Consider the following 115,343-nt stretch of genomic DNA (forward strand, 5'->3'; position numbering starts at 1 on the left):
TTTATTTTAGGTTTTGTTGCTCATGTTTTACCATTTAAGATTTTAAAAATTTCTAATAATTCTTCAAAAATAACTGCAGCAGCAACACTCAAAGAAGATCTAGAAAGCAAACAAAGTTTGTTACAAGGTTACAACGCTAAAATTCAAAAAATAAATGAAGATACAAGAATAGCAGCATCATTAGGTTCTAATTTAAAAACAACTGCAAATCTTTATGCAAGTTTAAGTCAAATAGTTCCTAAAGATATAAGATTAACTAATTTTGGAATTGAGGAGAAAAATAATATTTTATTTTCAGGGGTTGCAAAGAATGACCAAGCAGTGGTTAACATGATGAATAATTTTTCAGATAATGAAGTTGTAAGTGACAGTAAAATTGAAGCAATGGTAGAGTTCACTAATGACGATAGAGTAGCGCTTTATACGGTTCAGGGTCAGCCTGTTCCAAAACTAGAAGATTTACCAAAAGAAAAAATATCTAAAAAATTTAATTCAAGACTATCTTTAAAACCTGTTGATGATGAGGTTTTTGATGATGAAGCAATGGTTATGAATTTGTTAAAGGCAGGTAAAAAATAATGCTATTTAGAATATTATTAATATTTCTTATAACTTTATTTCAAAGTAATTCTTATAGTGATCCATTTACCAATGAAATAGGAATTACAAGACAGCCTGAAGTGGTTGAAGTAAAGCCAGAAGAGACAATTGAAGCTGAAGAAGAATTAATTGCTGAAAATGATAATAATGATCAAGAGATTATTGAGGAGCAACCAATTGAAGCTGAAGAAACAATTGAAGTTGCTGAAGCTGAACCTCAGGATACTGAATTAGTTACTATTTTAAATATTGATCCAATTGTTGCTTATTCATTAAAGGACTATTTATTAAAAGGGGTAGCATTAAGTAAAGAGTCTGAGCATAAATTTCAAAGAGCTAAGATTAAAAAATTTGACCGGGCAAAAACACCGACTACCCACACTATTTTAGAAAATGAAACAGTTGAACAAATTGCATTTAGATATGGTTTTTCTTTAAGAGAAATAGAATTAGCAAATGCAATTTATCCAGGATCTAGAAAATTAGTTACAGGAGATAAAATTGTAATACCAAGTAGATTTCATATTGTTAAAGAAGGTCAAAACCTAACAACCATTGCAGACAGATATAATTTAAATGTAACTCAATTAGCATCTTATAATGATCTTGATGAGGAAAGCATTTTGTTCATTGGTGATAAATTATTGCTCCCTTTCTTTATTCACGTAACAAACATGAATGAAACAATTGCAGATATTGCTGGACGATATGAAAGAGAAATTGATGAATTAATTCAATTTAACATATTCGAAGAAAACACAGTGGTGCTAAATGAAAATCAATTAGTGAAGATACCAATTTATGCTAATCAAAATATTTCTTATGAAAACTTAGATAAGAAAAGTATTAATGATTTTGCAATTGATAGAAAAAATTTAGCTATAGTTGAAATCAGTGGTGGACAATTTATGGTTAGAGAAGGAGATAGAATTGGAAATAAAGATGGTAGAATAGTTTCAATTGAAAGAACTAGAATGATTGTATTAGAAGATAATATAGAGTACGAGTTCTTAATCAATACACCAATTGTTGGTTTAACGATTGCTTCATTACCACAAACAAACACTGAAGATTTAATTAACAATGATATTAATGTTGATAATACAAACGTTGATAATCAAACAGAAAGTAATGAAAACAATAATAATGATAACGACAGTGAAACTGTTACCAATGTTGAGGACTTATTTAATTAATGAAAAGTTTTATTAAATTATTTTTGGTAATCACAGTTTCTGTTTTATTAGCTAGTTGTAGCACTTCAAAAAGACCAAAGATGGCTTATGATCAAAAAGACAAAGGTGCTGTTCAAGAAATTGAAGCTTTTAATGTCAAAGCAAGTGCGGAAAATTTCAGAAAAACATCTGAACAATTTAGCCAAGATACAAAAGATATTTTAAATAAAAATAAAAAAGAAGAAAAGTTAGTTAGAAGAATTTCTTTAACAGAGGGTAAAGAGCCAGAAAAAAAATCACTTAAACTTCTTGATAGAAATTTAAAGATCAAAAAATTAGAGGATACTGAAGTTAGTTTAAAATTGAACAATATGAACATAAGATCAGCTTTAAAATTATTTGCTGGATTAGTTCAAAGAAACATAATTATAGGTAATGAAGTTGATGGCGAAATAACCATCGATTTTGAAAATATAAAATGGGGATCTGCAGTTTACGCTATATTAGATATTAATAGTTTAGTTATGACGGTGGATGAAGACTCTGGCTTATTGAGAGTTCATACAAAAGAATTTTTTGCGCAATTAGAAAAATCTAAAATAGATAATACAATTGAAGCAAATAATAATTTAGCTTCTTTAGACTCTGGTGGATCTGTATCAAGTGATGAAAATAATGCTGGACCTATGGTTACAGAAATATTTAAAGTTTTTTATCAAAATTCTACAGATTTAGTCGAGTCACTTGGAGAAATCATGGGTGAAGCAGAAGGCTTTACAATGGTTGATGATGAGCAAAATAACCAAATTATAATTACAGGAACATACGCTCAACTTAATCAAGCAGAGAATATTTTAAATAAAATTGATTTAGAGAAAAAACAAGTAATGATCGAGGCTTACATTGTAAATGCAACAGATGGATTTAATAAAAACTTTAGTGCTAATTTAGATTTAATAAATGCACAAAACGCACAAAATGGAAGAGACAGAATTACTTTTGCAGGAATTGATACAAATCCAAGTAATACAACTGAAATAACGCCTACTAATACTGTATCCTTACCTGAAAATATTTCGAATACTGATTTAAGTGATGCAGCCAATGTAGCAGGTGGAGCCTTTTTATTAGGTAATATAGGTATGACAAAAATTAAAGCAGTTATTACAAATTCAGTAAACGACTCTAATACTGAAACAGTTTCAAATCCAAAATTATTTGCAATGGATGGTGAGCAAGCTCAACTTACTCAAGGAACAACTTTAGTTAAAGTAATTCCAGCTTCAGGAGATGCGGCAGGATCAACAGAAGAGATACCACAAAATTTGAGTATTACTGTAACACCAGAAATTATTGGTGAGAGTACAATCAAAATGGAACTAACACTTTCTAATGATACTCCTGGCGCCTCATTGTCAGATGGTAGTGTAACAACTAATGAAGAATCAATAACCTCTATAGTGCAAATTAATGCAGGAGATGTTGCAGTACTTGGTGGAGTGTATAAGAATACAAGAGAAAATAGTGAAAACTATGTTCCGTTTTTTTCAAAAATTCCAGTTTTAGGAGCATTTTTTAGACAAAAAACAGATCAAGACAATAAAACTCAACTGTTGATATTCTTAAGTGCTAATGTTGTATAAGTTATAATTTTTATTATAACTTTTATACATGCCATCAATAAACGCTGAAATTAGTTTAAAAATTTCAACCCTTCTTAAAAACAGTGGAAAAATATCTGAAGCTAATTTTAGTGATGCAAAAAAGAAATATGAGGGAAATGGTAAGGCACCTCTTGGAATATTAGAATATTTAATCAATGACAATCTTGTCAGTGAAGACGATATTGTTGCAGCAGTTTCAAGAAATTATGCATTAAGAAAAATTATTTTAACTGAACAAACTGTTAAAAAAGATGCTGTAAAAAAACTTCCAAAAGATTTTATAATGGAAAATGAAATGCTGCCTTTTGAATTAAATGGTAGGATTTTAAAAATAGCATTATTTGATCCAACTAAATCTACCTTAGCCGGTAAAATTAAAAGTATGACAGGTTGTAATGTAGAATTATACGTTGCAAAGCCATCTAATTTAGATCAAGCATTAAAATTCAAAGCAGTTATTGAAGCAACACAGGAAAATACTACTCCTACAAGCACCCAACCAAAAGTTTCAAAACCAAACTTAAATGTTAAAGTTCCCAACACTAAAACTACTGACAGTGGAAATGCTGTAGTTGATTTTGTGGATAAGCTTTTAAATGAGTCTTTTTTAAGTGGCACCAGCGATATTCATATTGAAGTTTTTAGAAGAGGTGAAGCACGAGTAAGATTTAGAAAAGATGGAGTTCTTCAAGAGCAACTTCAATTTAAACAATTTTTGATGGAAAATTATAATGCGATCATCACAAGATTAAAAATTATGTCTGGATGTGATATTTCAGAAAAAAGATTACCTCAAGACGGTAAACTTCAGTTTAAAAACCCAACACCAAAAAATGAAGATGATGTCGATATTGATGTTAGGTTTTCAGTAATTCCAGCTAAAGAAGGTGAACGAGTGGTTATGCGTTTACTTGCTGCAGGACCTGATTTAGGGTTAGAACAAATTGGTTTAGACAAAGAAGATTATGATAATTTGGTTGCAGCTATTACTGCTCCGCAAGGGATGGTTTTAGTAACTGGCCCAACTGGAAGTGGTAAGAGTACAACTCTTTACGGATGTATCAAAAAAATAAATAGTCCTGGCACCAATATAATGACAGCCGAAGATCCGGTTGAATTTTATTTAAAGGGTGTCGGTCAAATTCAAGCTAACAATGAAATTGGTTTAACATTTGAAGCCATCTTAAAATCTTTTTTAAGACAAGACCCAGAAGTAATTTTAGTTGGAGAGATAAGAGATAAATCTACTGTCGATATTGCAATCAAAGCAGCATTAACGGGTCACTTATTACTAAGTACACTCCACACTAATGATGCAGTTTCTACAGTTGTTCGATTAGTCAACATGGGAGTGCCAAGTTTCATGGTGGCCTCTGCATTGAGTTTAATTGTTGCTCAAAGATTAGCTAGAAAAAATTGTTCCACATGTCTGGTAGATGATCCAAAAGCAACTAAAGAAAGTTTAATGCAATTTGGTTTTAAAGAAGAAGAGTTAAGTACATTTACACCCAAAATGGGTGAAGGTTGTGCTGAGTGTAATAACACTGGCTATAAAGGTAGACAAGGTATCTATGAGGTTTTGAAAAAAACTCCAAACTTAGAAGCAGCAATCTTAAGAGATGCTAGAGGAGATGAAATGTTAGAAGTTGCGGTTAAAGATGGATTTAAAACTATGCAAGTTATAGGCAGAAATTTTATCAAAAAAGGTATATTATCTGTTGAAGAATATTCAAGAATCTTGGTAGTTTAATCTATGGCATCATTTCAATACGCAGGTGTTCAAGCAGGAAAAAAAATAACGGGAATTATTTCTGCTTCTAATCCTCAAGCTGCTGCAGTTGAACTTAGAAAAAAGAAAATAATTGTTACTTCAATTAAAAAAGGGAATGGTAAATCAGAAACTAAAGGCCCACCATCTTTAGATGACATTCCATTAAGTAATGCACCAATTATAATTGCTAAAGGCAATATTTATTTGAATTTTGGCCCTTGGGCAAAAGTTCCTCCAAAAGAACTATTACAATTTACAAAAAAAGTATCCACCATGATCAAGGCTGGCTTGCCAATTTTAGAGTCTATTATGATGATCAGGGATCAAACAGTACATATGAAAATGAAAATGACAGCTCATTCGATTGTTAAAGATCTAAATGGAGGTATGAATTTAACAGATGCATTTGCAAAGCATCCAACTATTTTTGATAACATTTATTTAAATATGATTTCAGCTGGTGAAGCCAGTGGTAAATTAGATGAGTTTTTAATTAAGCTTGTAGAACTATTAGAAAAAAATGCCAAAATAAGACAAGGAATTAAAAGTGCATTATTTTATCCGGTAATGCTTTTAACGGTTGCAACAGTTATTACAATTTTCATGTTATGGAAAGTGGTGCCGGTATTTGAGAAGATGTATGGCGCTATGGGCGTGAAACTTCCTGCAGCTACTTTAGTGATTGTCAATGCTAGCCAATTTATAGCTAATCCAACAAACATTATGAAGATTGTTGGGACAATTATCATCATCAGAGTTTTATATAATTTTATGTACAAAAATATTGAAGGTTTCAGACATGTAATGCATAAAAGATTTTTAAAGTTTCCATTGTTTGGAGATTTAATTGTAAAGGCCACTGTATCAAGAATGTGTATGATTATGGCCAATTTAACCAGAGCTGGTGTAAGCATTATCGATACAATTAAAATATCAAAGTCTGTTACAACCAACCTTGTCTTTATATATGCATTGGAGAGAATTGGTAAACAGATTGTAACCGGTCAAACTTTATCGGCCTTACTTCAAAAAGAAGAACATATATTTCCACCTGCACTTGCTCAATTGACAGCTGTTGGTGAGCGTACAGGTAATATGGAAGAAATGTTTCAATCGATTGCAAATTATTATGAGGAAGAATTTGATGGTGTAGTTGCTGCTTTATCTTCAATTATAGAACCACTCATGATCGTGATCATTGGAGCAATCATTGGTGTTCTTATGATAGCTTTATACATGCCAATCTTCAGTATTGGTCAAGCAGTAGGATAAGTTTCAATGAGAAATAAAGAAAAAGGCTTTAGTCTTTTAGAATTGATGACCACTATAGCAATTGTAGCTATTATTGGTGCTGTTGGTTTTCCAGCAATAGACAACTTCGGTGATCAAGAAAATTATGAAAATGATCTTGCAACCATACGAGGTCAAATAAATTATGTCAGACAACTCTCTTTAGAAGATGGAAACGCTTATACAATAAGAATTATCAATGATACTTCTAATAATACAGCTGATCTAGAAGTTTGGCAGGCTCAAGGATTAAATAGATATAATGTAGAGTATCATAAATCGACATCCACAAAGTGTTCAGACTTTGATGGTACCGATGATAAAGGAACAAAAATTGCAAGTTTAACAAAAAAACTTCAGCATATGACAATCAAAAGATGTTCTTCAACAACAGGAAATTGCACAGCAGTTTCAGCTGCAAATAATTTTTTTTGTTTTTTACCTGATGGGTCTGCACCTGAAAATGCAAGGGGCGAGATGCAATCTTCTGATAATGCAGGATCTAAAAAAGAATATTTGCATACCTATCAAACAGGCTTTTTTAATAACGGAACAAGAATGTAATGAATTTGAAATTTAGATTACAAAAAGGGGTTTCTTTGGTTGAAGGAATGACTGCTGCTGGTGTTCTAGGTTTAGCGGTTACTGTGTTTATGACACTTCAATCTTATCAAGAAAGAGACTTTGCTAATCTTAGAAAATTTGACAAAGCAGCTTATGCAGTTGAATTGATGTTTGAAGAACTTGCTGCTGTTTATAATCCTGTTGCAGCTCAATATGGAAATCCAAGAGTATTCGAAGATACTTCAGCTGGTGCATCTTTAAAGGTTAAAGGACTAGCTCAATTGCCAGGCGATGGTGATCAAATAATTATTGAAGGAGTGGGAGGTAGATACGAAATAACAGCTTCAACAGCTTTTGATAGTGATAATAATACCACATTATCTCTAGAAAGATCTGACGTGCCTGATGACACTCCAAATAAAAATATGGCATCGGATGCAACTTTAAATGCACCCATCACTTTTATCTCAAATTCTGAAGGAAGTCTGGATCCATATGATGATTTAGATATGACTAAATTTGAAGACACTACCTATAAAGCTAGTATTACTAATCAAAAAGTTTTAACAGATTTAGATAATTGGGGAACGTTGTTAAAAAAACATCTAGGTCCGGCAAGAGATGGAGACAAACGATTATTAGAAATTGAAGATATCGAGAAAGATGTTCCAGTAGATAAAGATAACGACGGTGTCACTGATCAGGTAGATGGTGAAGATGTTTATGAAACAGTTAAAAAAAAACAAGTCACTATAATTATTAAACAAGATAAGATTGAAGAAAAATTTAGAAGATTATTCTTAGCAGGCACTTAATATGAATTTAAAAAAATTTATAACTCAAAAAGGATTATCATTAACAGAAGCATTAGTTGCGGTTGTTGTTTCAACAATTGTTATGGGTGCAACTTATACAATTTACAGTAATTTTCAGGGAACGTTTGTTAGACAAATTAATCACAACAACATGAAACAAGAAGCAAGATTTGCCCTTCATGTTTTGCAGCATGACAGTAAAATGGCAGGCTATAAACACCCTGATAGTACTGATGGTGAAGTTCAAGAGCCTGTTAAAGTATTAAATGATGATGGCACAGAAGTAGCTGATGACACTGAGTATGGAGAAGCAGTTTCCTTTTGTTTTGACACAGAGGATGATGATGGAAATATTCAAAGGAAATTAATTAAGTATGAGTTGCAAGTTCCCTATTCGCCATTAACAGACAAAACTGTTTTAAAGAAAAAGGTATGGAATACTAACAATTGTGATGAAACAGATAGTGGAACCACAGTTGATTTGGATTGGATGCCAGTTGCTCAATTTTTCAATACATTAGGTATTAGACTTCGAAGCAAACATATCGATTTTGAAATCCAACTACAATCTAAGGACGGAAAAGTATCGGAGACCTATTCTGCTTCAGCTTACATGCGAAACTTGAATTTTGGAGGAACCACATATTATGTTTATAATGAGGAAGATTTACATGAAAACAGAACCCCTGTAATTCCTTTTACTGGAAGTTTGAAAGTTCAGTGTGCCAACAATTTAACAAGAGATATTCAGCTAGCAAATTTTGTAACAGATGATGACATTATTATTCTTCATCAAGGGGAAAAAGTTGGAACATCTGATTTAAATAGAACGTTTGAAGAAATAAGATTTTCATCTGAAAAACCTCCAGCCATTACAGGAATACCAAGTGTTAGTCACGATGAGATGAGATTGAAGTTAGAGACAGTATCATCAGATACAACAATACCGCCAGGTTTAACTGCCACTTCAGGTTATGATGATAACAATGATAATAACTCAGCTGATGCAGGTGAGTGGAATGGAAGTTTAGTTTTATCAGGCACTTTGAATAATTCTGATAGTAGTTACACTTTTAATGCAGATGGCTATCAAGATTTTAATATTCGACTTAAAGCAAATCTAGATACCAATTGTGATAGTGAAGGCTGGGACGACCAAAATGAAGCTTACAAAGATTATACAGTAAGAGTAATGAAATTTAGTGCCCCACAGTTTTCTGATGTTAATTTGCATACTTGGGAACCTAAAGGTTTTTCATATGGAGATCAAAACTATGAGAGTAGAGGAACAGCAAGCCAGTTTGGTGGACCTGATTATGATTTAACAGATGATGGTAGATCATTTTATATACAGCAAAATTTAGCCTCACCAACATTTTTAGTTTCTGACGAAGAGTACGACTCATTTGTTTTAAAAGGAATGATTTGCTCTGGAGGTTTTCCAGATTGTAACCCTCAAATGTCAACTTGGATGGATGATGACATGCTTGGTTTTGCAGCAGGCTATCAAAGACCAAGTGTCGTTCAAAAAAAATGGCCTGATGGAAAAATAAGAGCTTGTGCAGGAATAGATTATGAAAATTTAGATGGCACAAGTGATTTTAGTTCAACAAATTTGAGAAATTCATTAAGCGGAGTGGACAGAACTGAATGGGATGGCTTAACCGATGCTGAAAAAAATGAATGGTGGGGTGAAGCTGCTGATATGACTTATGATATGTATTTATGGTCTTGGTGGGGAGCAAGAGGAAATCAATCTGCAATTCATCTTCATCATTTTAAAGGATATGAGTTTGAACATACAAGAAATTGCGGAAGAACAGAAGGTTCGTATCTATCTCATGCAAATATGAGTCATTTAACTGGCTGGTCTACACCAAGCTCTTCTCAATTTATGAATTATAATACTTTGGGCTATGACAGATTATTTGCAAGATTTGATGATACAAGAGACACAACTACAGGTACAAGAAACTGTAGCAATAGAGGAAATTCTTTTTCAAGAATAAGCTACAACCCTGGTGCAACCCACGAATGGAACTGCGGTAATGGAAAAAATACTGGCGTTAAAAATACTGTTACTTTGACCTATCATCCAAATAAATTTAGAGCAAATATTGAAAATAAACCTCATGTTGCAAATAGTTTAAGCCAACGTTTTACAGCTTTTGATTATAGGTTTAACACCTCTGGTACTTTAAACGACCACACTAATTCAACTTTTCCTTTTACAGAAAATACCTCTGGTACAGAGGTTTCATTACCTGAAAGATCACAAGATACAGACGAATTAAAATCTACAATGTTTCAAAGATTTCAACGTGGCTCAGTTGCCATAGTTTCGTTTTCTCAGCCAGATAATCGATACTCTAATATTCAAATTGCAAGGCTGCCTAGATATGTTCCAACAAAAACTGCAACTAATAAACCAATGCCTAAAGCTCAAAATCTTTATTATTACATGGATGAAGATTATTACACCGTAAATAGAATTTATGGACTTTTGAGTAAATCATACGATCCTCAAGGAGAACATCTAGAAGTTTTAGTAGAGTCTAACTCTGATACCAATAATTGTGCTCAAATTGGAAGTGTTGCTAACGATTTAGCAGAAACTGGAACCGTAAAAACACAATCTGTTGATGGATCAACAAGAACAATGAATTGTAGATTAAGTGGAACTTGGCGGGCAACTACAGCTGTTTGGGCAAATAATACTGAATTACCTAATATCGGTGAAATGTATGATACAATGAACAAATCAAGTTACAGTGGAGCTCGAGCATCCGTTACCACAGAAGCGGGTGGAACAATTTTTGTTTTTGCTGATGGATCTTTTAGATACGAGACGTTACCAACAGGTTTTGATGACGGTGAACCTCATCAAGATTCTTTTTATTATGCAGTTCAAACTCAAGATACAGACAATGATCGAATATCAGATATTAAGAAAGTCTACATTGGATTTAACATAGGTAACACCACCCCAACCGGCGTGTCTTTTAAAGAAGAGGATGGAACAGCTATCACTAATAACACAGATTTTGATATGGCAGAGGACGTTGATAAAGATTTTGTAATTGGAGAAATTTTTGCAAATAGCACACAAGAACCTGATACCCATGATTTTGTCAGATTTAATTTAGGAGAAGTGCCAGAAATGGATGCTGACAGTGATGTTGATCATGGATCAAGATTTAGAATAGATCAAAAGGATGATAAGTTTTATCTAGTGCTCAATGATGACTCAGATATCAGATGGGCAAATCTACCAAGTAATAAAAAGTATTTTTCGGTTAGAATCATTGCAACTGATTTAAGAGGAAATCAATTAGCAACTACTGAAAAAGTTTACGTTGATAGAGTTGATTGCTCAGAAACAGCAATGGAAAATATTCAAATTTATAAAACAAAAGCTGCGATGACTATTGAAGGCTACATTCAAGGGAAAGGTGGAGAAAAAGTATTTAGACGACAAACAGTACCTTTTACTAGTAGTTTAGATGAAGCAGTTATTACTTTTGATTTTCCTGAAAGAAATGTACAGCCTTCAGTTAAAATATCTGAACAAACTGTGACTGTTGATGGGGAAGACGTAATAATAGGAATGTTATCAAATCGTTGCAAAGATACTCATAACTTTATTGATCGACAACAATTATGGAGTGATTCATAATTATGAAAAATCATAATAAACAAAAAGGATTTGTTCTTGTTTTTGTAATAGCTGTTGTGTCTGCTTTATCAATTATGACAGGAGCAATGTTTTTTTATTATGATAACGATTTAAAAAGTGTTTCAAGAAATTCTGTGATGCAACAAGTTAACCTTGCTGCTGAAACAGGACTTCAAGAGGGACAAAAATGGATCTCAGATCAATTAAATTCAAATAGTTTTTCTCTAGTAGATATTCAAAACACTTTAAGTGTAGAAGACTCAGACAACAAATGTTTAAATAGACATGGTTTTACAAATTCTAGTGAAGATGTTTATTATGCCAAAAGAATATTTGCCAATCTTGGAACTGATGACAAAAAATTTGAAGACATGTCATATGAAGTCTATGTTCAAAGACATGCAGATATAGTTCGATCAATATATTTTTCAGCAGAAGGTTCTTCAGGAGATAGCGATCGCGACACCACTTACACAGACCGTTCATTTGCATTAGTAGAACAATTTAAAGATTTTCCAACTGAACAATTTACGATTGAGATGTGGATTAAAAATATGCAAACCACATCCACATATAATATGCATGCATTTGAATGGGGGAGAGAGTGGGATTTAGTCTTTAAAGTTTTAAACGATGAGTGGTCACCAAGGTTAGGTGAAGTAAGATTAGATAATCAAGGTGATGTTGGAACCCCTGTGAAAGATGAGTGGGTTCATATCGCTTGGGTTTGGGATGGAGGTGATCCTGATAGTACGGATACTGGCAATGTTAGGATTTATCAAAATGGATCTTTAGTGGGAACTTTTAATGCAGACATTGGAAAAAGAAGTAAATCGGGTTATGAAAATCCTCCAGAAACATTACCTGAAATGGACGTTTGGCCACTTGCTATAGGTGAGGGTCTACATGGTTTTTCACCTAGCAGTTACCTGTCTGGTGCTCCTGTAATTCAAAGTGTTCCTTGGCTAGGAAATATTTCTGAAATGAGAATTTGGAATATTTCAAGATCTGAAACAGATATTGCAAATAACAACAGAAGAAGACTGACAGGTTCTGAACCAGGACTTGTCTCTTATTATAAATTTAATGAAGGTTCTGGTAATACTGCGGTTGATTATAATACCTCAAGAGGATCAGATAGAACTAATGATGCAACAATTTATGGAATAGGTAATAAAGGAACTTTATGGCAAACAGAAATTGTTAAATATCCAGTAATCTCTACGACTGATGATGCACCAGCGATTAATGTTCCACCGGGAGAAGATGTTGTTTATTATAAAATTTTGTCGTGTGGAAATGGTCCTCAAGGTCAAATTGTTCCTTTAGAATTAATCGTTTCAGCACCTGTTCAAAAAGGAGATGTTGGAGATGGTAAAATTGCACTTACTTCAGAGGATTTAGACAACTTAACTGGACAAGAAGGTACTCCATTAAAAACACCATTAAGCAATTATATTGCGCAACAAGGCGTAGCAGGAGATATTAAAATTCAAACTAAAGATAATACAAACACAAACTTTTATGTATTTAAAAGATCCATGGAACAATGCAGTAACTCAACTAGCTTTGCTGATTTCAGTGCCGCTTCATCTTATGATGAAGGGGACTGTGCAGAGTTTGAAGATAAATTATATTATCTTGAAAAGGATGATGGAAAATCAGCTAGTGAAGATTTTATTGAAGATGATTGGTCCGAAGTATTAGGCAGTGATTGTGATGGTGTTCAGTTTACTTCATCTTTAAATGATAATAGTTATGGGCATTATTATAAATATTTTTCAACTGCTCCAAATGTAACCTCAGACCTTGGTTACAACGGTGACTCTATAGATTGGTGGGAAGCAAAAAGAAGAGCAGAGCAATCTACTTGTGGCGGTATGCGTGGTTATTTAGTATCAATTGAAAGTGCAGCTGAAAATGAGTTTATTAAAGACTCTGTATTGTGTGACAGTAGTACAGAAAGTGGTTGTTCAGGAATTACACCTTTCCATGTAGCTGCAGGAGAAACTAGAGCTGAGTATTATGGATCAAGGTTAGATGATCAAAATGATATGCATTTTGTCTGGTTATCAAACTCAGATTGGAGAAATCCAACAGCAAATGCAACAAATATGCAGTCAGAATCCGGTCCTTTAATGGGTATGAGAGTAGCTTTTGAAAACTGGCAGATACCAGGAGGTGCCAATCAAGAACCAAATAATGTTAATGAACCATATGCAGATATGGAACTTAATAGGAGTGATAGCGGAAGACAAGATGGTGGATGGAATGATTTAAGAAGAATCCCTAATTGTAATGGTAGTGGGCTAGATTGCATTACTGGTTATGTTGTTGAATATGGCGGATTTGATCATTTTAATTTGGAGCATGATATTAATCAAGATGGTGACACTGATGATGCAGATGAGATTGATATTAGTGATCGTAATTTCTGTGTTGCAAGAGCAACTATCGAAGCAGATACATATGTGGCTCCTATTGATGGAAATACAGATGGAGACTTATTAGACCTTGATGCAGATACAAACCCAGACGTTATTGAAGATTATTTAAAACTCGACACAACAGCTGAAGACTATCCATCAGCTATAACAGGAGATACTTCTTCATCTTCAGTTGATCACGATACCAGTGATGATTATCCAGGATGGAACGCTTATACAGGTGTTTTAACTATGGTTCATTCTGGTAAACCAGATGATTGGAGTTCTACAACAACATATTCTGCTAATGATTTTGTGTGGTTTAATAATAGAGTTTGGCAAAATACATCAGGAGGAACAATCACGGGTGGTTCTTCTTTAGATTTAACTCAAACTCCAACGATTAATAATCCACATAATTGGACCATGATTGAAGGAAATGAATCTGATGCACCTTGTGCTGATGTTGATGTTTGGACGCAAGCTTTCGAATCTATAAAATACTACAACTCAAAAGAAGTAGATGCTGAAGACGGAGAAAATCCATTTGCTTATGAAGGAACAGATGGCACAGATGGTACAGAAGGTGAGTCTGAAGAAACAACTACAGCCTCGCTTGGAGAAAGAACAATATTATTTTCTCTAGGTCCTCTTCATGTTGAAGAACATCGAGATGGATATAATCATTTTTATGAATTTTATGAATTTCCTGCAAGACCAGCTGGAACTGCTAACGCAAGCCAAAATTTATATAACAATAAAAATAGAAGAATGAATGAAGCATTCTCTTTATCTAGACAATTAGATTATTTTGGAAAAAGTGGATACCTCGCAACAATCACTAGTGAGTCTGAAAATGATATCATTACCACTAAAGCAGTTGGTAATGGGTGGATGGGAGGACTAGCAATGTCAGATAATGCAAACACTACAGCTAATTTGAATAAATGTGGTGGGTTCCGACAAAGATCAAATAGAGCTCAAGCTACTGACGATTTTCAAGCGTTAAGAGATTTTGAAAACATACCTTTTTATCGAAATGGTGAAACGTATAGTGCTAATACAAGATATATAAGAAATATTGTTGAAAAATATCAAACAACAACGGCTTATACTATTTCTTCAATTTCAAAAGCTAATCCGGCATTAATTACAACAAGTTCAGCACATGGACTTACCAGTGATGATATCATTAAAATTGCAGATGACAGTACTGCCAATCAAATGAATGTTGATGGTATGACACAACTTGCAACAGGATTTTATAGAGTAAGAGTTGTCTCTAATACAACTTTTAGATTAGTTGATTTAGATACTAGAGAAAATATAAATTCAACATCATGGTCTGATTACACAGCAAATTCGGCTCGAATGTGGAGATTAGAGGGATATCAAAATGAATATTACAGAAAAGGATCTACATCCTTAACAGCTTCTAATGCAAATCCACAATCTCAATCTGGTTTGACTTTGTTTTATAAAGATCCAAAAATAGCTTTATCTTCTAATGCAGCTATTACAGGTAATAATACAAAAAGATATTTTACAGATTCATTCACTAATGTAGATGACACCGTAGGCAGCACGGAATGTCCTGTATGGAGATGGATGACAGGTCCTGAAGGAATGCTTTGGAATGGGAGAGGTCTTGCTTTTGCTCCAACTCGAACAGCTTCTGGAACACCATCTGCAAATAATGGAACATGGGAAAGGGGTGTTACAGCTGGCTCAAATGACCCTCAAGGTCAACAAATTGGTGAAGTATTTGTTGATGGTATGCCATTTAGAAATTGGAATGGAACTGGAGAGCCAAATAATGTTGCAGAAACAGAGCATGGTATCCATTTGTTAGGTACTCATTTTTCAGATGATGCTGAACTGACATGGAATGATTTACACAATTGGAGTGCAAGTTACTCAAATAACTTTAATTATTCTATTAGAGGAGTGGTTCTTGAATATGGTGGTATGGAAAATGATGAAGACCCAAATATTAGAATTGCAATTAAAAGAGTAATTAAATTGTATGATAGAAGAGTAACCAAAGCAATTGTAAGAATAAAATCTGGAGCTGAAACTGGTGACAAGCTTGTGGCAGGTACTGATGAATTAAATGCAGTTAGCATAACTGCTTCTGGAAACGAAAGTAGCGAAGTAACATTATCTGGAGATGCAACTTGTAAAAATTATGTTGATTTAATTAAATCCATGTATTTTGAACATAATGCATCTGCTGATGGAACAAGAGAAATAGAAGTATTGTTAGGGGATGTTCAAAAACCAACTGGTGCCGAACATTATTACCAGTTAAAAGAAACTCAATTAAGTTACAATCAAGCAAACTTTCAAGCAAGTTATCAAAATCTTTGTGGTATTCAAGGATACTTGGCAAATGTAACTACATCTGCTGATCTTGATGCTTTAGAAGAGCTTGGAGTAACAAATAATAAACAAGTTTGGGTTAATGGTACTGATGAGTGTCAAGGTGGAATTTTTAGATCTGGATTTTGGAGATATACATCTGGACCTTGGCAGGATAAGGAATTTTGGCGAGTTAGACTAAATGTACCTGTGGGCACTAATCAAGAAGTGATTGATAATATAGAAAATCAGGCAAGTTGTAATTTCTCTACAACAAGAACTAACCAAGCAAGTGTAAGGGTTGGACCTTTTGAAAGTTCAAATTGGATCAGTTCTCATCCAGCTGCAAATACAAATGATTATCTTGTTTTTCAACAAACCAATGCAGCGTCAACCACTGGAATTTTAACAAGAGGTGGAATGGCTAGTTCTGATGTGGAAGGATTTGTGACAAGATATGGAGGAAGTGTTGGTGATTTTACAGGCGCCGACATTGAGGAGGAAGATAATGATATCAATGTTCTATTAGGTCCAATTAGAGCAGAAATTTCTTTCTTCAATGATGGTAGTGACAACAGTATATTCATAAGTGACGAGGATACTGTTAAAGTTGATACATCAGGAGATAGAGCATTATCCACAGGTTGGTCTAAAGCAGCAGATTTTGTTGCATCAAGCAATACTCCAATGAGAATTACTTCACCAGCAGGGCAGGTTGTAACTATTCAGCAATGGAGAGATGAACTTCAAAAAGTTTATTATGAAAATATTGATACAAGTGACTTTACACCAGGAAACCGAAAAATTAAAATTGAACTTGTTTATGGTGATACAAATTTAAATCAGGAAATTGGTATAGTAAAAGCTATCGGTAGTAGAAATGCTGTAACCGTAACTCCAATCTCGTGGAATAACAGATAGTATTTAAAGGTTTTATTTTGAAAATTTTTTGAATTCTTCAATAATCATTTTTAAAAATTCTTCAGAGGATAATTTGTTTAATAGGTTTCCTTTTGTTAATTGACTTAGAAAACTTTGAGATTGCAGTAAACCTTGTAATTGACTTATATCAATATCTGATTGATTATTGTTTTCCTGCAAAGAGGATATAAATTGATTTAAATTTGATTTATCAATTTCTTTTCCTGATTTAAGTTGATCTAAAATTTTTTTTATTTGTTCATTATTTGATAAATCATTTTTTTCATTTTCTACCAGTTCTACTGACACTGCTTCAGATTTGATTAATTTTGGATAAGAACAATTTATATTAATTCCTGTAAGCTCACCACTTACCAAGTCAAATTGTGTATTTGTATAATTTTTTTTCAGATAAGAATAACCAGGTTTAAATTCCAATTTGAAAAACTTATCTTCAGCATTAAATAAGAATTTCTTTTCATCAAGGATATTTGAAATTTTAATTTTGTATTTAGCATTTTTTTTATTTATTTGATTGATAACAATGTTTCCTCTTTTGAATGAAAAAACAAAAGATAATGATTTAACATTATTTTTTCTTTCAACAGTTTTACAATTAGTTTGATAAATGTTTGCTGATGAGGAGTTAATTACTAAATATAAAAAAAAAATAGAAGAAAAAAAAATTTTAATTAATTTTTTAATCTCTACCATTCGATGCAGTTCCAGAAACTATATTTGTATCAGAACCATCAACAGTTTGGACTGTTAAGGTTGTATCTACAGTATCAGCAAAAGATCTTCCTGATTGGTTTTGAAAATTAGATTCAACAGTTACAAAATAATTATTAGTTCCTCCAGCATTATCGTCATATCCGCTTGATGGGACAGTTGTTGAAATATCACCCGTTGCTGAACTTGCAACATCAGTGACTGTTCCACTACTATTTACAGAAAAAGATGATGCAGGTGTAACATTTCCTGATGCACTGGTATAATCTACGTCTTTAGATATAGTAAAAGATCTTGAAGCAGCGCGACCAATTTGAACTTTAGCGGTTATCCCTTGATTGATTGTCCTGTTACTAAAGTCAATTGTATGAGTAGGGGTAAATGTTCCTGCTAAATCTCCAACACTATCTACAGCACTATTTGCATTAGATCCTGCAGAGTCTACAAATAAATTAGTACTTGTACCTGTATATGTGTCTGTACCAGTTGATCTTGTATTAAGATCTGCATAAGAAGTTGTGCCTACAGTATAACTATCAGCCTCTTCTTTTATATAATATAATTCTCCAAGTCTTTCTTCGCCGTATAAAGCTATTAAATATTCATCTAAATATGCGTCAAATTTTGGATCTTCAATTTTAACTTCTTCTCTTGAGTTATCAGTAACAATACTTTCAGCACCCAATTCAATCACATCTGTTTTAACTTCAGCTAATGCTATTTCTTCATATGCTTTATCAACCTCAGAATAAATTTCATCTAGCTGCTTATCAATATCGTTATAAAGTTGATTTATTTCCTCTTCACTAGCACCCGCTTGTATAGCTTCATCAACTCTAGAATATAATAAAGTAGCTTCTTGATCTGCTTGAAGCGCTAGTTCTTCAACTCTTTTTTCAGCCTGGTATAATTCTGGAAATTGTTCAGCAAACTGTTGCTCATATTGATTATCAACCCTTTGCCATTCTAAATCTGCTTCTTCTTTATTAACAAAATTTACACCACCATCAAGTTGAAATATAGGAACTAAACCCTGATTATCTGCTTCTTTCCAATTTTGAGAATATTGATTTGTATCAAAAATAAAACTTTCCTTAGTTTGTAAAAATTCCTCATTTGAAAATACATCTAATTTAAAATCATTACCAAATTGGTTTTGGAAAGCAGCAACTTCAAAAGCTTGAGCTGCTTCATTAGCTTCAAACATCACTTTGTCCATTTCAAATACAATCTCATCTAACTCTTGTGAAGAAGCTCCTGTTTCAAGTAATGTTTCAAATCTTTGATTTAAAGCTTCCATTTGAGGATCAATTTCTTGTTCAAAGAAACGACCCTTTTCTATATCTATCGCAATTGCTTCTTGACCTTTTAAAAAAATTTGCTCAGGTAATGCAGGCTCTCCAAAGTTAAAGTTATCACCAGGTAGTCCAGCAAATTGTGGTCTAAAATCAATATCTCCCATTTCTAAGAACACAACATCACCAGTTTCTTCATTTAGTATTGGTACTTTGATATCATTAAAGCCTGCATTAAATTGATTAAACTCAGTAGGGACAAAATCTACATCTTCAATTCTTGCAGATACCAACATTACTTTCTCAAGTTCGTTTTGAAGCTCGTTTGCAAAAAAAGCATCAGCTTCTGGCGAATTGATATCCACTCCTTCAGGTAATTGATCTTTAACATCATCAGGAATTAGAGCTCTTGGGATTGCATTACCACTATTCAAAAAAGATTTTCCTAGAAGTTGAGCAGTTATACCACCGTCATCTTTTGCAAGCGCAGTCACTAACGTATCTAAGACTAAATCTCCTAGATCTTCGTCTTCATTAAATATTTCTGCTTTAATCAATTCTTTAATTTCTTCTTCATTTTGAGCAAGTTGTGTATCTTCATCTTGCTGATTATTTTCTGTTACTGGTGCGTCAGGTTCTATTTCTAATTCTTGAAATTTTTTTAATTCTGTTTGAGGAACAATAACAGGTTGTCTGGGAGCTGTGTTTTGATTTACCTCTGTAAACAAATAAGGTTTATCTAATAAAACAGTTCCAGCCGCATTAGAAACTTCAACAGCACCCGGTCTTAGTCCTAATGAATTTTTTGGGCCAGGTCCAATTAATAATATTTTACTTTTTGAAGTTTCAGGATCAACTGCTGCTTTAAATTCTGTACCTCTTGTTCCAATTGTACCAGCTGGTGTTTCTACAACTAAATTTTCTGGATTTTTTTCACTTATTTTACCTGTTAGAATTTTTACACTTCCAGATTTGATAGTAGATAATAATTTGCCATCTGTATTTTCTGCATCATAAACAAATTCATCAATAGTTAGCTCAGTATTAGATCCAACCGTCATCACAGTTTGATCAACAAATAGTATTTGAGATTTTCCTCCTTCATTAGTTGTAATAGTGTCTCCAAAGTAAATTGGATCACCTACATTTAGTTTTTTTCCATCTTGATTGAATGCTTCACCAATAACAAATCCGATTATACCTATTTCAGAGGAATAAGAGATGTTTGAAAACAAGATTAAAATGGCTACTATTTTAAGTAAATAATTCATCCTCAAAGTCTTATAATTGTTCCTCATTAATAGTAAATCCTTTTTGTGATACCAAAATTGAAGGTTTCTTTTTCGTAATTGTGTTGAAGTAAGGATCCATCATTTTCAGTTTCTGACCATGACATGTTATAAGTTAATGTGTTTAATTGGTTCATTATATAACTTGGCAATTCTAAAGTAGGCATTGATCTTGCAATTTGTCCCAAACTTCCATTCATTGAAACAGTGTGAGTAGCAGAATCTTCTCTTCTAGTTATTGCTGAACTTACAAAACTATCTCTAGTATCATAATCTTTATCAGATTCAGAATAACTATATGTAAAGTTTCCCCACGGTGTATTTTCAGTATAAGAAATAGAATATGTATGATCATCTAAAGCATTGTGGTTAGCGATTGCATGAGTGTCAGTATAGGTATATTTTAAACTTAATTTGTGTTGAGCTCCTTCACCCATTAACAAATCATATCCAGTTGTAAAACCTTGCTTCCAGGTGTTTTGGTTTCTACGAGTTGCATTTGATGGATTTTGATTTCCTTTGTTAGTTCCTAAAGTAATCCCACCATTAAATCTATGATTTTCATTCAAACTAAAAGTGTTATTAAAACTTAAATTGTTAGCATAAGTATCTGCTGCTCTTCTTGTATTAGTATCAGTGAAAGAGTAGGAAGCACTAAAAGAATTTCTTTCAAAAAATTTACTGTAACTTGATGAAAATGTATTGGTGTCATTTTCGTCTGTTGTTCCTCTATTTTGTTCTGATGAAGATGTTCCAACAGAAAGAGAAATATTTGAAGTATCATTAATTTGATAAATTGCACCAGTAACGGTATTAATAGTTTCTATATTATCTCCCTCAACTCCACTCATCGCAACAATACTTCCACCAGAATATTGAGTCTTGGATGAAGATACATTTCCAATATTTGAGTGTAATGTAGCTTTCCACCCAATATCTTGATAAAAAGTCCATTTATTTTCTTTACTAGCAACTTGAGATCTTTTCTTTTCCTCTTCTTCCACAACTTGCCTTGCTTTTTGACGTGCAATGGTTTTTTCATCATCAATTCTTTTTTTATTGATATCATCAAATACTTGAGCAACTCTAGTTTTAACATCCTCAGTGATTTCATCTGATTGTCTAATCTCTTCAATTAGTCTTAAAACTTTTTCAGTACTATCTGTTTTAACTGCAATAGATAATAAATATAATTTTAAATCAATGTTAGTAGGATAAAGAGCTGTTAGTCTTTCTAAAGTAGCAATTACACTTTTAAATTCACCTAATGCCTCTTGTTCTTTTGCATACTGAAGATTTAACCTTAAGTCAGTTGGATTTTTTAAAATTTCTAAATAAGTTACTTCAGCTTTAACTTGTGTAGATAAAGATAAAACAAAAAGAATTAGGATAAATTTTTTCATCAATTATTGTGGCCCGAAACAACTATACATGTTACATCATCTCTTAACGGTGCATTTCTTTTTGTTAAAATTTTACTGATATGTTCTATTATTTCAGTAGGCTTAATAAATTTGTTATTAATTAATTCTTGCTCTAAACCTTTGACTTGAAGTTCTTCACCATTTTCTAAATATCCCTCAGTAACACCATCAGTATAAATCATTAAGTTTTTGTCTTGAATGTTTACTTTATTAGTTTGAAAGAAACTTTCATCATCCATGCTCATTATTCCAAGCGGCGGTAGGGTAGATTTTAAGTATTCAAATTTATATTCTTTATCGAAGATCATTATTGGCTCATGTCCGAGGTTTATATATTCAATTTCTTTGTTATCTATATTAAATTTTCCTATTACAGCAGTGATAAACATACCTTGATAAGAGTTATTTGCTACTTGGTTATTAACAAATTGGGCAATACTAGAAACTGATTTTTCAAGTTTAGCCATAGATCTAAAAACAGCTGCTGCATTAGCCATTAAGATACCAGCTTTTACACCTTTGCCTGACACATCGGCAAGAGTGAAATAAACCTCATTATTATTAATAGAAATGTAATCATAGTAATCTCCTGATACATCTTTGGCTGGAACATTTTTAGCAAAAATTAAGTCTTTATTGGTAAATTCTTTTGGAAATAATTTTTTCTGAACCTCACCGGCAATTTCTCTTTCTTGTTTTAATACAATTTGTTTTTTTTCATTTTCCAATGCAAGTTCATTTTCTTTTAGATATCTAAAGTAAAGAGTGGTTAAGAATAATATTGAAGAGCTTGAAATAATGTAAAATACATCAACAAAGTAGTTAAATTGATAAACAATCATACTTGCTGCAATTAAGATTAAAACTAATCCACTAAAGAAAATTATACTAAATTTTGGTAAAATTTTATTTGGGATAATCAAAACGAGTATCAAAGAGATAATAAGTAATAAATTTTCTGCAATCGTTGTGTATAAATTCTTAATTATAAAATCATTGTTGACAATGTTTTCAATTAGATGAGCGTGAGTTTGTACACCAGGTATTACATCTCCATTGGGGATTTTAACAAAGTCAAATAAACCTTGAGCTGAACTTCCAATAATTACAATTTTATCTTTTAGTTTGTTTGCATCAACACTCATATTCAAAACATCAACTGCTGGGATATAATTTTTTTTATCAAATTCTTTGTAATTTATATAAACAATTGCATTTGGATCTGGCTCTATTAGATATTTTCTTGTTTTAATTGAATTTATTCCTGTTTCGTCAGAGTTAATTAAAATACTTTTATGTCCATGCAGCGCCCTTAAACTTTCCAAGCTCAGTGCAGGCCAAATATCACCATCAATTTTTAATATAATCGGAACTGATCTTAAAACTGCATCTGGGCTATCAAGGTATGAAATTGTTCCTATGCCAGCTGCAACATCATTAAACTTTTCAAGTGATGTAATTTTATTTTTAAAACTGTAAACATAATTAGATATATCCATTCCTCGAGAAATAATATTTGTTTTTGGTTTTGATGGATTATTCTTATTATAAGTTGACACGTCCCCAAGGACTGCAAGAACAACATTAGATCCCTTGATACTCTCTAATAGTGATTGATCACTGTCAATTACTTGATCACTTTTGATATTAAATTCCTCTAAGATTTTCTTAGGATTTTGTTTATCTTCCTCACTAAAAAAAATATCAAATGCAATAACAGATGCTTGGTATTGATTTAATCGATCAATTAGTTTTGCAAATACGTCTCTTCGCCATGGAAATTGACCTATTTCACCAATACTCTTTTCGTCAATATCAACAATTACAACACCATCGTAATTATCTTTTTTAATAAATAAACTTTGATAAGCATCATAGGCAATATTCTCAACTTTCATGACAAAGTTGCTATCTTGAATTTTAAAAAAAACTAGAAAGATCAATAGAACAATGCCTGTATATTTCTTTACATTGTTCATTTATAAAAATTAACCTTTAGATTTACTTAACTCTTTGTAAGCGTTACTAAAACCTTGTAATGAACTTTTGATAACTAAAGGATCTTTTTGAAATCCATCGATACTTAACTCAAAAAAAGCAGATTTATTCATAGATGCTTTTATTTGATTAAATAAACTTACATTTACATCATCTTTACTATTATTTGTTAAATTTATTATACATCCAAATGCTTCACATTTACTAATTGGTAAATTTACAGCTGTGCCTTCGTGGAACTTAATTTCAACTTTTTTTTGAACGTTTACGCCTAAAGGAGTAATTATATTTAATACTTCTTTAAGTTCATTTTGATCATTAATAAAATTTGAAAAGGCAAAAGAAAATTGGATATTAGTATTATTAATGGTTAATGTTTGAATAATTTCACATTGATTTTTCTTATTTACATTAACACATCGGTATACCCAATCCCTGTACTGCTTTGTAATTGAATTGGGTTCATTTGCTATAGAATTAAAAGAAACATTAGCAAGTACAATCAAGCTTAAAATAAATTTTATTAGTTTTTTAGACATTATGATTTAGATTTATTCACTTACATTAATTAGCAGGTACTTATGCTAAATTAGACATTTTTTTATGAAATAAAACACTTTTTTCAAATGTAGGTTTTCTGTATTTTTGAGTAACGTACAATTTACCATCAACACGCATCACATAATCTAATTCAATCAGCTCATTAACTTTTCTTCTAACAGTTTCTCTTGGTAAATTTAGACCTCTTGTTACTGCATTAATGTTACTGCCTAATGCGTGAGCAATAAAAGTTTCATTATCACAGATTAAATCTTCATCTTTCCAGGTCTTTAAATTGATATGATAAATAATTTTTAAAATTTGAGCATAATAGGGTCTACTGCCATACAGGTGTATTTCATCTGCGTAAATTGCAGTGATTAATTTTTCTACCTCAATAATCTTTTTAACAGAATCCATAATTTGAGTATCCTCATAATGGGTTTAATGTATAATAAAATTATTATATATAATTACTTTAAATATAAAAAAATTATATACATGATTAATAAACATGAGTTTTTAAACCCTAAATTCCTAAATTATTTTTTAGTTGTTGCAGACAAGGGAAGTATTTTGGCTGCCAGTAAAGATTTAAGAATTAGTCAGCCATCAATTACAAGAAGTATCAAAATTATAGAGTTTAATCTCAAGAAAAAAATATTCTTAAGAGGGAAAAAGGGGATACAACTTACAGAGGAAGGACAAATCCTATACGCTTTTGCAAAAAAAAGAGAAATTGAAAATCAAAAAATTGTTACAAACATAAAAAGCAACACACTTTTAAATCAAGATAAAGTTAAAAATCAAATTACAATTGGTTTTCCATCTACACTATCTACTTTACATAAAGATCATTTTATATGGTTTATGAAAGATTATTTTAAAGACAAAAGATTAAAAGTAGTCGAGACTAATTCTTTTGATTTGATAAAGCTAATTAAGAATAACAAAATTAATTATGCAATTTCAAGTTTACCTCAAGAAGAAGAAAATATTATTAAAGATTTTTTATTTGATGATATTTTTTGTGTAGCATTTGCAAAAGGACATAAATTTGAAAAATCAAAAAAAATAAAATTAAAAGATGTGCAAAGTGAATCTAATTATGTTTTTAGAGACTCATGTGAATTCTTATATTACAAAATTAAAGATGAAAAAAATGAAATTATTAATAAACAAGAATTTAATAACTTAATTGATATTAGGAAAAAAAATAGAGGCCATTCAGATATAATCTATACTGAAAATGAAAATACTTCTTCAACTTGTATTAAACAAGGATTAGGGGTTGGTATAATTCCAGAAAGCATTGCTCAGAATAATGCTCTTATTTATAAACCTATTGATGAGCCAAAAATTTCAAGACAGATTTATTTAATTAGAAATAAAAATATGTCTTTATTTGATATTAATCTTAACACTTTAAAGAAAATTCTTTCATTATAATTTGAACGAATTTATGAAAATAATTTTCTAAATTAAAGCGAGACTTTATATTAATTTATAAAATAAGTTGAAAATACCAAAAGAACTGCTGATCCAAAAATTATATATTTAATTTTTTTACTTTTTTCATTTTCAATAATTTTTTGTTCAGTTAATTTTTCAAATAAAACTTTACTTGAAGATGGATCTTTTTTTTCTTTAACTGAATTTAAAATATCATTTTTAAAAAGTTTATTTTTTTTATTATCTAAAGATTGCTGCTGAATAGCTTTGTAGATATTTGATTTTAATTTATGTGAGGGATTATAAATTTCATCTAAATCTATTTTTGACATATTGAACTTATCTTACATAACTTGAAAATAATAAAGGTATTTAGGCACTAATTTGAGCACTCATTATGGGTATACCAAAATAATTAAAAAAGATTAAAAATAAAAAACTTATTCTTATAAATGAAAAAAATTTTATTATTTTTTATAGTAATCACTAATTTTATTGGTTTTTCATTTTTAGTTAATGCTGCAGACGTTACAATTAACGGCAATGACTCAACAGGTTATACTTTTGATGATGGAGACACTTTAACACTAAAAGGTCCTGCTAATGCTTCAGGTAAACTAAATTTTAATAGTGGATCAATATCTATCAACTCCATAACTGATAATGGTGATCAGATCACTGGTGAAGTTAATACTGTGTCAGGATCTAATATTGGTATTAACGTATCAAATGGCAATACTTTAACAATTAGTGCTACAATAGCTGGTCTAGGATCTGTAGATAAAGTTGGAGAAGGTATTCTTCTTTTAAACCAAAGTAATGTTTACACTGGTACAACTACAATTAGTGATGGAACATTACGATTAAGTGGTAGTGGAACATTATCGGATAGTACATCAGTGAATGTAGCAAGTGGTGCAACATTTGATGTTAATCCAACTAATACAATTGCTTCAATTGAAGGAAGTGGAACAATTGATATAGCATTTGGAGCAACTTTAACTGCTGGTGATGCAAATGATAAAGAATTTTCAGGTGTTATTCAGGGAGCAGGAAATTTTTCTAAAGCAGGTTCTAGTACTCTAACTTTATCTGGAACAAACACTTACACTGGTTCAACAACAATTAATGCTGGAACAATCTCAGTTGCTTCATCAGCTAATTTAGGTGCAACTCCAGGATCAGCAGATGCAGATAACATTATTTTTAATGGAGGTACGTTAAACACAACAGCTGATTTTACCTTAGGTGCTAACAAGGGTATTACCATGACTGGTGCAGGTACGATTGATACTGATGCTAGCACAACTTTAACCTATGCTGGCTCAATTACTGACTCAGGTGTTTTGACCAAATCAGGAACTGGTACTTTATCTTTATCAGGTACAAGTGATAATAGTGGTGGCATTTCAGTTTCAGCAGGTACATTAATTTCTTCATCTGCATCAGGTTTGGGTTCAGGAACTGTTACTGTAGACTCTGGAACTTCATTGAAAATAGATAGCACAACTACAAAAATAACAGTTGGAAATAATTTAAATATAGTTGGCTCTGGAATTTCTGGAGAAACTAATACTGGAGCTTTATTAGTAGATGGTTTGATTGATTTAACAGGAAAAATTACAATATCTGGTGATACTACCATTACAAAAAATTATTACATAAGTGGAAATAGCGGTCCAGCAGGTGACTATGGAGATTTTACTATCAATGTAAGTTCAGGCAATGCTATAGAAAATACCAACGCTGCAGACTCAGAAACAGTAACTTTTAATATAGTCGGTAACTCTAAAGGTAAGATTATTCTTGAAGATGCAATTAGTTTAGCAGGTGCATCAAGTGGAATAATTAAGCAAGGATATGGTGAATTACAATTAAAATCTGCTGACAATTCTTATTCTGGCTCTCTTACAATAAGTCAAGGTAGTGTAAGACTTTCTGGATCTGGAGCACTTCCTTCCGGTTCATCATTAGTTATGAATGGTGGGACATTATATTTAGATAACTCAAGCAATTTAACATTATCCTCATTATCTGGAAACTCTACTTCGTCGTCAATCAGCCTGAATAGTGATGGCTCTTCACAAACTTTAACAATTGGTGATTCAAACAATACTACTTATGCAGGACGGATTAGTGATTATGCGATGACAAATGATTATTTAACTGTAGAAAAAGTTGGCACTGGAACATTGACATTAACTAGTAATAATACGTGGGCAGGAGGTTCTCAAATTTCAGCAGGTAAAATTGAAATTGGCAATGACGGATCTTTAGGAACGGGGACAATTACCTTAAATGGTGGAACTTTATCTTCCAATTCAACAACAGCAAGAACTTTAGATGAAGCAATTGCTATTTCTGCAAGCAGCGCATTAGGAGATAGCACAAATACAGGTAAAATAACTTTATCAGGGAATACAACCTTTAGCGGCACAAATACGTTAACAGCTAATAGTGATATCGAGTTAAGTGGTAGTATAGACCTTGGTTCAGCAACACAAACTTTTTCTGTTGCTAGTGGAAAAAGTGCAACATTATCTGGAGCTATTTCAAGTGGTGCAATATCTAAATCAGCTGATGGTACATTAATAATTTCAGCGGACAATGATTATGCAAGTGGAACAACCGTATCAGCTGGAACACTAAGAGTTTCTGGAAGTGGTGATCTAGGAACAGGATCATTAACGATTGGTGCATCTGGTTCTTTAGATTTAAGAAATACTCTATCAGTTGCAAGTTTAGAAATTTCTGGTGCGGGTTCTGGAAATAGGATTACAAATGGTGACGCTGATGGAACCACTGCTAACTTAACAGTTTCAGGCACTAGTACCCTAAATGGTACTGTCAATACAGATGGAACTCAAACTTATAGCGGAACAACAACACTAGGTTCAGATGTTAATCTAACAGGTTCAACTGTTTCTTTAGCAGCTATATCTGGTGGTACAAATGCTTTAGCTATTTCAGGTAATTTAGATTTAAATGGAGCTGCATCTAGTTTAACTACCTTAAGTGTTTCTGGAACTTCTGATATTGGTGCAGACGTAACCACAACAGGTTCACAAACCTACTCAGGTGCTACTACTTTTAGTGCTTCTAGTACACTAACAGCTTCAACTGTAAATTTTGGTTCCACTGTTGATGGTGGAAACAATAATATTATTATTTCTGGTAACGCTGATATTGATGGAGCAATAACTAACACTAATGCTTTCAGTGTTTCTGGCGCAGGAGTAACTTCTAATATTGGTGCTGATATTACAACAGCTGGTGTTCAATTTTTAGGCAATGCAACATTATCAGGTACAGGAAACCGAACTGTTACTTCAACAGGCGGAAGTAATATAACATTTTATGGAATTACTGGTGCTTCAAAAGGTTTAACAGTTGATGGAGGATTTCAACTTTCTACCAATGATGCTACAGGACTTGCAAGTTTGAGTGTTACTGGAGCATCTACTTTAGCTGCAGATGTTACTTCAACTGGTGCCCAGTCTTATGATGGTACAACTACTCTTTCAAGTGGAGACAGAACATTAACTGCATCAACAGTTACTTTAAATGCTGTAACAGGAGGATCTAATGCTTTAACAGTGACTGGAAATTTAGACTTAGATGGTGCTGTTTCAGGTGTAACTAATATGTCTGTATCAGGCACATCAAACATTGGTTCAAATGTTACAACATCAGGTACTCAGAATTATCAAGGTACAACAACACTTTCTGGTGGTGACAGAACATTACAAGGTTCGACAATTACAATGGCAGCTGTCACAGGTACAGGGTCACATGATTTAACAGTTACAGGTAATTTAGATTTAGATGGTGCTGTTACAAATGTTGTTGAATTGGATATTACTGGCACATCAAATTTGGGTGCAAACGTTACAACATCAGGTACTCAGAATTATCAAGGTACAACAACATTATCTGGTGGGGATAGAACATTACAAGGTTCGACAATTACAATGGCGGCTGTTACTGGTGGATCAAACGCTTTAACAGTAACAGGAAATTTAGACTTAGATGGCGCTATATCAGGAGTAACTGATTTATCAGTATCAGGCACATCAAACATAGGTGCAGATGTTACAACAACAGGAACACAATCATATTCTGGTACAACAACTGTATCTGCAAGCTCAACATTAATTGGAACAGAAATTTCTGCAGCAGCAATAGCATTAAATAATGATTTAGAAATTAGAAATAGTAGCGACTCTACATTAGCAAGTGTTATTTCTGGTACAGGGGCATTAACAAAATCAGGAAGTGGTGCTTTAACTTTAAGAGGGGTAAATACTTTTGATGGAGATCTTACAGTATCTGCTGGTACTCTTTTTGCAGGTTTAGCTTCAGATAGTGGAAATCAAGTTATTGAAAATAATATAACTGTCAGTGGTGGTACTTTATCTGGAGGGGCAACTATTGGAGGAAATGTTACAGTTGCTACAGCTAATTTAGCACCAGGAAATAGTATTGGAACTCTAACAATAGATGGCAATGTTACTTTGGGTGACAACTCAACTACTACAATTGAATTTAATGATACGACATCTGATAAAGTAGTCGTATCTGGAAATATTACACTTGCAGGTGCATTAGTTTTAGAACCAGCAAACACAACTTATTCTGATGTAACACTTACAATTTTTGATGGATCTGGAGGATCTGGTAATTCATTATCTGGCACCTTTGCTTCAACTACTGTAAATAATAGTTCAAATTTAGGTGATGCAACTACCTCTATTTCTTATGACACTGTAAATAGAAAAGTATTTTTAAATATTGATGAGGATGGTGGGGTTTCATCAAATACTGTTAAAAGTTTAACAACAAAAAATAATTTTAAAGACATTGCTGAAGTATTTGATGCAGCGACAACTGGTAAAACTCTTGAAGTTGCAAATGTATTAAAAGCCTCTGATAGTAATTCAGTAAATACTGAGCTTGGAAAATTAAAAGGTACAGTGCTTGCTACAACTTTTACTCAACCTACTTTAAATCATAACAATTTTAACAGAGCTTTAAGTAGTGTTACTTCTTCTAATGTAAATACTTCATTAGTTAGTAGCTTCACGAGTAGTTCAAATGAATTAACTTTAGCTTCATTACAAGATGCTGGTTTATATGGGGATAAGACAAATTTTAATGAATATTTTGATTATTCAGACACCAGTGTTTTAGGCTTTGTTAAAAATAATAAGAATAGATCTATATTCAATGATTTTCAATCTGAAGACTCTGCAACATTTATAAGAACTTATGGGACCACAGCTGATCGAGATAATATCAATTCCAATTATACAGGTTACGACTCTGAGACAACAGGAATTTTATTTGGTCAACAATTTAAAAATGATGAAGAAACATTTACCGGTTACTCTTACGGTTTTACAGGTACAGATACTGATTATAAAAATAACTATGGTGAGTCCAAAACCTATTCAGTTCATGCCTCTTTATTCAAACAATATGATAAAAAAGACCATGGTTTAAACTTAATATCTGGAATGTATGTTTCGAAAACAGAAAGTGAGAGAAATGTTTCAGTATTTGGAACTTCAGTAAATGACAAATATGTTTCTGATTATTGGGATGTTGGAGTAAATCAAGAAGTTCAATATATTAAAAAGTATAAATTTGGTGAAGTAAGTGTTTCACCATCAGCAAAATTTAATTCAACTTATGTATTTAAAAGCGATACGGAAGAAACAGGGGGCGAGCTAGCTTTAAATGTTGATAATGAAAATTTATTTATAGTTAAACCTGAGCTTGGAATTTCAATTGGTGTCGATCTAAGTAAAAAAGAGAACATTAATAATGAGTTAAGCCTTGCAATGTTTGCTTCTCAAGATCATTTCATAGATGGTACCACTTCTAATGCTCGTTATAGCTCAGGCTCATCGTTCAATGTTGATTTGCCAAGAGATCAAGAAACTTATTATTCATTAGGACTTGGATATAATTTCTTAAATAAAGAAACTGATACAAGCTTAATGGCAAATGCATTTTTAATGCAAAACGAGGAAAGTGATATGAATTCAAATATTTTTTCTTTAACCTTTAGAAAACTATTTGGAGATTTTGCTAAAGGTAATGTTCCTCCAGTTATTGCAAAAAAACCTGAAAATGATCAAGAGGTTATAAAAGAAGCGTCGCCTAAAGATAAAAATACTATTAAAAAAGTTGAAAAAACTTTAGAGGAGTTTGAAGAAAATATTGAAATTGTTTTAAAAGAAAGTCCAACAGAACAGGAGGTTGCTAAAGTATATGAAAGTATTAGTAATAATTCAAAAATAAAAAGACAATTAACTTTAAATGATGTTTATAATAATTTAAGTGCAAATTGTTATGCGATTGAAAACAAACTAGTCCACTTAGTAAATTACTATGATAAGCAGCAATTATATAAAATTTTAGATAAATGTAATAAGCTTTCAAATCCAAAAATACATCTAATTGCAAACCGATTACATCAAATTCAGTTGGATGAAACAACTGCTTTACAAAAAATTTATTATAAATATTTAAGAATATTAAGTTATGTGCCTTTTGTAACTTTTGTAGCTTTTATTATTTTAGCTTATGAATTTATTAGAAGATATATTGTAAATCATTTTAGAGCAAAAAATACTGTTTAACTAAAATTATTAATTGTTGTTTCAATATCCTCTTTTTTAATCATCATGAGATCTAATTTTGTTTTCGTTTTCATCTGACTTAGTCTTACAGATTGAGTTTGAACACAACCCTCAAAAAAACGTCTTACATCCCTTGCATTAGAATATCGTTCACCAGTTATCTCTATAACTTTTTTACATGCATTTTGGATTGTGCCACTTGCATCATTTGCAATCATATAATTATTTTCACGACACATTTTGTAGAAAATTTGATAAAGCTCGAGATCGTTATAATTTTCAAAAATAATATTTCTCTTAAATCTTGATGCTAAACCAGCATTAGCAGCAACAAAATCATGCATATTTTTTTCATAACCTGCAACAATAACAATTAATCTATCTCTGTAATCTTCCATGTATTTAAGCAATTCATCAATTGCTTCTTGACCATTATCGTTAGGATCTTTTTTATTGATTAAAGTGTATGCTTCATCAATAAATAATACATTATCTATTGCTTGATTAAATTTTTCAGCAGCTCTTTCAGCCGTTTTTCCTTTTTCAGCAACAACTAAATCACTCCTCGTGACTTCAATAAGTTTACCCCCCTGAATTAATCCAAGGTCTCTATAAATTTCTGCTAATATTCTTGCAACGGTAGTTTTACCAGTTCCAGGATTGCCAGAGAAAATTAAATGCAAAGTTAAAGCTGGACCTTCTCCTAGACCTTGTTCTTTTCTTTCCTTAGTACTTTGTAAATAAGCAACTAGATTTTTAACTTCTTCTTTTACTTTTTTAAGACCAGGAAGTTTATTGATATCTTGTATGCTTTTTTGAAGAGCTTCACTCATTGATTTATGTTTAATATTAGTTAATTATTAATATTATAGAGTCTTAAATAAATGAAACTATTAATTCAAATATTTTTATTGTTATTCTTAACAAACCTTAATGCGATCTCTGGAGAACCAGGTGATTTACCAGGTCAAGAAGTTAATGAGCCAGAACAAATGTTTGATGAAAAGCCCGAGGAAAAAGAAGGTTTAGATGTTTCAAATATTGATAAATTATTACAACCTAAAAATACAGAAATTATATTACCAAAAAATAGACTAGAACAAATTTTTGATCAGCTTTTTCTAGCAGAGCTTAATGAGGATCAATTAGATATTATAGGTGAATGTGAAAAAAATATTGCTGATGGAAAATGTTTTAAAGTTGAACCTAATAAACTATCGAACCATTTTGATAACTATTATTTTTATACCAATTCTCAAAACCAAGTTTATTCAATCATTGCATTTAATAGTGAGAAACAAGGAGATTTAAATAGATGTAAGGAAAAAATCTCTATGTGGAAAGATTATTTTAATAGCTTTGATTTAATAGAAAAGGAACCAAACGATAATTTGCTAAACTTTGTGCTGACGGATGCACCACAACAAAACAGTATAGAAATATTTGCTTCCTGTTACACAGAACAATTTAGAGATATTACTTCGAGCTTTAGTATTAAGTTTTTTAAAAATGTTTAATGAGGATTTTATTTATCCTAATTTTAGTTCTTTTATTTCAAAATAAAGTTTTCGCAGGTAACATTACAGAAAAAGTTAGACAATCTTACAAAGAAAGAGCAGCGTTTGTAAAAAATTATATTTCAACAATCAAAGAAAATAGAAAAAAAGATAAAAAATTTAGAGGAACTATTGTCGAGTCTGTATCTGGTAGACTTTACACAAGAATGGGGCCTATCCCTCAAAATCAATTAGATAAAACTGCTCTAGAAGATTGTAAAAAAGATGGAGGCATTGATTGTTTAGTTCGATTTAGGACGCTTAAGAAAAATTTAAAATATAATCGATACGCAAAATTTATTAACTCAAAAAATAGTTTAAATGTTTTAGGGGAGTTTATTAAATCAAAAAAAATTTATTCATCAAAGGGTATAGATATATTGATTAGTACAGAAAATTTTAAAAATAAAAATAATTTCTTTTGTGGTCAAACAAAATCGAATTATCGAGACGTTATTAATGATTTAGTGAAAGAAATAAATATCTATCCATCAAGCTTTCTACAAAACTCAGGTTTAAAATATGTAATGATTTGTGAAAAAATTACAGATAAATCTCTTGGTTTTGAACCAGGAGGTCTAGCTCCAGGTCATGTTGATCAATCTCCTGGAGTTTTTTATTTAAATCTTTCTGCTGTAAATAAGTATAAAAATACCAAGGTAAAAAAAGAATATATTAGGTTGTTATTTCACCATGAATTTTATCATATCATTGATGCATCTCTATCATTGATGCAGTTAGATGAGCGTTGGGAAAAAATTAATAAGAACCCGTATTCTAGTGATTTAGTCGTTGGGGCATTAGGCATAGATACCTCTGTTGAAGGTTTTATATCTGGTTATGCAAGAAATAATTCAGCCGAAGATAAAGCTGAATTATTTGCTTTTATGATCTCTAAACATAATGCTTTTAAAAAAGCTATAGCGAATGATGAAATATTATTGAAAAAATCTCAATTAATGATTTCTCGACTAAAGGGATTGTCAAAAGAAATAGATAAAAATTTTTGGAGAAAGCTTAATTAGGCTTGTCTTAAATCACTTATATTTTTAATCAATTCTAGACTATCTTTTTCAACTCTAGAAAAAACATCAGACCAGTCTCCTTGGACTTTTTGTCTATAAATTCTAAAATTATCATACCAAATGGTTTCATCTTTTGAATTTAACCATCTCCAATCAGAAACTTTTGGTAGTAGCAACCATGTTTGAGTGCCAAGAGTTCCAGCTAAGTGTGCAATAGAGGTATCAGTAGTAATAACTAAATCTAAATATTTAATTATTGCTGCGGTATCTAGAAATTTTTTTGATCCTGTATCCATTAATAAATCGTAATTAATAATGTTTTCTTCAAATTTGAATTTTTCAATATCAGATACAGCAGGACCTTTTTGTAGGCTAATAAATGTTGCTAAAGGATTATTGATAATATTTTTAAATTTGTTTAGAGAAACTGAATTGTTTGCAACTCTAGGGTTTGAAGCACTTCCTTGCCAATTTAAACCAATTTTAACATTATCATTAATTGCAATTAATGTTTCCCACTCTAAAAGTTTGTTATCATTTATTTTGAGAACTGCTGGGAAAGGACAATTGCTACTTAAATCTGGTGTCAGTAAATATATCAAATTTTGCAAAGGTGCCCAATAATCATAATTGTCATAATCATTCTCAAGACTTACTATTTCATCAATAAACTCCATATCCTCAAATAGATGATGTAATTCTTCTTGGCATTGAAAGATGATTTTACATTTAAGTTGACTTAGAGTTTCAAGATATCTAGAAAATTGTAGAGTATTTCCTAACCCATCTTCAGCTACGATTAGAATTTTTTTATTTTCAACATTTTGACCATTCCATAATAAGTTTTTCTTATGTAAAACGGATTTAAAGTTTTTATCTTCATATATTCTGTGGCTATACTCTTTAAAACCTTCTTCAAAATTTGACATTGAAAGTAGGGTAGAACCTAAATTAATTTTTGATCGATTAAATCTTGGATTAAGTTCAATTGTCTTTCTATACATTTCAATTGCTTCAGAATATTTACCTGCATTCAGCAGGGTATTAGCAAAATTAAAATGCACTACATGAGAATCTGGTTTTGCTTTTATTGCTCTTTGATGACTAATTATTGCATCTTCGTATTTATGCTGAAGGTAAAACAAATTACCAAGATTACTTAAAATAAAGTGATTACTTGGGTTATTAATTAATCCTTGTTGATATACTTTAATAGCATCATCATAATTTTGATCTTGTTTGTATAATGTTGCAAGACTTAAATAAGCTTTTATTTCTTTTGGATCAATTTTGATTGCTGCTTTATAGCAATCAATTGCTTTTTCTAATTTTTTACTCTGTTCATAAACCAAGCCTAAACTCAGGTAACCTGCAACATAATGAGGATCGTGTGCTAATAAGTTAGTTAAAACTTTTTCAGCAACTGCATTATTATTGAGTAAAAAAATATTAGTGCCCAATCTATTTAGGGCCTTAGGATCAAAATTTCTGTCTAATGATGAAAAATAATACCAGAGAGATTTATCAAAATTATTTTGTTTATAATGAATGTCACCAATTAAATTATAAATTTCATGATTATTGGGATCTTGTTTTAATAAGTTAAAAGCATTTTGTTCAGCTAGACCATATTGTCTATTATCTAAAAGTTGATAATTTTTTTTAATATTTTGTGCAATTAACGATTTATTCATTTTTTAACGAATCAATTAATTAATATTATAACTTTAAATCAAATTATAAAAGAGCGAACCCAAATAGGGATACAGGGCTGAAGCAATCACTATAAAACATCCATAAGGAATTTGAAAATCTTTATCTTTTTTATAAAAATAAATAATTAGCGAACCGACAACTGCCCCAACAAGAGCTGAACTTGCTAATATTAAATAAATTGATTTTATTCCAAGCCATATACCAATCATTAAAAATAATTTCGCATCACCAAGGCCCATTCCTTCAACTTTCCTTATTTTAAAAAATAAAAATCTAATAATATAAATTACCAAATAACCAACCGCTCCTCCTAGTAAGGAACTTAAAATATCAACATCGAAAGGATTAAAATTAAAAAAAGTAAACACCAAACCTACTATTGATAATGGAATAGTGATTTTATCTAAAATTAAATAATACTTAAGATCGGTAAAAAATATTATTAATAGTCCAGAGTAAAAAATTATAAAAGCTAAACTATTAAAACTAATACCATATAACATATAAGCGTAGACAAATAAGCTTGCCGTTAAAACTTCAACTATTAGATAGCTTATGGAAATTTTATTTTTACAATTTTTACATTTACCAAAATTTAGGATGTAGGAAATTATTGGAATATTTAAATAAAAAGGAATTTTGTATTTACATGAAGTACAAAATGAACTTTTGCTAACCACATCTAAATCATTAGGAAGTCTGTAAATACAGACATTATAAAAACTTCCAACGATTGATCCAATTACAAAGGATATTAAGGTAAGCACTTACCTTTTAAATTTTATTTTATCACCGTCATCATCATCTCGTTTGATGCTAGGTTTTGTTTCTTCTGTTTGATTATTTTCAACTTCTTGATCTACTGGTTGTTGTTGAGGTTCTTCATTTGCAGAAAGATCGACATTCTCACTTGCTTGAGTCTCTGGCTCAGGGGCAGGAGTTGGTTCTGAACTGTCTTCAGCTGCATTTTGGTTTGTAACACTTTTGATTTTAAATATTTTATCTAAGTGAGCTAATTTAATAACTTTCATCACTTCGTTACTCACATCTGTTAGAGAAAATTCTTTAGAGCCACTTTTTGATAGCTGCATACCTTCAACTAAGGCTGCTATACCAGAAGAGTCTATATAGTTAACCTTTGAAAGTTGAACTTCAATTGTTTTAACTTTGTCGATTAAATCTTTTATATTTTCTCTGACTTGTGTTGAATTATCGAGGTCAATTTCACCTGAAAGAAATAGTTTACCTATATTCCCATCAATTTTTTGTTCAATAGACATATGTATTTTTTTATATTAATAGTCTAAAAATACAACATATGATTATCGACTGTATTTGTGGGAAAAAAAAGTTCAGATTGGCTGATGGCGTTATGCCAGCCGAAGGATCAAAAGTAAGATGTGGTTCCTGTTCTGAGGTATGGTTCTATCATCCAAATGAAGGAAGCTCACAAACTTCAGAAGAAAGTTTTAAAACAGAACCAACAAGTAGTCCAGTTGAAGAGAATGCGGTTGAAACATCAACAATAATTGAAGAACCTGCACCAGTTGAAAATCCAACAGAGACTAATGCAGAAACTCCACCTAGCGATGATCCAGAAGAATTATTATCTACTATAGACAATGATGCGGTTACCAAAGAAATTGAAGAAGAAAAAGAAAGTGAAGAAACTGTTTCAAATTTTAAAATATTTACTGATGAAGAAAAAGAATTTCCTTCAAAAGAGGAAATGGATAAAAATTTAGATAACTTTAGATTAGAAAGAGATAAAAATTTAAATTTTTTTCAAAAATTATTTAAAAAAGATAGACTTAAAGAAGCAGCAAAAGCTTTAGAGGAAAAGAAAAATCAACAACAATCAGAAGAAAAAAATAAAATTGATGTTGCAAGAAGAACAAGGTTATTATTTTATTTATTAATACTTTTATTTATTGTTTTTTCAGTTCTGATTGTGCCTTTAAGAGAAGAAGTTGGAATGGCTTTTCCATTTATGGAAAAATATCTTGAGTTTTTAAAACCGATGTATGATTACATCAAAAAACCATTAGGCTTTGAATAAAAATTAATTTAATTATTTTCAGGCTTATTTTTATTTTTTTCAGCTAATTTTTCTTCTTCAGCTTTAAATTTTTCAATTATTTTAGCTTTATCTTTTAATAATTTTTCTTTACCAGGAAAAACATAAACTCCAATTTTACCCTCTGCTAATACTTTATCAGAAGTAGGATTTTCTCTTGTGACCTCTTCTTCAATTATATTGATCTTAAAATCTGTTTCAGAAATCTTATTTTTTAAAAAAGTTAAATTTTCATATGTGCTTAAAAATTGGTACTCAATGTAGTTTATTGAATAAGTTTTGCCTAATTGATCTGCTTTACTCTCATTTAAGCTGTTAATTTGTACATTAAATTCATTTGCCATTCCAGAAATAGAGTTTTTAAAGTTTTGAAATTCAGTAGGTGACATAAACATCATGATTTCTTTGATGTACTCATATTCACTTTTATTTACATCTCTACCAACTTTTGCCATTTCAAGAACAATGTCGTCAGATTTTTCCTGGATGTCTCCAGTGCTAGCTATAAGTCTGTTTTGTTTGGATAATTGTAGTGATGTATAGATCTCACTGATGATTAACAGTAAAAAAGAAAAAACCATCACAGTAAAACCAACAACAACAAATTTAGATTTGTCTCTTATCGATTCGTCTTCAACTACTTTTGATTTATTTTTTCCTAATCCAAACATTATAATTTTTTTACTATCATTTACTGGTTTGATAAACTGTTAATGATTCGTACTTAAAAATTATTACATGAAAAAAAGCCCAAATTACATCAAAAAAACCCTTGATGAGATTAAACTTGAATTATTGAAGGATAAAAAGCTTCAACTATCAAGACAACTTTACGTTCAAAAGCTAAAAGAAATATTTAATGAACAAGTGATTGATTTAAAAGATGGTGTTGAAACAAGAATGTCATCCACTGGAACTGATAAAACTGTTGCAGTCAGCTCTACTAACGAGACAACAACCACAACTGTTCAATCAAAACCAAAGCATCAAAACTCTAAAAATGAGAAAATAATTTTTTTAAATAACGAAGTCATTGAAAATAATTTAAGCGAAATAGAAGAGGCCAATAAAGAGCTATTTAATTTTGGCAATTCTGATGAAAATATAATTGAATTAAAAGAAGAGGTTTCTAAAAAAGATGATCAAAAAATCATAGATTTAATTGATGAAGTTGATGAAATCATTAATTTAACCGAAGAGATTGCAGAAACTGTTGTTGTGGGCAAACAAGAAGCTGAACAACAACAAGTAATTGCTAGCAGTCAAGAACAAGAAGAAATTAAAAAATCTCAAATATTTTCCAATGAACAATTGGAGATGCTGAATGCTAAAATAAATGATCTTGATTTAAATAGTTCTGAGTTAACTGAAAAGTTAGATGAATTACTTAATCAAAAAAATCTTTTCTCAGAGAAATTTAATAATGAGCTAGATGTTAAATTAACCGATGCACTTATTCGATCTGAAGAAAGTATTGAGAACAAACTAAATAATATCAATGATAGTTATCATAAAGAGTTTGAAAAATATGAAGATGAAGCTAATAAAAACTTTGCAAATTTAGAAGATCAAATTGCTCAATTAAATAACCAATTTGATAACATTCAAAATAATATTAATACAATCTCTTCAAAAATAGATGAGAATATCAATCAGTTAAATGACCCGCAAAAATTAAGTGAAAATTTAAATTTAGAAAAACGGTTTGAAGATAAAATTAGTGATCTAAAAGACTATAATTTGAAAATTGAAAATTCATTGAATAATCTAAATAATAAAATTGACGAAACTCTAGATAATATTTCAGCGTACAGAAATGAAGCAACTCAAAAAATTGAGGAATTAAATCAAAAAGTTCAAAATATAGAGCCTGAGTTAATTAATAAAATTGAGGAAAAACAAAAAAATAAAAGTGAGTCTGAAAAACTTCAGGATAAGTTCGATCAAATGTCTAAAATTATGGATTTGCAAAATATGAGAATGTTACAGATGTACCATTCATCAGAACTGCAACATAGTCATTCAATTTTACAAAAAAACATGGAAACTAAAACCTCTGCTCCAGCATCTGAGCAAAAATCTATAGATCCTGAATTAATTTCAGAAGAAATAAAAAAAGAATTTTTTCCTAAAATTCAAAAAGAAATGGATAAACAATTTAATTTATTGAGAGAACAACTGTCTGAATATGAAATAAAAAGTATCTTCGATAAAATTGGCTCAACTGACCTTAATAAAGAGTTTAAAAAACCAATTAAAAGATTTTCAAATTTGGTTGATGCAAGAAAATATGTAAAAAATTCGATTTCAAAAAAATCTAGAGACTGGTTGAAAAATAACGAGACTATGATTGATGAGATTGCAAAAAAGCTATTAGGTTAATAGTTTCTTCACTAAACTAGTCACATAAAATTGAATTAATATTAATAAAATTTTGAAATTCATTTTACTTTCACTTTCATAGCGTCTGTTAAAATCTATAAAGACATCTTTAGTTTTTAATTTTGTTTTTGAGTTAATTAATAAATCAGCTAAAATTTTAAATCCTTTCCCAAAAAATCTGTTCTTATTTTTTAAATAAATATCTTTTTTAAATAAGAAAAAACCACTCATTGGATCTTTTGTTTGAATGTTAAAAACTTTAAACAAAAAAATTAGAAATACAGACGCAAATCTTCTTGTTTCAGATAAACCTTTGTTTTTCCCAGATGTTAATTTTCTTGCTCCAATAACAACATCTTTTCCTTTGTAAAATTCCTTAAACATTTGTGGAATATATTTTGGATCGTGCTGTAAATCTGCATCTAAAATTAAAATATTTTGATATTTTGATTTTTTAATACCATCAAAACAAGACTGGGTTAGGTCTCTATTTTTTTTTCTTAAAATTGGGTTAAAAAATTTATATTTTTTAGATAAAGCTAATAATATTTTTTTGCTTTGATCAGTCGAATTATCATCAACGAAAATAATTTCAAATTTAGTTTTTTTTAAAACTTTGATAATTCTTAGTGTTAAAGGTTTAATATTTTTTTCTTCATTAAGAGCCGGTATAACTATACTTATTTCATGTCCCATTTAATTTGTTTCAGCAATTAAGTTAGAAGTTGTTTCTCTTAAAAAAGGATTCATTTTGATTGCATCTTTATAAAGTTTAGTGGCTTCCTCATCTAATCCAAGTTTTTTCAAGGTAATTGCTGCATTATATAAAGCTGTTGCATGGAGAGGATTTATCACATTTGCTGTTTTAAAATTTTCTAAAGCTTTCTCATAATCTTCTCGATAAAAACTTATTTTCCCTAGTTCAAAGTATAAATCATCTATAGGAGGATCTAAAAATGTCACTCTTCTTGAAGGTGTATCTAACTGAGTTCTTATTTCTTCGTATTTTTCAAAGATTTTTTTTATTTGATCTTCGGCTTTATTATAATCTTCATACAATGTGTAGAACCTTGCTAATTTAAACCTTGCTGGCGGACTATCTTTGAAATTTTTTTCAAACTCTTTTTCAAAAAATTCAATGCCTTTTTCGTTTTTTTCATAAATGTAGTATCTTAAAAACTCTAATATAGCTTCATCAAAGGATGTATCCAATTGGTACATTTGATACAAATTAAATCTATAAGTTGTCATATCATTTTTTAAAATGGCATCTCTCATTTCAACTCCAAAAGAATATCTAAAAACATTTTTAGGACTATTTTCATCTGTTAAAGTCATAAACACAGTATTATTGATATAAACTTTACTTCTATCGTAAAGAACAAATACTGAAGATAGTATGATTAACCCATAAAAACTTAAGATTAAGGTTTTTTTATAAAGATGATTAAAAAATTTATTAAATATCCAGGCTAATAATAATGATACTGATACAACTGATGAGTACTGATATCTTTCAGCTAAATTTGAGATTAAAGGAAAACCTGTTTCAATCATCCCAAACATGACAGGTAAAGTTAAACTTGCGATAATCCAAAAAACAGTAATTATTAAAATAGGATCTTTTTTTTTAAAAAATAAATAAAATGCTAATATTGTGTAGATTAAAAAAAGGATAAATACAATTATTGATAAACCTAAATCATAGTTTGTTGCATAAACATATATATGCTCGTAGGGGAAAAATAATCCAATTAAATAAAATTTTAGTGAAGTTAAAAAATAAAATAATAAATCATCAAAATTTCCATAAAAACTAAGACTATTTTTTTCAGTAAAAACTGTTCTTAAATAATAGTAGACAATAAAAGTCACACACAACAAAATAAAAATATCAAAATTCTTTTTAAAATTTTCCCTCAAATTCATTTGATGGAAATTGAGTAAAAAAATAGTCAATGGAATTAAACCCGCTAAATAAATAGTCATTAATTTAGAGCACAAAGATAAAAAAAATAATAATGATATGAAAAAATAATTTATAATTCTTTTATTATGAACATTTGAGATACAATAGATGAAAGTTAAAAGTCCAAAAAATAAAGCTAAGCTTTCATTTCGGGTAGTGATATTAAAAATAATTTGTGATGTGATAGGATGAAATAAAAAAATTAAAGAACTTAAAAAAATGAATATGTTGACTCTTAAATTATGTTCGACTTTAAAAATTTTTTTTATTAATAGGTAAACTAAATAGCTATTTGTTACATGTAAGAAAATATTTGTAAATTTAGCTATTTTTGAATTTAAAATTTCAATTCCATTAAAGTTTAATAAAAAAGTAAAAAAATTATCCAATTCATGCGTTAAAAAATAAACAGGATAAAAATGAAATTTAGCATAAAAAAAACTTGATATAAGCTTGGCGTCTCCAGGCGATTTCGTGAAACGATCTACTAAAGCAAAATCATCATATGTTCTTCCAAAATCTAAAGTATGTCCGAAAAAAATTAAAAAAAGACTAAACGAGATGCAATAGATGACATATTCAAATATTTTATTTTGAGTATCTGTCAGTTTCATAAAGTTTTTTTAATAATTTATTTTGATTTAATTCTTTAACTTACAGATCAATATTGTAAAAATTTTTATGAATATTTTTCTTTATATTCCATTATAAGCTAATTACACCCCAAAATGGGTGATAATAAACTCTTATACTACAAGCTAAAAAGGTTATTTTTATCATTTACATCATAACCAAAATCAGTAGAAGAAGCTCATATATATATAATTCTTTAATTAAAGGAAAAACATAATTATGAAAAAAACACTACAAAAAGGTTTCTCACTTGTTGAGCTTCTAGTTGTTGTTGCAATTATTGGAGTATTAGCGGGTGTTGGAATAGTGGGTTATCAAAGTTATACAGATTCTGCTAAAAGCAGAGTAGCTGTTGCTAACTTTAACTCAGTAAAAAGATTTGTTGAAACAGAATTAACTCTGTTGAACAACAATATCCAAACAGTTTCTGGAGCAATTAGTGCAGGTAGTTCTTGTTCTTCATTAACTCCTTACACAGTTTACAGTAATACGTTGTCTGACTTTGTAGAAGGACTAACTTGTTACTTTGCAACTGATGGATATGGTAATGCTTTTAAAAACCCATATGATGCAGCTGGTGGAAACCAAATAGTATTTAACTCTGCAGCCGCTGCTGTTAAAAAGGGTCAAGTTAACGTAAAATTTTTCCCTTCTGCTGATGCAACAGTTAACGGTGCGGTAATTCCTTCTGGAGGAATTTTTGCATCAGGTTCAACTTCAGGATATTTCTTAGTGGAATATTACACTGAAGATGGCTCCGCTGGAAGCACTGGAGAATATAAAGCAAAAGAATTTCAACTTAAGTAAATTAAGTTAAAATTAAAATATTTAATTAAACCCCCTCTAAATTTTTTTAGAGGGGGTTTTTTTTATAGCTATTAAAAAATAAAAAAATGAAATTAAAGTAAAAATAAAAGTTATTAAGCTTAAATAATTAAAAAATATTTGTAACTTTAATTGTTTAAATTCATAAGGTTTGTAATTTAAAAATTTAGTCAATTCTTCTTTATTAGTTGCCTTGAATAGAAAATTTTCTTTACAATTATTTTCTTCAGGATTTAGATAACACGATGGATTAATGAAATTAAGATTTCCATTTCTTTCAAAAAAAGGATCTCCCTTATATATATTCATAGTTTGATTAAAATTTTGATCATTTGAGAATTCATGTTTAATAGTCCAAATCTCATGATGATTAAATATTAAAGGTTTTACCACAGGTTTAAGTGCTTCTAGGCTATATCCGAATACTGAAAAATAACAAAATTGAATAGATTCATTTTCTAAAAAAAAGTCATGTTGTTTAGGACCGTCTACTTTAGAGTCTTTGTCTAAAATTGTTAGAATTTTTTCAATATTATACTCATCTATATTTGATCTTGATACTTCATAATTTAATAAGTCTTTCAGATTTGTGTGTGAAAAAAGATTATATAATTTATTTCTATCAAAAGATAAGTTTTGAATAATTATTATTGATAAAAATATAATCGCAAAAGTATTATTTTTTTTAAAAGAAATTTTATCAAACATCATTGCAGTAAGTATTGAAAATAAGATTATTAATGGAGCAAGCATTCTGAAAGATATCCAATCATTTGTTATAAAAGGTATTTTTCTTACAATTGATCCAAGAGTAGTATTTGAAAAATTTAGCAGGATTAGAATAAAAACACTTACGAATAAAATAAAACTAAAAGTTAATTTAAATTTATCATCAGTAATTTTTGGTAAATTTCTTAGATAAATTATGAAAACTAATAAAGGTAAAATTGTTACATTGAACGATAATTCTTCAATAGATAAATTTGCTGACATTGAGCTAACATCATTTTCTATGCTTTCTCTTGGAAACAAAAAGAAAAAGTCAAAAAATACAGAGACAAATTTCCAAATACTATCAAAGTATATTGGCGATACATCTCTAGATAAACCTTCTACAAACGACCATGCAGCATATATTTTAGAGGCAGAAATTAACAATCCAATTAAAACACTAATTGAAACATAAAGTATGATTTTATAATTTTTGTATTTAATTAAATGCAATAAAGTTAAAAAAAATACAGAAACTAAAATTTCCATAATTATTCTAGTGCCACCACTATGCATCATGATTGCAAAAATTAATGCTGAACTTGTAATTAGAAAAAAAGAGTATTTTTTATTGGTTTGATCTAGAGATATTGCTGAAATATAAAAAAATATTGGAATAATAGAGAATAAACCCCAACCAATATGTCCTGATAAATAATGAAAAGCAAAATAATGATTAAAGAGGAATATAGTTGATCCAATTAAAGCTGCATTATTAGTGAGTTTAAATATTCTTCTTAAAATTAAAAAAGAGCCAAGATATCCCAAAAAGGAATATATAAAAAAGACAACCTTAAATGTTGTTAAAGGTTTTAAAAAAAAAAATAAAAATTGAATAGGTGAGTAAAATTCTGATTGAGGATTTGAAAAAAAGGGTGCACCACAGCAAATATGTGGTGTAAACCAAGGAACAGTTAATCCATTCTTTAAAAACCAAATTTTCCCAAATATTAATCTTGATAAAGCTGATTGGTAGTCAAAATGAAAAGATCCAATATTCAAATAAGATAGAAACATTATTTGATGAATTGCAAATATTAGAACTGCTAAAGAAATGAATAATGCTTTATTTTTATTATTTAAAGTAAGCATATTTAATTATTTGAAAATTAATTGAGTAAAAATTTTTAAATGAAATTTTATATTTTTTATCAAATTTAATTTGTTCATAAAGTTTAAATAAATCTTCAAATCTTCTTTGATCTATATTTTTTAACGATTTGTAAATTTCTTGGTGGGTCATATAATTTGATAAATTCTTATTATTTTTTCTAAGTTTATTAAAAAATAATTTGTATAAAAAGTTTCTAGCATAAATAAATAGCAATATCTTTATAAGATAAATGATGGCTATTATTGAAAATAAAATAAAGAAAATTGATTTGTACATATCTGTGTTAGAGAGTTTTTCTTTGATAAAATTTGTTCTAGATCTTTCATCATATCTTAAAAAACTATTAGTCCACACATAATTGATATATTCAAAATAAATTCCAACTCTATTAATATCTATTTTTTGCTCATTATTCGAAGTTACCGTAGATGTCTCAAAACTTTCGAAGTTAGAATTGTTTGAATTAAGAATATTTTCATTTGGCACAGAAAGGGTTGGATCATATAAAACCCAATTATTATCTATAAATATTTCCACCCAAGAATGGGCATCACGCTGTTTAAAAGTATAAAAATTACCAAGATTATTATACGATCCACCATAATAACCAGTAACAATTCTAGCTGGGATGCCAGCTAACCTTGCAAGTATAGTAAAAGTTCCAGCGTAATACTCACAGTATCCAGTTTTAGTATTGAAGAAAAAGTTTTCATAATCGTTACCTTGATTAACTGGAGTTAAGCTATAAAAAAAATTATTCGTTTTAAATTCGTTTAATATCTTATCTAAATAATCCTTAGGACTATTTGCATTTTCAAAGTTTGTTTTTGCCCACTGTTTTAACTTTGGGGAAATATTGTTAGGTAAAAGTGTATAAAAATCTAAAAGTTTTTTTTGATATATTACATCTCTTTTATCATAAATTAGTTTGTAAGATTTTTTGTTGGTCACTATCTTATTAGTTGTGAGAGTATTGTTTATAAGGTTTAAATTTAAATTTGAATTTTTAAAGTTATAATTGTCTAATTTTGGAAACCATTTTTTTTCATGAGGGAACATGATTAAAGATGCATCTACATCTTGTTTTTCAATAGGATTTGAAACCTTAAAACTATTTTTAAACTGGGCTAATAGTATTTTATACTCAGAATTTAACCAATCTTTACTAACACTTAATTTGTCAAATACCTTTACTCTAAAATAATATTTTTGATCATTATCTTGAATATTAGTTTTAAAAATAAAAACATTTTCTTCACTATCTGAAATATTTTGAAATGAACCTAAGCTTATTTTGTCAGGGATTCCTAATTGATTTTTTTTAGTTTCAAATAATTTGATATTTAATTCTGCTCTTGGAAAGACAAAATAAATAATTGCAATGATTGGAATGATACTCAACGCAAATATAAAATATCTGAAAAGGTTATTTAAGTTTAATTTTAAAATTTTGGTTTGATTTAAAGAATATAAATGAATGATCGATAGTAAGATTATAATAAATGACAACAATGAGCTGATTAAATCTTGGCCATATACTAGAGAGCCTACCGCTAAAAACACACACGAAAATCCAAAAAAATAATGATTTTCTTTTTTTTCTATCTCTGAATATTTAAGAAATATTAAACCTAATATTAAATTGATAAAATATTCTTTAGATAATGTTTGGTCATTTAAAACAAATAAAATGTAAATTGTTGTTATAGCTAAAATAGAGCTAAATACTTTCTTATATTTATAACTAAAGCTTTTTTGAATAATTGCAAAAAAGAATAATATTAGAAAAAAAACATTAGTGGAAATTTCAACATCAGGAATTAGAACTAAATAACTGCAAACCAGTATCGCTAAAGCATTAAAGTTATAATTCAATAAATTTATACTAGGCATTAGCAAGATAGGTTAAAAGTTTATTTCTATGATCTAAAGAGCAAGCAATTGCAGAAATAAAGTCCTTATTCTTTAGTAAAAATGGTTTTTTTAATTGATAGAAATATTCAATTAAATAACTGGCATAAGAGAGTTTTTTTTCAAAACTTTCAGCAGTAATCTTTTGTAAATCTATTGTTATGTGTTGCAAATTATTAGAAAATTTGAATTTTTTTTCATAAAGCTTTTTTTTAATAGATGAATGTTTCCATGAAATTTTTGATAAATTAATATTTTCTTTGTTTTCTTCTATTTTATCAAACTCATAATCAAAGCCTTCATCAGTATTAAGTTGATATAGTTGATCAAATATTTCATTTGAAGGTCTAATGGGCTCTGGATAGATAGTTAAACGCTCTTTAAAAGATACATTAGTAAATGTTTTTATAATTCCAAAAGGAAATAAAGAGTGAATGTTTAAAGTAGGAGCATCTACTTTACCTCTTTGATCAAATTTATATTTTAAATTAATTGTTGTTTTATGATTGATATCTTTTTTAGTAGTTTCGTTTTCTAGATCAAAATTAATATTTAGCCTTTCTCTATTTTGCTTGTCATTGATTAGGTAAATTAAATTTACAAATTTATTTGCTGGATGAAGTTTATTATTAATAGCTAAGTCTAAATTGAGTAAATTTTGATAAGAGATTAAAATTGAAATGAAATAGATAAAAAAAAGAACAATTGATAATAATAATGCAAAATTATTTTGATAAAAAATAGCTACTGCAAAACAAAAAAAAATTAAAGCAGCAATTTGAAATCCTTTTAAATTTGGAAAAATATATAAATTTTTTCTACTGATAGTATTAAGATTTTTTAAGGATTTTTTTAAAATAATTTTTTTCCAAAAACTATTTTTCATCAGGTAGTGGTACTTTATTCAAGATTTCATTATTCATGAATTCTATAAATTCTTTTTTTTCAACAATATTTAGACGATGACGAAGTATAAAAGGCAAAATATCTTTAATCTCTTGATAGGTCACATATTTGTTTGAGTTTAGAAAACTTAACGATTTTGATAGATGAATAGTTTGTTTTAAACATCTAGGAGAGATATGAGTGTTATTAAAATTGTTTTTAATATACTCAGATATATTATCCAAATATTCAATTACATTATCATTTACATTTATTTGATTAATATCTTTAACTACTTCATTAAATGAAAAATTAGATTGAATTGAATTGTTATCTATTTCATTCTTTAATAATTTAATTCTTTGATCTTTGCTTAATTCTTCTAAAGAAAATGAGATAGTAAATCGATCTAATTGAGATTCGGGTAATAATGAAGTTCCAGATAAGTCAGAGGGGTTTTGAGTAGCAATGACTGAAAATGGTTTAGGAAGTTCAAATGTATCTTTATCGATTGTAACTGTTTTTTCCTCCATAGACTCGAGAAAAGCACTCTGCGTTTTTGGACTTGCACGATTTAATTCATCTGCAAGAACAATGTTTGTAAATATTGGACCTTTATTAACAATAAACTCATCATTTTTTAAAAAAGTATATCCAAGAATATCACTTGGCAATAAATCAGATGTAAATTGAATTCTTTTAAATTTTAAGTTCATTGCTGAAGTTAAAGATTTTGCAAATGTTGTTTTGCCAGTGCCAGGAAGATCCTCGATTAATATATGACCACCGCTCAAAATGGTGGCTATGGAAATTTTAATCTTAAACTCATTTCCAATAATATTTTTTTGAATATCTTTAATTAGTTTATCAATCATATTTAATATACTTACATCTATTAGACGATAATTTTTAATATCAAAATAAAAAATTGTAAAACCAACATGATATTATAAATAACTTATCTATTTATGACTAAAATTGATTATCAGGGCTGGGAGCTAGAACATTTTGATAATTCTAAAAATTTTCGAAACTATCAAAATGATTTAATAAAAAATTATATCCGTGGGTATACAGCTGAAATAGGTCCTGGTAATGGTGAGAATTTACAACTTTATTTAGATAGAGTAGAAAAAGTTGATTTATTCGAACCTTCAAAAATTTTATTTGAAAATCTAAAATCTAAATACCAAGATAATCAAAACGTATTTTTAAAAAATAAAGAGTTCTCTCTCACTGTTAACACTTATGATACTATTTTATATCTTGATGTTTTAGAGCATATACAAAATGATTTAGAAGAGATTAATAAGGCATTTAATTCACTTAAATCAGGGGGCAATTTGATTATTAATGTTCCAGCTTTTCAGCATCTATATTCGAAATTTGATGAAGATGTTAATCACTTTAGAAGGTATGATAAAAAAAGCATTAAGGATTTAATACAAAATCTTGACCCATCAAGCTATCAAATGAAATATTATGATAGTATTGGTTATTTACTTTCTTTGATATCAAAGGTTTTTTTAAACAATTATAAAAAAAATTTTCATCAAAAAATTAAAATTTGGAACTCTTTGATACCTTTGTCAAAGGTACTTGATAAATTATGTTTTAATTTATTTGGAAAATCATTAATTATTATTATTAAAAAATAAATTTTTATTAACTAAAATAGGTACTTTCACTTTTTAATATTTTATAATAAGATTTTATCATGAAGATAATTCAAAAAGGTTTCTCCCTAGTCGAACTTTTAGTCGTAGTTGCAATCATTGGAGTATTAGCAGGAGTTGGTACAGTTGGTTACCAATCTTATGTTGAAGCATCCAAAGTAAAAGCGTTTGAACAAAATGTTAGAACAATTGTAAAGGCAATAGATTTTGAATACATTGTTGTAAAAAATAGTTTAGGTTCTGCGCTAGATGAAGTTGACTCGTCTGATATGTTAACAGGAGGTAAAATTGATGCAGACTCCACTTGTGAAACATTTAATTTTACCATTAAAAAACATTTTGAACATTTTGAAAATCCGTGGAATAGAACTAAGAAAATGATTACAGTAGATACCCAAGGTCAAGCTGGTCATAAGCAAGGACAAGTTCAAATTACTTGTCAAAGATCTCAAGGATTTTTAAATGGTTGGAATTGTAAAGTACAAGATTCATTATTTCATATAATTGCTTATTATAGGGATGGTTCTGAGCAGGCTGGTGCAGGTGCAGTCGATACAAGTAATGAGCTAGGTGGAACAAGGCAAGCAGGCTCTACTGTTTATTCTAAATGGTATAACAGAGGTTTTACTAATCCTCCGGATGCTGATAGATCAACTTTAGGCCAACCTTACATGACTACATCCGCTGGAACAGCATTATGTGGTTCATCAGGTTATACAAGAGGTGCTATAGCTATATCCACTGATGCAAACTATTAAGATTACAATCGTTTAATCAATTCATATTTATAAATATCTGCAGTTTTGATAAATATCTGCAGTTTTTATTGTTGTTATTTAAAAAATAATTAATAAAAATAAATTTAACTGTTTATGAAAAATTTTCAAAAAGGTTTCTCCCTAGTCGAACTTTTAGTGGTAGTTGCAATTATTGGAGTATTAGCAGGAGTTGGTACAGTTGGTTATCAAACTTATGTAGACTCAACTAGATTAAAAGTTTTAGAGCAAAATTACACAACAATTACAAAATATATGGAAACAGAAACTATTATTGTTCAAAACGATCTTGGAAGTGCAACTCCTGAATATGATGACAGTAATATGTTAACTGGGGATATGATTAATTCTGACACTACCTGTAAACAATTTTTAATTTCAATGAAAAATTATTTCTTAGATGGCGGTACAGACAACTCCACATTTAAAAATCCATGGAAACCCGATAAGACAAGTATTACAATTGATAATGAATCTTGGGGTAATCACAAACGAGGTCAAATCCAAATGTTTTGTTATAAATCCACAGGTGGATATGGTTCAGGGGGAGGATGCCCAATGGATAAAGCTAGATTTAGAGTAATCATTCATAGGGATACTGGAGACTACTCTCACAAAGCAATTGGTGGAGCATTTTTTTCAAGTAGTGCTGCAGATGGACAAGCGGATTGTGGTTGGAATTTAACTGACCATGGTGCATGGCATACAGGAGCCGATGCTATTGATACCGATGCAGATTACGACTAGATATTAATTTTTTTACGTGAAAAAGTATTTATTAATATTTTTATTTTTTTTCTATTCCTTAAATGTTTGTGCAGATAATTTAGGTACCAATAAAACGATTAATGATTATTTGGAAATGGGTTATCAAATACAATCAGTAAACATAATTGATCAAAATAAAATTTTATACAATCTTTTAAGAGACGATACTGAAGATAAAAAATTTGAGCCTAAGTTAGTTAGCTGCATTTATGATATTAACACTCAAATAGCAGAATGTTTTAAGCCTTAAATATTTATAGATTAATTTTCGATATCAAAAAAACTATCAAGTTTTGCTAACTTAATCACTGATAAAACTGCTTCACTTGGTTTTATGATTTTAAATTCTTTTCCACCTTCACCAGCTCTTTGTTTGCTTTCAATCAATGCTGCAACTCCTGAACTATCAATATAATTTACATCACTCATGATTATTGAAACAGCAGTATTAGCATCTAGGGCACTTGCAATTTGTTCTCTTAAACCACCAGAATTTTCTAAATCAATTTCGCCGTTAGCTGTGATTATAAGAACATCGTTTTCTGTTTTTTCTGAATAACTCATGAATAGAATATAATCTGAGTTTAATCCTAGTCAATATAATCATTAAAGCAATTATTGTTTTAAAATGACTTTGATATTAATCAAACTTGATTTATAGGATCAATGATAATGAAAAATAAAGCACTACTTTTGTTTAGTCATCTATTTGTGCTCATAGTGGGTTTTGGTCTAGGTGTTTATTTTTTACCAATTTTAACTGCACCAAAATCACTAGATACACTTAAGATTAATGAATATGAACAAAAGGCGTTATATCAAACAGAATTTGTTAAAGATTTAAAAGGTAGCGACCTTTTTCATTGGGGAGAGGCCAAAGTTACAATTTCTAAAGACAAAATCACAGTCAATGGCTCCATTGCACCTGGTCCAGATTATAAGCTATATCTAACAAATGAGTTTGTAGAGCATGAGGACGAATTTTTGGCGATCAAAGATCAAGCTAAATACGTAGCAGAAGTAAAATCATTTAATAATTTTGCAATTGATGTTTCTAACGACATTCAAGTCAATAAATACAACACTATTGTAATTTGGTGTGAAAGCTTTAATGAATTCATTACCAGTGCAAAATATCAATAGTTGAATTCACGTTGATATTTAAATTATTTAATCAAAATCATTTAAATGTGATATAAATAATAATGCTTAAAAATACAGATTTTTATAATAGACGAAAATTTATCAAATTAACTACTCAACTTTTATTAGCTTCTGGTTTAAGCCCCAGTTTAGTTTTTGCTTCAGAAACTAATAAGATTTTATCAGGAAATTTTTTTATTGATGGAAAACAAGCAGATACAAATTTTCAGGATTTAGATAACACTACAATTGAGACTAAAGGTGAAAAATCAATTATAAAATTTAAAGATGACTTTTTTTTAATTAGACCCGATACAAAAATTGAATTTGCATCTAAAAAATTATTAAAAGTTATTCAAGGATCTGTTCATGCAGTATTTGGAAAACGTAAGGATGAATTAACAGTTGAGGTTCCAAATGGTACTATTGGAATTAGAGGTACTTCAATCTTTGTTGATATCGAGCCAAAGCATAACAGAACTTATTTTTGCAACTGTTATGGCAAAACTGCCCTTTATAATAAAGAGGGTAATTTATTAGAGGATATTACATCATTTGGTCATGAGAGTGGTGCATTGACTAGCGATGGTAAGTTCAAACGATATGGTGTTAATTATCTAACCAATCTTTATGCTTTAAGACATCCAAAAATTTTTGATGATGAAATGGAACAGGCTGGCTGTATCGTTGAAAATAGTCACTGTCAATTAAAGTAATTTATTTTTAATTTTAGATAATTATAAAGTTTTTAAATGATTGAATTAATAGATGTATTCTTTAATCAATATTTAAGAGTATTTGTTGGGATTGTCTTAGTAGGTCTTATTTTATTTTCATTATATTTTAAATTTAAGAAGAAATGATTTACTTTCTTATTGCGCTTTAGCTAGCACTGTTATTCTATCACTTTTATGACAGCTGATAATAATTCCAAAGGGATTATCTTGATCATGATTGCAATGAGCTTGTTTGCAATGCAAGACTCGTTGATTAAGTTTATTTTTGAGCAATCTGCTTTGTATGAAATATTTTTTGGTAGATACTTGGTTGCTGCAATATTGTTGTTTTGTTACATCAAATTTAGAGGGCAGAAAGTAACTCTTAAAACTCATTATCCTGTTTTAACTATTGTAAGGGTCATACTTCATTTCTTTGCATTTTCATTTTTCTTTATTTCTTTAACTTATATGCAACTTGCAACTGCAAATGCTTTATTTTTCTCCTGTCCATTCTTTGTCTCTATCTTTGCAAAGTTTTTCTTAAAAGAGTTTATTGGAATTAGAAGATGGTCAGCAATTGCATTTGGTTTTACCGGTGTATTAATTGTACTAAATCCTAATTTTTCAGAATTTGAATTTAGAAATTTACTTCCTGTATTAAGCGCTTTACTTTATGCAGCCTCAATGACGATTACGAAGTACACATCTGATAAAGATGATGTAAATACTCAGCTTTATTACTTTTATTTAATTGCTCTTATATTTTGTGGTGTGATTTATATATTTATGGGAAGTGGTCAGTTTAATAGTGTGAACTTTGATCCAACTACACAATTTATCTTTAGAGAATGGTTTTCAAACTTTGATTATACTTGGAAATTTATCTTATTCTTTGGGGTTGCAGCTTCTATTGCATTCGTTTGTATATTCTCAGCCTATATCGTTGCATCACCTTCTGTTGTATCTTTATTTGAATATTCATTAATTATTATGTCGATGATCCCTGGATATTTTCTATTTAATGAAATTCCATCTTTAAGAACGTTAATTGGAGTTATCTGCATTATTTCTGCTGGGGTTTATATTTACTTTAGAGAAAAAGTTAGAGATCAGTATATAGCCTCAGAAACTCCTGCAAGACGTTAATAATTATTAAATTTTACCACCAACCCATCAATCGACCATTACCGATGATGATCATCAGACATGTAAAAATATGTAAGAATACCCAAAATGTTCTAACTAAAACAATTTGCTTGTCATAGGGTTTTGTCTTTTTATCTGAATAACTCCCTAATGCATATAACCAAACTTTAAACCAACTACTCATTATTGCTCCTATCTTTAATTTTTATTTTTAAAATACTAATAACGAATAATTATTTATTTGATCATCAATTCACAAGTGTTAATCAATAAACAATGTTTCCTAAAAAATATTCAAATCTAATATTTATACTGGTAATGGGTTTTAGCATGAGTTTATTAATGACCTTAATTATCACCTACATTAATACTGGTATGGATAGTGGTTATATCAATAGGTTTTTAAAAGCCTGGGTAGTTGGGTTACCTATTGCAATTGCTGCTGCTCTTTTAGTTGGCCCTATTGCTAGAAAGTTTGTAGATAAGATTACAAAATAGTAAGATTTTCTCATGGAAATTATTATATTCTCATTTATTGCAATATTAGTTGTTTATTATCTATTTAGACCCACATCAAAAAGTGAAGAGAAAACTTTTAAGTCTAAAGATAATTGGCGTGGTGGCTTTTAGATTAAATTTATGAAAAAATTTTTAATTATTTTAACTTTTACATTAATTTTTGGCAGCAATTCTTATGCTAAGGATATTTATTTGTCTTGTATAAGTACGACTAACTATAAAACTAGCTTTATTGTTAATGATGAAAAACAACTACTTATTCTTGATGGGGTTGAAGTAGAAGTTGTCAAATGGACTAAAGAATTCATTACATTTTGGAAAAGTAAAAAAATGAAAGAAATTGGTGAACCTCGTGATTTTAAACCTGATACTTTAGATAGAATTTCTGGAGCTTACGGAAGTTATAGCTGCAAGGTAGTTGATAAAACTTTATTTTAAGTATGAAAAATTTCTGGATTAAATTTTCTGTTTGGTTGGTTCAAGGTGGGGTAACCAGTATGACCTTAAAATTAATAGGGATGTTTATTCTGATATCCCTTATTTTTTAATTTTAAATTTAGAAAAAATTATAATTCAGCTTTAGCCTTAAATTCTCTCCATTTAATAACTGTTCTTGCACCAATAGTTGAAAGGGGTTCTGGAGGTAATTTTTTAGGCTGATCGTATGTTTGCATATCTTTTACAATTTCAGAATTTATTCCAGCTGCAAGATCAGCTGCACCAATTCCAGCTAAGGTGCCTTTTGCAGTACCAATTCCATTTTGACAACATGCAGAATAGATATTTTTTTCAACTTCACCAAATGCAGGTACAGAATTAAGAGAAAGACATAATCTGCCTCCCCATCTATATTCCATATTCACATCTTTAATCATTGGAAATCTTTTTTTAAAACTTTCATCTTGATCGTTTCCAAATTTCTTTACTCGATCTATCGGTACTTCCATTTTAGGATCAAAGGTCCAACGGTTACGAATTAAAATTCGATCACCTCCAATACCTGTTATTCTTCTAAGCGTTGATCCCATTGGATCCGATGGAGTAATACCCCAACTTTTGTGTCCTTTTAAAGTTTTTTGTTCTTCATCAGTTAAGCATCTAGTCATTGAGGCATAAGTGAACACATGCATTAGTCTTCTTTTATAAAAACCAAACGACTCTGCATGACCATTAACAGCCATAATAATCTTATTTGTATGAATTGTTGCTTTTGGTGTTTTTACAATCCAATCATTAACATTGTTTTGAAATTCAAGGGCTGGGGTATTTTCAAATAATTTAAAATTACTCTGGTATTGATTTGAAATCCCTTCAGCAAGTTTACTGATGTACAAAGCAGGTTGTAACATCAAGCAACCGGGTAAAAATAAACCTCCACTATAAAAATCTGAACCTGTTACTTCTTTCATGTTACTAGCTGATAAGTCTTTATATTTTTCACCTAACTGATCTAAATGTTTTGAATATTCTTGATTATGGTTTTTACCGCTTTTATTGACATAGCTATTAATTCTTCCAACGGGATCAGCAGCCTCTTTTGGCATTTCATATTCTTTCGATGCTTTAAGTGCAAAATCTAAGGCGTATCGATTAAGTTTTACATGAAGTTTATCTCTTTCGATTGTATCTTGATAACTGCCTGATCCTAATTCATGAGGAAGATCAATCATAAATCCAGAATTTCTTCCAGCAGGGCCAGATGCTATTTCACTTGCTTCAATTAAAGTGACTTTATCTTGAGTTAATTCACAAATTCTTTTTGCAGCAGATAAACCTGCAAACCCACCACCAATGATTAACCAATCAGTATTGATATTATCATTAAGCTCTGGATATCTTTTTTGTTTTGGTAATATTTGTTTCCAAGCAGCAGGACCAGGATCAATGGGTAATCGTTTAGCTACAATTGTTTTAGTCATTAAACTATTTGATCAATAGTTTTATTCATTTGATTAACTATTGTTTCAAATTTTTCTTTTTCATTATCATCAAGAGGTAACAATGGTAATCTAGGTGGACCTGCATCAACACTAGTTAAGTTTACTCCATATTTAATTGATTGAACAAACTTTCCCCCTTGCTCTAAATTAATCATTAAAGGTTTAATAGCTGCCCATAATTTTTCACCTTTTGAAAAATCATTTTCAACTACACAAGCTTTCCAAAGTGCGATATGAGCTTTTGCTGCAAAATTACTTCCAGCACATACCCAACTTTTTGTACCTGCTTTAAAGTAATCAAATGCTTGATCATCCATCCCACAACATAAATCTATAGAAGGATAATTATTCATTAAAAAATCAATTTTTTCAATTTCACCAGAACTCTCTTTAATGCCACAAAAATTTTTAGATTTTGAAACAATGTCTAAAAACTCCTTATCCATATCAACAGATGTACGCCCTGGATAATTATAAAGTAAAATCGGTAAATCGACTTCCTTATCAATTTTAAGAGCATTTAATGCATTTTCCTTACTGGTTGGAACTGCATATGGAGGGGATGAAATCATAACTGCATCAGCCCCAACTGATTTTGCTTCTTTTCCTAAATTTATTGAATCTTCTGTTCGAGTTACCGCACCTGTTCCAACAATTAAAGTTACTCTTTTATCAATAAACTTTGTAGCCAACTTCATTAAATGAATTCTTTCATCTAAAGTTTGTGAATAATTTTCACCAGTAGAACCTGCAAGCACTATCCCGTGCACACCTTCTTCAATTATATTATTAACAACTTTTTCTAGAGCTTGTTCGTTAATTGAATAATCTGAATTATAAGGAGTAATTAAAGCAGTATAAATACCATTCAATTTCATGAAAATAGTTTATCTATTAAGCATTTTTTGAGCAACTTAATTATAAAATTGAGTTTAAATTTGTAGATATTAGATTTTGAAAATGATTAATGAATTAAGGGTATTATGAAAATAAAAGTATTTGCAGATACCATTTGTGGTTGGTGCTATATTGGTCACTCAAGACTAAATAAAGCTTTAGAACAATTTAAAGATGTTCAATTTGAAATTGAGCATATACCATTTCAACTTAATCCCGATATGCCAAAAGAAGGAATAGAGAGAAGCAGGTACTTACAAATAAAGTTTGATAGCAAAGAAAATGCACAACCTATGTATGATCGAATGGTTGAAGAAGCAAAAAAAGAAGGGTTTAATTTTAATCTTGATAATATCAAAAAAACACCAAACACTGTTCTTTCACACCTATTGATTAATTTAGGTGAAAAAGAGAATAAACAAAATGAAATTAAAGAAAAGATTTATCAATCCTATTTTATAGAAGGGCTTGATATTGGAGATAAAGAAATTTTGATCAATATTGGAAAAGAATTTGATATTAATGAAGATGAAATTAATGAATTCTTTAATTTAGAGAATATTGAAAGAGTTAATTCCTATAGACAAATTGCTAATGAAAAAAATATAACAGGGGTTCCATTTTTTGAAATAGGAAATGATTTTATTTCAGGCGCACAAAGTTCTGCAAATCTAGTAACTACAATCAAAAATAACTTAAATTAAAGTGTTTTTTGAGAGGTTGAGATAAATTGAGAATTAGATACAATATATAATTATGCTAACTTATATAGTACCATTTATAGTTTTGATTTTAATAGTGGTGTTTATCCATGAGTATGGTCATTATTATTTTGCTAAAAAATATGGAGTAGGTGTTACTGATTTCTCCATTGGATTTGGCAAAGAAATATTTGGTTGGAATGATAAATCTGGCACTAGATGGAAGATATGTTGGATCCCACTTGGAGGTTATGTTAAGTTTTTTGGGGATCGAAATGTATATTCACAAGCTGATCACGATGAAATCATAAAAAAATATAGCAAAGAAGAACAAGATAAATTGTTTACTTTAAAACCTTTATATCAAAGAGCTTTAATTGTTTTTGGTGGACCACTTGCTAATTTTATATTGGCATTAGCGATCTTTTTTTCAATTTATACCTTTATTGGTAAAGATTTTACACCAGCGGTGATTAATGAAGTTCAAAAAAATAGTCCTGCTATGGTTGGAGGTCTTAAAGAAGGTGATGTTATTTTAGAAATAGATAATAATGAAGTTCAAAGCATTATGGATGTCTCAAAGTATATAATGATGTCTACAGCTGATGTTATTGATTTTAAAGTTAAGCGTTCTTATGATGAATTAATCTTAAAAATAAAACCTGATTTAGTTGAAGGAGAAGATAATTTAGGAAATAAAATTAATAAACGAATGGTTGGAATAAAACTTGGTGCTTATAATGATCAAGTAAACCACATAAAACTCGGTCCGGCCCAGTCAATATTGCATGCCTTTAATGAGGTATATTATGTAAGCGTTTCATCTTTAAAATACATTGGTGGAATGATTGTTGGTAAGGCTGATACCTCACAATTAGGAGGTCCTATAAGAATTGCTAAAATATCAGGCCAAGTTGCTGATATTGGTTTACTCGCTTTTATTAGTATGATGGCTTATATTTCAATAAGCCTTGGTTTAGTTAACTTATTTCCAATACCAATGCTTGATGGTGGACACTTAATGTTTTATGCATTTGAAAAGGTTTTAGGTCGTCCCTTATCACAGAAAACACAAGAAGGTTTTTTTCGAATCGGGATGTTTTTATTGATATCATTGATGTTTTTCACCACTTTTAATGACTTAAAAGACCTTGGTTTATTTAGATAATTTAAGTTTATAAAATCGTAAAAAAACTAATAAAATCAACACTAATTTAACTTTATACAATATATTGTGTTTATATTTTTGATTGCTACTAAAAAAAAGGTTGATTTTACGGGGGTTTTTTGAAAGATAGAAATTAACCAATAAAACCGGAGCTAAAATGAACAAAAAACAACTAGTAGTAAAGCTTTCAAGCGCTTTAAACTTAAGTAAAGCTGATGCTGAAAGAACTTTTGATACAATTACCAACACTATTTTGGATGCTTTAAAAGGGGATGATTCAGTGAAAATCGCTGGATTTGGTACTTATAAAGTAGCTAAAAGAAAAGCAAGAGTTGGAAGAAACCCTAGAACTGGTGAGCAAATTCAAATTGCTGCATCACAAAAGGTTAAGTTCTTACCTGCAAAAGCTTTAAAAGAAGTATTCAATAAATAACACTTTTTTAAACAGCCTAAATGTTTTTCAAATAAGCATTTAGGCTGTTTCTATATGCAAATACTGCATATCCAATTTTCCTAATCAGCGTTAGTTTTTAAAAGTCATTAAAATATAAATCCTTTTATTAAACGGGAGGTCTTATGACTAAAATGATTAAACTAATATCAGCACCTTTACTCTCATTAGTTATGTTAATGGGTTTAACAAGTGCTGGACATGCTGAGACAACAGTATCAGCAGAAGTAGGGTTTATATTTAACACCCTATTATTTTTGATTTGTGGTTTCCTTGTCATGTTTATGGCGGCAGGTTTTGCAATGCTAGAATCTGGTATGGTAACTTCAAAAAGTGTATCGGTAATTTGTGCAAAAAATATCGGTTTATTTTCAATTGCTGGAATAATGTTCTGGTTAGTAGGTTATAATTTAGCTTACGGCATACCAGAAGGTGGATACATAGGAAGTTTTATTCCATGGTCTGACAGTAGTGCAATTGATACGGGTTATTCAGATGGATCCGATTGGTATTTCCAAATGGTATTCTGTGCAACTACAGTATCGATTGTATCAGGAGCTATGGCTGAAAGAATTAAACTATGGCCATTCTTTTTATTTGCAGCAATTTTATCAGGAATTTTATATCCAATCGTAATGGGTTGGCAGTGGGGTGGAGGCTGGTTAGCTGAAATCGGTTTTTCTGATTTTGCTGGATCAACTCTTGTACACTCAACTGGTGGTGCTGCAGCTTTAGCAGGTGCAATGATTATTGGACCAAGACTTGGAAGATTTACTAAGTCTGGTGCAGTTGCTCCTATTAAACCATTTGCTGCTTCATCAATTCCATTAGTTACAATTGGTGTATTTATTTTATGGCTAGGTTGGTTTGGTTTCAATGGTGGTTCACAACTTGCAATGGGAACAGCTGATGATGCAATCGCTGTATCAACAATCTTTATTAATACATTCTTAGCTGGTGCGGGTGGTGTAATGGCTGCTGCAACTGTTACAAGATTAGGATTTGGCAAAACAGATGTTGTTCAAATGTTAAATGGATGTATTGGTGGATTAGTTGCAATAACAGCTGAACCATTAATGCCATCACCATTAGCTGCTATTTTAATTGGTGGTGTAGGTGGTGTAATCGTTGTGTACGGTACTAAACTATTATTCTCATTACAAATTGATGATGTAGTAGGTGCGATCCCAGCTCACTTGTTCGCAGGTATCTGGGGAACATTAATTGTACCAGCAACTAACCCTGATGCTTCTTTTAGTGCTCAGTTAATCGGAGTACTTGCAGTCAACATCTTTATCTTCATTGTTGCATACATCATATGGTCAATCATGAAAGCAACTGTTGGTCTAAGATTAAGTAAAGAAGCTGAAACAAAAGGAACAGACGTTTCAGAAACAGGTGTAATTGCTTACGCAATAAGAGACTAATTGCATGCAATCAAGGGGCTCTTTGCTCTCATTGTTTACTCATTAACAAGGAGTCCCTTAAAAACTTTAACTCTCTCTAATAGTTAATAACTAAAAGGCCCTTCGGGGCCTTTTTATTTTTGAATAGAATTTAATGTAGCAAGAACGTCTTTGGCGTGGTCTTTAACTTTGACGTTTTCCCAAATTTTTATGATTTTGCCTTTAGGATCAATTAAAAAAGTAGTTCTTAAAATTCCCATAAATTCTCGGCCCATAAACTTTTTTTTAGCCCATACTTTATATTTTTTTAAAACAGTTAATTCTTCATCAGACAAAAGATCAAATTTGATTTTGTATTTATCTCTAAATTTATCATGGCTTTTTAGGTTATCTTTTGAAATACCAAAAACATCACAGTTTAGCTTCTTAAATTTTGGAAGAAGTTTATTAAAATCATTTGTTTCAATTGTACAACCTGGCGTGTCATCTTTTGGATAAAAATAAATCACAACATATTTACCAAGAGAATCTTTTAACGAGTATTCATTTTTGTTCGTTGATGGAATTTTAAATAATGGTGCTTTAGTATTTACCTTAATCATTAATTTTGTTTTCCTCCCAGAGTTCTTTATAATTGATAAATGGCGCTAGCCCATAGCTTGAATTAATATTGGTTAAATGCAGTGAAAGACTTTTAATAGGTGAAATGCATATTTCTTGTTTGTAAATTTCATTTAAGTATTTTTCAAAAGGATCATGGCGATCTTCACATGTTTTTTTAAAATTATTCCAGTATTTATTAATTAGAGTTTTAGAAGTTAAAAACGTACATAAGGTTTTATCAATTGTTCGCCAGTGTCTCTTACTTCCAATTAAAAGGTTTGTTTTTTCATTATTCATATAAAGATATGGATAATCAGAAGGGCAAATAAAAATATCTTTATTAAGTTGTGAAGATATTCGCTGAAATGATGAAAGCATTTCCTCTAACATAGTTTCAAAGTGCAAATAATCATCTTCAACAAAAAAAACTAGATCTTCTCCTTGATCTTTTCCAATTTCGAAAGAATTTAATAAACTTGCAAGATTTGAAAAAGTTTCTTTTGATTTTTGCTCTTTGATAAATGATTTATATTTAGAGTGATCTAAAGAAATTATTTGAGAACCAATTTCTTTTTGAGATATCTTTTTTATTTTTTCAAGATTTTCATTACTAGAGTGATCATCTAAAATAATTAGTTTTACATTTATCTCTGGTAATTTTTCTTTTAAATATTTAATTGATTTAATAAGTGAATTTAAAGACCGTAAAGAGTACTCTAACTTTGATTGTTCAAACAATCTTTTCTTATTTTGATCCCATATTTCAACAGATGTATTTGTTCTAAATATAATTAATAAAGAATTTATTTTTCTAGTAATTTTTACTTCTCCTAAAGGAAGAACAATTGATTGATTATTAATACTAGATAAATTTTCATTTAATTCTTTATTTAATGTTGGTGAAACAAAGTTATTTTGATCAATAATTTCATAACCTAAAGCTTTAGCTAGTTTTATAAAAATTTTTTTCATATTTATTAATTATCTTTATTTAGAAATTCATCAATTGCATATTCTAAACGATCTTGGCCCCAAAATATTTTATCATTACAAATAAATGTGGGTGCACCAAATATTTCTTTATTAAAAGCCTCAGTTGTTAAATGTTTTAATTTTTCCTTTATTTTTTCATTGCCAATTCCATCTAAAAAACTTGTTTGATCAATTTCAAGAGTTTCTAATACTTTTATAAAACTTTCTTGTATAGATAGATCAACATTATCTCTCCAGTATGCATTAAAGAATTTTTCTAGGTAATCTTTTCTTTTTTCAGTATTGATAAATAGGCAACCTCTCATAATAGAAATAGAATTTATCGGAAATTTTTCATTCCATTTAAAAGGGATATCATTTTTTCTTGAGACTAATTCACAATCATTTTTCATATTTTTCATTTTAAATTCATTAAATGCTGGTGCTGTAATTTCTGCCATTTTATGAAGACCGCCTAATAAAATAGGTTTATAATTAAACAGTATATTTTTTTCTTTTATAACTTTTTCAATTTTTTTATGAGCAATGTATGAGTAGGGGCTTATGATATCGAAGTAAAAATCTATAGACTTAGTCATATAGATTTAATCGTTTTGCATAAAAAATTCTAATGATCCAATATATAAAAATTCCAATAGGGCCTGTTAAATAAGTAATAATAAGTGGAAATGCTAAAAGAATTTTATTCATATACAGTTTTTGAGAATCTTTTAAAATCCAGCCACCAATAAACAGATTAACTGCCACAAAGTGTGTCCAAAACATTAATAGATAATAATCATCTCTGAATAATTCTGATACATTACCTAATCCCAAGTAAAGACTGAAATTATTATCAAAATCAAATTCGCCTAAAAATGCTTTGTATAAAATAAAAATATAAGCCACACTTAGTAAAAAAATTGGAAAAATTGAAGTTGCTAGATATTTACAAAGATGAGATTGAGGAAAAAATATAATTAGTACCCAAAAAGGTAATACCCCAATGTTTATCCATAGATAAAGCATTTCAATTGTAAAAAAAGTATAAATTTCTTCGATCATTTTTAAATATATTATATTAAATCTAATTATGATTCCTATAAGAAACCGTAAAAAAACTCTCAAAGTTACCGTTGAGGAAATGCGGAATTTTGCGTTTGTTTATGTTGAAAAGTACGCACCATCAAAACAACAATTAAAAACTTACTTACTTAAGAAATATCTAAAAACATCAGTACCAAATGTTAAAAAACAAGATGTATCAAATCTAATTGATATTGTTCTATCTGATCTTGAAAAAAATAAATTTATTAATGATAAATTTTACTCAGAAAGTAAAGCAAGAAGCATGATCCAAAGAGGAAATTCAATAAACAAAATTAGAAATTATTTAGTTGGCAAAGGTATTCAAGATGAATTTATAAAAGAAACTGTAAATAAAATTAAAGATGATAACTCTGATCAAGATTTTTATTCTGCAATCAAAGTATGCAAAAAGAAAAGAATTGGACCAGCAAGAACAGAGGATAACAGGCCATTATTTTATAAGAAAGACATCTCTTTACTCGCAAGAAATGGATTTGATTTTGAAACATCTAAAAAAGTTATGGATATCGAAAAGGATGATTATTTAAAAATAATAAATTTACTTTAATTTTTTCTTTTCTTGTTCAACCAAGTAATCAATTTTATTTTTGATATAGTTTCTTACAAACACAAATACCAGTAATCCAAAAATAGATACTGACACAATTATTATTAAGATAATTCTAAGCTGTTCATCCATTAGACTAACATATTACTTTTTAATATTAAACTGGGGTTTTTAAAGTCTTTTTTTCCATATAATATTTCATTATGTTCAAAATCAGTAACAGTGCCACCAGAGTGTTTTAAAATTGCATGTCCAGCTGCAATATCCCACTCACATGCTCTTGGCTCTGCTACATAGCCATCAAATTCACCGGTAGCAATTACACAAAACTTTAACGAACTTTTCATTCGAGTGTATTCTTTCACATCAAGCTCATCAAAAACTTTTTGAATTTCAGGCTTAATTTTATTTGAATATGAAACAAACTTTATTTTATCCTTATCAAAATTTCTTGAACCATTTATTTTTATTTCTTTACCATTCGTATATTCGTATGCATTACCTTCGCTATAAGAATAAAACATTCTTTTTTTAGCAGGCGCATAAATAAGCCCTGCAACTGGTTTTCGATCTAATATTAAACCTGCATTGATTGTGAATTCGTCAAGATCATTAATATAATCATAGGTGCCATCAATTGGATCAACAAGCCAAAAATTTTTAAGATCTTTTGTTAATTTATTATCAGATGTTTCTTCTGAAATGATAGGTATTGATGGGGTTAATTCTCCTAATTTTTTACTAATTATTTTATTTACCTCAATATCACCATTACTTACCGGTGTATTGTCAGATTTGATTTTTTTGGTAAGACCATTTTTTCTTAGATTAATAGAAACCTCTCCTGCACTTAAAAAAGTATCAATTAAGCCTCTTACAATTTGCTCAATGTTAATTTCAGTCATTTATTTTTTTAAGATCAATGTTGTTTGAATTTATCACTTTCTTTCCAGCATTTTGAAAATTGACTGTAACTTTTTCTTTGATTATAGATTGAACTTGCCCAATTCCCCATTCTTTAGCTTTTGGATTAACCACTTTATCTCCTGGTTCAAAATCTAATATCATTTATTTAACTTATATTAGAAATAAGTATAAATACCAGTTAATGAACAACCAATTAAACTCTATAGGACTAGAAAAAAAACCATCCGATACAACAGTTGTGGTTGCAATGTCTGGAGGAGTTGATTCATCCACTGTTGCAGGCATGATGAAAAAAGAAGGTTATAAAGTTATTGGAATAACCTTAAAACTATATGATGATGGAAAAGAAGTTGCTTCATCAAAACAATGTTGTTCAGGTCAAGACATTATGGATGCAAAGAGGGTTGCCCACAAATTAGATATTGAACACAAAATTTTATATTATCAAAGTAAATTTAAACAAGGTGTTATTGATAATTTTGTAGAGAGCTATTTAAAAGGAGAAACACCAATACCTTGCGTTCAATGCAATCAAACTGTTAAATTTAAAGACTTATTTGAGGTTTCAAAAGACTTAAAAGCAGATGCATTAATTACTGGTCATTATGTAAAAAGTATTACTTCTGGAACTGAAACTAATATGTACCGTGCAATTGATGAAAATAGAGATCAAAGTTATTTTTTATTTAATACAACAAGAGAACAATTAAATTATTTAAGATTTCCCCTTGGTGGAATGCTAAAAGATGAAACAAGATCTATTGCTAAAAAATTAGAATTAAATGTTGCTGACAAACCAGATAGTCAGGATATTTGCTTTGTTCCAAATGGCGATTATGCATCTGTTATCAGAAAATTTAGACCAGATTCTTTTAAAAAGGGAAATATTAAAGATCTAAATGGCAAGGTTATTGGTGTTCATGATGGGATTATAAATTTTACCATCGGTCAAAGAAAAGGAATTAAAGTTTCAGATGTTGAGCCTTTGTACGTTTTAAAAATTAACTCTGACAAAAATGAAATTATAGTTGGACCAAGAGAAAAACTTGGAAAAAAAAATATTAATATAAATAATTTAAATTTACTTGTTAATGAAAATCTACTTTCAAAAGAAATTCTAGTGAAAGTTAGATCAACTGGAAAATTATTGGAGGCTAAAGTAAATCTAAAAAATGATAATTCTGCTGTAGTAAATTTGAAAGATTTTGAAGATGGTATTTCACCAGGTCAAGCTTGTGTTTTTTATGATCTTGATAAGCAAGGTCACAAGGTTTTAGGTGGCGGATGGATTGTTAATTAGTTTTTTTCCACATAAAAAAGGTTAAGAGATAAAAAGTAATTACTCCAATAAAATAATTCCATTCCAATCCATGTTTAAAAAATTTTACATTAAATCCCAAAACATCATTACCAGGTAAACTAATAATAGGCACACTTATAACTGCCACTACAATTAGAATACAGACTAGATATAATTTTAAAGTTAAAAAAGTTTTATTGATATAGTTTAACAACTTCCCTTTAAAAGAATATAAAGTTGCTACAAGATAAGCTTGTGCAACAATTTCAAAGATTATAAACATCAACATAATTACTCGTCTAAACAATTTATAAAAATCATTATCAAATTTTATTCCTAGAAAAATTGAATGGATTGTTAAAGCTACAGCAGAAGCTATTCCAAAATAAACAAATTTTTTAATATATTTATGATCTTTTTCAAATGAAGAGACTATTGCTTTGTTAAAGAGCCAATATTTAACTAATAAAAAAGAAGTTAAAAACATTGCAGGTTTAAAAACTAACCATGACGGATAAGGTCTTGCCGTTCTGCTAATAGAAGCCCCACCATCAAAATATGGTATTGTGTTATGAATAATATCTTCTTGATTTGGAAATAATCCTTGAAACTGTGTAATTAGTATTAAGCAAGTGTTAACTGCAACAAACGGCACAATAAAGATCCATACACTTATGGATTTAACCTTATTGATTTGTTCCATTGGAGATTATTTTTTCTTATTTTTTCTCTTAGCTCTTCTTTTTTTAGACCCTTGTTTTCTTCGGCCTCTATGTTTTTTTGGGTAACCCATCTTATCCTTTGTTTATAATTTTAATTGAAATTATCTGCGGGATATAGCATTGTCGTTAGCAGTTATCAAATTTTTTATGTCTAATTCATTCAAAACTTTTTTAAAACATACCGCAAAAGACTTTCATAATCAGTCAGTAAATCCTCCAGTAGTTAGAGCATCTACAATTATCTTTAAATCAATGAAGCATATTAGAAAAACACAAGATAAAGCTAAAAAGAACCCTACAGGTGGTCACTTTGATTATGGTCGTCAAGGTACATCTACAACATTTATTTTACAAAAAATTTTGACTAAGCTTGAGGAAAGCTATCATGTATTTACAACACCAACAGGTTTTGGTGCAGTATTTTTAGCAATATTTAGTGTAACTCGTCCTGGTGATGAAATTATAGCTGCAGACCCAGTTTATAGTCCAACAAGATTATTAACTGAGAATTTTTTAAAAGAATTTAATATCAAAACAACTTTTTATAATCCTCATGATTTAAAAACTCTCGAGAAGGCAATAACAAGAAAAACTAAATTAATTTTTGTAGAAAATCCTGGTAGTAATTCTTTTGATTTTCAAGATTTAGGAAAAATTTTATCTATTGCTAAAAAAAATAAAATTTTAACTGCAATAGATAATACTTGGGGCACACCTTATTTTTTAAAACCTATTAAACTAGGTTTTGACATGTCAATTGTGTCAGCAACAAAGTATTATTCAGGCCATTCTGATGTAATGGGTGGAAGTTTGGCAGTTAATAAAAAAGTTTTTTCAAAAGTAAAAGATGCTGAGAGAATAACAGGTTTGCGACTAGGCCCTGATGATGCTTATTTGATTACCAGAGGTCTAAGAACTTTAGATGTAAGATTAGATCGTCATAGAGAAAATGCTAAAAAGGTTGCTGAGTTTTTGTCTAAAAATAAAAAGGTTAAACTCTTATATCCTTATAAAAAAGATAGTTATAATTTTAGAATGTGGAAAAAATATTATTCAGGTGCATCAGGTTTGATGGGTCTTAAGATTAAATCAAAAAATGTAAATTCAGTTAGAAAATTTGTTAATTCATTAAAATTATTTGGGTATGGTTATAGCTGGGGTGGATTTGAAAGTTTAGTGCTTCACCAAGAATTGAGAGAAACAGGAGTTCGTAAATACCTAGAACTTTCAAAAGATGAACATCTTGTAAGACTACATATTGGATTAGAGGATCCAAATGATCTTATTGCTGATATAAAACAGGCATTAAGATATCTTAAATGACAACTGAAAAATTTTTTAAATCAAATACTGCATTAATAACTCTCTTTGCAGCTTGTGGAGTGGTTTTAATATCTTTAGGTGTAAGACAAACCTTTGGTTTGTTCTTTAATGATTTTCAAAGAGATCTTGGTGTTTCAATAACAGAGTCAGGTCTTGCAATTGGAATCCAAATGTTAATGTGGGGATTAACAGGTCCAATTTTTGGAGCAATAGCCGATAGATATGGTGGCCACAAAGCAATCATGCTTGCATTTATTTTTTATACATTAGGTATCTACTTTTTATATTCTGGGCCAAACAATGGGATATTTTTTCAGTTAGATCTTGGTATTCTTGTTGGTATAGGACTAGGTGGCACAGCGATAAGTATTCCAATGTCTATTGTTGGTAAACACTTTCCTTTATCTAATAGAACAATTGCAATGAGTTTTGTGACTGCAGTAGGTTCGTTTGGTTATTTTATCTCACCAATTTTTACAAACTATAGCTTGGCGAATAACGGTTGGATTAATACATTATATTCCTTTGTTGTGTTTTTACTAATTGGTCTTGTTATTTCTTATTTTGTTAAATCTCCATCAGTTAGTGAGAATTTAGAAAAACCTAGTTCTCAAACAACTTTTCAGGCACTCAGTGAAGCTTTTAAAACAAAAAGCTATATTTTGTTAACTTCTGGTTTTTTTGTTTGTGGATTTCACATTACGTTGGTTGGAACTCATGTTCCTAAATATGTTATCGATAGAGGTTTAGAAAACTGGACTGCTGCAGCAATATTATCTCTGATTGGCCTTTTTAATATTTTCGGATCATTACTTAGTGGTTATTTATCAACTAAAATAAGTAAAAAAATTATATTAAGTTCAATTTATTTCTTAAGGGGAATTTCAATAATTTTATTTATTTTTCTTCCAGCTAGCAATCTAAATGCTTTTATATTTGGTGCTAGTTTTGGATTTTTATGGCTTTCAACAGTACCTGCAACAAGTGGAATAGTTGCTCATTTATTTGGAACTAAATATTTAGGTCTTTTATATGGAATTGTTTTTTTAAGTCATCAGGTTGGTTCATTTTTTGGTGCTTATCTTGGAGGTTTGTTTCATGATCTATATGGCTCATATGATTATGCGTGGTATTTAGCAATTGCATTATCAGTATTTGCAGCAATAATTCATTTACCAATTAAAGAAGAAGCTGTTTTAAGATTAAAAACTGAATAAATTGAGCAATATTTATAAACTTTACAAGTTACATAATTCTAATCAGCCCTATATTATTTATAAATCTAATAAAGGGTTCAAAATTTATTTTAATTTTTCAAAAAAACTAATTTTAAGAAATAATAAAGATGCTCAAAATTTCTTAAATTTTAAACCAAATAAAAGAAAATCTAAAGGTACAGATTTATTTATAGGTTTTTTTGGTTATGAATTATTAAATAATTTAATAGATATTAAACTTCCAAAACAAAAGTCCTTAAATTTTTACAAAGGGATTTTTTATAAACCTGAGTCCATTCTTAATATCAAAAATTTTAGTTATTCAAATAGTCACAAAAAATCGATTAAAAATTTTAAGATAAATATTGATAAAAAGAATTATACCAAAATATTTGATAAATTTAAAAAAAGAATAAGGGCAGGAGATACTTATCAAATAAAAATTTGCACTAAATATAAATCTAAATCAAAAGTTGATCCGTTAGATTTTTTTTCTAGATTATCTGAGTTTAATTTAGCACCAGAAGCATTCATGATCAGAGATAAGGATTTTTCAATCGTTAGCTGCTCGCCAGAAAATCTCATTGATAAGAAAGGTGACCAAATTTCAACTAAACCTATCGCTGGAACTGTAAAAAAAATAGATAAAATGAATAAATCAAAAGCTTTAAGATACTTTAAAAAAAATATTAAAGAGAACAAAGAACATAACATGATTGTAGATATGGAAAGAAACGATTTATCTAAAATATGTGTTCCTTTAAGCGTTAAAGTTGCTAAAGAAAAAATAATTGAAGAATACCGAGACTTATTTCATTATGTGAGCTTAATTAAAGGTACAGTTAGAAAATCAGTTAAAAATTTAGATATCATTAAAGCCATGATGCCTGGAGGTTCTGTAATTGGTTGTCCAAAGATAAACACCTTAAAACTTTTAAATAATCAAGAGAAAGAAAATCGAAATATTTATACAGGAAACTTTGGCTATATAAAATTCAATGGAGACATGAGATTTAATATAATTATTAGATCAATTTTAAATTTTAAAAATATATCAGAAGTAGCTGTTGCCTCAGGTGTAGTGATAGACAGCAATGCCAACAGAGAGTTCAATGAAAATTATATAAAAGCAAAAGCTTTAATAGATTTGTATTAATGATTTACATAATAGATCATAATGACTCATTCACATTCAATGTCGTTCATCAATTTTCAAGATTTGATAAAGTTGTTTGTGATAATTATGACAAAATTAATTATAATATTTTAGAAAAAGCTAGCTCTATAGTTTTCTCACCAGGACCTGGAAATCCAAAAGATTATCCAAGGACTTCAAAAATTTATAAAAAATATAAAAGAAAAAAAAGGATAATTGGAATCTGTCTAGGATTTCAACAAATTTTGTTTAATGAAGGGGCTAGAATAGTAGAACAGAAAAATATCTATCATGGTTTTCAATCTGAAATAAAAGTTAACAATAAAAGTAAAATTTTTGATAACAATTTAGAATTTAAAGTTGGTAGATATCATTCATTAAAGCTTAAAGAGCCTTTTAATAAGAATAGTTTTGATATAACAATGCGTTGCAAAATTACAAATGTTGCTATGGCATTTGAAAATAATTTAGATAAAATTTATGGATTTCAATTTCACCCAGAATCTTTTTTAACTTTAAATGGCAACTTTCTTATTAAAAAAATCTTATCAGCTTAATAATTTAAAAGAGATAAAATTTAAAGACCTATGGGGGGATCATGGGGTTTTCACTACTATGTGGATTTTTGATAGATCTTTTAAAATTCTTTTTTTCAAAGATCATATTAATAATTTAATCAAGTCTGCAAAAGCTTATGGAATAGATACAAAAAATCTAAAAAAAAATATTTTTAAACTTTTAAGAAAAAACTTATCTAATAGTAAAAAATATAATCATCTTTTAAGAATAGCTTTAAATAAAAAAGTTATTTCAATTTCAATAAGGAGCAAGATAAAGATTAAAAATAATTTAGTTTTAAAATTAGTAAAATTAAAACGTCAAAAACCAGAATATAAAAATCTTAAATATAGAAAGATCCTTTCACATTTATCAAAACTTGATACCAGTAAATTTGACATAGGTCTTATAAGTGACAAAAAACTTTTAGAGACAGGTACTTCAAATATTCTTTTAGCAAAAAATAAAAAAATATATTCACCTATAAAAGGTTATTATAAAGGTATTACATTTAGATCATTAGAAAAAAAATTACCTAAAATTCATAAAAAAAATATTTATGTAAATCAATTGCAAGAATTTGATGAAATTGTTTTAGTTGGTTCTGGTAAAGGAGTTGCTTCAGTAAGTAAAATTCATAATAATAGCTGGAAAAGAAAAGGTTTAAATTATTTTAATTTGATATCTAAAACTTTAAATTCAGAAATTAAGAAATGTAAAAAAATTTTGATATGAGAGATCCAAATAATCCTTGTTTATTTTGCAATGTTAAAGAAAGTGGAGTAGCACATGAAAATAATTTAGCTTATGCAAGTTATGACACTTACCCAGTCTCTGATCATCATTGTCTGATAATTCCAAAAAGACATATTAAGAATTATTTTGACCTAACAAATGAGGAGCTTTTAGCATGTAATGATCTTATAAAATTAGTTAAAGATGAAATTTTAAATAAAGATACAAGTGTAGAAGGTTTCAATGTAGGTACTAATTCAGGAACTGTTGCTGGACAGTCAATAATGCATTGTCATATTCATGTGATTCCAAGACGTTCTGGTGACGTTGAGAACCCTCAAGGTGGTGTAAGGTCAGTAATCCCAAAAAAACAACATTATATAAGAAAAAAATAACCTTAATAACGACAAAATGTACAATACTTATCAGTTGAAGATTATTTTCAACTATACTAAGTGTTTTCACAATTTAACTAATTTAAATAATCTATGATATACACAAACCCATTTTCTACCTTAGCTGGAACCATCTCACCTGTTGCTATGCAAATCTTTATTATAGCTATGGTCATTTTAATTGCTGTTGGAACAATTATTCAAATGATCCATCATAAAAATATTACTTACTTTTTTAATAATGCAAAAAAAGCAAAATTGTCAGCAACTAAAGAACTTAGTGCTGGAGAAAAAACAGCAATAATAGCAAAAACAGCTGTTGTAGATATTGGTACAACTTCGGAACTTGGCTTTGGAAAAAGAAGACTTGCTCATGTACTTGGTATGTATGGCACAATATTATTTTGGATTGCATCAGTAGTTTTGGTTTTTAGTTATACTGGTGCAGGTAAATCAAATTCAGAAATTTGGTCAATGCTTTGGCATGTTGGGGCAATACTTACTTGTCTAGGTGGTTATTGGTTCTGGTTTTTCCTAAGAGTAGATGTTTCTTCAGAAGCGCATCCTTGGTATAGAATTATTAAAGCAGATTTATTTGTACTTGCTCTTTTAGCTTGCGCTACTTTTGGATTAGCTTGGTCATACACTCAATTCAATGGTCAAGTTGGATTATCTTATTTATTTTTGATTTTATTTGTAACTGCAAATATTGTTTTATTTGGAGGCGTTTATTGGTCTAAGTTTGCTCACATGTTTTACAAACCAGGGGCAGCAATACAAAAAAATTTAGCTGAAGCAGATGGTTCAAGAGATAATCTTCCACCACCAGCTGATGCACCAGAGCAATTTGGTCTTGGTATTAAAAGAGAACAACCTAAACACTATTAAATTTGGAAAAGGAGAAAAAATAATATGTCAACATTTGTATATATGACTAGATGTGATGGCTGTGGTCATTGCGTAGATATTTGTCCATCAGATATAATGCACATTGATGAAAATATCAGACGTGCAAAAAACATAGAGCCAAACTTTTGTTGGGAATGTTATTCATGCGTTAAAGCATGTCCTAACCATGCAATTGATGTAAGAGGTTATGCAGACTTTGCTCCAATGGGACACAGTGTTAGAGTTAGAAGAGAAGAGGAAAAAGGAACAATCTCTTGGAAAATAAAATTTAGAAATGGAACAGAAAAAAACTTTGTTTCTCCAATTACAACAAAACCTTGGGGTCAATTTATTCCAAAACTTGCAGATGGTGATAAACCAAATCAAGGAGAAATAAATTCTCAAAGATTATACAGAGAACCAGAGGGATTAAATACGGGTGGTGAATTGCCTGTTGTTCCTAAAGAGTCGTTCAAGAAAGGGGTATACTACTAATGGCAAAACATAAAACTCATTACGAAGATTGTGATATTTTAGTTGTTGGTGGTGGTATGGCCGGAACCGGTGCCACGTTTGAAGCAAGGCACTGGGGTAGAGACATGAAAATTGTTTGTGTTGAAAAAGCTAACATTGATAGAAGTGGTGCTGTAGCTCAAGGGCTATATGCAATTAACTGCTACATGGGTATGCAGTGGGGTGAAAACCAACCTGAAGATCATGTTAGATATGCAAGAAATGATTTAATGGGAATGGTTAGAGAAGATTTAGGTTATGACATGGCTCGTCATGTAGATTCAACTGTTCATATGTTTGATGAGTGGGGTCTTCCAATGATGAAAAATGAAAAAACTGGAAGATATCTAAGAGAAGGTAAATGGCAGATAATGATCCATGGTGAGAGTTATAAGCCTATTGTTGCTGAAGCTGCAAAAAAATCCGCTGATAAAATTTACAATAGAATAATGATTACTCATCTATTAATGGATGAAGCTCAAGACAATAGAATAGGTGGAGCTGTAGGCTTTAACATGAGAACAGGTGATTTTCATGTATTTAGAGCTAAAGCAGTAATTGTTGCTGCTGGTGGTGCATCACATATATTTAAGCCAAGAGCAGTTGGTGAAGGTATGGGAAGAACTTGGTATGCACCGTGGAGTAATGGTTCTGCTTATGCATTACCTATTGCAGCTGGTGCTAAAATGACTCAGATGGAAAATAGAATTGTTTTATGTAGATTTAAAGATGGATATGGACCAGTTGGTGCCTATTTTCTTCATTTAAAAACATACACTCAAAATGCCAACGGAGAAAACTACGAGAAGAAATGGTATGATCAAACTAAAGAGCTAGTTGGCGAATATATTGATCATCATCCAACTCCTACTTGTTTAAGAAACCATGCATTTATTCAAGAAGTTGCTGCAGGTGGTGGACCAATTCATATGGTTACAACTGAGGCTTTTCAAGATCCACATTTAGAAACTGTTGGATGGGAAAACTTTTTAGGTATGACTGTTGGGCAAGCTGTTGTTTGGGCTTCTCAAAATATCGATCCTAAATATACAAATCCAGAGCTAACAACTTCAGAGCCATACGTTATGGGATCTCATGCAACATGTTCAGGAGCTTGGGTGAGTGGACCTGAGGATTTATCTCCTCCAGAATATTTCTGGGGTTATAACAGAATGTTAACTATTGATGGATTATTTGGTGCGGGTGACACTGTTGGTGGAAGTGCACACAAATTTTCATCAGGTTCTTTTACTGAAGGTAGATTAGCTGCAAAAGCTGCTGTAAAATACATTGAGGATAAAAAAGCAGATGGAATTAAAGTTTCAGACAAACAGTGTGAAAACTTTAAGGAAATTGTTTACAAACCTTTAGATAATTACACAATTGCAAGAAACGAGATTACAGGAGGAACAGTATCTCCAAGCTACATATCTCCAATTCAAGGTTTACAAAGACTTCAGAAAATTATGGACGAGTATGTAGGGGGTATTACTTCTAACTATATGACTAATGGCAATATGCTAAAAAGAGGTCTGGAGCTACTAGATTGGCTGCAAGAAGATCTAGAGTATGTTGGAGCAGAGGATTATCACCAGTTAATGAGAGCTTGGGAGCTAAAGCATAGAGCATTAACTTCTCAGTGTGTTACTGAACATACTCTATTTAGAGAAGAAACTCGTTGGCCTGGATATTACTACAGAGGTGATCATATGAAATTAGATGATGATAATTGGCATTGTTTAACAGTTTCAAGAAGAGATCCTAAAACTGGTAAGTTTAGCATGGAGAAAGTGCCTGTTTACCATATCGTAGACGAAAACGAGAAGAAGAAAGCCTCTTAAATTAATTAAAAGAGTAATTTCATGGATCTTCTAGCAAAATCAGATGAAGAGATATTTGCTATAGCCAAACCTATTTGGGAAAACTTAGTGAAATCATCAAATTTAAAAGATTATGGTGGTTTTACTAGGGATTTTTCTACTCAAATGTTGTTTGGGGCTAATGAAGTTGAGCTTGGTAAACAATGGGCTAACAATAAATTAATAGTTAATTTAAAAGAAATGTATGAGCCTTTCGGTACATTAAGAAGAGGAGATCATATAACTATTCTTATCAAACAGCTGAATACAGAGATCCCAGGGGAATTTCTTGGCAGATTGGTTCTTGGAGTAGAAGACGGGGTCGTTAAAGTTTTTGGTGCAACTATCTATTAATAAAAAAAATTTATATTTAATTATAAATTATTTGACAAATAACTTTGTAGGTGTATTGACCTCCATAAATGCAATTATTTCACAATAAAATTCTTAACAAAATATTAAACTTAAAAACAATAATTATTAAAACTAGTATTTTTGCAGGATTAGCTGCATATTGGGGTGTGATTTTAGTTGGCACTCTTATAACTTTTAGTTAAGTTATTTTTAAGTTTCACAAATAAATTTAATGGAAGTCTTTTTACCTATAGCTCAAGTTTCAATTAGTGCTATTGAAATTTTATTACTCAGTGGAATTGTAGGTGTTTTATCAGGGTTGTTTGGTGTTGGTGGAGGTTTTCTGATGACACCTTTCTTAATATTTTTAGGTGTACCCCCAGCATATGCAGTTGCGAATGAAGCAAATAATATTTTAGCTACTTCTGTATCAGGCTCAACAACTCATTATTTAAAAAATACTTTAGATTACAAAATGGGTTTCATGATTGTTATTGGTGGATCAATTGGAACTTTACTAGGAATTTATACTTTTAGTTATTTTAAAGGGATAGGTAAAATTGATACTGTTATATCATTAGCGTACATGTACATCCTTGCAATTATAGGAACCTTGATGTTAGTTGAAAGCTTAGGTGAGATAGATAATTCAAGAAAAAATGCTTTAATTAAGAAAAAATTACATGTTCATTATTGGATACACGGTCTTCCATTTAGAATGAGATTTCCAAAATCTAAGTTGTACGAAAGTATTTTTACACCAATCATTATAGGTCTCATGGTAGGATTTATTGCTGCAATAATGGGAATTGGTGGGGCGTTTATTTTAGTTCCAGCTATGATTTATATTATAAAAATGCCTACTAAATTAGTTCCTGGAACTTCATTATTTGTAACAATTTTCGTAAGTGTAATTGTTACATTTCTTCATGCATTTAATTATGGATCAATTGATTTAGTTTTAGTTTTTTTACTTGTAGTTGGATCAATTATAGGAGTTCAGTCTGGACAAAAACTTGGTGAAAAAATTAACAGTTCTGGCTTAAAAGCTTTATTAGCAATTTTATTGTTAGCCGTAGGTATAGCAATTGCTTACGATACCTTTTTTGTTGAACATGTTGAAAAAGAAATTAATCAGATCACAAATAATGAATTAAATGCTTTATCGATGTTAGTACAAAAATTCTCTAAAGAAATGCCAATTGTATATAGTTTGTTTTCTATATTTTTTGCTGTTGGACTTGGAATTGGCGCAGCATTTATTAGAAGATTTATGTCTGATTTAAGAAAAAAACATTTTTCAAAGGCATCTTAATACTTTTAGATGAATAATATTTTTAAAGAAAAACTTAAAAATAATCAGTGTCAACTTTGATTATGGTCATTACTTTGTAGCGATATATCAGCAGATATTATTGGTGGCTCTGGATTTGATTGGATTGTTCTAGATATGGAACATGCACCAAATGATCTAAAAACTGTTGTAAGTCAAACACAAGCAATAGAATCAAAAGGAAAATCATCAGTATTAGTCAGGATCCCATGGAATGATCCTTTGTCAGTGAAACTACTATTAGACTATGGTTTTAATACTTTAATTGTTCCAATGATAAATAATAAAGAAGATGCAGAAAAAGCTGTTAAAGCATGTTTCTATCCTCCTAAAGGTATTAGAGGAGTAGCATTTAATCATAGAGGAGATGATTATGGTAGATAAATTAATTACTTAAAAGAAATAGAGGATCAAATTTGCTTAATACCACAACTTGAAACACAAGAGGCAATGAAAAATTGCATTTCAATTGCTACTACCGAAGGTGTTTCAGCAGTATTTATTGGTCCAGCTGATTTATCTGCCGATATGAATATATTGGCAGACTTTGAAAACAAGGATTTATGGTTATTAATTGAGAAAACTTTAATAAAATTGAAATCAGAAAATATTCCAGTTGGAACTATATTAGGAAAACCTAATCTAGTTCAAAGATGTATAGATTTAGGTTTTGATTTTGTTGGTTGTGGTGCGGATTCTGCGTTATTAGCCAAGGCTGCTGACGAATTAAAAAATTCTTTTAAATTAAAAGTTTAGAATATTAAATAAGCTATATTAATAGTTATCAAACTTACTAAACCAACTGTAGTCATAGCAATAAATCCAACCAGAAAAGGTTTGTACCCCATTGTTTTCAAGCCTCTTAGATTAGTGGATAAACCAATCGCGGCCATAGCCATTGTAAGAAAAACTTTAGAGCTAGATTTTATAATATCAACTTTTTGAGACCAATTTTGTGATAAATTAGTTTCTAAAAATAAATGATCACCAATATTTCTAAAAATGATCATCCCAACAAATCCAAGCACAAAATAAGGGAAAATTTTAATTATAGAATAATTTTTTTCTTTAGCTTCACCTCTATTATAAAGATATGCAAATAAAGGTATCATAATTACTAAAAATGTATTTCTAATTAGTTTGGTTACTGTTGCAACATTGAGTGTTTCAGGACTATTGAACTGTTGATCATATATTAATCCTGCAGCTGCTACTTGTGATGTTTCATGGATAGATGTGCCTAAAAATAATCCAATCTGTAAAGGATCACTTTCAAAATAATAGTTAGCAAAATATGGATATATCAACATTGATAAAATTCCAAAAACCGTAATATTTGCTATTGCATAAGAAATTTCATTTTTTTTGGCTTTAATAACTGGAGCGGTTGCCATAATTGCTGTTGTTCCACAAACTGTACTACCAATTGAAATCAAATAAGCCATATGTCTTGGAATTTTGAGTTTCTTAATAAGTAATTTAACAACAACCAAAACACTTATTATGCAAATTATAATTAATGGGATTGCAATCTTTCCAAATTCTAAAAATTCGAAAGGTTTTAGTTGAATACCTAAACAAATAATTCCTAATTTTAATATATATTTTTGGGTAAAATCTAATCCAATACTTGTCATTTCTCTGACTTGGAAAATATTTCCAAAAAAAATACCAATTAAGATAGCAATCATTGCTGTTGAAATCGGGCTCTTTTCGTAACCAAGCAGCTCAATTCCAATTATATTATTGAAACCTTGAGATAGGGTATAAAGAACGAATGCAAGGACTATACCTGGTATCACTACCAGGTATTTATTTTTTAACATTAATTTTGATTATTAAATTCTAAGCACTTCTGTAAAGCTTAGTCATAACAAATTCTTTATGACCTAAAGCTTCAGCACAAGTTAATCTTCCGTTAGCTACTCTTAACATTGATTTAATTAATTCATCTCCAGCTTGATCTAAATTCATCTCTCTTGATAGAATTTTTGATACATCACAATCAATGTGTTCTCCCATACCAGCTACGGTGATAGGGTTTGCAGTTAATTTCACAACTGGTTCAATTGGGTTTCCAACAATATTTCCTTGTCCTGTTGGAAATAAATGAATATTAAATCCAGCTGCTGCTTGAAGCGTAATACACTCTGCTGCTGCAGAAGAAGTATCCATAAAATATAAACCTTTACCTTTTGTAGGTTCTTCTGCTGGTTCTAAAACATCAATAAATTTTCTAGACCCAATTTTTTGGAAATTACCGAAAGCTTTTTCTTCAATAGTTGTTAGTCCACCTGCAATATTTCCAGCTGTTGGTTGACTTTCTGATAAGTCATCTGTTGCTTCTTTTAAAATGAAATCATTGTAGTCACTCCATGTTTTCATAAATTTATCTGAAGCTTCTTTAGTTGCACCTCTTGTGGCACAAACTTGTTCAGCACCTGTTAATTCAGATGTTTCTCCAAAGCATAAATGAACTCCTAATGGCTCTAATTTATCCATTAGATTTCCAACTGTTGGGTTCGCAGCTAATCCTGATGTTGTATCAGACTCTCCACATTTCACAGAAATCCATAAATCACTTAATGGACATTCTTCTCTTTGTTTTTCAGATGCCCACATTGCAAACTCTTGAGCTTTTTTAGAAGCTTTCATAATTGTTCCGATATCACCGGTTCTTTCAATGTGAAATCCCTCAACAGGTTTTCCAGTTTTTGCAATTTCATCGACAATTCTTTTTGTCCATTTAGGCTCAATACCAATTACAATTACAGCAGCTACGTTTGGATTTTTACCTGTTCCAATCATAGTTCTAAAGTGTAATTCTAAATCTGCTCCAAATTGTAATCTTCCATAAGAATGAGGAAGAGCGATCGTACCTTTAATATTATTTGCAACAGCTTCAGCACACGCATTTGAAATATCATCAACAGGAAGAATGATTACATGGTTTCTAGTACCAGCTCTTCCATTTTCTCTCTTATAACCTAAAAAACTTTTTGGGATTTCCATAATTTCCTACCACTTCTTTGTTTTAACATTGTGAACGTGAACATGTTCACCTTTTTTTATTGATTTAACTACTTTACCAATATCATGGCCATATTTTAGAATAGTGTCGCCTTCGTTTAGGTCGATCATTGCGATTTTATGCCCTAAAGGTATTTCATCCACAGATTGAATATTTACTGTCTTATCATTTTCCATAATCCAGCAAGAACAATCCTGTTTTGGTGTAATTTTTTCTATAACAACAACACCTACGTTGTCTTTTTCATCATGTATAATTATATCTGTAGCCATATTAGTGTCGATTTGTTTGTTTGAAATTTTGAAAAACTTATATATTAATCGCGCAGATTAACAAATTAATTTTTATAAATTTTACATACAAAATTAAAAAGAAAATATTAAGGAGAATAATTTATGGCTAAAATGACAACTGAAGAAGCTTTCGTAAAAGTTTTGCAAATGCATGGTATTGAGCATGCTTTTGGTATTATTGGTTCTGCATTTATGCCTATATCAGATATTTTTCCTGATGCTGGAATAACTTTTTGGGATGTTGCTCATGAAACTAACGGTGGATTGATTGCAGACGGATACACTAGAGCAACTGGAAAAATGTCAATGGTTATTGCACAGAACGGTCCTGGTATAACAGGATTAGTTACTCCTATTAAAACCGCGTATTGGAACCATACACCTTTATTATTGGTTACACCTCAAGCTGCAAATAAAACTATGGGTCAAGGAGGTTTCCAGGAGGTTGAACAAATGAACTTATTCAAAGATATGGTTTGCTATCAAGAAGAGGTAAGAGATCCATCAAGAATGGCAGAAGTGTTGAATAGAGTTATTGAAAAAGCTATCAGAGGCTCAGCTCCAGCTCAAATAAATGTACCAAGAGATTATTGGACACAAGTTATTGATATTGATCTTCCTCCAATTGTAAGGCTTGAAAGACAAAGTGGTGGTACTGATGCAATTACGAAAGCAGCTGATCTCTTATCAAAAGCAAAATTTCCAGTGATTTTATCTGGAGCAGGTGTTGTAATTGGTGGGGCAATAGAAGAAACAAAAAAACTTGCTGAAAAATTAGATGCACCAGTATGTTCAGGTTACCAACATAATGATAGTTTTCCTGGAAGTCATCCTTTAGCAGTTGGACCACTAGGTTATAATGGTTCAAAAGCAGCTATGGAATTAATTTCTAAAGCTGATGTTGTTTTAGCGCTTGGTACAAGATTAAATCCATTTTCTACATTACCTGGATATGGAATTGATTATTGGCCAAAGAGTGCAAGTATCATTCAAGTAGATATTAATCCTGATAGAATTGGATTAACTAAAAAAGTAACTGTTGGAATTAGTGGAGATGCAAAACTAGTTGCAACGCAGATTCTTGAAAAACTTTCATCTGGTGCGGGTGATACTGATCGACAGACAAGAAAAGATTTAATTCATCAAACTAAATCAGCTTGGTTACAAAAACTTTCAAGTCTTGATCATGAAGACGATGATGAAGGAACAGTTTGGAATAAGGAAGCAAGAGAAAGAGATGCTGATAGAATGTCGCCAAGACAAGCTTGGAGAGCAATTCAAGCAGGTATGCCAGATGATGTGATTATTTCTAGTGATATTGGAAACAATTGTGCAATTGGAAATGCTTATCCAACATTTGAAAAACCAAGAAAATATTTAGCGCCAGGATTGTTTGGTCCATGCGGTTATGGTTTTCCAGCAATTTTAGGAGCTAAAATTGGTTGTCCTGAAACTCCAGTTATAGGATTTGCTGGTGATGGTGCTTTCGGTATCAGCATGAATGAAATGAGCTCATGTGCCAGAAAAGAATGGCCAGCAATTACTATGGTAATTTTTAGAAATTACCAGTGGGGAGCTGAAAAAAGAAATACTACTTTATGGTTTGATAATAACTTTGTTGGAACAGAACTTGATCCAGAATTAAGCTACGCAAAAGTAGCTGATGCTTGTGGATTAAAGGGTGTTACTGTTAGAACAATGGAAGAAACTACAAATGCAATCAAGCAATCTTGTGAAGATCAAAAAAAAGGAATTACAACATTTATTGAAGTAATTCTAAACCAAGAGCTTGGTGAACCATTTAGAAGAGATGCAATGAAGAAACCAGTAAGAGTTGCTGGTATCAACAAAGAAGATATGAAAAAACAACCTTCTTTGGTTTCTTAAAGACTACTATATTTAAAATAGTTACTATAAACTTACTTAATGGAAGTAAGTAATGATGATTTCTGTTCTTGGATTAATGATCTTGAATCAAGAACAGATATAAAATCTCTTACAAATGACATTGATTGTGAGTGGTTAATCATTGGTGCAGGTTTTACAGGATTATCAGCCGCAAGAAAGTTAGGAGAAATATATCCAAATAAAATAATCACTTTAGTTGATGCACAGTTAGCTGGTGAAGGTGCAAGTTCAAGAAATTCAGGTTATTTAGTTGATACAACACTTAATGATGGGTTTACTTCTAATAAAGATTTAGAAAATTATAAAAAAAAGACACATATTTATCAATTAGGAATTCAAGCAGTTAAAAAATTTATAAAAGAATATCAGGTTGATTGTGATTTCAATGAATCTGGAAAATATTATGCATCTTCCAAATTTGAAGATAAAAAAATTTTAGAAAATTTTTCTAAAATATTATCGAATTTAAATTTTGAAAATGAACTATTATTTAATAAAGATCTTAAAAAAAGATTAGGTACAGATTTTTATAATATTGGCCTTTATACAAAAGGTGGAATTTTATTACATCCTGGAAAATTAGTAAGAGCAATGATTGATACGCTACCAAGTAATGTCAATCTAATTGAAAATTCATTTCTAATTAATTGGAAAATTAATAGTGGTAAAATTATTTGTGAATTTAAAAAAGGAACAATAAAAACAAAAAAAATTATATTTGCTACAAATGGATTTTTAAAATCTCTTGGTATTAAAAAAAATTATAATTTTCCATTAACGTTAACCGCAAGTATGACAAGGCCTTTGAGTGACAAAGAATATGCAAATATAGGAAGTCCAAAGGAATGGGGTCTTTTGCCTGTTAGACCTATGGGGGCCACAATAAGAATGACTAGAAATAGAAGGATTCTTATTAGAAATACTGCTGAGTTTCTAAATCCTTTTCAAATGACAAAACAAGAATTAGAAAAAAGAGCAAAAATACAAAAGATTGGAATTAAAAAAAGATTTCCTCAATTACCAGATAATATAATTGAGTCAACGTGGTCTGGCATTGTTTCAAGGACAAGAAATAGTTCACAAATTTTTGAAAAAATAGATGATAATGTATTTGTTGCAGGTTGTTATAATGGTTCTGGTATTGGGGTTGGTACTTTATTCGGAGAACAAATAGCTATCAAAGCATCTGGTAAAACGTCAAAAGAAATAAAAGTTATTGAGAAAAAAATAAATGTAACTAAATTTCCTCCAGATTTCATATTAAATTTTGGAGCAAAAATTAAACTTCAATATGAAAGATTTAGAGCAAAAAATGATTTGTAAAATATAAAATTATTGTAATAAATTTTTAGATAAGCATAAGTAACCATATGAATGATATTAATAAAAGCACAAACAAAAGTTTTGGTATAGTATTTTTTGTCTTTTTTTTAATAATCGCTTTATATCCCTTAATTCATGACAGTGTTATTAGGTATTGGTCATTAATTTTATCTTTAATTTTTTTGATATTAGGGTTAGTTAACTCAAGAATTTTAACACCACTCAATAAGCTTTGGTTTAAATTTGGCACTTTTTTGGGCAAAACAATTTCCCCAATAATTATGGGATTAATTTTTTTTATAGTTGTTACACCTATTGCAATTCTTATGAAAGTTTTAAATAAAGATTTATTAAATCTCAAATTTAATAATGATAAATCATATTGGATTGAAAAAACTGGTCCAAAAAGTAAAATGAAAAATCAATTTTGAAATGAGTTTTATTAAAGAATTTTGGGAATTTTTAAAAATTAGGAAAAAGTATTGGCTTTTACCTATTATTTTAGTCTTGGTTTTATTTGGTGGTTTGATTGTCTTAACTCAAGGATCTGCAGTAGCACCTTTTATATATACAATATTTTAAGTGTCTAAAATTTTAGGTATATCAGCTTTTTATCATGATAGCGCTGCTACTCTTTTAATTAATGGAGAGATAATCGCTGCTGCTCAAGAGGAAAGATTTACAAGAAAAAAACATGATTCAAGTTATCCAAAAAATGCAATTGATTTTGTTTTAAAATTTGCAAATTTGAAATTGAGTGAAATCGATCAAATTGTTTTTTTTGAAAAACCATTTCTTAAATTTGAAAGATTGTTAGAAACTTATGTAGCGTTTGCTCCAAAAGGCTTTTTATCATTTAGTAAGGCAATGCCTTTATGGATTAAAGATAAGCTTTTTCAAAAAAATTTACTGTTTAATAATCTTAAAGAACATGATGAGGATTATGTATCGGATAAAAATATTTTTTTTTCTGACCATCATCTTAGTCATGCCGCAAGTGCTTTTTATCCATCACCTTTTGAAGAGGCAGTTATTCTAACTGCAGACGGAGTAGGTGAATGGGCAACAACTACAGTGGCTGTTGGTAAAAATCAAAATCTAGAGATTAAAAAAGAAATTCATTTCCCCCATTCACTTGGGCTACTTTATTCTGCTTTTACATATTATACAGGTTTTAAAGTTAATAGTGGGGAATATAAATTAATGGGTCTGGCACCTTATGGTGAACCTATTTATGAAGATAAAATAAAACATTTAATGGACTTAAAAGAAGATGGAAGCTTTAGATTAGATCAAAAATATTTCAATTATGCAACTGGTCTTACCATGACAAATAAAAAATTTGAAAAATTGTTTGGCAAAAAACCACGTAATCCCCAAAAAGAAAATATTGAACAATTTCATATGGATATTGCAGCGTCAATTCAAAAAGTTACTGAAGAAATTATGATTAATTTATCAAAATCAATTCGAAAAGAATACGGTATTAAAAATTTATGTTTAGCTGGGGGTGTAGCATTAAATTGTGTTGCAAATGGAAAAATTCTTAAAGAAAAAATTTTTGATAATATTTGGATTCAACCAGCTGCTGGAGATGCAGGTGGTTCCTTAGGTGCTGCCTTAGCTTTATGGCATATTGATCAAGGTAATAAAAGATTGGTAAGTTTAAATGATAAAATGAAAGGTTCATATTTAGGAACTGAATTTAGTCAAGATGAAATTGAAAAAGATTTAATAAAGGTAGGAGCAAAATTTGAAACACTTAAATATGATGAATTAATAGAAAAATCTGCAGAATTTTTGTCCAAAGAAAAAGCTTTAGGATGGTTTCAAGGTAGAATGGAATTTGGACCTAGAGCTTTAGGTGCAAGATCTATTTTGGGTGATCCAAGATCTGATAAAACGCAAAGAAACTTAAATCTCAAAGTAAAATATAGAGAAAGTTTTAGACCATTTGCGCCATCAGTGATTAGAGAAGATTTATCAGAATGGTTTGATATGAATGTTGACAGCCCTTATATGTTGTTAGTTGCAGAAATTAATTTAAAAAAAAAAATTGAAATGACTAGTGAACAAAAAAAACTTTTTGGCATAGATAAGTTGAATATAAAAAGATCAAAAATTCCAGCAGTAACTCATGTTGATTATTCAGCCAGAGTTCAGACAGTTTCAAAAGAAATTAATAGTCGTTATTATGATTTAATTTCTAAATTTAAAGAAAAAACAGGTTGTCCAGTGATAGTAAATACCTCTTTTAATGTAAGAGGAGAGCCAATAGTAAACACTCCTACAGATGCTTTTAACTGTTTTATGGCAACTGATTTAGATTATCTTATAATTGGCAATAGTATTCTTGACAAAACAAAACAGAATTTAAATTTGAAAAAAGATTATAAGACTGAATTTGAGCTAGATTAAGATTCAAATGAAACTTTCAAAGATTATATTTTTTAATTTTTTAATTTTTTTTTTATTAATAATTTTATTTGAATTTTTTTTTGGATATTGGTTTAAGGATGAGAATTTTGGCATATATATGCGAAAAGAAAGAAAATTATATTGGCAAACAAATTCAAATTTCAATAACAAAGACTATTCCTTTTTTTATAAAAGAAATTATTGGGGTTTTAGAAATGAGGAATTTGATCCAAAAAATGTTAAAATAATTTTTGAAGGTGGTAGCACAGGAAATCAACGTTTTACCCCTGATGATTTAACAATTGTAGGTATAATTAATAAAAAATTTAAAGAATCTGAAACAGATTATAAAATTTATAATGCTTCAACTGATGGCAAATCTCTCAATGGATATATAAATGATTTTATCAATTGGTTTCCAAATATTCCTAATTTAAATCCAGAAGTAGTTATTTTCTATATCGGTGTAAACGATAGATCATTAAATGGAAACTTTTATTTAGATAATAAAATTAGTGAAAAAAAAATTGATAAAGTTAAAGATTACATAAAAAATAATAGTTTTTTTTATGATAAGTTTAAAATAATCAAAAATAAATATTTTCCAAAAAATACTTTTGCTTACGATTTAACTAATGATTTATTATATGAAAATTTTGAATATATAAACTTTAAAAAAGCTGAACTTTTATATAAAAATTTAAAAAAAGAAAATTTAATCTTAGCTCAAACATTTCATAATAAATTAATAAAACTCAAAAGAATTTTAGATAAAGAAAAAATAAAACCAATTTTTATTACACAGATAATGTTTAACGGTCTAAAAGATGAAAGATTATTTGCAGTAAATAATGAATTAAAAAAATTTTCAATAAAAAACAATTATCCATTAATTGCCTTGGATGAAATAATTGAAATGAAAAAAAATGATTTTTATGACACAGTTCATACAACACCACAGGGTTCTAAAAGAATTGCTGAGACAATATTTCCTTTTCTCCATGAATATATAAATGAATTTAAATTTTAATAATTTTTTGACTAATCTTTTTTATTAATACTGTGATATACTTTTAATGAATGTCTAAAAAATTACCCAGAAATACTAAAGTTGTTGTAATTGGCGGTGGTGTAATAGGCTGTTCTGTAGCTTATCATTTAACTAAATTTGGTTGGAAAGATGTTGTCATTCTTGAAAGAGATCAATTAACTTCGGGTACGACTTGGCATGCAGCAGGTTTAGTAAGCCAGTTAGGTCCAACTGCAGCAGTAACAAAAATTAGAAAATATAGTTTAGACCTCTATAAAAAATTAGAAAAAGAAGTAGATCATTCAGCGGGTTTAAGATTAAATGGTGCACTTTCAATTGCTCAAACCGATGGACGTTGGCAAGAACTTAAAAGACAAGCAACAACTGCTCAACTTTATGATGTTGATATTAAAATATTAGATAAAGACGAAATAAAGAAAAATTACCCAATGGTTTTTACAGATGATCTTAAGGGTGGAGTATTGATGCCTGGTGATGGTGCAGCCGATCCAAGTGGTGTAACACATATGCTTGCAAAAGGTGCAAGATTGAATGGTGCACAAATTTTTGAAAAATCTCCAGTTGAAAAGATATTGACTAAAAATGGTAGAGTTGCAGGTGTTAGAGTAAATGGACAAGAAATAGAATGTGAGTATATTGTACTTGCAACTGGGATGTGGTCTAGACAAATTGGTGAAAATATGGGGGTTAGTATTCCTTTATATCCTGCAGAACATTTTTATGTCATTACCGAACCAATTGAAGAGTTACCAAAAACTTTACCTGTTATTAGAGACTTTGATAGTAGCACCTATTTTAAAGAGGATGCTGGAAAATTATTAATTGGAATATTTGAGGGAAAATCAATTCCTGCATTTGATAAAACTAATAGAGTACCAAATGATTTTTCATTTGGAGAGTTTCCTGAAAATTTTGATCATTTTGAGCCTTACTTGGAAGCTTCAATGAAAAGATTTCCAGTTTTAGAAAAAGTTGGAATTAGAAAATTTTTTGCAGGTCCAGAATCATTTACTCCAGATACCAATACTTTACTTGGAGAAGTGCCTGAGGTTAAAAATTTATTTTTAAGTTGTGGTTTAAATAGTATTGGAATTGGTAGTGGTGGGGGAGTTGGGAAAGTAACTGCAGAGTGGTTAATGACAGGTCATATTAATGAAGATATTTTTAATTATGATATTAAAAGATTTCAAAAGTTTCATTCAGAGTTAAGTTTTATCAAAGATCGAATAACTGAAAGTCTTGGAGATTTATATGGAATGCATTGGCCTTTCAAACAACATAAAACCTCTAGAAATGTAAAAACACTTCCCTATCATGATCAATTAAAAAGCTTTGGTGCATGTTTTGGAGTTTCAGCTGGATATGAAAGACCCATGTGGTTTTCATTAGATGGAGAAAAAGCAGAATATAATTACAGTTACAATTATCAAAATTGGTATCCATCGGTTGAATATGAAACAAATAATACACTTAAGAATGTTGGATTATATGATTTAACACCCTTTTCAAAATTTGAAATTAAATCAGATAAAGCACATGCAGAATTACAAAAAATTTGCACATCAAATATAAAAAAAGAAATTGGAAAGTGTACTTATACTCATATGCTAAATTCAGATGGAGGAATTGAAACTGATTTAACAATTGTTTGTATTAATGAAAATCATTTTAGGATTATTAGTTCAGCTGCAACAAGGGAAAGAGATAAATTTCATATTAGAAAACATTTATCTAATGGTGTTGACCTAGTTGATATAACTGATGATTATTGTGTATTTGGTTTATTTGGACCAAAAAGTAGATCTTTAATGCAAGCTTTAAGCACTGATGATTTTAGTAATGAAAACTTTAAATTTGCAACTTCCAAAAATATTGAAATTGAAGGAATAAAGATTTGGGCTCAAAGATTATCTTATGTGGGTGAACTTGGATTTGAATTATATGTAAAAACTAATGATGCAAAAAAGATTTATGAGTTAATAGTGGAAAAAGGTAAAGAATTTAACTTATCAAATTGTGGTATGCATGCCTTAGATACAATGCGGATGGAAAGTGGCTTTCTACATTGGGGACATGACATTTCGCCAGAAGAAAATCAATATCAAGCAGGCTTAAATTTTACAATTAGTTATAAAAAAGATACGGATTTTATTGGTAAAGAAGCATTACTAAAAATTAAAGATCAAAAAGTAGATCGAAAATTTGCAATGTTTATTCTAAAAGACAACAAACCTGGTGAACCATTATTGTTGCATGATGAACCAATTTATCTAGATGATAAAATTATAGGAAGAACAACATCCGGAAACTATTCATTTAATTTCAAAAAAAATCTATCTTTTGGATATATAAAAAATAATCATACTAACGAAGAGATTCAATCTAAAAATCTATTTATTGAAGTTGAAAAGAAAAAATATCCAATAGAATTATTACTTAAACCTTTGAAGCAAACAGATTTTAAGAATAGTTAAGACTTATTCTTTAAAAAAAATACAAACAACAATCCAGTAATATACATAATTATCGCATAAGCGCCGGTTGGAATTGCATACAATATATCAGTGCCAAATATCTGAGTTGAGACAAATATTGCCAAAGTTCCATTTTGCAAACCACATTCTAATGCAATACATTTTTGCTGCTTAATTCCAGAGGCAAAAGTTTTTGCTAAATAATAAGCAATTACCATCATTGATATATTCAAAATTAAAGAAATTAAACCTGCTTGGATTATAAAATTAATTAAGTTTTCTCTCTCCTCGTAAAATGCAGCAATAAAAAAAATAACAAAAAAAATTATGTTTAATTTATTAAATATTTCTACTTTTGAAGAAATAAAGTTTTCAGAATATTTTCTTATAATCATTCCTAAAATTACTGGAACTGTTACGACTAGAAACATTTTTAGAGCTATCCCTAGCATTGAAATATTTTGAGCAACATTTGTTATTCCAAATAAATCAGCCGAAGTAAAAATAATTAAAGGAACACTCACAATGCTTATTAAGCTAATGACTGCTGTTAAAGATACTGATAAAGCAACATCACCATTAGCAAACTTAGTTAAAATATTTGAGGTAACACCTCCAGGTGCTGCAGCAATTATCATAACCCCAATAGCTATTTCTGGTGGCGTTTTTAAAATCAAAATTAATACATATGCAACAATTGGAAGAATTATTAATTGAGAAAAAAGACCAATAACAAAATCTTTAGGTACTTTTAATACTCGAGTGAAGTCCTCAAATTTTAAACCCAAACCTAGACCAAGCATTATTAATGCTAAGATTAAAGGAGCAATTTTTGTTACAATTTCCATTTAAATTATTCTAATTATACTCAAAAGTTATACCAGGAAATTGAAATTTGTTCTTGAGTAAAAAATAATTGAAAAATTTAGTTTTAGATGATTAATTGTGCTTTATGCAAAATTCATTCTCATCGCTTAAAAATAAAATTATAAAAAGACATGAAATAATGAGCGAGAATAATGAACATAATAAATCCACAAATATTAATATTTTATTGAATAGAGTGAGTGTTAATAAAAGAAAAGAGTTTCAAAAAAAAATTTTATTTACTGCAGCAATTTTATTAGGAGCTGTTTTATTTGGTGTTTTAATATTTTAAAATCTAAATTTTAGTATTAAATAATTGGGATGATAAAAGTTATTCCAAATAAAAATAATATAGTTGCAGAAATTGAATGTAATCTAAAATCCTTAACAAAAACTGAGATCATAAAGATCAAATCATGTTTGATTAAATATGGTTTAATTTATTTTAGAAAACAAAAATTATCTTCTAAAGAATATTTAAAATTTTCAACAATATTTGGAAAACCTGCTTATTATCCAAGGTTAAAAGGACTAAGTAAAAAATATCCTCAAATAACTGTTGTTCAAAGAAAATCTACAGACAAAGGCCCAAACTTTGGAGAACAATTTCATACTGATTCAAGTTACACAAAAAGACCACCAAAATTTACAATGCTATTTTCTAAAATTGTACCCAAGAAAGGATTAGGTAATACTGATTTTTCATCACAATATTTAGCTTACAAATATTTACCTTTAAAACTTAAAAATGAATTAAAAGACTTAAAAGGAACTTTTTCTTCAAATGGACCAATTGCAAACACAACTATTGAAAGAACAAAAGAAAAAGGAGTATTAAAAAAAGAATTAGTTGCTAGACATAAGATAATAAGATCAGTTAATGGTAAGAAAACTATTTATTGTAGCCCTGGTCATTTAATTGCTTTCAATAAATCTATTAAAAATTTTAAAAATTTAAAAAATATTTTATTTAAACATCAAACAAAAAAGAAATTTCAATTTTCTTTAGAATGGGAAAAAGATCAGATAGCTATATGGGATAACAGATCAATGTTGCACCAAGCAACTTCATTTAATGGCAATCGTAAAATGCATAGAATTACAATTCAATAGTCTATATAAAGTATAAAATGAATTTAAATAAATTAGCTATCAAATACAAGTCTGATAAATATGGCTCTCATTTTTACACCCCAGTTTATCAAAAATACATGGAGTCAAAAAAAAATAAAAAAATAAATCTTTTTGAAATCGGTGTAGGTGGACTTGAACCTAAAGTTGGATATTCAGGATTAAAAACTGGTGGTGAGTCATTAAGAATGTGGAGAGATTTTTTTAAAAAAGGAATGATTGTTGGGTTAGATATAGTTAAAAAAGATTTAAAATTAGGAAAAAGAGTAAAAATTTTTCATGGATCACAGAGTGACCCAAAAGTTTTAGATAAGATAATTAATAAATATAAAAAATTTGATTTTATAATTGATGATGGTTCTCATAATTACAAAGATGTCAAATTTTCATTTGAACATATTTTTCACTCATTAAAAAATGGAGGCTACTATTTTATAGAAGATACTCAATCATCATATATACGTGAGCTAGGTGGAGATGGAGCTAATTTATTAAATCAAAGTACAGTTATAAATTATTTCAAAAAAGTCGTAGACAAAATTAATTATAAAGAAATTGAAAATCCTTTTTATAAAGCAGATTTTTTTGATAAAAATATTACTGAGATTCATTTTTACCACAATCTAATAGTAATTAGAAAAAACGAGAATTTAGAGAAAAGTAATATTCTTGTTAATAATAGAAGACTTGTAAGTGGAAAAAATCTAGTTCAACTAAGAACATTTATCAAAAATACGAAATATTTTGTTTTACACGTTGTTGCAAAGTTAAAATTTTTACTAAGAAAGATATTGTTTTAATCAAATTTCTCTTAATGCAAGTATTAATTTGATAAATAATTTATAATATATTATACAACATTTTCTTTGGCGGGGTAGCTCAGTTGGTTAGAGCGCGGGACTCATAAGCCCGAGGTCAGTGGTTCGATCCCACTTCCCGCTACCATTCTAGACGATCGATATCATTTTGCTCCATATATGCTCCAATGACATTAGATTAAAAATGTTTTTCCTGTTGCATATTGATGATTGTTAATTGTAGATTGCAATTTATGAGATTGTTATTACTTCTAATAAGTATTTTTTTATTAAATATTTCTATTGCACATACTACTGATTATAAAAATTTAGATAAACTATCTAAAAATAATAGTTTTTTTGATGATAAAGGAAGTCCTTATTCTATAGAAAAAATTCAAGATATAAAAAATTCAATTTTAATAATTTATAATCATGGTAGCGAAAATGATCTTAAGATTGATCCTTGTAATAAAAAACCCCCAAAAGGTTATTTATGGAAAGGAGCAGTTGTACCTGCATTATTAAAACTACATGATCAAAAAATAAATAATTTAACCGTTAGAATTTATCGATTGTGTTCAGGTGTTAAAGGAATTTCATTAAAGACAATGAAGAAATATCGAAAAGAATTAAAAGAGACTGGCAGTATAATTTTACAGGATGAGTATAAAAATTTGAAAAGGCAAAATATAATTATTAACGAAGTAAAAAAATTTAAAGACTTAGGTTTTGAAAATATAATTTTAGCTGGTTATTCTGCTGGTGCATGGGCATCTTTAAATTTGCAGGCAAGGTTTCCTGAATTAATAAAAGGAGTTATAGCGATTAATCCTGCTTTTGCAGGAAAAAAAAATGGTTGGCAGAAAAAATACCCTGAATGGGGAAAAATAAGAGATAAAGAAATTGATATTTTGAATAGAAATAAAAATTTAAAAGCAATTTTGTTTGCTCATAATAAAGATAAATTTGAAGATATTAAAACTTTATCCTTTTTTAAAAATTTTAAAGAAATAAATTTTGTTGATTATAGTAATATTAAACCAAATAGTTGTTCATGGGCAGATGTTGATAGGAATATGGAAAGTGATAAAGGTCATAATATTCCACAGTCAAAGTGTTTTACCAGGTATGTTGAAAAAAATGAATTTTTAATAAAATTCCTCGAAAGAATTTTTTAATAATTAAATTTACAAGGAGATATATTTGCTCCAATAGTGCTCCAATGACATTGGTTCTTGACTAAGATTCTTTAATTTGATTCAATATGCATAGAAAGGAAAGAGAGCATTTACAGGAGTAATTGTTCTAGAGGTAGGCTCAAGGGTTCATGGCGATAGACTCATAAGCCCGAGGTCAGTGGTTCGATCCCACTTCCCGCTACCATTCTAGAAGCATTAGTCTGTTTTGCGTCTCTGAGGTGTTAATTAAATTAGTTATTGAATATCATTTTCATCTATGACGCCATCATTATTGGCATCTAGATTAACTGTAGTCCATCCACTATCTCTTTGTCCAATATTAACATTTTCAATTGTCTCATCTAGTTGTTGTTCTAACTGGGGAAGACTTGCTGTTGCAGCATCCAACTCTGTTTGAAAGTTATTTAAGTTTTGGTTTAAAGTATTTAATTGATCAGTATTTGTATTTAATTCAGATTGAGAACTATCTAGTGTATTTTGAGTATCTGATATTTGATTTTCAATAGAAGTTCTTTGGTTATTTAAATCTTCAATCTGTTCTTCAGTTAGATCTGTATTTTTTAATTCTTCATCTATTTGATTAAGCTGTGTATTCAATCCATCTATTTCATTTTGCAAAGTATTAATTGATCCATTTAGTTCTGAAATTGATTGACTTAAGTTATTAATAGTTAACTCAGTTGATTGAATTTGATTTGGTAGTGAACTAATTAGAGAATTGGATACTTGTATTTGATTTTGTAATTCTAAAATTCCAGTTTCTTGTGGAGTACCAAAATTAGCTTGTAAGGCACCAATTGAAGCATTCAGTCCTAAACTTTTTGCAACCTTTACATAAGTTGAAACTTTCTGACCGTTATTAATTTTTGAAACTTTTTTATCAAAATTTTCTAACGCTTTTTGTATTTGTTCTTCATTTTTTGCTTTTGCTAATTTGTTTTCAAGTTTTCTAGTTTCTTTTAAAGATTTATTTATTGCTTTAACCTCTTCCTTCTCCTGTTTGCTAGCTCCTTTAGGTGCTTTAACATTTTTAGTTAATGATTTTGTTTTTTCTTTTGCTGCTTTCTCTGCTGCTTTAGTTTCAGACTTTGCAGATTTAGACTCTGATTTGCCTGAACCTGATGAAGATGATGAGCTTCCAGAATTTGAACTTGATGAAGAGTTGTCTTTGCCACCTTTATCACCTTTGTCCTTTTTTGCATAAACTGGAGAGATTGATAATAAAAATATAATTAATAATGTTAAAATTTTTTTCATAAGAAATTGATAATATTTTTTTTACATTTGTAAATATTTGACCCATATACGCGTCAATGACATTGGTTTTTGACTAAGATTCTTTAATTTGATTCAATATCACTAGAAAGGAAAGAGAGCATTTATAGGAGTAATTGTTCTAGATGAGTAGAGCAGGGTTCATGGCGATAGACTCATAAACCCGAGGTCAGTCGTTCGATCCCATTTCCCGATACCACATTTAAGATTTTTTAATAATTTTTTTCAAGTATGTTGAATATTCACAATTTCCATAAAAATTAATTGCATTTAAAATTTGTCTTTTTGAAATCCATTTATTGATTAAGGCTATTTCTTCAAGACAAGCAATTTTGAAACCCTGTCTGTTCTCAATAGCAGAAACAAAGGCTGAGGTTTTATAAAAATCCTCTATAGTTCCAGTGTCCAGCCATGCTCCACCTCTACCAATTATATCAGCATTTAATTGTTTTTTTGATTTATAAAAGTTTAATAAATCCACAATCTCTACTTCACCTCTTTTAGAAGGTTTAAGTTTTTTTGCCAATTCAACTACTTTATTATCAAAAAAATATAATCCGGTTATTGCTAAATCTGATAAAAATTTTTTAGGTTTTTCTTTTATAGATAAAATATTATTTTTTTTATCTACCTTTGCTACGCCAAATGATTCAGGATTTTGAACTTTGTGAAGCACTACTCTTGCTCCTTTTTTAATCTTAGTATTTTTTTTTAATTTTGTAGTTAGATTTTGCCCATAAAAAAAATTATCTCCAAGGATAAGTGCAACATTATTTTTACCTATAAATTTTTCACCTATTACAAATGCATCAGGTAAACCTCTTGGTTTTTTTTGTTCTAAATATGTAATTTTAATTCCTAAATTATCTCCATTAGGAATAATTTTTTTATACTGCTCTAATTGTCCTTCATTTACAATAATTAATATATCTTTAATTCCAGCAAGCATCAAAATTGACAATGGATAAAAAATTAAAGGTTTGTCATAAATAGGGAGAAGCTGTTTGTTTACAGCTTTAGTTAAGGGGCTCATCCTTGTTCCTTTTCCACCAGCTAATATGATGCCTTTTCTGATCATGCTTTTCCTAATCTTTTTATAATATCTTTTTTTAATAAGTTTTTATAATAAGTTTTATTTTTATTATACCAATTGAATGTAAGTTTAATTCCATTAGTAAAATTTACTTTCGGTTTCCATTTAATATTATTAATAATCTTATTACTATTTAGAGCATATCTAATGTCATGTCCTGGACGATCTTTAACAAAATTTATTTTTACATTATTTCCAAGTTTTACAATTTTTTTTGAAACATTTAATAGTTGGGAACAAACTTCAAGGTTGTTTAAATTTTTATTGGATCCAATATTATAAAATTCTCCAATTTTGCCTCTTAAAAAAACTTTTAATAAAGCTTCACAGTGGTCTTTGACATAAATCCATTCTCTTGAATTAGTTCCTTTTCCATAAATTGGTAAAGGTTTATTATTTAGAATATTATATATCAATTTTGGTATTAGTTTTTCAGGATGTTGTTTAGGTCCATAATTATTTGAACAATTTGTCACTATCGCAGGTATGTTATAAGTTCTTACGTAAGAACTCACCAAATGATCTGAAGCAGCTTTACTTGCTGCGTATGGAGAGCTTGGTTGATAGGGATAATCCTCAGAAGTTCTACCAGATAAAATATCACCATAAACTTCGTCAGTTGATATATGGACTAGTCTTGATTTATTTTTTTTTGTAAAATTTTTAAAACACTCCAATAAATTATAAACTCCAACAATATTACTTTGAATAAAGCTTTCAGGGTTATCTATAGATCTATCAACATGAGTTTCTGCAGCTAAATTAAAGATACCAGATGGTTTATAGTTATTAATTATCTTATTTAATTTTTTATCTTTAATATCAAGTTTTATAAATTTATATCTTCTTGAATTTTCAAATTCCTTAACATTATAAAAATTAGATGAATAAGTTACTTTGTCTATATTAAGAACTGAATAATTTTTATTTAAAAGCAATTCTATTAGATTACTTCCAATAAATCCAAGTCCACCTGTCACTATAATTTTTTTCATAGATACTTAAATTTTTACATTAGAATAAAATCTTAGTATATATGATAAAATTTAATTCATGTCATTAACCAAGAAAAATTTAACTATTATTATTGTAAGCTTTAAAAGCAATCATGTGATTGAAGATTGTATTAATTCAATAGATAAAGAAATTAAAGTTTTAATTGTTGATAACTCAAATGATGAAAATTTTAAGGCATATATTGAAAATAAATTTGATAACGTAGAATGTATTTTGTCGCCTAAAAACCTTGGAATGGGAGCGGGTAATAATCTTGCTATTAAATCAATTATTACAGACTTTGCTTTTATAATTAATCCTGATGTAGTTTTAAATAATGATACCATAGATGAAATAATTATAGCCTCTAAAAGCATTAGAGACTTTGGAATAATTGCTCCGATCTCAAACAATTTAGAGTATCCAAATTTTAATTTAGGAAAAAAATATAATTTTAATAATAGATCTCCATTTCAAGTGATAAGTATTGATGGATATGCAATGTTACTAAATCTTAAAAAATTAAAAAATTTAGATAATTTTAGATTTTTTGATGAAAATATTTTTTTATATTTAGAAAATGATGATTTGTGCAAAGAAATAAAAAAAAGAAATCAAAATATTTACGTTGTACCAACTTCTAAAATTAATCATATTGGAGGAGGTGCTGTAAATCCAAAATTTAAAAAACAAATAGAGCTATCAAGAAATTGGCATTGGATGTGGTCAAAATTTTATTATAATAAAAAACATTCTGGTTATATTTATGCATTTTTAACAAATTTTAATAATTTGCTTACTAGTTTATTAAAAATTTTATTTTATTTAATCACATTTAGAATCTTCAAAAGTCAAATTTACTTAATGAGATTATATGGATTGGTTAGTTCTATGATAGGATTAAAATCATATTATAGACCTAAGTTAGAGGATTAATGACCAGGAAATTCAATTAAATTTTCAACTAAATAATTTTTATCTATAAGGTTTTTGCAACCACCTAAATCATATAAATTTATAACAAATATAAAAGCCACTACTGTAGCACCAGAAGTTTCAATTAATTTTGCAGCTGCTTCTGCAGTCCCACCAGTTGCTATTAAATCATCAATTATTAAAACTTTATCATTCTTTTTAAAAGAATCTTTATGCACTTCTATTGTTGCAGTTCCATATTCCAATTCAAAATCTATTGAGTGAACATCTGCAGGTAATTTATTTTTTTTCCTTAAAAGAATAAATGGTTTGTTTAATAAATAAGCAACTGCTGAAGCAAATACAAAACCTCTTGACTCTATTGCAGCTATCTTATCAATTTTATAATTTTTTGATCTTTGAACTATTTGGTTAATTGTTTCTGCAAAAGCTTTCTCATCTTTAATTAGTGTTGTTATATCTCTAAATAATATTCCTTTTTTAGGATAATCAGGAATAGATCTTATAAAGTCTTTTAAATTCATAATAGTATTCTATAATTTATAAATAATTTAAATTTAATATATGACAATAAATAAATTAGCTATAATTGGTGGTAGTGGTTTGTATGATGTTGAGGAGTTTAAAAATAGAGAATTGATTAAACTTAACACTCCCTGGGGAAACCCATCTGATGAAATTTTGAAAACTAAATATAAAGAAAAGGAAGTTTTTTTTCTTCCAAGACATGGAAGAGGTCATTTTATTTCACCTTCAAACATCAATTTTAGGGCAAATATTGATGCTTTAAAACAATTAGGTGTAACAGATATTGTTTCTGTATCGGCAGTGGGTTCGCTTAAAGAGGATTTACCTCCTGGGAAATTTGTAATTGTAGATCAGTTTATTGATAGAACTTTTGCAAGAAGTAAAACTTTTTTTGAGGATGAAATAGTTGCACATGTTTCGATGGCAAATCCGACTTCAAATGGTCTTATGAATGCCTGTGAAGATGCAATAAAAAAATCAAATATAGATTATCAGAGAAATGGGACTTATGTAGTAATGGAAGGGCCTCAGTTTTCAACACTAGCTGAATCAAATTTATATAGATCTTGGAAAGCTGATGTAATTGGAATGACTAATATGCCTGAAGCAAAATTAGCGAGAGAAGCTGAAATTAGATATGCATCTGTATCTATGGTCACAGATTTTGATTGTTGGCATCCAGATCATGACAATGTTGATGTTCAACAAGTAATAAAAGTTTTATTAAGTAATGCAGATAAAGCAAAAGTAATGATTAAAATTTTGATAGATAATTTTGAAAAATATATAGACCCTAAAGATCCAACCAATAATTGTTTAGACGTTGCAATTATAACTGCTCCAGAAAAAAGAACTCAAAAAACTATTAAAAAACTTAACACAATAGCTGGTCGAGTTTTGAATAAATGAAAATTGAAGGTAAAGATTATAAAACCATCTGGTTTGAAGATGATAAAGTTAAAATAATTGATCAGACTAAACTTCCACACAACTTTTCGATTAAAGAACTTAAAACTTGTGATGATGCTGTTATTGCAATTAAAGATATGGAAGTTAGGGGTGCCCCTTTAATTGGAGCGACCGCAGCATACGGTTTAGTTTTATCAATAATTGAAAATAATGATTTAGAATTTTTAAAAAAATCATCTGAAAATTTAATAAAATCTCGCCCAACAGCAATAAATTTAAAATGGGCTGTAGATCGAATGATGCAAAAATTAATTGTTGCTGAAAAAAATAGAATTTTAGACCTTGCTATTAATGAGGCAAAAAATATTTGTGATGAAGATGAAAAATTTTGTAATGAAATTGGTTTAAATGGACTTACTTTGATTGAAGATATTTATAAAAAGAAAAATAAAACAGTGAATGTTTTAACTCATTGTAATGCAGGTTGGCTTGCAACAATTAATTGGGGTACAGCTACATCTCCAATTTATCATGCACATAAAAAAGGTATTCCAGTTCATGTTTGGGTTGACGAGACAAGACCAAGAAACCAAGGTGCAAATTTAACCTCATTTGAATTAAATGAAGAGGGAATAGATAATACAATAATAGCAGATAATACCGGTGGCATATTAATGCAAAGAGGAGAAGTAGATATGTGTATTGTTGGAACAGATAGAACTTTATCTAATGGAGATGTTTGTAACAAAATTGGAACTTATTTAAAAGCTCTTGCAGCTTATGATAACAATATTCCTTTTTATGTCGCTCTACCAAGTTCAACAATTGATTGGGAGCTTAAAGATCGTAATCAAATTCCTATAGAAGAAAGAAATTCTAAAGAGTTATCTCATTTAGAGGGTTTTGATGAGCAAGGAGAAATTAAAAAGATACAAATTTATCCAAAAAAAAGTAAATCTTTAAATTTAGCTTTTGATGTTACACCAGCAAGGTATGTAACTAAATTAATTACAGAAAAAGGGATTTGTGACGCTTCTTCGGAAGGACTAAATAATTTATTTAGATGAAAAATTTAAAAGAAAGAGAAGAAGTAATTGAATATTCTATTAAACTTAATACAACAAATTTATCTCCCTTAAGATCTGGAAATATTTCTGTTAGAGGTTTTGAGGATGACAAAGAAGGTTTTTTTATTACGCCTTCTGGTAAAAAGTATGAAAGTCTAAAACCTGAAGATATAGTTTTTCTTTCCTTAGATGAAGAGAAGGATTTTTTAGCATGGTTCAATTCTGGAAAAAATCCTTCTTCAGAATGGAGATTTCATCAAGATATTTATAAAAATAAATGGGAAGCTAAAGCAATTGTTCATGCGCATTCACCACATGCATCCGCAATTTCTACACATGGAAAATCAATACCACCATTTCATTACATGATTGCTCTCGCAGGAGGTGAAAATATAAGATGCTCTGAATATGCCACTTTTGGTACACACGAGTTATCAAGGAATATTATTAAAGCCTTAAAAGACAGAAAAGCATGTTTGATGTCTAATCATGGTCAAGTTGCTTTTGGTGAAAATTTATCTAAAGCTTTTGAACTTGCTCAAGAGGTAGAAAATATTTGCTATCAATATGTTATTGCTTTAAAGATGGGCGAACCTAAAATTCTTTCATTTCAAGAAATGAAAAAAATTTTAGATAAAGTAAAAAATTATAAAAGTGGTTAGTTTTATGACTAAAGTTGGTGAGCATATTACTTTAGATATTATTGGTACAACAAAAGAATACGATCCTTCTATCTACGAGAAAGTTATTAAAGAAATCGCAACAGCCGCAAAAGTTACAATTTTAAATATTTCTAAGTATAAATTTGAACCACAAGGTTTTACAATTTTGGCATTACTTGCAGAAAGTCATATTAGCTTTCACACATTCCCTGAAAAAGGAATAATAAGTTTTGATTTTTTTACATGTGGAAAAGTTAGCCCCTCTATAGCTTTAGAAATTGTTAAAAAAGAATTTAAACATAAAAGAATTGTTAAAAAGGAATTTAATAGAGATACCAAATCTCTTTATCACGACATTTATAGCTCACCAGGTTTACAAAAATCTTATGTTGTAAATGATGTATTGGAAGATTTTAAATCTAAAGTTGGTCAACATATTGAAATATTAGAATTAGAACAGTTTGGTAAATCTTTATTCATTGATGGAGAGATCCAAGTTGCAAGTAATGATGAACATTTGTACAGCTCAACATTTGTAGGAGCTGGACTTAAACTAAATCAACAAAATGAAAGAGCTGCTATAATTGGCGGTGGCGATGGTGGTGTTGCTAGAGAGTGTATTTCAAAAAATTTCAATTTTGTCGATTGGTATGAATTAGATCCAGAAGTAGTGGATGTTTGCAATAAACACTTAGGTGAAATTAGCAATAAATCTACAGAAAAAAATTCAGTCAAATGTGTTTGGGGGGATGCTTTTGAAAGTATAAAGTCTATAGATGATGATAATTATGATCATATATTTGTAGATTTAAATGATGATCAGTTTTGTATTGATTTAGCGGCCAAAAATATGGACTCACTTGTTAGGATATTAAAACCAAAAGGGGTAATTACAGCACAAGTTGGTTCTCAAGACAAAAAACCTCAACAAGTTGATAGTTGGTTAAATGTATTTAATCATCACTTTGGAAATACTAAATTATCGAGAGTATATATTCCAAGTTTTGATTGTTCTTGGAATTTCTCATCTTCTATCAATCATTAATTTTTCTTTTTTAATTCATTAATTTATGGAATAATTAATTATTAAATTAATTAGGAGATAATAATGAATAAATTAAAAAAAACCATTTTTTCAGTTTTGGCATCTTTATTAATTATCGGAAATGTAAATGCTTCAGATAAAATTAAGATAGCAACTGAAGGAGCTTACCCTCCGTGGAATTCAAAAAATGAAGCTGGAAAATTAATTGGCTTTGAAGTTGAATTAGCCTGGTCTCTTTGCAGATATATTGGAAGACAGTGTGAAATTGTTGAACAAGATTGGGATGGAATGATACCAGCTTTACAATTAAGAAAATATGATGCGATCATGGCTGGAATGTCAATTACTGATGAAAGAAAAAAAGTAATTACATTTTCACAAGGATATGCAGACGAAGTTGCTTCATTAGCTGTCATGAAAGGTTCTGATTTAGAAGGTATGGAAACTCCTGCTGGGATAAATCTTACAAAGCCTGATAGTGCTGCAAAAAAAGCTTTAAAAACAATTGAAGCTGGTTTAGCTGGAAAAACAGTTTGTACTCAAACTGGAACAATTCATCAAAACTTCTTAGAGTCTGGTGATGTAGGTAAAATCAATTTAAGAACTTACAAAACTCAAGATGAGGTTAATTTAGACCTAGAAGCTGGCAGATGTGATGTTGCTTTAGCTGCAGCAGTAGCATTTGTTGATTATGCTGAAAAATCTGGAAAACCCGTTGTATTAGTGGGACCAACATTTTCAGGTGGTGCATTTGGAAATGGAGTTGGTGTTGGTTTAAGACAAGCAGCTCAAATGGGCGAAGATTCAGCTATTGGTAAAAGAGATGCTGAACTTTTAAGAGCATTTAATAAAGCTATAGATCAAGCAAGAAAAGATGGAGTAATCTCTAGACTTGCGATTAAATGGTTTGGCTTTGATGCTTCTATGTAATTAAATTTTTGAAATGGCGGTTAATTTATTAACCGCCTTTTCTATATGGAACTTCTTGCATTTGGAAAAACTGGTTGGGGTGACGAGTTATTCTATGCAACTTTAATGACGATCGCTGTTTCAATAACAGCAATGTTAATTGGTTTTTTATTTGCTTTAATTTTTACGCCACTAAAATTATCAAAACTTAAATTTTTAAATTTTTTTGGAAATTTTTATACAACAGTTATCAGGGGTGTTCCCGAACTACTCGTAATTTATCTTTTCTTTTTTGGAGGTAGTGGTGCAATAATGTATGTAGCATCAATATTTGGATATTATGAATATATTGAAATAAATGCATTTATTACTGGTTCATTAGCAATTGGAATAATTTCAGGAGCATATTCAACAGAGGTATTTAGAGGTGCAGTTCAATCAATTGACAAAGGTCAGTTTGAAGCTGCTAAAGTTTTAGGTCTTAGTAAATTTACTCAATTTTATAAGATTATACTCCCACAAGTTTTAAGACTTGCCATTCCAAATTTAAGCAATGTTTGGCAAATTACTCTAAAAGACACATCATTAATTTCAGTGACAGGTTTAGTTGAAATTATGAGACAATCTTATATTGCAGCAGGCTCAACACGAGATCCTTTATTCTTTTATTCATTTGCTGCAGTTCTTTATCTCTTACTTACTTTTTTAAGTATGAAAATAATTAACAAGTTAGAATTAAGATATAGTAGGGGCTACTAATATGGATTTAGACTTAATATTAAATAGCTTACCAAAATTACTTCCAGCAGCATTAGTTACATTAAAACTCTTAATAAGTTCTTTAATAATAGGATTATTTATAGGTTTGGGATTTGCTATTTTAAGATTAAATAAAAATGTCTTAATAAATAAATTTGCATATGGATATTCATATTTATTTAGAGGAACACCACTACTTGTTCAGATATTCATAATCTATTATGGATTAGCTCAAATTGAATATTTACGATCAACATTTTTATGGACAATCATTAAAGAACCTTATTGGTGTGCAATTATTGCTTTTTCATTAAATACAGGCGCTTATACATCTGAAATTTTAAGATCAGCTTTTCAGACTATTAAAATTGGAGTGATAGAAGCTGGTAAAAGTCTTGGAATTTCAAATAAAATAATTTTTTACAAAATCCAAATTCCAATTGCTATTAGGCAATCTTTGCCTGCCTATGGAAATGAAATTATCTTAATGCTTAAAGGCACATCACTTGCAAGTACTGTTACATTGATGGATCTGACTGGAGTTGCTAAATATATAATTTCAACAACATTTAAACCAATTGAGGTATTTATTGTTGCTGGCAGTATTTACCTATTTATGACCTTTTGTATTCACAACTTAATTAAATTTTTAGAGAAAAAATATAGTTTTAGTAACTAGTATATTCTTTAATTTCTTTTATTTTTGAACCTGTATGATTGTTCATTTCAAGTTTTATTTTAGCTCGATCATCATTTAAAAAATGCACATCTCTAGAAAGTTTTATAAATTTTTCTCCAAAATCTTTTTCTTTTTCACATAGTCTTTTATCATCTTCTATGACCCAGAGTTTTGAATTAATTTCTTTTAAAGAATGGAAAAGTTTTTCTAATTTTTCATCAGTTTTAACATTTTGCTCTAATTGAGATTTTAGTATTGAATGTTCGTCATTAATAAATCTTAGTTTTTCAGGATCTTTAATTTTTTCCTGTTTAATTTCTAAAATTGAAATTTTATCTAAGAGTTCACCGACTGAAACTTCAACTAAAATTTTATTCATAATATTTGATACTATGTTAAGTTATGTATTAAATGTCTAACATATTAATTATTAAACATGGATCATTAGGAGATATAGCTCAAGCTAGTGGTGCAATTCAAGATATTTGTGAAAATCATGAAAATGATGATGTGTATTTATTAACTACAAAACCATATTTTGATTTATTTAAAAAAAATCCTTTCTTAAAGGGCGTAATTTTAGACAAAAGGCTTCCTAGATATAATCTAATTTATTTATATTTTCTAATGCGTGAGTTGAAGAAATATTCTTTTTCTAAAGTTTACGATCTTCAAAACTCGAGTAGAACAGCTTTTTATAAAAGAATATTATTTCCAAAAGCTACAAAAGAAATATGGTCATCCACTGAAACTACATTACCAGAAGGAACCACAAAACAAGATTTTGATAAAGACTCTGTTCTTTCAAGATTTGATCATCAGTTAAAGTCTTCAGGAATTAATACCAATCATACAATGAAACCAGACTTTTCATGGAGTACAGTTGATATTTCAGAAATAAAAAAAAATTACGAACTAGATAAATACATAATACTTTTTCCTTTTTGCTCACCTCATTTGACTTCAAAGAAATGGCCTTATTACAATGACTTAATCAGTATCATTAATCAAAAATTTGAAAATAAATTTAAAGTTGTTACTGCACCTGGACCAGATGAAATTGAAGATGCAAAAAATATAAATGCTTTATGTGTTTTGGATAATGGTAAAGCTTTGAATATTTCACAATTATCTGGATTAATTAAAGATAGTTCGTTTGTGGTCGCTAATGATACTGGACCTGCTCATATAACAGCGCATTTAGGATCAAAAGGAATTGCTTTATTTGGTTCTCATACAACTCCTTTTAAAGTTAGTATTGAAAGAGAAAATTTTAAAGCAATACAAGCGCCAGAATTATCAAAACTTTCAGCAGAAAAAGTTTTTGAACGAGTTTCCCAGATTATTAAGTTTTAGAAGATTAAATAATTTTTTTGTATTCTTCTATTGTCTTTTCCCAAGTAAATTTAGATGCATATTCTTTTGCATTTTTACCAAATTCTAAGTATTTTTTATTCTCAATCATTAAATTTAATGATGAGTAAATTTCATCTAAGTTGTTTCCATCACATATTAAACCAGTTTTGTCATGCTCAATAGCATCAGCACCACCACCATCTTTTCCTCCTAAAGATGGAACACCATATTGTGCAGCTTCAATATAAGCGATACCAAATCCTTCAACTGAAGTTTTGTATTTTATAGACGGCATAACAAAAATATTTGATTTTGTTATTAATGCATTTTTTAAATCATCTGAAATATCTTTGAAAAACATTACTTGAGATTCTAAATTAAGCTCTTTAACTAATCTTTTGATATTTTCCTCCTCATCACCATATCCAATACAAAGATAGACAATATCAGGATACATTTGTTTAAGATTTCTAAGAGCCATAATTACTTTTTCATGATTTTTTCTTTTATCAAACCTTGAAACGGTAATTAATCTTGGTGTTTTAATTTTTAATAAACTTTCAACTTTTTCTAGGGATTTTTTGTCTAATTCTTTAACCTGATCAACACCTGGATTGATAACCACAATTTTCTCTTCATTAACTCCAATTTCAATTGCTAAATTTTTTGTGTATTTTGAATTAGCTATTACCTTTTCAACATTATTTAAAACTTTAAGCACTCTAGAGTTTAATTTGCTTCCTTGAGGGTGATTAATTTCTTTTCCGTGAATTAAACAATATTTTTTTTTATTGTTTTTTAGTGCTTCTAAGCTTTTCCAATGGTCAGCAATAATTCCCTCCACTTGATTATTTTTAGTGACCTCATCAATTAATTGTGCTTTTCTGATTTTTCTTAAAAATTTTATTCCACCAACTCTTTCTATAGAAAAATTTACTTTCTCATCAAATTCTTTGTGACCATCTTGGTAATCTGCAAATACTTTAATTAAATAATTTTTTGATAATTCTTTGGATAAACCCCACATTAAACTTTGCATCCCCCCAAGTTCAGGAGGAAAAGATCTAGTTACCACCAAATACATTAATCAAATTTCCATTTAATGCTGCAGCCCGCACTTGGGATTTGAATTTTTGGACCATTACTAGTTTCAGCAATTAATTTCATAGCTTTATATAAGTCACTCTTACCATCTCTTATTGGAATAAGGTTTTTTAACTCTCTTGATCGACCTCTGTATTGAAGTTCTAAGTCCTTATTATATCCAAAAAAGTCTGGAGTACATACTGCATCATAAGCTTTTGCAATTTCTTGAGTTTCATCAATTAAATATGGAAAACTAAAATCATTTTTTTTTGCAAATTCAATCATATTTTCAAAAGAATCTTCAGGATAATTTGTTGGATCATTTGATGAAATCGCAACTGAGTTAATACCAATTTTTTTTAATTCATTACAATCTTCAACAATATCTTTTGTAATTGCTTTAACATAAGGGCAGTGATTACAAATGAACATCACCAATATTCCATTTTCACCTTTAAGTTCTTCTAATGAAATAATTTTACCCTCAGTGGATTTTAATTTGAATGGAATAGCTTTTTTACCAAAATCACATATTGGAGTTTGAGTGAGCATACTGTAATAATATATATGTTATGTTTTATGATTTAAAAGATAAAAAACCCAAAAGTTTAGGTGAAAATTGGGTTGCACCTAATGCAACAATAATTGGAGATGTTACTTTAGAAAAAAATACAAGTATTTGGTTCAATGCAGTTTTAAGAGGCGATATTGAAAATATCTTTGTAGGCGAGGGTTCAAATGTTCAAGATGGGAGTATCCTTCATACTGATCCTGGTTGTCCATTAAAAATTGGTAAAGATGTAACCGTAGGCCATATGGTTATGCTTCACGGATGCAGTATTGGTGATAATAGTCTAATTGGAATAGGTGCTGTAATTCTTAACAAGGCAAAGATTGGAAAGAATTGTATTATTGGTGCAAAAGCTTTGATCACTGAAAATAAGGAAATACCTGATAATTCATTGGTTGTTGGATCACCTGGAAAAGTTATCAGAGAAGTTACAGAGGATGAGAAAAAGGCTGTGATAGAAAATACAAAACATTATCAAGATAATTGGAAAAAATATTCAAAGAATATTTTTTAATCATTCTAATAAATTACTGATTTAACTGTTCCTAGCTTTGAAATTTTTCCAATATAAAGACCTTTTCCATTGATGGGAACTACACCTACCGTTGATCCAGTGAATACCCAAAAATCTTTACCCAAATCAATTTTATCTTTTTTTATCTTATTTAAGACAAATTTTAATGAATTAAGAGGATTTATGAAAACTGTGTTAGTATTTCCATCAACACTTTGATTGATTTTTTTATTTTGAATATTTGTTTTTAAATTACCAATATTAATTTTTTTATACTTTTTCTTTTTACCCACTAGAAATCTAACATTGGCTCCAAAGTCACTGCACAAATCTCCAAAGGATGTAATACCTTTCTTTTTTTGTCTGTAACCAACGACCTCGATACAAGGTGCCATATAGGAAATAAATTTTGAGATATTTTTGGCTGTAATTAAACCTTTGGATGAAAAAAAGTTTTTTTTAATTTGATAACAAACTTCAAGCTCAATACCTAATGTGCCTTTGTTTATTTTTACTTTTTCTCCACTTTTAACGACATTTCTTTTATAAATAGATGCATAAAATGGTTCTTTCTCTTTTAATTTTTTCATAACAGGAATACCCGTTCCAGCCGCTTTAAAACCAACAATTGGCTCTTTTATTTTACTTTCACAAAGCTTTCTAAACTTTTGAGCGTTAACTAATTTTTTTGAATATTGTCTTGGAATTGGACCTATTAATTTATTTCTTAAGAAAGCATTAACTAATTTGTCTGAAGTTTTTTCGACAAGAGTTTTTTTCATAAAAATAATAATTAGTTTATAACTGTCATTGGATCAAGTCTTGTTTGAAACCAATTAACTCTAAAATCTAAATGAGGTCCAGTTGATCTTCCTGTGGATCCTACAGTTCCAATTATATCACCTTGATTAATTTGATCACCAACTGAAACTAAAATATTTTCTAAATGAGAATAGATAGTTGAAATTCCATGTCCATGATCCATTATTATAGTTCCACCAGTATAGTATAAATCTTTTTCAGCCATAGTTACCACACCTCTCCCTGAAGATTTAATTGGAGTTCCTTTTTTGGCAGCTATATCTATTCCATAGTGAGGCCACTTTGGTTTGCCATTTAAAATTCTTTGGCTACCATACACACCACTAATTATTCCATCAACAGGCATTATAAACTTATCTTTAAAAAAAATCAGATCAGAATTTATTGCTCTTGCTTTACCAATTTTATTATTTTCTTCTTTAATTCTTTTATAAACAGATTCAGGAGGAGTTACTTTATTTTCAGGCAATCCATCAATTCTTTGAATATTGTATTTTCTCTTAAAAATTTTTTTTATAAATATATCTTTTTTGTTATCTAAAACTTTAGTTATTTTTAAATCAAACTTTCTATCTCTATCAATGCCAAATACAAAATATCCTTCATCTGAGACTTTAACGTTTTTTTTATCTATAACAATTTTTGCATTTGGATCAGTTTTACCAATAATAAAATGACCTTGAAAAAATTTACCAGTAAATTCAATTGATTTTGCTTGAGAGATAATTAGTAAAAAGATGAATAAGCTTTTATAAATTACTGAGCTGTCCATCCACCATCGATTAAAATTGATGTACCAGTTATCATTGAAGATGCAGATGATGCTAGAAAACATACAGTGGTTGCAACATCACTTTCGGTTGCAAGTTTGCCCATTGGAATTCTACTTAAAGCGGATTTTTTAAATTTTTTATTTTTAAAAAAATTTTTCACCATTGGAGTTGCAACGAATGTAGGCGCAACAGTATTTACACGTATATCATGTTTAGCAAGCTCTACTCCCATACCCTTTGTGAGACCTTCTATCCCAAATTTAGTCATATTATAAACATTTCTGCCCTCACAACCTACATGACCAAGTTGAGAAGACATATTTATAATTGAGCCAGGTCTTTTTTTATTTTTCAGCATTTTTTTTACTACTAATTGTGCAACATTAAATGCAGCTTTTAAATTAAGGTCTACTAAGTAGTTCATACTTTTTTGTTTAACCTGTGCAAAAGGTTCTGGCAAATTTGTTCCAGCGTTATTTACCAAAATATCTATTACTTTTAATTTGTCTAATTTTAATTTTGTCTCCTCATAATTCATTACATCACAAAGAATTTTTATTGTTTTTCCTTTTACTTTTTTTATTTCTTTTTCTAATTTATCCAAATCTGATTGAGTTCTGCTTAAAGCAATAATAGTTGCACCAGCTTCAGCCAATGCAATAGAGCAAGCTCTTCCCAAGCCTTTTCCAGCACCTGTTACAAGTGCATATTTATTTTTAAGACTAATTTTTTGTAAATACATTTAAAAAAGTAATACTTGAATATCTGTTTTAATTAAATCAATAGCAACAATTAAAATTGCTAACAAGCCAGCCCAGGCTATCCATCTATACTTTTGTATCCATCCAGAAATCAAATTAGCAGCTGTTGCCATTAGGATTATAGAAAGTAACAATCCAAATACAAGCAATACATAATGTTCACCTGCAGCTCCTGCTACACCAAGAACATTGTCTAAACTCATAGTAAAGTCAGCTAACAATACTGTCCATATAGCCTTTATAAAACTAGAATTATCAACTTTAATATCCTCTTCTTTACTAGCGCCTTTAATAACATCTACATAAAGTTTGTAGACAATATATAAGAGCAAAATACCTCCAATAAGTCTAAGACCAGGTATTTGTAATAGGTATGCTGTTAATAAAGTAAGGATTACCCTTAAAATAATTGCTCCACCAATACCCCAAAAAATTACTTTTTTTCTTTGTTCAACTGGGAATTTGGATGCAACCATTCCAATAATTATTGCATTGTCACCAGCAAGAACTAAGTCAATTAATATAATTTGTGTTAAAATTGCTAATTGATCAGGTGAAAATAATTCAGATAGCATTAATTTTGTAATATCATATCTGCACCTTTTTCAGCAATCATAATTGTTGGTGCGTTAGTATTACCAGAAGTAATATTTGGCATTATCGATGCATCAATTACTCTTAAATTTTGAATGCCTCTAACTTTAAGTTTTTCATCAACCACTGACATTTCATCTTGACCCATTTTACAAGTTCCAACAGGATGAAAAATTGTTTGGGTAAAATTAGATCCTTCTTTAACTAATTCTTCATCATCAGTAATATGTACTCCAGGTCTATACTCTTCTGGTTGGTACTTTTTAAAGGTTTCAGTTTCCAGCATTATTTTACGAATTATTTTTAATCCTTGAGCTGCAACTTTTCTGTCATCATCAGTTGATAGATAATTCATCTTAATTTTTGGATGATCTCTACTATCTGAGCTAACAATATTAATTTCACCTCTACTAGTTGGTCTTACATTAGCAACTGTTGGTGTGATACCTTCAAAATCATGCATTGGTGTTACTCCTAAAATATCTGTGCTTACAGGTGAAACGTGAAATTGAAGGTTAGGTGTTGCTCTTGAAGGATCGCTTTTTGTAAATCCACAGACTTGACTAGCACCCATTGTAACTGGACCACTTTGATTTAAAATATATTCTAAGCCCATCATAAATCTGCCAAACAAGCTCTCTACTTTTCTATTAAGAGATTTTAAATTTTTAACCTTATATACAGGTCTAAACATTAGATGATCTTGTAAATTTTGACCTATACCATCCAATTCATGAATTACTTCTATACCATTATTTTTAAGTTTATTACCGTTACCAATTCCTGAAACTTGAAGTATTTGAGGTGAACCAATAGCACCAGCTGACAATATAACTTCTTTGTTAGCTTTAACGGAGACAACTTTATCTCCTTGATAATAGCTTGCACCAATTGCTTTTTTTCCTTCAAAATTTATTTTTTGAATATGAGCTTTAACTACAATTTTTAAATTAGGTCTTTTTTTTGCAGGGTTTAAATATCCTTTTGCAGCACTACATCTTAATTTTAATCCAGGTTTATTGAAGCTTGTAGTGAATTGAAAAAAACCTACACCATGATTATCTCCAGTATTAAAGTCATTCGTTTTCGGAATTCCAAATTCTTCTGCAGCATTTTCAAATTCATTAAGTAATTTTAAATTAATCTTTTTATTAGCAACAGTTATAGGTCCGCTATCATTATGGAATTCACTTTTACCAAGTTCATTATTTTCAGATTTTAAAAAGTAAGGCAAAACATCGTCCCAACTCCATCCTGTATTGCCTAATTGTCTCCAAATATCATAATCTTCTTTTTGACCTCGAACCCATAAAAGTCCATTAATAGAGGAGCTGCCACCTAATGTTTTTCCACGTGGATATCTTATTGATCGATTATTCATTGTTTCATCTGGCTCAGTTTTATAACACCAGTCTACTTTTGGATTATGCATTGTTTTAAAATATCCAACTGGAATATGAATCCATGGGTAAGTATCTTTTCCCCCAGCCTCTAAAAGTAAAACTTTATTATTTGGATTTTCGGATAATCTATTTGCTAAAACACAACCTGCAGAACCCGCACCTAAAATAATATAATCAAAACTGTCCATAAATAAATCGCTTATAATAATATTTTATTAAAATGCTAGTAAATACAAGCTTTATAAATTTTTAAGTACAATTTTAACACTTGTATAGTTTTCTAATTTTTGAGAGGGTAACGACTTTATTAATAAAAACTAAAGAGGAAATTAAGTATGAAAAAAATCATATCATTATTTGTAGGAACTCTTCTTTTAACTGTCATGACGGTTACAGGAGCAAATTCTGCACAAACTCTTAAGTGTCAAACTGTAATTAGTGCAAAAGCTGATGAAGTGAAAATGTTAAAAGATTTCACAGATACAGTAACTGAACTAACACAAGGTTCACTTAAGTTTGAAATTATGCCAGCAGGAGCAGTAGTAGGTGTTAAGGAAACTCTTGATGCAGTTGATAAAGGATTAATCGATTGTGGTTTCGCTTGGACTCACTATTGGTCAGGTGATCACCCAGCAGCTATGTTATTTGGATCTCCAGTAGCAGGTGCAGGTGTTGGTATTGATAACTTAGCATTCTTATCTTGGTTCCAATATGGTGGTGGTAAAGAACTTTACGACCAATTATGGAGCGAAATGGGAAGAGACATTAAAGGTTTCATGCTACA

110 protein-coding genes, 1 tRNA gene and 1 pseudogene (2 of these 112 cut by a window edge) are annotated in these 115,343 nt (G+C 29.5%); 66 read left to right on the forward strand and 46 right to left on the reverse strand.

Annotated features, from left to right (window positions below):
* The 9 genes in view from ACTTAU_RS03940 to ACTTAU_RS03980 are tightly spaced (at most 28 nt apart) and all read left to right on the forward strand, a layout consistent with a single transcriptional unit that may run on beyond the window.
* A protein-coding gene (locus ACTTAU_RS03940) for a PilN domain-containing protein (protein WP_438305357.1) crosses the window boundary here: on the forward strand, nucleotides 1-579 show its final stretch. 1,188 nt of this gene lie to the left of the window's left edge; 579 of the gene's 1,767 nt are visible here — the last part of the coding sequence; the start codon falls outside the window, past its left edge; the stop codon is at nucleotides 577-579.
* Complete coding sequence (locus ACTTAU_RS03945; RefSeq protein WP_438305355.1) at nucleotides 579-1,796, forward strand: LysM peptidoglycan-binding domain-containing protein; 1,218 nt, start codon at nucleotides 579-581, stop codon at nucleotides 1,794-1,796. The genes ACTTAU_RS03940 and ACTTAU_RS03945 overlap by 1 nt, the downstream gene beginning before the upstream one ends.
* Nucleotides 1,796-3,418: a secretin N-terminal domain-containing protein gene (locus ACTTAU_RS03950; protein WP_438305354.1), complete on the forward strand. Its 1,623-nt coding sequence runs from the start codon at nucleotides 1,796-1,798 to the stop codon at nucleotides 3,416-3,418. Before ACTTAU_RS03945 ends, ACTTAU_RS03950 begins: the two co-directional genes overlap by 1 nt.
* 28 nt (nucleotides 3,419-3,446) lie before the next feature.
* Complete coding sequence (locus tag ACTTAU_RS03955; RefSeq protein ID WP_438305352.1) at nucleotides 3,447-5,189, forward strand: GspE/PulE family protein; 1,743 nt, start codon at nucleotides 3,447-3,449, stop codon at nucleotides 5,187-5,189.
* A 3-nt stretch (nucleotides 5,190-5,192) separates the two neighbouring features.
* Complete coding sequence (locus tag ACTTAU_RS03960) at nucleotides 5,193-6,482, forward strand: type II secretion system F family protein (RefSeq protein WP_085114528.1); 1,290 nt, start codon at nucleotides 5,193-5,195, stop codon at nucleotides 6,480-6,482.
* 6 nt (nucleotides 6,483-6,488) lie between these two features.
* Complete coding sequence (locus ACTTAU_RS03965; RefSeq protein ID WP_085114527.1) at nucleotides 6,489-7,064, forward strand: pilus assembly FimT family protein; 576 nt, start codon at nucleotides 6,489-6,491, stop codon at nucleotides 7,062-7,064.
* Nucleotides 7,064-7,879 carry a type IV pilus modification PilV family protein gene (locus ACTTAU_RS03970; protein ID WP_438305349.1) on the forward strand — a complete coding sequence of 272 codons (816 nt, stop codon included), beginning with the start codon at nucleotides 7,064-7,066 and terminating at the stop codon, nucleotides 7,877-7,879. Before ACTTAU_RS03965 ends, ACTTAU_RS03970 begins: the two co-directional genes overlap by 1 nt.
* A gap of 1 nt (nucleotide 7,880) precedes the next feature.
* Complete coding sequence (locus ACTTAU_RS03975) at nucleotides 7,881-11,555, forward strand: PilW family protein (RefSeq protein ID WP_438305348.1); 3,675 nt, start codon at nucleotides 7,881-7,883, stop codon at nucleotides 11,553-11,555.
* Nucleotides 11,556-11,557: 2 nt separating this feature from the next.
* Nucleotides 11,558-17,263, forward strand: a complete 5,706-nt coding sequence (locus tag ACTTAU_RS03980; protein ID WP_438305346.1) for a LamG-like jellyroll fold domain-containing protein — start codon at nucleotides 11,558-11,560, stop codon at nucleotides 17,261-17,263.
* Nucleotides 17,264-17,275: 12 nt separating this feature from the next.
* On the opposite strand, the gene ACTTAU_RS03985 is transcribed toward ACTTAU_RS03980, so the two are convergent.
* From ACTTAU_RS03985 to ACTTAU_RS04010, 6 genes are read right to left on the reverse strand one after another with little or no spacing between them, the layout of a single operon-like run.
* On the reverse strand, nucleotides 17,276-17,977 hold the full coding sequence (locus tag ACTTAU_RS03985; protein ID WP_438305345.1) for a hypothetical protein: 702 nt from the start codon (nucleotides 17,975-17,977) through the stop codon (nucleotides 17,276-17,278).
* Nucleotides 17,964-20,561, reverse strand: a complete 2,598-nt coding sequence (locus ACTTAU_RS03990; protein ID WP_438305344.1) for a FecR domain-containing protein — start codon at nucleotides 20,559-20,561, stop codon at nucleotides 17,964-17,966. The genes ACTTAU_RS03985 and ACTTAU_RS03990 overlap by 14 nt, the downstream gene beginning before the upstream one ends.
* 26 nt (nucleotides 20,562-20,587) lie before the next feature.
* Nucleotides 20,588-21,982 carry a hypothetical protein gene (locus ACTTAU_RS03995; protein WP_438305342.1) on the reverse strand — a complete coding sequence of 465 codons (1,395 nt, stop codon included), beginning with the start codon at nucleotides 21,980-21,982 and terminating at the stop codon, nucleotides 20,588-20,590.
* The gene (locus tag ACTTAU_RS04000; RefSeq protein WP_438305340.1) at nucleotides 21,982-23,982 is read right to left on the reverse strand and encodes a CHASE2 domain-containing protein; all 2,001 of its coding nucleotides are present in this window, start codon (nucleotides 23,980-23,982) and stop codon (nucleotides 21,982-21,984) included. The genes ACTTAU_RS03995 and ACTTAU_RS04000 overlap by 1 nt, the downstream gene beginning before the upstream one ends.
* A 9-nt stretch (nucleotides 23,983-23,991) precedes the next feature.
* Complete coding sequence (locus ACTTAU_RS04005; RefSeq protein ID WP_438305337.1) at nucleotides 23,992-24,540, reverse strand: invasion associated locus B family protein; 549 nt, start codon at nucleotides 24,538-24,540, stop codon at nucleotides 23,992-23,994.
* 40 nt (nucleotides 24,541-24,580) lie between these two features.
* The gene (locus ACTTAU_RS04010; RefSeq protein ID WP_085114518.1) at nucleotides 24,581-24,961 is read right to left on the reverse strand and encodes a MarR family transcriptional regulator; all 381 of its coding nucleotides are present in this window, start codon (nucleotides 24,959-24,961) and stop codon (nucleotides 24,581-24,583) included.
* Between the two features lie 81 nt (nucleotides 24,962-25,042).
* Here ACTTAU_RS04010 and ACTTAU_RS04015 point away from each other — a divergent pair, with 81 nt between their 5' ends.
* Entirely contained in the window at nucleotides 25,043-25,990 is a 948-nt protein-coding gene (locus tag ACTTAU_RS04015) for a LysR family transcriptional regulator (RefSeq protein ID WP_438305335.1), read from the forward strand.
* A gap of 50 nt (nucleotides 25,991-26,040) precedes the next feature.
* Here the strand turns inward: ACTTAU_RS04015 and ACTTAU_RS04020 are convergent, their stop codons facing one another.
* A complete protein-coding gene (locus ACTTAU_RS04020; protein WP_438305334.1) occupies nucleotides 26,041-26,325 on the reverse strand; it encodes a hypothetical protein in 285 nt (94 codons plus the stop codon).
* 120 nt (nucleotides 26,326-26,445) lie between these two features.
* Here ACTTAU_RS04020 and ACTTAU_RS04025 point away from each other — a divergent pair, with 120 nt between their 5' ends.
* Nucleotides 26,446-32,640, forward strand: coding sequence for an autotransporter-associated beta strand repeat-containing protein (locus tag ACTTAU_RS04025; protein WP_438305332.1), 6,195 nt, complete (start codon nucleotides 26,446-26,448; stop codon nucleotides 32,638-32,640).
* On the opposite strand, the gene ACTTAU_RS04030 is transcribed toward ACTTAU_RS04025, so the two are convergent.
* Entirely contained in the window at nucleotides 32,637-33,473 is an 837-nt protein-coding gene (locus ACTTAU_RS04030) for an AAA family ATPase (RefSeq protein WP_438305331.1), read from the reverse strand. The genes ACTTAU_RS04025 and ACTTAU_RS04030 overlap by 4 nt on opposite strands.
* A 51-nt stretch (nucleotides 33,474-33,524) precedes the next feature.
* Here ACTTAU_RS04030 and ACTTAU_RS04035 point away from each other — a divergent pair, with 51 nt between their 5' ends.
* Both ACTTAU_RS04035 and ACTTAU_RS04040 read left to right on the forward strand, forming a co-directional pair.
* Nucleotides 33,525-34,157: a hypothetical protein gene (locus tag ACTTAU_RS04035; protein WP_438305330.1), complete on the forward strand. Its 633-nt coding sequence runs from the start codon at nucleotides 33,525-33,527 to the stop codon at nucleotides 34,155-34,157.
* Nucleotides 34,157-35,221, forward strand: a complete 1,065-nt coding sequence (locus tag ACTTAU_RS04040; RefSeq protein WP_438305329.1) for a putative zinc-binding metallopeptidase — start codon at nucleotides 34,157-34,159, stop codon at nucleotides 35,219-35,221. Before ACTTAU_RS04035 ends, ACTTAU_RS04040 begins: the two co-directional genes overlap by 1 nt.
* Here ACTTAU_RS04040 and ACTTAU_RS04045 read toward each other — a convergent pair.
* From ACTTAU_RS04045 to ACTTAU_RS04055, 3 genes are read right to left on the reverse strand one after another with little or no spacing between them, the layout of a single operon-like run.
* Complete coding sequence (locus tag ACTTAU_RS04045; RefSeq protein ID WP_438305327.1) at nucleotides 35,218-36,915, reverse strand: tetratricopeptide repeat protein; 1,698 nt, start codon at nucleotides 36,913-36,915, stop codon at nucleotides 35,218-35,220. The genes ACTTAU_RS04040 and ACTTAU_RS04045 overlap by 4 nt on opposite strands.
* Nucleotides 36,916-36,948: 33 nt before the next feature.
* Nucleotides 36,949-37,704, reverse strand: coding sequence for a prepilin peptidase (locus tag ACTTAU_RS04050; protein WP_438305325.1), 756 nt, complete (start codon nucleotides 37,702-37,704; stop codon nucleotides 36,949-36,951).
* A complete protein-coding gene (locus tag ACTTAU_RS04055) occupies nucleotides 37,705-38,217 on the reverse strand; it encodes an STAS domain-containing protein (RefSeq protein ID WP_438305323.1) in 513 nt (170 codons plus the stop codon).
* A 38-nt stretch (nucleotides 38,218-38,255) separates the two neighbouring features.
* Here ACTTAU_RS04055 and ACTTAU_RS04060 point away from each other — a divergent pair, with 38 nt between their 5' ends.
* The gene (locus ACTTAU_RS04060) at nucleotides 38,256-38,996 is read left to right on the forward strand and encodes a zinc-ribbon domain-containing protein (protein WP_438305321.1); all 741 of its coding nucleotides are present in this window, start codon (nucleotides 38,256-38,258) and stop codon (nucleotides 38,994-38,996) included.
* 8 nt (nucleotides 38,997-39,004) lie between these two features.
* Here ACTTAU_RS04060 and ACTTAU_RS04065 read toward each other — a convergent pair whose 3' ends face one another.
* Entirely contained in the window at nucleotides 39,005-39,685 is a 681-nt protein-coding gene (locus ACTTAU_RS04065) for a hypothetical protein (RefSeq protein ID WP_438305320.1), read from the reverse strand.
* Nucleotides 39,686-39,752: 67 nt separating this feature from the next.
* Between ACTTAU_RS04065 and ACTTAU_RS04070 the strand changes: the two genes are divergently transcribed.
* Complete coding sequence (locus ACTTAU_RS04070) at nucleotides 39,753-41,396, forward strand: hypothetical protein (RefSeq protein ID WP_438305318.1); 1,644 nt, start codon at nucleotides 39,753-39,755, stop codon at nucleotides 41,394-41,396.
* On the opposite strand, the gene ACTTAU_RS04075 is transcribed toward ACTTAU_RS04070, so the two are convergent.
* Nucleotides 41,388-42,092: a glycosyltransferase gene (locus ACTTAU_RS04075; protein ID WP_438305316.1), complete on the reverse strand. Its 705-nt coding sequence runs from the start codon at nucleotides 42,090-42,092 to the stop codon at nucleotides 41,388-41,390. The two genes, ACTTAU_RS04070 and ACTTAU_RS04075, sit on opposite strands and share 9 nt — an antisense overlap.
* Nucleotides 42,093-43,979, reverse strand: coding sequence for a hypothetical protein (locus ACTTAU_RS04080; protein WP_438305315.1), 1,887 nt, complete (start codon nucleotides 43,977-43,979; stop codon nucleotides 42,093-42,095).
* A gap of 238 nt (nucleotides 43,980-44,217) precedes the next feature.
* Between ACTTAU_RS04080 and ACTTAU_RS04085 the strand changes: the two genes are divergently transcribed.
* Nucleotides 44,218-44,805 (forward strand): pilin, encoded by a 588-nt coding sequence (locus ACTTAU_RS04085; RefSeq protein ID WP_438305313.1) that lies wholly within the window; start codon nucleotides 44,218-44,220, stop codon nucleotides 44,803-44,805.
* 36 nt (nucleotides 44,806-44,841) lie between these two features.
* On the opposite strand, the gene ACTTAU_RS04090 is transcribed toward ACTTAU_RS04085, so the two are convergent.
* The 4 genes from ACTTAU_RS04090 to ACTTAU_RS04105 are packed head-to-tail and all read right to left on the reverse strand — an operon-like array spanning nucleotide 44,842 to nucleotide 50,379.
* Entirely contained in the window at nucleotides 44,842-46,686 is a 1,845-nt protein-coding gene (locus ACTTAU_RS04090; protein ID WP_438305311.1) for a hypothetical protein, read from the reverse strand.
* Complete coding sequence (locus tag ACTTAU_RS04095; protein ID WP_438305308.1) at nucleotides 46,670-48,601, reverse strand: transglutaminaseTgpA domain-containing protein; 1,932 nt, start codon at nucleotides 48,599-48,601, stop codon at nucleotides 46,670-46,672. Before ACTTAU_RS04095 ends, ACTTAU_RS04090 begins: the two co-directional genes overlap by 17 nt.
* Entirely contained in the window at nucleotides 48,594-49,505 is a 912-nt protein-coding gene (locus ACTTAU_RS04100) for a hypothetical protein (RefSeq protein WP_438305306.1), read from the reverse strand. Before ACTTAU_RS04100 ends, ACTTAU_RS04095 begins: the two co-directional genes overlap by 8 nt.
* Entirely contained in the window at nucleotides 49,495-50,379 is an 885-nt protein-coding gene (locus ACTTAU_RS04105) for an AAA family ATPase (protein ID WP_438305303.1), read from the reverse strand. Before ACTTAU_RS04105 ends, ACTTAU_RS04100 begins: the two co-directional genes overlap by 11 nt.
* A gap of 93 nt (nucleotides 50,380-50,472) precedes the next feature.
* Between ACTTAU_RS04105 and ACTTAU_RS04110 the strand changes: the two genes are divergently transcribed.
* The 4 genes from ACTTAU_RS04110 to ACTTAU_RS04125 all read left to right on the forward strand — a co-directional run bounded on the left by ACTTAU_RS04110 (nucleotide 50,473) and on the right by ACTTAU_RS04125 (nucleotide 52,974).
* Nucleotides 50,473-51,162, forward strand: coding sequence for a class I SAM-dependent methyltransferase (locus tag ACTTAU_RS04110; RefSeq protein WP_438305301.1), 690 nt, complete (start codon nucleotides 50,473-50,475; stop codon nucleotides 51,160-51,162).
* Nucleotides 51,163-51,221: 59 nt separating this feature from the next.
* Nucleotides 51,222-51,938 (forward strand): type IV pilin protein, encoded by a 717-nt coding sequence (locus tag ACTTAU_RS04115; protein WP_438305298.1) that lies wholly within the window; start codon nucleotides 51,222-51,224, stop codon nucleotides 51,936-51,938.
* 114 nt (nucleotides 51,939-52,052) lie between these two features.
* The gene (locus ACTTAU_RS04120) at nucleotides 52,053-52,703 is read left to right on the forward strand and encodes a pilin (RefSeq protein WP_438305296.1); all 651 of its coding nucleotides are present in this window, start codon (nucleotides 52,053-52,055) and stop codon (nucleotides 52,701-52,703) included.
* Nucleotides 52,704-52,719: 16 nt separating this feature from the next.
* Entirely contained in the window at nucleotides 52,720-52,974 is a 255-nt protein-coding gene (locus tag ACTTAU_RS04125; RefSeq protein WP_438305295.1) for a hypothetical protein, read from the forward strand.
* Nucleotides 52,975-52,985: 11 nt separating this feature from the next.
* On the opposite strand, the gene ACTTAU_RS04130 is transcribed toward ACTTAU_RS04125, so the two are convergent.
* Nucleotides 52,986-53,288: an STAS domain-containing protein gene (locus tag ACTTAU_RS04130; protein WP_438305293.1), complete on the reverse strand. Its 303-nt coding sequence runs from the start codon at nucleotides 53,286-53,288 to the stop codon at nucleotides 52,986-52,988.
* Between the two features lie 108 nt (nucleotides 53,289-53,396).
* On the opposite strand from ACTTAU_RS04130, the gene ACTTAU_RS04135 reads away from it, so the two are divergent.
* The 3 genes from ACTTAU_RS04135 to ACTTAU_RS04145 all read left to right on the forward strand — a co-directional run bounded on the left by ACTTAU_RS04135 (nucleotide 53,397) and on the right by ACTTAU_RS04145 (nucleotide 55,732).
* Nucleotides 53,397-53,867, forward strand: a complete 471-nt coding sequence (locus tag ACTTAU_RS04135; protein WP_438305290.1) for a DM13 domain-containing protein — start codon at nucleotides 53,397-53,399, stop codon at nucleotides 53,865-53,867.
* A gap of 62 nt (nucleotides 53,868-53,929) precedes the next feature.
* Complete coding sequence (locus ACTTAU_RS04140) at nucleotides 53,930-54,583, forward strand: hypothetical protein (protein WP_438305287.1); 654 nt, start codon at nucleotides 53,930-53,932, stop codon at nucleotides 54,581-54,583.
* A 195-nt stretch (nucleotides 54,584-54,778) separates the two neighbouring features.
* Nucleotides 54,779-55,732 carry a DMT family transporter gene (locus ACTTAU_RS04145; protein ID WP_438305286.1) on the forward strand — a complete coding sequence of 318 codons (954 nt, stop codon included), beginning with the start codon at nucleotides 54,779-54,781 and terminating at the stop codon, nucleotides 55,730-55,732.
* A gap of 13 nt (nucleotides 55,733-55,745) precedes the next feature.
* Here the strand turns inward: ACTTAU_RS04145 and ACTTAU_RS04150 are convergent, their stop codons facing one another.
* Complete coding sequence (locus tag ACTTAU_RS04150; protein WP_438305285.1) at nucleotides 55,746-55,916, reverse strand: hypothetical protein; 171 nt, start codon at nucleotides 55,914-55,916, stop codon at nucleotides 55,746-55,748.
* Nucleotides 55,917-56,008: 92 nt separating this feature from the next.
* On the opposite strand from ACTTAU_RS04150, the gene ACTTAU_RS04155 reads away from it, so the two are divergent.
* Nucleotides 56,009-56,230: a DUF2798 domain-containing protein gene (locus ACTTAU_RS04155; RefSeq protein WP_438305283.1), complete on the forward strand. Its 222-nt coding sequence runs from the start codon at nucleotides 56,009-56,011 to the stop codon at nucleotides 56,228-56,230.
* A 141-nt stretch (nucleotides 56,231-56,371) separates the two neighbouring features.
* Complete coding sequence (locus tag ACTTAU_RS04160; protein ID WP_438305281.1) at nucleotides 56,372-56,689, forward strand: hypothetical protein; 318 nt, start codon at nucleotides 56,372-56,374, stop codon at nucleotides 56,687-56,689.
* A 128-nt stretch (nucleotides 56,690-56,817) separates the two neighbouring features.
* On the opposite strand, the gene ACTTAU_RS04165 is transcribed toward ACTTAU_RS04160, so the two are convergent.
* Together ACTTAU_RS04165 and ACTTAU_RS04170 are read right to left on the reverse strand one after the other, a co-directional pair.
* The gene (locus ACTTAU_RS04165) at nucleotides 56,818-58,170 is read right to left on the reverse strand and encodes an NAD(P)/FAD-dependent oxidoreductase (protein WP_438305280.1); all 1,353 of its coding nucleotides are present in this window, start codon (nucleotides 58,168-58,170) and stop codon (nucleotides 56,818-56,820) included.
* The gene (locus ACTTAU_RS04170) at nucleotides 58,170-59,069 is read right to left on the reverse strand and encodes a dihydrodipicolinate synthase family protein (protein WP_438305278.1); all 900 of its coding nucleotides are present in this window, start codon (nucleotides 59,067-59,069) and stop codon (nucleotides 58,170-58,172) included. The genes ACTTAU_RS04165 and ACTTAU_RS04170 overlap by 1 nt, the downstream gene beginning before the upstream one ends.
* 105 nt (nucleotides 59,070-59,174) lie before the next feature.
* On the opposite strand from ACTTAU_RS04170, the gene ACTTAU_RS04175 reads away from it, so the two are divergent.
* From ACTTAU_RS04175 to ACTTAU_RS04190, 4 genes are all read left to right on the forward strand, one after another.
* Nucleotides 59,175-59,792, forward strand: a complete 618-nt coding sequence (locus ACTTAU_RS04175; RefSeq protein ID WP_438305276.1) for a DsbA family oxidoreductase — start codon at nucleotides 59,175-59,177, stop codon at nucleotides 59,790-59,792.
* A 52-nt stretch (nucleotides 59,793-59,844) separates the two neighbouring features.
* A complete protein-coding gene (rseP, locus tag ACTTAU_RS04180; RefSeq protein WP_438305274.1) occupies nucleotides 59,845-60,957 on the forward strand; it encodes an RIP metalloprotease RseP in 1,113 nt (370 codons plus the stop codon).
* A gap of 157 nt (nucleotides 60,958-61,114) precedes the next feature.
* A complete protein-coding gene (locus ACTTAU_RS04185) occupies nucleotides 61,115-61,390 on the forward strand; it encodes an HU family DNA-binding protein (protein WP_085114489.1) in 276 nt (91 codons plus the stop codon).
* A 143-nt stretch (nucleotides 61,391-61,533) separates the two neighbouring features.
* Nucleotides 61,534-62,835: an ammonium transporter gene (locus ACTTAU_RS04190; RefSeq protein ID WP_438305272.1), complete on the forward strand. Its 1,302-nt coding sequence runs from the start codon at nucleotides 61,534-61,536 to the stop codon at nucleotides 62,833-62,835.
* A gap of 113 nt (nucleotides 62,836-62,948) precedes the next feature.
* Here the strand turns inward: ACTTAU_RS04190 and bcp are convergent, their stop codons facing one another.
* From bcp to ACTTAU_RS04210, 4 genes are read right to left on the reverse strand one after another with little or no spacing between them, the layout of a single operon-like run.
* Entirely contained in the window at nucleotides 62,949-63,416 is a 468-nt protein-coding gene (gene bcp / locus ACTTAU_RS04195) for a thioredoxin-dependent thiol peroxidase (protein ID WP_438305271.1), read from the reverse strand.
* Nucleotides 63,409-64,389, reverse strand: a complete 981-nt coding sequence (locus tag ACTTAU_RS04200; RefSeq protein WP_438305269.1) for a glycosyltransferase family 2 protein — start codon at nucleotides 64,387-64,389, stop codon at nucleotides 63,409-63,411. Before ACTTAU_RS04200 ends, bcp begins: the two co-directional genes overlap by 8 nt.
* A 5-nt stretch (nucleotides 64,390-64,394) precedes the next feature.
* Nucleotides 64,395-64,988, reverse strand: a complete 594-nt coding sequence (locus tag ACTTAU_RS04205) for a 2-hydroxychromene-2-carboxylate isomerase (protein ID WP_438305267.1) — start codon at nucleotides 64,986-64,988, stop codon at nucleotides 64,395-64,397.
* Nucleotides 64,981-65,454, reverse strand: a complete 474-nt coding sequence (locus tag ACTTAU_RS04210; protein WP_438305266.1) for an ABA4-like family protein — start codon at nucleotides 65,452-65,454, stop codon at nucleotides 64,981-64,983. The genes ACTTAU_RS04205 and ACTTAU_RS04210 overlap by 8 nt, the downstream gene beginning before the upstream one ends.
* 28 nt (nucleotides 65,455-65,482) lie before the next feature.
* On the opposite strand from ACTTAU_RS04210, the gene ACTTAU_RS04215 reads away from it, so the two are divergent.
* Nucleotides 65,483-66,046, forward strand: a complete 564-nt coding sequence (locus tag ACTTAU_RS04215; RefSeq protein ID WP_438305264.1) for a regulatory protein RecX — start codon at nucleotides 65,483-65,485, stop codon at nucleotides 66,044-66,046.
* On the opposite strand, the gene ACTTAU_RS04220 is transcribed toward ACTTAU_RS04215, so the two are convergent.
* Genes ACTTAU_RS04220 through ACTTAU_RS04230 form a run of 3 tightly spaced genes read right to left on the reverse strand, consistent with a single transcriptional unit; the run spans nucleotide 66,038 to nucleotide 67,114 of the window.
* On the reverse strand, nucleotides 66,038-66,178 hold the full coding sequence (locus tag ACTTAU_RS04220; protein ID WP_438305262.1) for a hypothetical protein: 141 nt from the start codon (nucleotides 66,176-66,178) through the stop codon (nucleotides 66,038-66,040). The genes ACTTAU_RS04215 and ACTTAU_RS04220 overlap by 9 nt on opposite strands.
* Nucleotides 66,178-66,951, reverse strand: a complete 774-nt coding sequence (locus tag ACTTAU_RS04225; RefSeq protein WP_438305260.1) for a 3'(2'),5'-bisphosphate nucleotidase CysQ family protein — start codon at nucleotides 66,949-66,951, stop codon at nucleotides 66,178-66,180. The genes ACTTAU_RS04220 and ACTTAU_RS04225 overlap by 1 nt, the downstream gene beginning before the upstream one ends.
* Entirely contained in the window at nucleotides 66,944-67,114 is a 171-nt protein-coding gene (locus tag ACTTAU_RS04230) for a DUF3553 domain-containing protein (protein WP_438305258.1), read from the reverse strand. Before ACTTAU_RS04230 ends, ACTTAU_RS04225 begins: the two co-directional genes overlap by 8 nt.
* A 40-nt stretch (nucleotides 67,115-67,154) precedes the next feature.
* Here ACTTAU_RS04230 and mnmA point away from each other — a divergent pair, with 40 nt between their 5' ends.
* Nucleotides 67,155-68,273, forward strand: coding sequence for a tRNA 2-thiouridine(34) synthase MnmA (gene mnmA / locus ACTTAU_RS04235; protein WP_438305256.1), 1,119 nt, complete (start codon nucleotides 67,155-67,157; stop codon nucleotides 68,271-68,273).
* On the opposite strand, the gene ACTTAU_RS04240 is transcribed toward mnmA, so the two are convergent.
* Nucleotides 68,266-68,976, reverse strand: coding sequence for a hypothetical protein (locus ACTTAU_RS04240; protein WP_438305254.1), 711 nt, complete (start codon nucleotides 68,974-68,976; stop codon nucleotides 68,266-68,268). The genes mnmA and ACTTAU_RS04240 overlap by 8 nt on opposite strands.
* Before the next feature lie 166 nt (nucleotides 68,977-69,142).
* On the opposite strand from ACTTAU_RS04240, the gene ACTTAU_RS04245 reads away from it, so the two are divergent.
* The 12 genes and pseudogenes from ACTTAU_RS04245 to ACTTAU_RS04300 all read left to right on the forward strand — a co-directional run.
* Complete coding sequence (locus tag ACTTAU_RS04245) at nucleotides 69,143-70,318, forward strand: trans-sulfuration enzyme family protein (RefSeq protein WP_438305252.1); 1,176 nt, start codon at nucleotides 69,143-69,145, stop codon at nucleotides 70,316-70,318.
* The gene (locus tag ACTTAU_RS04250; RefSeq protein ID WP_438305250.1) at nucleotides 70,315-71,535 is read left to right on the forward strand and encodes an MFS transporter; all 1,221 of its coding nucleotides are present in this window, start codon (nucleotides 70,315-70,317) and stop codon (nucleotides 71,533-71,535) included. The genes ACTTAU_RS04245 and ACTTAU_RS04250 overlap by 4 nt, the downstream gene beginning before the upstream one ends.
* A 1-nt stretch (nucleotide 71,536) precedes the next feature.
* Complete coding sequence (locus ACTTAU_RS04255; RefSeq protein ID WP_438305247.1) at nucleotides 71,537-72,691, forward strand: chorismate-binding protein; 1,155 nt, start codon at nucleotides 71,537-71,539, stop codon at nucleotides 72,689-72,691.
* Nucleotides 72,691-73,248 (forward strand): aminodeoxychorismate/anthranilate synthase component II, encoded by a 558-nt coding sequence (locus tag ACTTAU_RS04260; protein ID WP_438305245.1) that lies wholly within the window; start codon nucleotides 72,691-72,693, stop codon nucleotides 73,246-73,248. Before ACTTAU_RS04255 ends, ACTTAU_RS04260 begins: the two co-directional genes overlap by 1 nt.
* The gene (locus ACTTAU_RS04265) at nucleotides 73,211-73,984 is read left to right on the forward strand and encodes an aminotransferase class IV (RefSeq protein WP_438305242.1); all 774 of its coding nucleotides are present in this window, start codon (nucleotides 73,211-73,213) and stop codon (nucleotides 73,982-73,984) included. Before ACTTAU_RS04260 ends, ACTTAU_RS04265 begins: the two co-directional genes overlap by 38 nt.
* Entirely contained in the window at nucleotides 73,981-74,379 is a 399-nt protein-coding gene (locus ACTTAU_RS04270; protein ID WP_438305240.1) for an HIT family protein, read from the forward strand. Before ACTTAU_RS04265 ends, ACTTAU_RS04270 begins: the two co-directional genes overlap by 4 nt.
* Nucleotides 74,380-74,472: 93 nt before the next feature.
* Complete coding sequence (locus tag ACTTAU_RS04275; RefSeq protein WP_438305239.1) at nucleotides 74,473-75,267, forward strand: adenylyl-sulfate reductase; 795 nt, start codon at nucleotides 74,473-74,475, stop codon at nucleotides 75,265-75,267.
* Nucleotides 75,268-75,291: 24 nt separating this feature from the next.
* The gene (gene aprB / locus ACTTAU_RS04280; protein ID WP_438305237.1) at nucleotides 75,292-75,762 is read left to right on the forward strand and encodes an adenylyl-sulfate reductase subunit beta; all 471 of its coding nucleotides are present in this window, start codon (nucleotides 75,292-75,294) and stop codon (nucleotides 75,760-75,762) included.
* The gene (gene aprA, locus ACTTAU_RS04285; protein WP_438305235.1) at nucleotides 75,762-77,621 is read left to right on the forward strand and encodes an adenylyl-sulfate reductase subunit alpha; all 1,860 of its coding nucleotides are present in this window, start codon (nucleotides 75,762-75,764) and stop codon (nucleotides 77,619-77,621) included. Before aprB ends, aprA begins: the two co-directional genes overlap by 1 nt.
* Before the next feature lie 21 nt (nucleotides 77,622-77,642).
* The gene (locus ACTTAU_RS04290) at nucleotides 77,643-77,993 is read left to right on the forward strand and encodes a hypothetical protein (RefSeq protein WP_438305234.1); all 351 of its coding nucleotides are present in this window, start codon (nucleotides 77,643-77,645) and stop codon (nucleotides 77,991-77,993) included.
* 232 nt (nucleotides 77,994-78,225) lie between these two features.
* On the forward strand, nucleotides 78,226-79,308 hold the full coding sequence (locus ACTTAU_RS04295) for a sulfite exporter TauE/SafE family protein (protein WP_438305231.1): 1,083 nt from the start codon (nucleotides 78,226-78,228) through the stop codon (nucleotides 79,306-79,308).
* Nucleotides 79,309-79,380: 72 nt separating this feature from the next.
* Nucleotides 79,381-80,082 (forward strand): annotated as a pseudogene (locus tag ACTTAU_RS04300) (HpcH/HpaI aldolase family protein); the annotation flags it as partial.
* On the opposite strand, the gene ACTTAU_RS04305 reads toward ACTTAU_RS04300, so the two are convergent.
* The 3 genes from ACTTAU_RS04305 to ACTTAU_RS04315 are packed head-to-tail and all read right to left on the reverse strand — an operon-like array spanning nucleotide 80,079 to nucleotide 82,629.
* On the reverse strand, nucleotides 80,079-81,152 hold the full coding sequence (locus ACTTAU_RS04305; RefSeq protein ID WP_438305229.1) for a YeiH family protein: 1,074 nt from the start codon (nucleotides 81,150-81,152) through the stop codon (nucleotides 80,079-80,081). The pseudogene ACTTAU_RS04300 and the gene ACTTAU_RS04305 sit on opposite strands and share 4 nt — an antisense overlap.
* 19 nt (nucleotides 81,153-81,171) lie before the next feature.
* A complete protein-coding gene (locus ACTTAU_RS04310) occupies nucleotides 81,172-82,338 on the reverse strand; it encodes a UxaA family hydrolase (protein WP_438305227.1) in 1,167 nt (388 codons plus the stop codon).
* Nucleotides 82,339-82,344: 6 nt separating this feature from the next.
* On the reverse strand, nucleotides 82,345-82,629 hold the full coding sequence (locus ACTTAU_RS04315) for a UxaA family hydrolase (protein WP_438305225.1): 285 nt from the start codon (nucleotides 82,627-82,629) through the stop codon (nucleotides 82,345-82,347).
* Nucleotides 82,630-82,752: 123 nt separating this feature from the next.
* On the opposite strand from ACTTAU_RS04315, the gene xsc reads away from it, so the two are divergent.
* Genes xsc through ACTTAU_RS04350 form a run of 7 tightly spaced genes read left to right on the forward strand, consistent with a single transcriptional unit; the run spans nucleotide 82,753 to nucleotide 91,824 of the window.
* Nucleotides 82,753-84,537, forward strand: coding sequence for a sulfoacetaldehyde acetyltransferase (gene xsc, locus ACTTAU_RS04320; RefSeq protein WP_438305224.1), 1,785 nt, complete (start codon nucleotides 82,753-82,755; stop codon nucleotides 84,535-84,537).
* A 39-nt stretch (nucleotides 84,538-84,576) separates the two neighbouring features.
* Entirely contained in the window at nucleotides 84,577-85,881 is a 1,305-nt protein-coding gene (locus ACTTAU_RS04325; RefSeq protein WP_438305222.1) for an NAD(P)/FAD-dependent oxidoreductase, read from the forward strand.
* A 47-nt stretch (nucleotides 85,882-85,928) separates the two neighbouring features.
* Nucleotides 85,929-86,312, forward strand: coding sequence for an SxtJ family membrane protein (locus ACTTAU_RS04330; protein WP_438305219.1), 384 nt, complete (start codon nucleotides 85,929-85,931; stop codon nucleotides 86,310-86,312).
* A gap of 1 nt (nucleotide 86,313) precedes the next feature.
* Nucleotides 86,314-86,463, forward strand: coding sequence for a DUF5989 family protein (locus ACTTAU_RS04335; RefSeq protein ID WP_198150120.1), 150 nt, complete (start codon nucleotides 86,314-86,316; stop codon nucleotides 86,461-86,463).
* The gene (locus ACTTAU_RS04340; protein WP_438305216.1) at nucleotides 86,464-88,299 is read left to right on the forward strand and encodes a carbamoyltransferase family protein; all 1,836 of its coding nucleotides are present in this window, start codon (nucleotides 86,464-86,466) and stop codon (nucleotides 88,297-88,299) included.
* A 7-nt stretch (nucleotides 88,300-88,306) separates the two neighbouring features.
* Nucleotides 88,307-89,329 (forward strand): hypothetical protein, encoded by a 1,023-nt coding sequence (locus ACTTAU_RS04345; protein WP_438305214.1) that lies wholly within the window; start codon nucleotides 88,307-88,309, stop codon nucleotides 89,327-89,329.
* 50 nt (nucleotides 89,330-89,379) lie between these two features.
* Nucleotides 89,380-91,824, forward strand: coding sequence for a GcvT family protein (locus tag ACTTAU_RS04350; RefSeq protein WP_438305212.1), 2,445 nt, complete (start codon nucleotides 89,380-89,382; stop codon nucleotides 91,822-91,824).
* Here the strand turns inward: ACTTAU_RS04350 and ACTTAU_RS04355 are convergent.
* Nucleotides 91,821-92,672 carry a bile acid:sodium symporter family protein gene (locus tag ACTTAU_RS04355; RefSeq protein ID WP_438305209.1) on the reverse strand — a complete coding sequence of 284 codons (852 nt, stop codon included), beginning with the start codon at nucleotides 92,670-92,672 and terminating at the stop codon, nucleotides 91,821-91,823. The two genes, ACTTAU_RS04350 and ACTTAU_RS04355, sit on opposite strands and share 4 nt — an antisense overlap.
* A gap of 104 nt (nucleotides 92,673-92,776) precedes the next feature.
* On the opposite strand from ACTTAU_RS04355, the gene ACTTAU_RS04360 reads away from it, so the two are divergent.
* The 5 genes from ACTTAU_RS04360 to ACTTAU_RS04380 all read left to right on the forward strand — a co-directional run bounded on the left by ACTTAU_RS04360 (nucleotide 92,777) and on the right by ACTTAU_RS04380 (nucleotide 95,800).
* Nucleotides 92,777-92,983: a hypothetical protein gene (locus ACTTAU_RS04360; protein WP_438305207.1), complete on the forward strand. Its 207-nt coding sequence runs from the start codon at nucleotides 92,777-92,779 to the stop codon at nucleotides 92,981-92,983.
* Nucleotides 92,984-93,012: 29 nt separating this feature from the next.
* Nucleotides 93,013-93,804, forward strand: coding sequence for a TauD/TfdA dioxygenase family protein (locus ACTTAU_RS04365; protein ID WP_438305204.1), 792 nt, complete (start codon nucleotides 93,013-93,015; stop codon nucleotides 93,802-93,804).
* A gap of 17 nt (nucleotides 93,805-93,821) precedes the next feature.
* Nucleotides 93,822-94,622, forward strand: a complete 801-nt coding sequence (locus ACTTAU_RS04370) for a class I SAM-dependent methyltransferase (protein WP_438305202.1) — start codon at nucleotides 93,822-93,824, stop codon at nucleotides 94,620-94,622.
* 68 nt (nucleotides 94,623-94,690) lie between these two features.
* Nucleotides 94,691-94,767 (forward strand) — tRNA-Met (locus tag ACTTAU_RS04375).
* Nucleotides 94,768-94,873: 106 nt separating this feature from the next.
* A complete protein-coding gene (locus tag ACTTAU_RS04380) occupies nucleotides 94,874-95,800 on the forward strand; it encodes a hypothetical protein (RefSeq protein WP_440632916.1) in 927 nt (308 codons plus the stop codon).
* A gap of 255 nt (nucleotides 95,801-96,055) precedes the next feature.
* Here the strand turns inward: ACTTAU_RS04380 and ACTTAU_RS04385 are convergent, their stop codons facing one another.
* From ACTTAU_RS04385 to rfbB, 3 genes are all read right to left on the reverse strand, one after another.
* Nucleotides 96,056-97,078, reverse strand: coding sequence for a hypothetical protein (locus ACTTAU_RS04385; protein ID WP_438305198.1), 1,023 nt, complete (start codon nucleotides 97,076-97,078; stop codon nucleotides 96,056-96,058).
* Nucleotides 97,079-97,298: 220 nt separating this feature from the next.
* Nucleotides 97,299-98,174, reverse strand: a complete 876-nt coding sequence (rfbA, locus tag ACTTAU_RS04390) for a glucose-1-phosphate thymidylyltransferase RfbA (protein ID WP_438305196.1) — start codon at nucleotides 98,172-98,174, stop codon at nucleotides 97,299-97,301.
* Nucleotides 98,171-99,184: a dTDP-glucose 4,6-dehydratase gene (rfbB, locus tag ACTTAU_RS04395; RefSeq protein ID WP_438305193.1), complete on the reverse strand. Its 1,014-nt coding sequence runs from the start codon at nucleotides 99,182-99,184 to the stop codon at nucleotides 98,171-98,173. The genes rfbA and rfbB overlap by 4 nt, the downstream gene beginning before the upstream one ends.
* Nucleotides 99,185-99,242: 58 nt before the next feature.
* Here rfbB and ACTTAU_RS04400 point away from each other — a divergent pair, with 58 nt between their 5' ends.
* Nucleotides 99,243-100,121 carry a glycosyltransferase family 2 protein gene (locus ACTTAU_RS04400; RefSeq protein ID WP_438305192.1) on the forward strand — a complete coding sequence of 293 codons (879 nt, stop codon included), beginning with the start codon at nucleotides 99,243-99,245 and terminating at the stop codon, nucleotides 100,119-100,121.
* Here ACTTAU_RS04400 and ACTTAU_RS04405 read toward each other — a convergent pair.
* Nucleotides 100,118-100,645 carry an adenine phosphoribosyltransferase gene (locus ACTTAU_RS04405; protein WP_438305189.1) on the reverse strand — a complete coding sequence of 176 codons (528 nt, stop codon included), beginning with the start codon at nucleotides 100,643-100,645 and terminating at the stop codon, nucleotides 100,118-100,120. The two genes, ACTTAU_RS04400 and ACTTAU_RS04405, sit on opposite strands and share 4 nt — an antisense overlap.
* A 40-nt stretch (nucleotides 100,646-100,685) precedes the next feature.
* Here ACTTAU_RS04405 and ACTTAU_RS04410 point away from each other — a divergent pair, with 40 nt between their 5' ends.
* The 7 genes from ACTTAU_RS04410 (at nucleotide 100,686) to ACTTAU_RS04440 (ending at nucleotide 106,679) form a co-directional block, all read left to right on the forward strand.
* Entirely contained in the window at nucleotides 100,686-101,558 is an 873-nt protein-coding gene (locus ACTTAU_RS04410) for an S-methyl-5'-thioadenosine phosphorylase (RefSeq protein ID WP_440632917.1), read from the forward strand.
* Entirely contained in the window at nucleotides 101,555-102,625 is a 1,071-nt protein-coding gene (gene mtnA / locus ACTTAU_RS04415) for an S-methyl-5-thioribose-1-phosphate isomerase (RefSeq protein ID WP_440632918.1), read from the forward strand. The genes ACTTAU_RS04410 and mtnA overlap by 4 nt, the downstream gene beginning before the upstream one ends.
* Entirely contained in the window at nucleotides 102,622-103,287 is a 666-nt protein-coding gene (locus ACTTAU_RS04420; protein ID WP_438305186.1) for a class II aldolase/adducin family protein, read from the forward strand. The genes mtnA and ACTTAU_RS04420 overlap by 4 nt, the downstream gene beginning before the upstream one ends.
* Before the next feature lie 4 nt (nucleotides 103,288-103,291).
* The gene (gene speD, locus ACTTAU_RS04425; protein WP_440632919.1) at nucleotides 103,292-104,332 is read left to right on the forward strand and encodes an adenosylmethionine decarboxylase; all 1,041 of its coding nucleotides are present in this window, start codon (nucleotides 103,292-103,294) and stop codon (nucleotides 104,330-104,332) included.
* Between the two features lie 63 nt (nucleotides 104,333-104,395).
* Complete coding sequence (locus tag ACTTAU_RS04430; protein WP_438305184.1) at nucleotides 104,396-105,262, forward strand: transporter substrate-binding domain-containing protein; 867 nt, start codon at nucleotides 104,396-104,398, stop codon at nucleotides 105,260-105,262.
* Nucleotides 105,263-105,307: 45 nt separating this feature from the next.
* Complete coding sequence (locus ACTTAU_RS04435) at nucleotides 105,308-106,000, forward strand: ABC transporter permease (RefSeq protein WP_438305182.1); 693 nt, start codon at nucleotides 105,308-105,310, stop codon at nucleotides 105,998-106,000.
* A 1-nt stretch (nucleotide 106,001) separates the two neighbouring features.
* Nucleotides 106,002-106,679, forward strand: coding sequence for an ABC transporter permease (locus tag ACTTAU_RS04440; RefSeq protein WP_438305180.1), 678 nt, complete (start codon nucleotides 106,002-106,004; stop codon nucleotides 106,677-106,679).
* Here the strand turns inward: ACTTAU_RS04440 and ACTTAU_RS04445 are convergent.
* A complete protein-coding gene (locus tag ACTTAU_RS04445; protein WP_438305179.1) occupies nucleotides 106,669-107,058 on the reverse strand; it encodes a DUF6165 family protein in 390 nt (129 codons plus the stop codon). The two genes, ACTTAU_RS04440 and ACTTAU_RS04445, sit on opposite strands and share 11 nt — an antisense overlap.
* Before the next feature lie 32 nt (nucleotides 107,059-107,090).
* Here ACTTAU_RS04445 and ACTTAU_RS04450 point away from each other — a divergent pair, with 32 nt between their 5' ends.
* Nucleotides 107,091-108,035 (forward strand): glycosyltransferase family 9 protein, encoded by a 945-nt coding sequence (locus ACTTAU_RS04450; protein WP_438305177.1) that lies wholly within the window; start codon nucleotides 107,091-107,093, stop codon nucleotides 108,033-108,035.
* Between the two features lie 4 nt (nucleotides 108,036-108,039).
* On the opposite strand, the gene ACTTAU_RS04455 is transcribed toward ACTTAU_RS04450, so the two are convergent.
* Together ACTTAU_RS04455 and ACTTAU_RS04460 are read right to left on the reverse strand one after the other, a co-directional pair.
* Nucleotides 108,040-109,119 (reverse strand): glycosyltransferase family 4 protein, encoded by a 1,080-nt coding sequence (locus ACTTAU_RS04455; RefSeq protein ID WP_438305174.1) that lies wholly within the window; start codon nucleotides 109,117-109,119, stop codon nucleotides 108,040-108,042.
* Nucleotides 109,119-109,673 (reverse strand): thioredoxin family protein, encoded by a 555-nt coding sequence (locus tag ACTTAU_RS04460; RefSeq protein WP_438305172.1) that lies wholly within the window; start codon nucleotides 109,671-109,673, stop codon nucleotides 109,119-109,121. The genes ACTTAU_RS04455 and ACTTAU_RS04460 overlap by 1 nt, the downstream gene beginning before the upstream one ends.
* 20 nt (nucleotides 109,674-109,693) lie before the next feature.
* Here ACTTAU_RS04460 and ACTTAU_RS04465 point away from each other — a divergent pair, with 20 nt between their 5' ends.
* Nucleotides 109,694-110,206 (forward strand): gamma carbonic anhydrase family protein, encoded by a 513-nt coding sequence (locus ACTTAU_RS04465; RefSeq protein ID WP_438305170.1) that lies wholly within the window; start codon nucleotides 109,694-109,696, stop codon nucleotides 110,204-110,206.
* Between the two features lie 5 nt (nucleotides 110,207-110,211).
* Here ACTTAU_RS04465 and ACTTAU_RS04470 read toward each other — a convergent pair whose 3' ends face one another.
* Genes ACTTAU_RS04470 through ACTTAU_RS04490 form a run of 5 tightly spaced genes read right to left on the reverse strand, consistent with a single transcriptional unit; the run spans nucleotide 110,212 to nucleotide 114,747 of the window.
* Nucleotides 110,212-110,988, reverse strand: a complete 777-nt coding sequence (locus ACTTAU_RS04470; protein ID WP_438305168.1) for a fumarylacetoacetate hydrolase — start codon at nucleotides 110,986-110,988, stop codon at nucleotides 110,212-110,214.
* 11 nt (nucleotides 110,989-110,999) lie between these two features.
* On the reverse strand, nucleotides 111,000-111,800 hold the full coding sequence (locus ACTTAU_RS04475) for a M23 family metallopeptidase (RefSeq protein ID WP_438305165.1): 801 nt from the start codon (nucleotides 111,798-111,800) through the stop codon (nucleotides 111,000-111,002).
* Complete coding sequence (locus tag ACTTAU_RS04480; protein WP_438305162.1) at nucleotides 111,785-112,543, reverse strand: SDR family NAD(P)-dependent oxidoreductase; 759 nt, start codon at nucleotides 112,541-112,543, stop codon at nucleotides 111,785-111,787. Before ACTTAU_RS04480 ends, ACTTAU_RS04475 begins: the two co-directional genes overlap by 16 nt.
* Complete coding sequence (locus tag ACTTAU_RS04485; protein ID WP_438305161.1) at nucleotides 112,544-113,137, reverse strand: TerC family protein; 594 nt, start codon at nucleotides 113,135-113,137, stop codon at nucleotides 112,544-112,546.
* Nucleotides 113,137-114,747 (reverse strand): GMC family oxidoreductase, encoded by a 1,611-nt coding sequence (locus ACTTAU_RS04490; protein ID WP_438305159.1) that lies wholly within the window; start codon nucleotides 114,745-114,747, stop codon nucleotides 113,137-113,139. Before ACTTAU_RS04490 ends, ACTTAU_RS04485 begins: the two co-directional genes overlap by 1 nt.
* A gap of 147 nt (nucleotides 114,748-114,894) precedes the next feature.
* Here ACTTAU_RS04490 and ACTTAU_RS04495 point away from each other — a divergent pair, with 147 nt between their 5' ends.
* Nucleotides 114,895-115,343, forward strand: the 5' end (the start) of a protein-coding gene (locus tag ACTTAU_RS04495) for a TRAP transporter substrate-binding protein (RefSeq protein ID WP_085114142.1). 649 nt of this gene lie beyond the right edge of the window; 449 of the gene's 1,098 nt are visible here — the first part of the coding sequence; its start codon is at nucleotides 114,895-114,897; the stop codon falls past the right edge of the window.

This window comes from Candidatus Pelagibacter sp. HIMB1505, assembly GCF_052047915.1.
Lineage (GTDB): Bacteria > Pseudomonadota > Alphaproteobacteria > Pelagibacterales > Pelagibacteraceae > Pelagibacter > Pelagibacter communis_A.

Bases quoted from the DNA above. Each gene is read 5' to 3' on its own strand.
- ACTTAU_RS04230 (WP_438305258.1), bottom strand. From the start codon at position 67,114: ATGATATTAGATTTTGAACCAGGAGATAAAGTGGTTAATCCAAAAGCT.
- ACTTAU_RS04160 (WP_438305281.1), top strand. From the start codon at position 56,372: ATGAAAAAATTTTTAATTATTTTAACTTTTACATTAATTTTTGGCAGC.
- ACTTAU_RS04430 (WP_438305184.1), top strand. From the start codon at position 104,396: ATGAATAAATTAAAAAAAACCATTTTTTCAGTTTTGGCATCTTTATTA.
- ACTTAU_RS04105 (WP_438305303.1), bottom strand. From the start codon at position 50,379: ATGATTGATAAACTAATTAAAGATATTCAAAAAAATATTATTGGAAAT.
- ACTTAU_RS04085 (WP_438305313.1), top strand. From the start codon at position 44,218: ATGAAAAAAACACTACAAAAAGGTTTCTCACTTGTTGAGCTTCTAGTT.
- ACTTAU_RS04350 (WP_438305212.1), top strand. From the start codon at position 89,380: ATGTCTAAAAAATTACCCAGAAATACTAAAGTTGTTGTAATTGGCGGT.
- ACTTAU_RS04175 (WP_438305276.1), top strand. From the start codon at position 59,175: ATGAAAATAAAAGTATTTGCAGATACCATTTGTGGTTGGTGCTATATT.
- ACTTAU_RS03970 (WP_438305349.1), top strand. From the start codon at position 7,064: ATGAATTTGAAATTTAGATTACAAAAAGGGGTTTCTTTGGTTGAAGGA.
- ACTTAU_RS04065 (WP_438305320.1), bottom strand. From the start codon at position 39,685: ATGTTTGGATTAGGAAAAAATAAATCAAAAGTAGTTGAAGACGAATCG.
- ACTTAU_RS04360 (WP_438305207.1), top strand. From the start codon at position 92,777: ATGCAAAATTCATTCTCATCGCTTAAAAATAAAATTATAAAAAGACAT.
- ACTTAU_RS03965 (WP_085114527.1), top strand. From the start codon at position 6,489: ATGAGAAATAAAGAAAAAGGCTTTAGTCTTTTAGAATTGATGACCACT.
- speD (WP_440632919.1), top strand. From the start codon at position 103,292: ATGACTAAAGTTGGTGAGCATATTACTTTAGATATTATTGGTACAACA.
- ACTTAU_RS04120 (WP_438305296.1), top strand. From the start codon at position 52,053: ATGAAAAATTTTCAAAAAGGTTTCTCCCTAGTCGAACTTTTAGTGGTA.
- ACTTAU_RS04240 (WP_438305254.1), bottom strand. From the start codon at position 68,976: ATGGAACAAATCAATAAGGTTAAATCCATAAGTGTATGGATCTTTATT.
- ACTTAU_RS04365 (WP_438305204.1), top strand. From the start codon at position 93,013: ATGATAAAAGTTATTCCAAATAAAAATAATATAGTTGCAGAAATTGAA.
- ACTTAU_RS04205 (WP_438305267.1), bottom strand. From the start codon at position 64,988: ATGACTAAGTCTATAGATTTTTACTTCGATATCATAAGCCCCTACTCA.
- ACTTAU_RS04295 (WP_438305231.1), top strand. From the start codon at position 78,226: ATGGAAGTCTTTTTACCTATAGCTCAAGTTTCAATTAGTGCTATTGAA.
- ACTTAU_RS04405 (WP_438305189.1), bottom strand. From the start codon at position 100,645: ATGAATTTAAAAGACTTTATAAGATCTATTCCTGATTATCCTAAAAAA.
- ACTTAU_RS04290 (WP_438305234.1), top strand. From the start codon at position 77,643: ATGGATCTTCTAGCAAAATCAGATGAAGAGATATTTGCTATAGCCAAA.
- ACTTAU_RS04190 (WP_438305272.1), top strand. From the start codon at position 61,534: ATGACTAAAATGATTAAACTAATATCAGCACCTTTACTCTCATTAGTT.
- ACTTAU_RS04455 (WP_438305174.1), bottom strand. From the start codon at position 109,119: ATGTATTTGGTGGTAACTAGATCTTTTCCTCCTGAACTTGGGGGGATG.
- ACTTAU_RS03950 (WP_438305354.1), top strand. From the start codon at position 1,796: ATGAAAAGTTTTATTAAATTATTTTTGGTAATCACAGTTTCTGTTTTA.
- ACTTAU_RS04130 (WP_438305293.1), bottom strand. From the start codon at position 53,288: ATGAGTTATTCAGAAAAAACAGAAAACGATGTTCTTATAATCACAGCT.
- ACTTAU_RS04325 (WP_438305222.1), top strand. From the start codon at position 84,577: ATGGAAGTAAGTAATGATGATTTCTGTTCTTGGATTAATGATCTTGAA.
- ACTTAU_RS04345 (WP_438305214.1), top strand. From the start codon at position 88,307: ATGAAACTTTCAAAGATTATATTTTTTAATTTTTTAATTTTTTTTTTA.
- ACTTAU_RS04445 (WP_438305179.1), bottom strand. From the start codon at position 107,058: ATGAATAAAATTTTAGTTGAAGTTTCAGTCGGTGAACTCTTAGATAAA.
- ACTTAU_RS04055 (WP_438305323.1), bottom strand. From the start codon at position 38,217: ATGTCTATTGAACAAAAAATTGATGGGAATATAGGTAAACTATTTCTT.
- ACTTAU_RS03945 (WP_438305355.1), top strand. From the start codon at position 579: ATGCTATTTAGAATATTATTAATATTTCTTATAACTTTATTTCAAAGT.
- ACTTAU_RS04260 (WP_438305245.1), top strand. From the start codon at position 72,691: ATGATTTACATAATAGATCATAATGACTCATTCACATTCAATGTCGTT.
- ACTTAU_RS04315 (WP_438305225.1), bottom strand. From the start codon at position 82,629: ATGGCTACAGATATAATTATACATGATGAAAAAGACAACGTAGGTGTT.
- ACTTAU_RS04400 (WP_438305192.1), top strand. From the start codon at position 99,243: ATGTCATTAACCAAGAAAAATTTAACTATTATTATTGTAAGCTTTAAA.
- aprA (WP_438305235.1), top strand. From the start codon at position 75,762: ATGGCAAAACATAAAACTCATTACGAAGATTGTGATATTTTAGTTGTT.
- rfbA (WP_438305196.1), bottom strand. From the start codon at position 98,174: ATGATCAGAAAAGGCATCATATTAGCTGGTGGAAAAGGAACAAGGATG.
- ACTTAU_RS04140 (WP_438305287.1), top strand. From the start codon at position 53,930: ATGCTTAAAAATACAGATTTTTATAATAGACGAAAATTTATCAAATTA.
- ACTTAU_RS04170 (WP_438305278.1), bottom strand. From the start codon at position 59,069: ATGAAATTGAATGGTATTTATACTGCTTTAATTACTCCTTATAATTCA.
- ACTTAU_RS04435 (WP_438305182.1), top strand. From the start codon at position 105,308: ATGGAACTTCTTGCATTTGGAAAAACTGGTTGGGGTGACGAGTTATTC.
- ACTTAU_RS04145 (WP_438305286.1), top strand. From the start codon at position 54,779: ATGACAGCTGATAATAATTCCAAAGGGATTATCTTGATCATGATTGCA.
- ACTTAU_RS04185 (WP_085114489.1), top strand. From the start codon at position 61,115: ATGAACAAAAAACAACTAGTAGTAAAGCTTTCAAGCGCTTTAAACTTA.
- ACTTAU_RS04245 (WP_438305252.1), top strand. From the start codon at position 69,143: ATGTCTAATTCATTCAAAACTTTTTTAAAACATACCGCAAAAGACTTT.
- ACTTAU_RS04035 (WP_438305330.1), top strand. From the start codon at position 33,525: ATGAAACTATTAATTCAAATATTTTTATTGTTATTCTTAACAAACCTT.
- ACTTAU_RS04410 (WP_440632917.1), top strand. From the start codon at position 100,686: ATGACAATAAATAAATTAGCTATAATTGGTGGTAGTGGTTTGTATGAT.
- ACTTAU_RS04200 (WP_438305269.1), bottom strand. From the start codon at position 64,389: ATGAAAAAAATTTTTATAAAACTAGCTAAAGCTTTAGGTTATGAAATT.
- ACTTAU_RS03985 (WP_438305345.1), bottom strand. From the start codon at position 17,977: ATGGTAGAGATTAAAAAATTAATTAAAATTTTTTTTTCTTCTATTTTT.
- ACTTAU_RS04460 (WP_438305172.1), bottom strand. From the start codon at position 109,673: ATGCTCACTCAAACTCCAATATGTGATTTTGGTAAAAAAGCTATTCCA.
- ACTTAU_RS04470 (WP_438305168.1), bottom strand. From the start codon at position 110,988: ATGAAAAAAACTCTTGTCGAAAAAACTTCAGACAAATTAGTTAATGCT.
- ACTTAU_RS04045 (WP_438305327.1), bottom strand. From the start codon at position 36,915: ATGAATAAATCGTTAATTGCACAAAATATTAAAAAAAATTATCAACTT.
- ACTTAU_RS04210 (WP_438305266.1), bottom strand. From the start codon at position 65,454: ATGATCGAAGAAATTTATACTTTTTTTACAATTGAAATGCTTTATCTA.
- ACTTAU_RS04355 (WP_438305209.1), bottom strand. From the start codon at position 92,672: ATGGAAATTGTAACAAAAATTGCTCCTTTAATCTTAGCATTAATAATG.
- ACTTAU_RS04490 (WP_438305159.1), bottom strand. From the start codon at position 114,747: ATGGACAGTTTTGATTATATTATTTTAGGTGCGGGTTCTGCAGGTTGT.
- ACTTAU_RS03960 (WP_085114528.1), top strand. From the start codon at position 5,193: ATGGCATCATTTCAATACGCAGGTGTTCAAGCAGGAAAAAAAATAACG.
- ACTTAU_RS04030 (WP_438305331.1), bottom strand. From the start codon at position 33,473: ATGAGTGAAGCTCTTCAAAAAAGCATACAAGATATCAATAAACTTCCT.
- ACTTAU_RS03980 (WP_438305346.1), top strand. From the start codon at position 11,558: ATGAAAAATCATAATAAACAAAAAGGATTTGTTCTTGTTTTTGTAATA.
- ACTTAU_RS04215 (WP_438305264.1), top strand. From the start codon at position 65,483: ATGATTCCTATAAGAAACCGTAAAAAAACTCTCAAAGTTACCGTTGAG.
- ACTTAU_RS04440 (WP_438305180.1), top strand. From the start codon at position 106,002: ATGGATTTAGACTTAATATTAAATAGCTTACCAAAATTACTTCCAGCA.
- ACTTAU_RS04025 (WP_438305332.1), top strand. From the start codon at position 26,446: ATGAAAAAAATTTTATTATTTTTTATAGTAATCACTAATTTTATTGGT.
- ACTTAU_RS04475 (WP_438305165.1), bottom strand. From the start codon at position 111,800: ATGGACAGCTCAGTAATTTATAAAAGCTTATTCATCTTTTTACTAATT.
- ACTTAU_RS04385 (WP_438305198.1), bottom strand. From the start codon at position 97,078: ATGAAAAAAATTTTAACATTATTAATTATATTTTTATTATCAATCTCT.
- rseP (WP_438305274.1), top strand. From the start codon at position 59,845: ATGCTAACTTATATAGTACCATTTATAGTTTTGATTTTAATAGTGGTG.
- ACTTAU_RS04270 (WP_438305240.1), top strand. From the start codon at position 73,981: ATGAGAGATCCAAATAATCCTTGTTTATTTTGCAATGTTAAAGAAAGT.
- ACTTAU_RS04040 (WP_438305329.1), top strand. From the start codon at position 34,157: ATGAGGATTTTATTTATCCTAATTTTAGTTCTTTTATTTCAAAATAAA.
- ACTTAU_RS04005 (WP_438305337.1), bottom strand. From the start codon at position 24,540: ATGTCTAAAAAACTAATAAAATTTATTTTAAGCTTGATTGTACTTGCT.
- ACTTAU_RS04020 (WP_438305334.1), bottom strand. From the start codon at position 26,325: ATGTCAAAAATAGATTTAGATGAAATTTATAATCCCTCACATAAATTA.
- ACTTAU_RS04420 (WP_438305186.1), top strand. From the start codon at position 102,622: ATGAAAAATTTAAAAGAAAGAGAAGAAGTAATTGAATATTCTATTAAA.
- ACTTAU_RS04095 (WP_438305308.1), bottom strand. From the start codon at position 48,601: ATGCCTAGTATAAATTTATTGAATTATAACTTTAATGCTTTAGCGATA.
- ACTTAU_RS04135 (WP_438305290.1), top strand. From the start codon at position 53,397: ATGAAAAATAAAGCACTACTTTTGTTTAGTCATCTATTTGTGCTCATA.
- ACTTAU_RS04225 (WP_438305260.1), bottom strand. From the start codon at position 66,951: ATGACTGAAATTAACATTGAGCAAATTGTAAGAGGCTTAATTGATACT.
- ACTTAU_RS03955 (WP_438305352.1), top strand. From the start codon at position 3,447: ATGCCATCAATAAACGCTGAAATTAGTTTAAAAATTTCAACCCTTCTT.
- ACTTAU_RS04015 (WP_438305335.1), top strand. From the start codon at position 25,043: ATGATTAATAAACATGAGTTTTTAAACCCTAAATTCCTAAATTATTTT.
- ACTTAU_RS04150 (WP_438305285.1), bottom strand. From the start codon at position 55,916: ATGAGTAGTTGGTTTAAAGTTTGGTTATATGCATTAGGGAGTTATTCA.
- ACTTAU_RS04265 (WP_438305242.1), top strand. From the start codon at position 73,211: ATGGCAACTTTCTTATTAAAAAAATCTTATCAGCTTAATAATTTAAAA.
- ACTTAU_RS04090 (WP_438305311.1), bottom strand. From the start codon at position 46,686: ATGCTTACTTTAAATAATAAAAATAAAGCATTATTCATTTCTTTAGCA.
- ACTTAU_RS04485 (WP_438305161.1), bottom strand. From the start codon at position 113,137: ATGCTATCTGAATTATTTTCACCTGATCAATTAGCAATTTTAACACAA.
- ACTTAU_RS04110 (WP_438305301.1), top strand. From the start codon at position 50,473: ATGACTAAAATTGATTATCAGGGCTGGGAGCTAGAACATTTTGATAAT.
- ACTTAU_RS04275 (WP_438305239.1), top strand. From the start codon at position 74,473: ATGATATACACAAACCCATTTTCTACCTTAGCTGGAACCATCTCACCT.
- ACTTAU_RS04075 (WP_438305316.1), bottom strand. From the start codon at position 42,092: ATGGGACATGAAATAAGTATAGTTATACCGGCTCTTAATGAAGAAAAA.
- rfbB (WP_438305193.1), bottom strand. From the start codon at position 99,184: ATGAAAAAAATTATAGTGACAGGTGGACTTGGATTTATTGGAAGTAAT.
- ACTTAU_RS04070 (WP_438305318.1), top strand. From the start codon at position 39,753: ATGAAAAAAAGCCCAAATTACATCAAAAAAACCCTTGATGAGATTAAA.
- ACTTAU_RS04060 (WP_438305321.1), top strand. From the start codon at position 38,256: ATGATTATCGACTGTATTTGTGGGAAAAAAAAGTTCAGATTGGCTGAT.
- ACTTAU_RS04220 (WP_438305262.1), bottom strand. From the start codon at position 66,178: ATGGATGAACAGCTTAGAATTATCTTAATAATAATTGTGTCAGTATCT.
- ACTTAU_RS04100 (WP_438305306.1), bottom strand. From the start codon at position 49,505: ATGAAAAATAGTTTTTGGAAAAAAATTATTTTAAAAAAATCCTTAAAA.
- mtnA (WP_440632918.1), top strand. From the start codon at position 101,555: ATGAAAATTGAAGGTAAAGATTATAAAACCATCTGGTTTGAAGATGAT.
- ACTTAU_RS04080 (WP_438305315.1), bottom strand. From the start codon at position 43,979: ATGAAACTGACAGATACTCAAAATAAAATATTTGAATATGTCATCTAT.
- mnmA (WP_438305256.1), top strand. From the start codon at position 67,155: ATGAACAACCAATTAAACTCTATAGGACTAGAAAAAAAACCATCCGAT.
- ACTTAU_RS04250 (WP_438305250.1), top strand. From the start codon at position 70,315: ATGACAACTGAAAAATTTTTTAAATCAAATACTGCATTAATAACTCTC.
- ACTTAU_RS04010 (WP_085114518.1), bottom strand. From the start codon at position 24,961: ATGGATTCTGTTAAAAAGATTATTGAGGTAGAAAAATTAATCACTGCA.
- ACTTAU_RS04330 (WP_438305219.1), top strand. From the start codon at position 85,929: ATGAATGATATTAATAAAAGCACAAACAAAAGTTTTGGTATAGTATTT.
- xsc (WP_438305224.1), top strand. From the start codon at position 82,753: ATGGCTAAAATGACAACTGAAGAAGCTTTCGTAAAAGTTTTGCAAATG.
- ACTTAU_RS04370 (WP_438305202.1), top strand. From the start codon at position 93,822: ATGAATTTAAATAAATTAGCTATCAAATACAAGTCTGATAAATATGGC.
- bcp (WP_438305271.1), bottom strand. From the start codon at position 63,416: ATGATTAAGGTAAATACTAAAGCACCATTATTTAAAATTCCATCAACG.
- ACTTAU_RS03975 (WP_438305348.1), top strand. From the start codon at position 7,881: ATGAATTTAAAAAAATTTATAACTCAAAAAGGATTATCATTAACAGAA.
- ACTTAU_RS04115 (WP_438305298.1), top strand. From the start codon at position 51,222: ATGAAGATAATTCAAAAAGGTTTCTCCCTAGTCGAACTTTTAGTCGTA.
- ACTTAU_RS04155 (WP_438305283.1), top strand. From the start codon at position 56,009: ATGTTTCCTAAAAAATATTCAAATCTAATATTTATACTGGTAATGGGT.
- ACTTAU_RS04305 (WP_438305229.1), bottom strand. From the start codon at position 81,152: ATGTTAAAAAATAAATACCTGGTAGTGATACCAGGTATAGTCCTTGCA.
- ACTTAU_RS04450 (WP_438305177.1), top strand. From the start codon at position 107,091: ATGTCTAACATATTAATTATTAAACATGGATCATTAGGAGATATAGCT.
- ACTTAU_RS04335 (WP_198150120.1), top strand. From the start codon at position 86,314: ATGAGTTTTATTAAAGAATTTTGGGAATTTTTAAAAATTAGGAAAAAG.
- ACTTAU_RS04000 (WP_438305340.1), bottom strand. From the start codon at position 23,982: ATGAACAATGTAAAGAAATATACAGGCATTGTTCTATTGATCTTTCTA.
- aprB (WP_438305237.1), top strand. From the start codon at position 75,292: ATGTCAACATTTGTATATATGACTAGATGTGATGGCTGTGGTCATTGC.
- ACTTAU_RS04465 (WP_438305170.1), top strand. From the start codon at position 109,694: ATGTTTTATGATTTAAAAGATAAAAAACCCAAAAGTTTAGGTGAAAAT.
- ACTTAU_RS03995 (WP_438305342.1), bottom strand. From the start codon at position 21,982: ATGAAAAAATTTATCCTAATTCTTTTTGTTTTATCTTTATCTACACAA.
- ACTTAU_RS04480 (WP_438305162.1), bottom strand. From the start codon at position 112,543: ATGTATTTACAAAAAATTAGTCTTAAAAATAAATATGCACTTGTAACA.
- ACTTAU_RS04165 (WP_438305280.1), bottom strand. From the start codon at position 58,170: ATGACTAAAACAATTGTAGCTAAACGATTACCCATTGATCCTGGTCCT.
- ACTTAU_RS04380 (WP_440632916.1), top strand. From the start codon at position 94,874: ATGAGATTGTTATTACTTCTAATAAGTATTTTTTTATTAAATATTTCT.
- ACTTAU_RS03990 (WP_438305344.1), bottom strand. From the start codon at position 20,561: ATGAATTATTTACTTAAAATAGTAGCCATTTTAATCTTGTTTTCAAAC.
- ACTTAU_RS04310 (WP_438305227.1), bottom strand. From the start codon at position 82,338: ATGGAAATCCCAAAAAGTTTTTTAGGTTATAAGAGAGAAAATGGAAGA.